Source organism: Marinobacter xiaoshiensis, assembly GCF_031631795.1.
Classification (GTDB): domain Bacteria; phylum Pseudomonadota; class Gammaproteobacteria; order Pseudomonadales; family Oleiphilaceae; genus Marinobacter; species Marinobacter xiaoshiensis.
The window spans coordinates 57,672-171,173 of sequence record NZ_JAVMBO010000010.1 but is presented as its reverse complement, the minus strand read 5'-3'; the positions used below and the strand labels follow the sequence as shown (position 1 = coordinate 171,173).

Here is a 113,502-nt window from a genome sequence, read left to right as displayed (position 1 = left end):
TGACCTTTTTGATGGCCGCTGTAGCATAGGCATCGCTCAGCGGGTTTTTCGCCATACATGTGAAGGACTCAACCGCATGGGTCATAGCGTCCATAGCCGTGGCGGCCGTAATGTGCGGCGGCAGAGTCAGGGTCATACGCGGGTCAATCACCGCTGCGTTGGGCAGCAGGTAAGAAGAGGTGAACGGCAGTTTTACGCCTTTTTTCTCGTCGGTGATTACAGCAATGGAGGTCACTTCGGAGCCGGTTCCCGCAGTGGTAGGCACCACCAGGAAGGGTTTGAGCGGGCGTTTCAGCACGCCGGCACCGGAGTACTTGGCAATGTCATCACCGCCTTCTGACACCAGAATGTTTACAGCTTTGCCAGTGTCGATGGCCGAGCCGCCACCAATGGCAATAATGGAGTCGCATTTTTCCTTCCGGTAAACCGCGGCAATATCACGAACGACGGTGGTGGATGAATCTGGTGGCACATCGTCGTAAATGTTAACGATTTCTAGACCGCTTTCTTCGCAAGCTGCAATCACAGGGTCCAGTAATCCTGCGGCACGAACGCCCTTGTCTGTCACAACCATAGGGCGCTTGGCACCCAAGGCGCTTAGCTCGTAAGGGATATGCTCAAGGGCGGCTTTGCCGGCAATGACTTTTACCGGGCAGAAGAACTCATAGTAAGTGTTAGACATTTAGGCTCTCACTGTCTGGACAAAATGGGTGGCGACTTTCAGGTAAATCTGTGCGGCACTGATCAGCTTTTCCGGGAGGTGCAAGTTTGCCGGGTATTCTTTTACAGCACGCTCAGCAATGATCTTGGGCAGAATGAATGCCTCCAACCGGTTCAGTACCCGTGTCATGCGCACGGCGTAGCTCACATCGCCATCCACCAGCATGCGGTCATTGGCGAACGCGACCGAGGTTTTTTCCTGGAATGACAGCACCAGAAAGGCATGGGTAAGGTGCTTGAACTTGATGGACACGTCCACCGGGCGGGGGGCGGAGTCACCATGGTAATGGAAACGGCCGTTACCAATGTGCTCCACGATAAGCCTGGAACCCTCGGGCATTACCATCATTTCAAACAAGAACCCTTCAGGCAGTACTCGCGCCTCTCCCTGAACCTCGCTATCAACCTCACTGACCGCCTGTAGAGCCCGTCCCATAACCTGGAACATCAGCTCTACATAAAGGCGTTTAGCCTGCGAAGCCATCGGCTGGATACGTTTCGCTAACATGTCCGTCACCTGAATCTGGTTATTGATGACTAATTTTTAGAGTTATTGCTCTAGAAGTCAATGATCATGATGACAGTAAAATTGCGCATCCCCGGCAAACCCGGATTCAGAAACAAAAAAAGGCCGACATTCCAGGGAAGTCGACCTTTAGAAGCGTGATTTGCAGAGATGTTACTGGGTAAGCGCGGCCAGCTTTCGCCTGGCTTCTTCTGCAATTTCACCGCTGGACTCCGCCGCTTTGCTGTAATAAGCGATAGCTTCCTTGCGGTTGTTTTCTTTCACGGCGATATCTCCAAGTCGCAGAAAGGCTATAGACGTTGGCACTACCTCGTTAGCGCGGGTCAGGTTCTCCCGCGCTTTGCTCAGATTATTAAGCTGCAGTGCGGTCAGACCATTGTGGATTCGATACATGAACATTTCGGGGTACATGGACACCGCTTTATCAAAATCAGCCTGGGCTTTTTCGGGCTGCTTTTGCTCCTGATAGATACGGCCACGCAAAGAATAGAACATGGCTTCGCGGGGTAGCAGGTTAATGGCCTCATTGACCTTTTTAAGCGCTGCATCCATATCGCCATTGGAGGCAAGTTTCATGGCTTCGTCGTGGGCGTCGTAAGCCGGTTGAGCCTTGCGCAGGAAAGCTGTTTTCTTCCTGTAAACATCTTCACCACGGTAGCCACCGCCACCTATCCTGGCGACCAGTTTACTGTTCTCCTGCACGCGCTTGGCGGAAGGTGGGTGGGTCGCAAAAAGGCCGTCTACAAATCCTGCCTGCTGCCCCTTCGAAAGCTGAAGAAAAATCTCTTGCAGCTCAACAGCAGCCTGCGGATCGTAGCCAGCTTTTTTCATATAAACGATGCCGTAGTAATCCGATTCCAGCTCATCCCCCTGGCCGTATTGCGCCAGAGCAAGCTGCGCGCCGACAGCCGCACCACCCATAAGCAGACCAGCCCACTCATTATCAGACAGCGCAAACCCCAAACCGGCCACGCCCGCGCTGATCAGCATCCCCTTTTGCATACGTTGAACACTGTGGCGCGCCGCCGCATGCACAATCTCATGGCCCAGCACAGACGCAAGCTGGGCTTCATCACTAAGCTGAGTCAACAGGCCGCGGTTAATAGCAATCTTTCCACCAGGCAACGCCCAGGCATTCGGCACGCCGCTGTTAAGAACTACGAACTCGTAGGGCAGGTCAGGGCGGTCACTCACCCGCGCCATCTTCTCACCAACCTCCCTCACGTAGAGCGTAAGCTCGGGATCAACGTAAAACTGCCCGCCTTGAGTCTGCTGGGTGGGCGTATATTGCTCAGCACCCATGGCGAATTCCTGGCTCTCACCAATCAGCGAAAGCTGGTTCTCCCCGGTAACCGGGTTTACAGAGCACCCGGAAAGCACCAGCACAAGTGCCATAATTGGCGCACAACGTTGCAAGACGGCGTTTTTCACTCTCGACTCCTGTAATTGAATTCCTGAAACATATGATTACACGGCGGCTGCCTGCTTTACATACTTGAAAATTAAAACCGCTCCACTCCGGGGCTTGAAAACCCTCTGAACGACCCCATTTTCCTGCTAGACGAACTCACAAGCTGGATAACACGGGAGCAAGGGGCTTCTCCAAAACCGTGCGGAGCCATGGATGGCGGAGCCGAGCGTACAGGGATGTATCCACAGCGTGTTTTGGAGAAGCCCCTTGCTCCCGTGTTCACCTCAAATGTCGATTGCAGGAGAGATCAAAGAATGACAGTTGAATCGCAAAAAGAAACTCTAGGTTTTCAGACGGAAGTAAAACAACTACTTCACCTGATGATCCATTCCCTGTACTCAAACAAGGAAATTTTCCTCCGCGAACTGATTTCCAACGCCTCCGATGCCGCAGACAAAATGCGCTTCGCCGCCGTTAAAGATGACGGCCTTTACGAAGGCGACTCAGAGCTGCAGATCCGCCTGGATTTCGACAAAGAAGCCAACACCATCACCCTGAGTGACAACGGCATCGGCATGAGCCGTGAAGACGTTATCCAGAACCTTGGCACCATTGCCCGTTCAGGCACCGCAGAATTCCTCAAACAGCTCTCCGGTGATGAAAAGAAAGACAGCAAGCTCATCGGCCAGTTTGGTGTGGGCTTCTATTCTGCCTTCATCGTTGCCGACAAAGTTGATGTATTCACCCGCCGTGCAGGCACGCCAGCAGAAGAGGGCGTACATTGGCAATCAGCAGGTGACGGTGAATTTACCATCGAGCAAGTTACCCGCGAAAAGCGCGGAACCGAAATTGTTATACACCTTAAGCCAGACGCCACCGAATTTGCCGATGGCTTCCGCCTGCGCAACCTGGTGAAGAAGTATTCCGATCACATCTCCTTCCCGGTGGTTATGAAATCTGAGCCGGCCGAAGAAGGCGAAGAGCCAAAAGACGAGACGATTAACGACGCAACCGCGCTGTGGACCCTGCCTCGCACCGAAATCAAAGACGAGGAATACAAAGAGTTCTACAAGCACATTGCCCACGACTTTGAAGACCCGCTCACCTGGTCCCACAACAAGGTTGAGGGCAAGCTCGACTACACAAGCCTGCTGTACATTCCGGCCCGTGCGCCGTTTGACATGTACAATCGCGAAGCGCCTCGTGGTCTGAAACTGTATGTTCAGCGCGTATTCATCATGGACGACGCAGAACAGTTCCTGCCGTTGTACCTGCGCTTTGCCAAGGGGGTAGTGGACTCCAACGACCTGTCCCTGAACGTGTCCCGTGAAATTCTGCAGAACGACTCCACGGTAGACAGCATCCGCACAGCGCTTACCAAACGTGTGCTGGACATGCTAGGTAAGTTGTCCAAGAAAGATGCCGGTGAATACCAGAAGTTCTGGGATGAGTTTGGCACCGTTCTTAAAGAAGGCCCGGCGGAAGACTTCAGCAACCGCGAGAAAATCGCCGGCCTGCTGCGCTTTGCCTCCACCCACACAGGTGAGAGCACCCAGAATGTATCTCTGGACCAGTACATTGAGCGCATGAAAGACGGTCAGAACAAGATCTACTACATCACCGCTGACAACTTCATGGCCGCCAAGAGCAGCCCCCACCTGGAAGTCTTCCGCAAGAAAGGCATCGAAGTGCTTATCCTCTCCGACCGTATCGACGAGTGGATGATGGGTTACCTGAACGAGTATGACGGCAAATCCTTCCAGGACGTTGCCCGTGGTGATCTTGACCTTGGTGATGTGGAAACCGAAGAAGACAAGAAACACAAAGAAGAAGCTGCTGAAGAACACAAAGAGCTTCTGGAGCGTATCAAAACAGCACTTACCGACCGGGTTCAGGAAGTGCGTGTCACCAACCGCCTGACAGATTCACCGGCGTGTTTGGTAACGGGCGATTTTGATATGGGAGCCCAGATGAAGAAGATCATGGAAGCGGCGGGCCAGAAGGTTCCCGACAGCAAGCCAATCTTTGAAATCAATGTAGATCACCCACTGGTTCAGCGCCTGGAAAGCGAGAAAGGTGATGAGCGCTTCAATGAGCTCTCAGCCGTTCTGCTGGATCAGGCTACACTGGCCAGCGGCGAGCAGTTGCAAGACCCGGGTGCTTACGTATCCCGCCTGAACCGTCTGTTGCTGGAACTGGCTAACTAAGCCCATGCACCAGATTATTGTGGACATAAGCATTAGCCCTGATGAGTGGATTAAATTTTATCAGGGCATTGCTACTGATGTTCACACCACGGCCCGGGACGGACGCTCCGTCCGTTTCCCGGCCCGTATCCTCTCCCGTTTCTATCTACGCGACGGCGTTCGTGGCTCCTTCCGAATTGTGTTCAATGAACAAGGTAAGTTTGAGTTCATTGAGCGTATTTAATGCCTCCTATTTATTGATAGTTAAAAGCTTTCGCAGTCTTTTCCGGAATTGATTATCCAGAAGGGCGTTGTAGTGCTTGAATGGTGGTTGAGGCTTACACCGAAACAAGGGATTGAGGAAAAGTTGCGAGGCACGAGTTTTGGCTCATCTATCCTCCAAAGCTTTAGTATCTCCAAGCCCGGGTATAAGCTGCTTAATTGTGTTTGGAACTTCAGAGGAATTGACCATGACCGATGAAAAATCGAATAAGAGCAAATGTCCGGTATCACACCTTACAACTGCCTTTGGTGCCCCGGTAGTCGACAATCAGAACTCGATGACCGCTGGCAAGCGTGGGCCTGTGTTGGTCCAGGATGTGTGGCTGAACGAAAAACTCGCCAATTTCGTGCGTGAGGTCATCCCTGAGCGTCGCATGCATGCCAAAGGCTCTGGAGCGTTCGGAACATTCACCGTAACCAACGATATCACCCGGTATACGCGCGCCAAAATCTTCAGTGAAGTGGGTAAAAAGACTGAAATGTTTGCCCGCTTCAGCACCGTGGCAGGGGAGCGGGGCGCGGCTGATGCTGAGCGTGATATTCGCGGCTTCGCGCTCAAGTTCTATACCGAAGAAGGCAACTGGGACATGGTGGGCAACAACACACCTGTGTTCTTTTTGCGGGATGCCAAAAAATTCCCAGACCTGAATAAAGCAGTAAAACGCGATCCAAAAACCAACATGCGTTCGCCGACGAACAACTGGGATTTCTGGACGCTTCTGCCAGAAGCCCTGCATCAGGTGACTGTAGTCATGTCGGATCGTGGCATTCCCAAGAGTTACCGGCACATGCATGGTTTTGGCAGCCACACCTATAGCTTCTGGAACGAAGCAGGTGAGCGTTACTGGGTGAAGTTCCACTTCAGAACGCAGCAGGGCATTGAGAACCTGACCGACGCCGAGGCTGCAGCGATTGTTGCTGATGACCGCGAAAGCCACCAGCGGGATCTCTTTGACGCTATCGAACGGAGCGATTTCCCACGCTGGAAAATGTATGTGCAGGTGATGCCGGAAGCCGATGCGGAAACCTACCACGTTCATCCGTTTGACCTGACCAAGGTTTGGCCAAAAGGGGACTACCCGCTTATCGAGGTCGGTGAATTTGAGCTGAACCGAAATCCTGAAAACTATCACATGGATGTTGAGCAGGCGGCCTTCTCGCCATCAAATCTCGTTCCTGGTATAAGCGTGTCCCCGGACAAGATGCTTCAGACACGACTAATCAATTACCCGGATTCGCAAAGGTACCGCTTGGGCGTAAACTATCAGCAGGTGCCGGTGAATGCTGCCAAATGTCCGGTTATGAGCAACCACCGCGATGGTCTTGGCCGGATGGACGGCAATTACGGTAGTTTGCCCCATTACCAACCAAACAGTTTCGGCCAGTGGAAAGATCAGCCCGAGTACGCAGAGCCGCCGCTCAAGATTGACGGAAATGCGGCCATGTTCGATTTCCGCGAAGATGATGACGATTATTACAGTCAGCCGCGCGCACTGTTTCAACTGATGACACCTGCCCAGCAGCAGGTACTGTTTGAAAATACCGGGCGGAATATGGGGGATGCTCCAGACTTCATCAAACAGCGCCACATCGACAACTGCACCCGTTGTGACCGCGCCTATGGCGAAGGGGTTGCCAAGGCTCTGGGTATGTCGGTCAAGTCGCCGGATGAATTATCTGCAGACCCTGAACTGGCAGAGTAATATCGGCTTGAATAAAAGCCCTCACGAGAAGTGAGGCAGTTGCCGAACTGCGCGGTTGCTTTTAGGGCTTCCGCGCATTTTTAATTTTGAATATATGGAGACCCTATGCGGATCATTCTTGCCCCGATGGAAGGGCTGGTTGACGCACCTATTCGAGAAACGCTCACAAAAGTTGGCGGGATAGACCGGTGCGTGACGGAGTTTATCCGTGTGACCCACAGCATGTTGCCGCCAAGGGTCTTCTACAAGTTTGCACCGGAGCTGCACAACCAGTCACTCACGCAAGTGGGTACCCCCGTGGCCGTTCAGCTTCTGGGTTCAGACCCCGAACAAATGGGCTGGCATGGCCGTAAGGCGGCGGAACTGGGCGCGACTCAGGTTGATATTAACTTTGGTTGCCCAGCGAAAACGGTGAACAAGCACAAGGGTGGCTGTGTGCTGATGCGTGAACCGGAATTGATGTATGAGATTGCAGCGGCGGTTCGCAAGGCCGTGCCCGCAGGTGTTCCGGTAACCGCTAAAATGCGCCTGGGGTATGACGATCGCTCAATGGGCGTAGCCTGTGCTCAGGCATTAGACGCTGCGGGCGCTCAAGAGATTGTTATTCATGCTCGCAGCAAAGTGGATGGCTACAAACCGCCTGCTTACTGGGAGGAAATTGCCAAGGCACGGGAGGCGGTGAAGGCCAAAGTCATTGCTAACGGCGAGATCTGGAGCGTGGCGGATTACTGGCGTTGCCGTGAGGTGTCCGGTTGTGAGGATGTAATGATTGGTCGGGGCCTGATTGCAAGGCCAGATCTGGCTCTCAAGATCAAAGCCAGCCAGCAGGGTGTTCAGGTTGACGATATGACCTGGCCAGAAGCAGTGGTATTAGTGAAAGAATACGCCAGCGTGCTTCAGGGGTGGCTGGAAGACAAGTACGTAACCGGTCGCATCAAACAGTGGCTGAACTTTCTTCGCCAGGGGTTTGCTGAGGCTGAAGCACTGTGGCCTCACGCCCGTAAGATCCGCGAGGTTGCGCCTATGCTGGCGTGCCTTGAGCAGGTTGTCCCTGCCAAGTCCAAGGCTGCCGTTCAGGCAGCCTGATCTGCCTTCAGCTTTCCATTCCGGGTGTGTACAAGCCCTGGGCTGCGGCGCCATTCAACCTTGCGCGTTTAAGCATGGCAGCCTGGGTTTGCGACCTGTTGTTCAGGTTCCCGGCCCAGGCTTTCTGAGCCGGCTCCTGTAGCGCACGCCCATAGGAAAAACTCAGGTACCAAGGCTGCTGGCCAAAGCTGTTCATCGCGTTCAGATTCAGGGTGGCTTCTTCCGGGGTTTGCCCTCCGGAGAGGAAGTTAATACCCGGAACGGCCGCCGGAACTACTCTGCGGAATACCCGCAAGGTGGCTTCTGCCACATCTTCCGGGAGCGCCTTCGCGCACTCTTTGCCCGGCGTTACCATGCTTGGTTTAAGAATGATGGTTTCCAGTTGCACACGGTGGCGGCGAAGTGCATTGAAAACCTCTGCAATCACGATTTCGTTTACTTCCGCAGACCGCCCGATGGTGTGATCACCATCAATCAGAACCTCGGGTTCCACAATGGGCACAACGCCTATGGCCTGGCAGAGCGCGGCATAGCGTGCCAGCATTTCGGCGTTGGCCTCCACCGCCTGTCGTGAAGGCAGAGTGTCGGAAATGTTGTACACGGCGCGCCATTTGGCAAAGCGGGCCCCCTGATTTTTGTAGATTTCCAACCGGTCGTCCAAGCCGTCCAGGCCGTAGGTTATTTCATCTCCCAAGGCATTAACCAGTGGCTTCTTACCCTTGTCTACCTTAATGCCCGGCACAATTCCCTGGCTTTTCAGCAGGTCTGGAATGGTTACTCTCTCAAGGCTGTTTTGGCCAAGGGTTTCCTCAAAAAGAATCACGCCACTTATGAACTCACCAAGCCCGGGTGTGGAGAAAATAAGGCTGCGATATTCCTGGCGTTTGTCCTCAGTGGATTCAACACCAACGGCCTTGAACCGTTTGGCAATCGTGGGGTGGCTTTCATCGGCAGCGAGAATGCCTTTGCCAGGCTGAACAAGCGCCTGAACGGTTGCGTGCAATTCGGCTTGAATGCTCATGTTGGCTCCTGTTGAAGGGGAAGGTATGTCGGGGCAGATATCCGTTGTGATATATCTTCAGTGTAGCCTGTTCATTTGGGGGCGGTTGGTATGACGCAGGATAAACTTGACCTGTGCTAAAACAATAATGGGTACATAGTCCTACTCTGTACATAACAAGGTTTCGGCAAGAACAAGGATTGGGTATGAAAACTGTTATCAGCGTAAGCCAAGGTTCATCCGAATACGATTACGATCTGGAAACCGAGTTTCTGGGACAAGCCTTCCGGGTGATCCGTGCCGGGACCGACGGAGATCTTTCTCGCGCGGTCGCGCTTCTGAAAACCTATCATGAGCGGGCCGACGCTTTTGGCCTCAGTATGGTATCCGATCATTATCAGGTTGGCTCTGTGAAGCTGGAACACCCGGATACCGCAAAGCTTGAAGCCTGTATTCCAGACAAACCGATAACCAGTGGCGCAGGGCTTCGGGGTATTCTTCAGGAGTGGGCTGTGCGCCTAACCCAAACCGAGTTGGGGCACTTCTTCGATAACGCCCGGGTCCTCTTCCTGAATGGACAAGCCGGCTACCGGGTGGCAAAAGCCCTTTCCGAGCATACGGATAACCTGTTCTTTGCCGATCCGTATATGGACTTCGGCGTGCCACGGCTGCTCACCTCCCTCAAACAGTTGGAAACCTACAGCTCGTTGACCGCGCCGATCATGTTTCGCCCGTCAGCCGTGAAAACGCTTGAAACCGTGCTCCGCACGCCGCTGTATCGTCTTGGGGAAGGGCTGATCAAAGGCTCCCTGCATCAGGCAGCGAAAGACTCCCATGTTATCGTTGGCCACATGGGTGATCTGGCAAATTTCACCCACAAAGAGCTGGATGGCAAAACCATCATCACTTCCCGCGTAACGGAAGAGGCTCTGGACTGGATGCGGTCACGCAAGGTGGCCATGGTGGTGGATTACAGTCCCTGGCTGGAAGGTAGACCAGTGGGCGTGAATGTGATGGAAGCCATGATCAGCGCGGCGCTCTCACGTACCCCCGGCCAGTTGGGTGCTGATGATTATCTTGGGGTGATTCAGAGCCTGGGTATTGAGCCGCGGATTCTCTACCCGAGTGGTTATCGACGGATAAACCGATTTGCCTTTGTGATTCACCCTCTATCTCAGCAGTATCTGACCAAAACCCGACCGTTAGACTGGGTTGCCAGTGTCTCACCGCCGATGGTGATGAATCTGGTGGAAAAAGCAGTGGCTTACGCGCCACCGTTTATCTATTCCAAAGTTACCGGCATCAAATCGCCCACTGGGGATGAGGCGGAAGGGTGGCTGATTACCGTAGGCGGTACGCCAAAAGAAATCATGGCCCACGATCCTGAATTTACCTACAGCAGGCTGCTGGCGGCTGCCAATCTGGCGAAAAAGCTGGGCGCACAGATCATGGGCCTGGGTGCCTTCACAAAAGTGGTGGGAGACGCCGGTATTACCGTTGCAAAGCGGGCGCCGCTCCCGATTACCACAGGCAACAGTTACAGCGCTTCCGGTGCACTCTGGGCTGCCAAGGATGCGGTGAAAATGATAGGCCGCGCCAAGATAGGTAAAAACGGCAAGATGACAGGCAAAGCCATGGTGGTGGGCGCAACGGGTGCTATTGGATCAGTATGCGCGCGCCTGCTGGCCAAAGCGGTGGACGAGATTTATCTGGCCGCACCTGAGCCCGCCAAGCTTCTGGCTTTGAAAGAAAGTATTGAGCAGGAAACGCCGGGAGCCATAGTGCACGTTGCGGGCTCTGCTGATCGTGATCTTGAAGATATGGACATGATCGTGACGGCCACCTCCGGTGCCGGAAAACGCATTCTGGATATCATGAGGGTAAAACCCGGCTGCGTGATCACTGATGTGGCTCGGCCGCTGGATATATCAGCAGAAGATGTGGCCAAACGTCCCGATGTACTGGTAATTGAATCCGGAGAGGTTCAGTTGCCGGGCAATGATGTATATATGAAAAACATCGGCCTACCTGAAGGTGTAGCCTACGCCTGCCTGGCAGAAACCATCGTGCTGGCGCTGGAAGGCCGTTTTGAGAACTTTACACTGGGCCGCAACATTGAGTGGGAAAAGGTTCGGGATATTTACAAACTGGGCCTGAAGCATGGCATGACGCTGGCGGCCATATCCGGTGTGAACGGGGTATTCAATGAAGAGGACTTCGAGCGGGTGAGGGTGCTGGCGGCAAAAAGTGATGCCGGCGACTTGGCAGCAGCTACGCCGGACGCCTGACGCCCGGCTATCTCAGCTGGCTGTCTTTGCTGCCTCGGCGGTTGATGCCGCCTGATGTGGTTTCCTGCTTTTCCAGGGCCGCCTGGCAATTCACACACAGGCGTACACCGGAAATCGCTTTGCGCCGAGCTTCAGGAATAGGGCAGTCGCACTCTTCGCAGAATTCTGCACTTTCACCCCTGCCGAGCCGGCTACGTGCCTCAGCCACGGCATCCTCTACGCTCGCATCAATCTGATCTTGTACAGCCCCATCACGGGTCCAGCCACCAGCCATAACCTTACCCTCGGCAAAGCCTTTACCTGTTGTGATCCTTGAGCATACCAAAGCCAGGGTGATCGGGCTAAGGTATGGCATCGTAATAGTTTGTCCCATCCACAATGAAGGAATCAAAATGCTGTCAGCAAACAACTCACCACGACGCGGCGGAAAGTGGCCTCTTGTTACAGCGTGGCTTGCCATAGCCCTGTTGATCGTTGCAGGTGTGTTGATGGCCATTGCCGGGCCAGCTTACAAGGCAGATTGGATCGGATTGGGTACTTCCTTCACGTGGTTGCGTCAGGGTGCACAACTGGCAATGGGCGCGGCTTTGCTTGGGCTGATAACTCTGGTACTTGCGGGTGTGTTGCGCCGGTGGCGGCCGGCTCTGGTGGGTGTGTTGGTAACCTTGGCTGTTGTGGCAATGGTTGCCATACCCATGCAGATGAAGGAGCGCGCCCAAAGCGTGCCCCCCATCCACGACATCACAACGGATATGGAAAACCCTCCTGCCTTCACATTGTTGGCGGCGGCCCGTGAAGAAGCCCCCAATGCCGTGGACTATCCCGGAGCGGAAACAGCGAAGCAGCAACAGTTAGCGTACCCCCAGTTAAAACCGATTCTGGTGGACGCGCCCCTGGCCAGTGTTATGGAAACGGTAAAAAGGAAGATTCAGGCCCGTGGCTGGGAGATTGCCGGAACCACCGACAACACCATCGAAGCCACTGCGACCACTCGCTGGTTCGGGTTTAAAGACGATGTGGCTATCCGTATGACGGAAACAGAGCAGGGCGTGCAAGTGGATATGCGTTCTGCCTCCCGATTGGGTAAGAGCGATCTTGGTACCAACGCCGAGCGGATTCAGATTTTCTTTGAGGATCTGGCAAAACGATAAAATAGTTTCTCAAGTCAGCCAGGGGGTATACTCTGAAGGAATAGGATTTGCCGCTTCATTTAACAGGTTGGCGGGCCTAACTCCTTCAGTGTGACCCTCAATGAAATCACCACTACGTCTTCGCTACCAAACTATTGAGTTCGGCAACGTGGACATTCACGTGTGCACTTTGCGTGATAATCAGCAGTTCGACGATCCAAACGATATCGCCCTCAAACTGGGCATTTCCTCTGCTACCTGGCCCCTGTTCGGGATTATCTGGCCATCAAGCCTGGTGCTTGCCCATTACATTGTGAACCATCCAACCGAGGGCAAGAGAATTCTGGAAATTGGCTGTGGAATGGCGCTTTCCAGCCTGCTTTTGAATGAACGTAATGATGATATTACAGCGACGGATTATCATCCTGAGGTGGGCGTATTTCTGGAGCGGAACACACAGCTCAATCACGGTAAAGCGATAGGTTATCAACGAGTTGACTGGGCGGACAAAGCCAGCGATCTGGGCTTGTTTGATATTATTATTGGTAGTGATGTGTTGTACGAAGACGAGCACATAAACCTGTTAGCGGATTTTATTGACCGGCACGCCAACACGGCCTGTGAAGTCATTCTGGTGGATCCGGGAAGGGGCAGAAAAAACAAGTTCAGTCGTCGCATGGAAACTCACGGGTTCAGCTTTTCTGAGGAAAAGCCGGAGTGTACAGACTATCTGGACAAGCCTTTCAAAGGGCATGTGCTCAAATTCCGGAGAGGAGATGCGCCGAGCCCGCCAGGCTCTGATTCAAGCAGCAATGCCTGAATCGCTTGGTGTCCAGCGTGCACCAGTTATTCAGCTCTTTTTCTCAAGCGCTTCCTTTAGCCCTGCAAACGGGTTGTGCGTTGCGGATTCCCGGCGTTTTTCGGAACTGCCTCCGTAGCGCACAAAATCCTCGAACTTGCTGTGCTCTTCATCGTGACAGTACACGCACAACAATTCCCAGTTACTGCCATCGGCGGGATTGTTGTCGTGGTCATGGTCAACATGATGCACAGTAAGCTCACGCAAATTGATGCGCGTAAACTCACGGGCACAGCGGCCGCATACCCAGGGGTACATTTTCAGAGCGCGCTCTCGGTACCCACTTTCGCGTTTCGCAATATAATCACGCTGTTCAGCCAGCAGTCTGTCTACCTTGCTTGTGTTGCCTGTATTTTGGCTCATGCAGGATATTCCTTTAATAAACCGGAAGCGCCCCTCGGGTAAAGGGCTATTCCACTGTCGGGGCGTGATTGGGGCCCATGCTGTTTTGAAGATCAATCATCGACTGCTGGCTCACCTTTATCAAACCGCTTTGAGGGCGGTTCAGATCAACAACCAGTGTCATCAGCACTGCAAACGCCAGTATCAAGGGGATAGTGGCGACAAGTCGTCGTTTCCCTGTAAACCCGGCCTGAGTGCCCAGGGTGATCATCGTAAGCGCAATGCTGCTCGTCTGCTATCGTTTTGGCAGAAAACGCGCGGCTAGAGAACAATATGAGGCTGGCAACAACTCCCAAATATTGCATAGCTATACCTCTTGAAGCAGGGCTTCGGGAAGCGGGAATCCAGCCTCTATATTAGTTCAAATGCGACAGAGCAAGCGTGATTTTCATCTCTTTCGATGCTCAGGATTCAGCACAGTTCTCTATTATTTTGCCGGAAGTGCCATCAGGCTTGTGGTGGAGCAGGGCAGCCTCAGCACCGGGCCCGGAGCCCTTTGTCCACCATTCCAGTTCGTTGCCAACGTAGCGTGAACCACTGGCAGACACTGCGATTTGCATGGTGTGCTTGGCACCCTTGTGCTGAATTACAGCAGATGTGTTGGAAGGGTAGGTTGCCGTAATCGTTTCGCCACTCTCGCATTGATAGGTGTGCGTGGCGGCTGTCTGGCTTCCGGCTTTTGCATCATCCTGTGACGAACTTGCGCAGGCAGTGAGGAAAAGGGCAGGCGCCAACGTAAGGGGAGCATAGATCTTCATACATACCTCAAAAGTCAGATGAGTGATGGAAAAGTTGATCAGGGTTCAATAAACCCTGAAAACTTTACTCCTGATAACAGAGCCATCTCCCGATGCCAAGTTGCCAAATCGTCACTGTTGAATGAATTCAACGAATCGTGGCCACAAGCTCTGGCCATCACTTGCATCAACTCTACAGAGGCTTCAAAGAAATTCCTGAGCTGCCCGGCGGATTTTTCGACGTTCAAACGCTGCCGAAGATCTGCTTTTTGTGTGGCTATACCGGCAGGGCAGTTGTTCGTGTTGCACATGCGGGCAGCAACACAGCCTATTGATTGCATAGCGCCGTGCCCGTGCCTGCCATTTCGGCGCCTTTCGCCAAAGCCAGCTTGGCTTCTTCAGACAGGGCTCCGAAACTCATGTCGGAAACAAGCAGGGGAATCTTGAGCTTCAGCGGCTTTCTGGCTCTGGGCCCGATAACCAGCTCGGTACTAACGGGAACATCTTCAAGCAGAGGCTGTGTAGCCATTTGCGCCGTCATCACCTGAATATCATCCCAGTGCGGCAGCAAATGACGGGGCACCCCCATGGAGGTCATAGGACCATGGTGCCCCATCTTTGATAAGCCATCTCTGGCCAGTTGATGTATGAACTCGACCGTAGGTTCCTCAACAGTGGCACTTGCCACGGGAATCTCACTTGCTCCCGCTTTGATGCCAGGCCCTTCCTTGCCAACTGCACTGGCATCAAACTACTTATGAGTACCATCGCAAAACGGCTGCTTGTTGGAACGGCCACAGGTGCAAAAGTAGTATTCCTCGCCGTCTGCAAGATCCACTTTTACAGGCCTGTTATTCGCTACGGTCGGGTTCATTAGGTGTAACTCCAGGGTTCAGCTTATATGCCCATGCAGTTGGCGTAGTAGGTTGTAGTGGCCGGCCAGTCTGAAAAAATGCCGATTACACCCACTTCCTGAGCCAACACATCAATCACTGTGAACATGTCACCGTCATTGTTGATGGCATCGGTTACGCTCTGATAGTACCACCCGCCGCCAGAGTTTAGTGGCCCGCTGCGCTCAAGCGACCAGCCAATCAGGTCAAGGCCTGCGGCTTTGGCGTTGAGAGCGTACTCGGAAGGTACAATTTCGTTGTTGCTGTTCAGGGTCAGCATTTTCCAGATTGCAGGCGCCAGAACAGGAACCCCTTGTTGAACGAGGCTTTCCATGTACTCAAGGGATACGTTTTCAGGGGAGTGATCATCTTCATCAAGAAAGACCGCTTGCTTGCCAAATTCAGGCGTTTCATTGATCCAGAACACCACGTCTTCCAGCAAAAACGACTGAGGCCATACATCGGAAGGGCTAACACCTGCCTGCACGTAATCATTAATCATCTGGCGAGCATAATCCTGCTGTGTGTAGTCGCCTTCAAACGGCATGTCGACCACCGGCGTTTTCAGCTCCGGAGTGAACTGAACGCCCAATTCCTTGAGCAGTTCGATGCTTTCACGGTGGCTTAACACTGTTCCGTTCGTGGCGTACAAATCCGTTCGCCAGTCGGCCGTGCCGCCCAGGTATTCTTCTGGTGTGGTGGCATCAGCGTTAAACGCATCCATCTTTCCCCTGAGCGATTTGAACTCAGCCAGCGTAATGTCGCTTGTACGACATTCAGCTTCGGCCTTTTGGCCCGTGGCTGGGTCTGCGGGTGTAAAAGGCTTGGTGCACTTGGCGTTCAATTCCGGCACAGCCACGATGTTGGTGGTTGTGTGCAGGTCATTCTGGGCATGGCGGCACACCAGCTCCCTGTCCTTGGTAAAGGCCACGTCGCACTCTACGATCCCGGCGCCCATTCGTGCGGCCGCTATGTAAGATTCGCGGGTATGCTCAGGAAACTGCATAGGAGCACCCCGGTGACCGATGGAGAAGGTCGAAGAGGTCACCGGCTTGGATTCACACGCTTGCAGGGACTGCTTCAGCTTGCCTTCGTCCATGTTGTTAATCAGGAAGTAAGGCCGGGGTCCAACTTGAACCAGCGCCTGGCTGTCAGTAGGGGAGGCTTCAGGGGTGCTGGCATTGTGATCCATGGTGCTGCAGCCAGACATGACCGCAATAGAACCCGCGAGCAGTGACAGGGAAAGTGTACGTTTCATGACAGAATCCTTCTGTATTTTTTGTTTGAATTTATATTACTGAGCTAAACATTAGTGGCCACCTCACTATTGATCAACTAACCACCAGCTGTGGTTCGTCGCATTCAATGATGGCCATGGAGTCGGGCAAGTTTGCCCGCTGTTTCCGTGGGACGGAATCGGTGTAAAAACGGTCAACGTATTTGAACGTGGCCACTTTACAATGTGCGTTCAGAGTCCATTTGCTGTGGTCTGCCACAAGCATACGGGTTCTGGTGTTTGCGATGATGGCACGGCTAACTTCAGCCTCGCGGATTTCGTGATCCATCAAGCCTTGTTCCAGATCCATGCTTCCGGTGCTGAAAATGCCGAAGTCTGTCGTGAAGGAGCTGAAAAAGCTGCTGACTTCTGGCCCAACCACATCGTGATGGTTATGGCGGTACATGCCTCCAGACACGATAACCTCGATACCCGGGTTACCTGAAAGTGCCGCCGCCACACTGAAATTGTTGGTCAATATTCGAAGCGAATGATGATGAATCAGCGCTTGTGCCACCCGTTCAACGGTACTGCCAACCCCCAGGCTAACGGTGGCGCCTTCAGGAATATCTGCGGCAACGCGTTTGGCCATTCGCTGTTTAGCGAGTTGACTGGATGTAGGTTCATCTTGGGGTAAAGCAAAGGATGGTGCAGGCCTCGCTGGCAGGCTGACACCGCCATAACGACGGCGCAACAAACCCAGTTCACACATCTTGTTGATGTCGCGGCGAATGGTTTGCGTAGTGACGCCAAAGCGCTGAGCGATGTCTTCAACTTCGACATGCTCTTGTTCATGCACCCATTCGAGGATGCAGCGCTGGCGTTCTTTGGCACTCATCAGATTACCTGCTCGGTCAGGTGCGATGTTGCAGCCAGGCCTCTGCCATTTCAGCAAAGCCCAATCCCGAAGGTTGGCTGACAATCGCTGCGGGCTGATGGGTCATAACGTGTAAATGCTTACGAATATTGGCTACACCAACACTCATCGGAAAACTGCGGAACATGCTCTCGTCGTTGGGTGCATCACCAATGAAAACAGAGCGCTTCTGCAAGGACTCGATATCCAGCCCCAGTAACTCCTGGCCCACTCGAAGCGACATAGTGGATTTGTCGAAATCGCCGAGCCAGATATTGATGTGGATAGAGCTTTGGCGAACGCTGAAGCCCTGAGCCACCAGAGGATCGTGAATCGCAGCTACCTGTTCAGGTGTCAGCGATTCCTGCTGGTTGTAGTCCACGGCAACGTCTACAAAACGGAAGGGTTGGTCTGTGGCCAGCTTGGCCTCGAAGTCCAGATCCAATGCGGCAACCGCATTCAAGATGGCTTGCTGGTCGCGGCGGTGTTTGGCCTCGTTTTCCCAGAAGTGCCAGCTAACTGTTTGTGGGGCAGTGCGTTCGGCATAGAAGGCTCCGCCTTCACCAATAACCGCTTTTACTGGCCAGGTACGAATGATCTGATCACACCAGCCAGCGCAGCCTCCGGTTACCGGGATGATACTGATGCCGGCCTCTGCCAAACGGCAGATAGCCTGATAGGTCTCTGGCAGAAGCCGGCCACCGGTGGTGAGCGTATCGTCCACATCGGTGAAGAGAATGTCGGCCTTGCCAAAATCGATACTGTCTTTCATAGAATCGGTTTACCAGGTCAAATTACTTTTTTGCGCAGGACGCTGGTCAGCGCCTCGCCCAGAATGACCAACACAACGATTGCGAGCAGGATAGTTGCAACAGTTTGCCAAGCAAACATGTCGATGGAACCCTGTAACAGCACCCCGATACCACCAGCACCCACCAAGCCCAACACAGTGGATTCACGGATGTTGATATCCCAACGCAGAATAATGATGGCAAAAAAGGCCGGCATTACCTGAGGCACAATCGCATACAGAACCACCTTCATTTTGCTGGCACCGGTTGCTTCCATGGCTTCCACCGGACGGCGGTCAATCTCTTCAATAGCCTCGCCCATAAGCTTGCCGATGAAGCCGACGGAGCGGAACATAACTGCCAAAATACCGGCCAGCACACCCGGGCCAAAAATCGCCACGAACAGCAAAGCCCAGATAATGGTGTTAACAGAACGGCTGGAGACAAGAATGAACCGGCCAATCCACAGCGTGACCTTGTTCGGAGTGGTGTTCTGCGCCGCAATGTAAGACACCGGCAGAGCGATGAAAATCGTCAGCATGGTGGACAGGGTGGCAATGTGCACCGTCTCCAGCATGGCGGAGAAAATCGCACTCCACTTGCTGAATTCCGGCGGCCACATGCGTGCGCCCAAGCTTTGGATCTGGTTGGGCGCATCCCAAACCCAGGGCCAAAAAATATCAATATCACGCACGGCCCAAACAACAGCTATCAGCGTGGCCAGGTAGACCGCATAGCGCGTAAGCTGTTCTTTACGGTCGTAGCGCGACCAGACTCGGTCGGTCAGTTTTGCAGCGTGATCTACCATACTTTTTTCCTCACCCATCCGCTCAAGCCTTCACTGACCAGAATGATCGCAATAATCATCAGCAAAATGGCAAAGGCGAAATCGTAATCGTAACGTCCGAAAGCGTTCATCAGAGTGCCACCGATACCGCCGGCACCCACAATGCCAACAACGGCCGATGCGCGAAGGTTACTGTCGAGCTGATACATGGATAGCCCGATCTGGCGCGGCATGATCTGTGGGAAAACCCCATAAACCAGGATTTTCATGTAACCGGCGCCAACAGAACGCATGGCTTCAACCTGGCCCCAATCAATTTCTTCAATCTCTTCTGCCAATAACTTGGCAACGAAGCCGATGGAATAGAGAGTCAGGGTAAGAATGCCCGCCATAGGGCCAAAGCCCACCGCTGCAACAAACAGAATGGCGACGATAACCGGGTGAAAGCTGCGGGAGACGATAATAAGAGTCCTCCCCAGAATGTAAACGGGAAGGGGCGCTACGTTACGAGCCGCCATGACCGCAATGGGAACCGACAGGAGAACACCCAGCATGGTCGCCAAAAAGGCAATCTGGAAGCTTTCCTTGAAGCCCGTCCACAGCAGCCCGCCGCGTTCAAAACTGGGAGGGAAAGCGCCGCCAAAAATTTTGCCTGCCCGAGGCAAGCCTTCAGCGATACGCTGCCAGTCAAAAGGCAGTGTTGAGAATGCCCAGTACAAGTAGGCCAGGGTGATTGCGACCAATCCATAGCGAATCCAGGGATTTGCTATGAAAGGGGGCTTTTTCCAGACCCTGCCCGGTTGTGCACCGGATGCAGTGTTCCCGGATGTCATGCCGAAGCCTCCTCAGTTGGGGATGCGGGTTCACCTGCATCTTCTTCCGGCGACTCAATGCCACCGTAAATGGCATCCAGAGCATCCTGGTTGAAGTCTTTGGGTTCACCGTCAAAAATCATCTGCCCATGACGCATGCCCACAATACGGTCGGTGTACATACGCGCCTGGGTCACGTTGTGAATGTTGATCAGTACAGGCAAAGACATTTCACTGGCAAGGCTTTGCAGCAGGCTCATGATCTGCTGTGAGGTTTTCGGGTCCAACGAAGCGGTGGGCTCGTCAGCCAAAAGAATCTCGGGCTCTTGCATTAGTGCGCGTACTACGGCAACACGCTGGCGTTCACCACCAGACAGTTGGTCGGCACGTTTATCGGCGTAGTGGGCGATACCCACCCGCTCCATGAGGCTGAATGCGCGGTCTATATCCGATTGCGGAAAGCGGCGAGTCAGAGCCTGGAAGAAGGACACATAGCCCAGTCGACCAGAGAGCACGTTTTCCATAACAGTTAACCGGTCAATCAGGTTGAAGCCCTGAAAAACCATACCGATGCGGCGGCGAGAATGGCGCAGGTCGCTTCCGCGAAGATTGACCAACTCGTGGCCGTTCAGCTTGATCGAACCCGAAGTTGGCTCGACCAACCGGTTAATGCAGCGTAACAGAGTGCTTTTACCGGCACCGGATGCGCCGACGATGGAAACAACACTGCTACCATCAACCGTCAGATTCAGGCCTTTGAGCACAGGTTCGTTTTGCCCGTAACGTTTTACGAGGTTGGTAATCTCTAACATGTGATTAACTCCGGGTAGAGCCCCTGGCGGTTAGCCAGAGGCTCTTGGTCTACTTATTTAAGGTTGTCGCGGGTGTACTGGACGCCGTTGGAGGCCTGGATGGTGCGGATGACCTTCCAGTTATCTTTGTAGTTGATCGGAACGAAGGTCTCTACGCCTTCAAACTCGTCGCCCAGCTCAGTGCCGGCGAACTGGAAGGTATAAAACGCTTCGCGGATCTTCTCGACCAGATCCGGGTGCAGATTGTGAGCATGGTTGTAAGACGTTGTCGGGAAGCGATCAGATTCCCAAACCAGACGCACGTCGTCTGTGTCATACAGCCCGCGAGCCGCCATACGCTCAACGACTTCCGATGCTACCGGAGCTGCATCGTAGTCTTTTGCGACCACACCCAGCATGGACTGGTCATGGCTACCTGAGAAGGAAATCTCATAGTCTTCTCCAGGTACGATGCCCATCTCAGGGAACAGGGCTCTTGGAGCCTGGTTACCAGAGTTAGACGTTGGGGAAGTGTGAGCTACGCGCTTGCCCTTCAGATCTTTCATCTCATGAATATCTGAATCAACGTGGGTGAACACCTGCAACGTATAACCAAACTGACCTGTTTCTGAACCCATCAGCGCAAAAGGAACCGCACCAGCCAGGTTTACCGCAAAAGGCGTTGGGCCAGTGGAGAAACCAGCAATATGCAGACGGCCGCTGCGCATAGCTTCTACTTGAGCTGAGTTGGACTGAACGGCAAAGAAGCGAACATCACGGCCGGTCACTTCCGAAAGGTGATCGATAAACGGCTGCCAAATATCGGAATAAATGGCGGGGTCTTCAACCGGGGTGTAGGCAAAAATCAGGGTGTTGGGATCGTTCCACTTGGACTTGTCCGCAGGCAAGTCTGCAACCATGTCGCCATTTTCATCGCAATACAGAGTATCCAGTGCGCCTCTCTCGCAGTCGGCAAACGCCTGACCGCTGAAACTTGCCATCAAAACGGAAGCCGCTAAGGCAGCAGAGGGCAGTACCCCGGGAAGCTTTTTTTTATGGAAATTCATTGTGATTCTCCGTCGGGAGCGGTCCAAGCATGGGTTCCATGCGGTTTAATTGAACATCTGGGGAGGGCCGACTCCAATTGGTTTTTTATTGCTAGATGTTCAATTGAACATTCATAGTAGCAGCAACTTGCCATGAGGCAAGACCGGGAGTGCATGAAATGAAGACACAACCTGAGAGCAAACGCGGGAAGAGAGGAACAAATGGATGCAGCGGTGGATGTGACAGCGCCATTCCACCGCTATTTGGGAGGGACTTACTGGTAAATAACTTCTCTTTTTGAAACCAGGCAAATGTTGTCGTTTGTGCCTTGAGCAGAGAGGTAAATGTTTACGGTATCATTTTCATTTTTCAGAATTAGGGTCTTGCCGTTCATTGTGCCTACATAGGCCCAGTCACCGAACACCTCTTCTCTGGTGAGCATGCAGGACTTTGGTAACGCAAAGGTTTCAACATAGGTGGTGTCGCATTTGCCTGATGACGTAGGCGCGGCAATCACAGTTACATGGGAATCGCCATCAGAGTAGCCCTTGCTCGACAAGGAAGCATAGAGGCGGTTATCCGGGTCGCCTGAGTTCCAGGTTGAATGGGTTGCATGGTTTTTATCACCAATAATGAAATCACCCATCTCTGCCAGAGGTGCCACACACTTTACAACACCATTCTTGACGGCCTGGGATTCAATAACCGTGGTATCGGCATTGGCATTCAAAGCAAACAAAACAGAAGCGGCCAAAAGGATTTTCTTCATTGTGTCTCCAAAATAAAACCAGTCTTCGCATAGTCTCAGCCGCCAGAGTGGCCGGCAGTTAAAGGTTGCGCTAACCCTAGCCCAAAGCAATTGTAACGGGAACACGGAACCCCTGAATTTTGCAGTGTTTTACGGAACCTTATCAACCTGCCTGGTTAACTAGCCTGGGGTGCCAGTTTTATGCGATGTAAAACTTCACAATGCCTTTGTGCCATTCGTGGAAATCTCGCAACTCAGTAGCGTAGGTCGTTTTACGGTTCAAAAAGTCGGAAAACATAATCGAACGACTGGGTTCTGAGTTTTGGGTTGCATAATGGCGCCCCAACAAGACTCGGAGCGCCATTATGAGGTGGCGTTTTACTGCACGTTTTCCGTATCGCCAAACTGCTCAGCAAAGAGGGCGCTGGAGAGGTAGCGCTCGGCAGAATCCGGCAGAATGACCACAATGTTCTTGCCCTTGTGTTCAAGCTGCTGGCCAACACGGACAGCGGCAACCACTGCCGCACCACAGGAAATGCCACACAGAATGCCTTCTTCCTGCATCAACCGGTGGGCCATGGCCATGGCGTCTTCATTGGTGACCGTTTCCACCTGATCAACCATGTCCAAATCAAGGTTTCCAGGCACAAAGCCAGCACCAAGGCCCTGGATTTTGTGCGGTGCCGGCTTGAGGGCTTCGCCATTACGCACCTGAGTGATGATAGGGGAGTCGGCAGGCTCAACGGCTACCGTAGTAATAGCCTTGCCCTGGGTGTTCTTGATGTAGCGAGAGACGCCCGTGAGCGTGCCGCCGGTGCCCACACCCGAAACAAAAATATCCACGGCGCCATCGGTGTCGTTCCAGATTTCAGGACCGGTGGTATCTTCGTGAATTTGTGGATTGGCCGGGTTGTTGAATTGCTGAGGCAGAAAGTACTTCTCAGGCTCGGCCGCCGCCAGTTCTTCCGCTTTGGCGATCGCGCCGGGCATGCCTTTGGCGGGCTCGGTCAGCAGCAGGTCAGCACCCAGAGCCTTCAGCACCTTGCGGCGCTCCAAGCTCATGGAAGAAGGCATGGTAAGAACGATTTTGTAGCCTCTGGCCGCAGCCACAAAGGCCAAGGCTATACCCGTGTTGCCACTGGTCGGCTCTATAATGGTCATGCCCGGCTTCAGCACCCCCCGTTTCTCGGCATCCAGCACCATGGCCGTGCCAATTCGGCACTTCACCGAGTAGGCCGGGTTACGGCCTTCAATCTTGGCCCAGATAGTCGCGCCATCGTTAACACGGTTCAGCCTGACCAGAGGCGTATTGCCAATAGACTGAGAGTTATCTTCAAAAATGCGGGGCATGGGTAATCTCCTTGGCACCGTGTTGCTTAATCGTAGTAGGCCTCAACCTTACCTTTCATAGTCATCAACAGCGGCTGGCCACGACGGTCCAACGCTTTGGGGGAGGCGATTTTTATCCAACCCTCACTGATGCAGTATTCCTCAACATTGGTGCGCTCTTTGCCATTAAGCTTGATAGCAATATCGTGCACAAAAACTTCAGCGACATGGTGCGGGCTGTTAGGGTTTCTTGAAAGACGATCCGGTAGATCTGGCAGTGATTTAGTATCGCTCATGGTAGTAACCTGCATTGAATAAAAGGAGCGCCATTCTAGGCAATATGGATTTGATGCTCAATCACAGCTGTAGGGTTGCCCCCTCTGCCATCCGGTTTACTGTCTTTGGATCAAAACCCGCTGGATAATATGACCAGCGGTGCGATCTTTTGCATCGCTGGCATGCTGGTCAGCCCGGCTTCGGGCTTCTGCTTGGCTGGCACTTGATACAAAGGCCGTAAACTGTTTGGTCACGGCTTGGTGATAATTCCTGAACGCAGCTTCACAGCCCGCCTGGGCACCCTTTGCAATGTCTGAAGGGGGTGCAGATGTGATATGGCTGAAGCGGTCGGATTCACTGGCCATGCAGTCCTGATACGCCTTGTATTTCTCGTTCAGATCGGCACTGAGGGCCTTCTTTTCATCAGAGGTCAAATTCGGCGCAGGCGAGAAAGCCGCGCAGCCAGCCAGCGATCCGCACAATGCCACCACCATGGTAGCGCCCCGCCAACGGGCAGCATTAAAGAAAATCATACCTGTCAACCCCTTATATTATGTATTGAGCCTTGTGTTCTAGCTTTTATAGAGCCGGGCCCGCTTTAATTCTACCTTCACGGGTAAGGGTTCAGAAAATACGGAAGCCAGCTCGAGTTCTTGGATAAACCCTTTAAGCTCTGAAGAGCCTGCGTCCACATTTTGATTGATTCGTTGCACCATCCAATAAGGATAGCTCACGTTGTAGCGCGTCTCCGATTCACCCTCAATCGTTAACCGAGCGTCTCCAAGGCGTTGGGGTATCTTATCTTTAGCGGGGTTTTCATCTGCCCAGGTTTTCACCCCCTGAATAGCTTGTTCTAACAACGGAGCCTGCAGTGACGACATTGCCTGCAATACTGAAATCAGTGTGTCAGGTATCTCATCATTTGGGAGCAAGGCTTCACAAGGCTGACCGAACGATCCATGCATGGCCATTAGCCACGTATAAAGATGATCGTATTTTTTAATAAAATCTACCGGTTCGGGGTCACGATGCAGGTGGGCGTAGAGCTGGCCGTATAGTGCAAAGTCTCCAATGGTAGGCTGGCCGCCTAATAGAAATTTATGGGCCTGAAAATGTTTGTCCAACAGGGAGAGGATATTTTCAACCGCGACCTCCAGCTTGGGTTCCATTTTCTTGGTGATGCCCAAAATTGGCAAATAGCCTGACATTTTCCCGGCGAACTTTTTAGCCACAGTGCGCTGCACGAAACCGGGGAAGTAGGGCAGTGCATTTTTACCGAATTCGCCGGTGATAAATTTCAGGTTACCCTTGTAGTTCCAGCGGTAATGGAGGGAGGCCATTGGTAACCATTCATCAGCGAACAGCTCCACCAACAGGCTGGCAAAGGCTTGTTTTGGCGTTTCCGGGAAAACCGGTTTGAACCGGTTTTCCGTTTCATAAACATCGATGATATGGCTTGAATCTTGTAGCACGGAGCCATCGAGCCGAAACACAGTGGGCATTATTATTTTCCCAACGGCAGGCTGCACTTTTCTGAAAAGCGTATGAGCGTTGGGTGGCTTGTAGTCGTAGGGAATATTTTTGTAGTTGAAATAACTGCGCACTTTTGCGGTGTATGGGGAAACATCCCACCCTAAGAGCTGGTCTTTTCTAGCCATTTTGTTCTCATTATTTTATGTTTTTTTGGCCGACGCTAAGCTGACGTTGATTGCGCAATATACTAAATGATTTCTTTTACGATCATGTTGCGAACCAGCTCAACGGCATCTCGGTCGTTGCCGGCAACCGCCACCCACACCTTGCTTTTGCCTTCTCCCATAGCCAGGCATTTTACGACTACTCGGTTGCCTTTGTAGGTGCCATAAATGCCGTGCTTGTTCTCGACCTGATTCTCCAGGCCAATCTTTTGCAGGGCAAAAGAGCTCTGAATTTCACACGCTGCAGCAGACTTGTCGAGATCTTTGAACCAGGACCAAAGTTCCGGAGCTTTCTCGGGCTCATGGGCAAAACATGCACCACTGAATAAAACCAATGCCAGAATCAACTTTTTCACGCACGTTCCTTGTCTTTAAAATTAGCCTTATCCCAGGCATCTAAAGTCAGCATCAGCTGCAGCCTGAAACACAGAGTCTCGTTAACCATCACCCTCTATTTTTTCTCAATCACCCGCAGAAGGTGCAAGCTGGTGATTGAGAGCGCAGCGACAGCAACATTTGTTGTTACCGGATTGAACGCGTTACCCAGAAGTAAGGGCTGAACCAGCACTACGAATGCCAGCAAGCATACCATTGAGGCTAATGTAAGCAGCAGCGGCCAACGATGCCGCCAAAATATCAAGATAGCAACGGCCATAGCAATCTCTAACACACCAGCGACAGTGGCTAGTTGAACTGCCTCAGAGCGTGAAAACCCTACCGCCATGTTCATTGCCAACTCATCCTCATGGGGGTAGAGCAATTTCGGAATCAAGCCTTGATAGAACCAGATAAAAGCAATGGTGCCCCGGCATACTGCGTAGCTTAAAATTGGACTATTCACCCAGGAACCTTGAATCATGATCTTTGTTGGGAATCACACAAGCATCGTAGCGACCGAACAGCTTGTAGCGGTTTAAGGCAATTCGGTCGTATAGCCAGTCTCGAATCACTGACGGCACAACCCAACCAATGCAGGCCAATGGCCACGGCCATGGCAGTTCACGCATTACCCTTAAAAAGGCAGTAGATTTGGTATAAATATTCGGCCCCTCAGCAAGCAGCATGGTTTCGTAGTAGTCCGTTGGGAAACCGTGGGACTGAAGAATTGCCTGGCCTTCAGGTGATTGAACAGTCGCTAATTTAAATCGGCGTTTTCTATCGAACCTAATGAGGAAGCGCGCCCATGCGGCGCAAAGTCGACACACGCCATCGAACAAAACTACCCGGTCCTCAGGAGCAATACTTGGTTGAGCTTGCGATTTCTGTTTCATATTAAACTGAAGTTATCGGTGCCTAGTGATTGAAGTGGGGGAGAACCCGAGGGCAACCAAATACTACTATAGGAAGGCCTGCCTTCACATGACGCACGTCGTCACTTGGAGAATTCGAACGGGGTTTTCTTCCACCTGATGTATACAGCCAAGAAGTTCGGATCTTGATTTGAGGGAGCGGCGCCGGCGATGCTGCTAAAGCGGGGAGGGGAGACGATACAGCAAGAGTGAAATCTGAAAAGCCGACCTGAATGGCCGGCTATATCAATACTGCATCAGAAGAGATATGAAGCACCCACAGAAATGCCAGAAATTTCTGCACCGTCTTTATCAATATAGCTCATGTACTCCGCATTCATCTGAACGTTGCTGCTCAGGTCAAAATTCGCCCCAACGCCGTAAGAAATATCAGATTCAGACGCAGAGACGGTTGCTGAACCGCCTGGCCCTTTAGCAGAAGCCGTCAGCTCACCCTTGGTAAAGCCCAAAACAACATAGGGATAGATCGGCGTTTCATTTGGAATGCCCAACACGCCATAGCCGCCAACAAGGTAATCAATTTCAACTTTAACGCTAACATTGCCAACGCTGGCGGATTCATCAGCAACGCCAAAACCCGCGCGCAACTCGGCTGCAAAATAGGGATTGACTTTGGTTCCCACTTTGGCGACCAGCGCACCCAAGTCTATGTCTTCCGAGAGCCCTTCTTCTTCATAAGTAACAAAAGCATAGTTCACACCTGCATAGGCTTGTTGAACATTACCTTGAGCAGATGCGAATACTGGAGCTGCCATCAACGCGACAAAAGAGCCCGCTAAAATAATCTTTCCCATTATTCTTCCTTAAATTTTAATATTTACCAGGTTGTGCCACATCATATCTTTGATGCTGCGAGACCATAGCAATCGCTTTTGGCATTTTCTATAGATTTAACAGAGTATTACAAAGGTCTGTGTGGCCGGGAATCGCCAACAATTCAGCGAGCATCCTATTCCTGTTTACTGCATCAGAGACGTTAAGCCTCAAGGGCAGGGGCCAAGTACCGCTTCTGAATATACTCAAACGCAGCATTCATATTTGGCAGAACCGCTGTGGCCAAAGAGAAATCGTGGTTCCTGGTCATTTCGGTTGGAATGGCCAGGCACGCAATTCCGGCCAAGGCTGCGGCACGCAATCCATGCTCCGTATCCTCAATCGCTACACAATCTTCTGGCTTCAGGGACAGGCGTTCAAGGGCCAGCAGGTAGCAATCTGGTTCCGGTTTGCTTCTCATCACATCGTCTCCTGAAACAGTAACACTAAACAGCGATTCCAATTGATTGGCGCCAAGCGTTGCCCGCACACCATTTGCGCTTGCGCCAGTGACTACGCCGAGCTTTAAACCTGATTGGTGCAAAGACGAAACTGTGTGGATAACGCCGGGCATCAGAGGAAAAGAATTCTGTTCAAGATACTTGGCAGTTTGAAGGTTCTTCGCCTTCGCAAGAGCGACTGCCTCGGCCGGGATGCCAAACCGTTTGACCAGATCAACTGCGTTTGCAGGGGTCGGAACACCAGCATACAAGTCCTTGTATTGTTGTTCTGTCAGCTGAACCCCATAAGTTTTAAGAACCGTATTCCAGAGTTCCAAGTGAACCGGTTCGGAGTTTACAAGTGTTCCGTCGTGATCGAAAAGTACAGCCTGGATGGACATATCGCTAAGATTCCTTTGTCGTATTTACCAACCCCACCAGTCCCAAACTTTGGCTATAGCGCGCCAAACAGCCCCGAGAATAGATGGGAAGAGTTGCGGGAGTAGCAAAGCCAACACAGCAAATACGATGATGCAGGTGACGAGGTAGCTACTACTGAGAAAGCCATCCCAATAGACGGCCAGTTCCAGGTTTGCCCAGAGCCAAACGAACGCTGCGGTTGGGATAGAGAAGAACAGCGATGCGAAGAGACTGATCAGCCTCGATTCAATCGGCCCACTTTGTTCGCGATTTTTTGCCATGATAGATGACTTCCTTGTGTATAACGTCAGCGTCCGCACCCGCCTGTAATAACAAAGCAGAAGCACGCCCCATTCAGCTCATTGTCGGTGCCATTGAGGGCAGTTGAACATTAATGCTTGGTGAAGTGCTAATCTGACCTCAGTTTACCGCTACGATCAAACAGTTCAGCGAAGTGACAGACAGCCTAACTTTTTCAGGAGAAGAAAAATGTCGGACACCAACATCGAACTTATTTCCACCATTAGCGAAGACAACACACTGGAACTTGCCCTGCGGGAGATCGAGATCCCCCAGCCCGGCGAAAACGAAGTAGTCATCCGCATCGAAGCCGCTCCTATTAACCCGTCTGACCTGGGAGTGATGTTCAGCGCGGCCGATATGACGACTGCCAGCCAATCCGGTAGCGCCGATCGCCCGGTCATCCGTGCCGATGTTCCGGCCAAGTTCATGGGTGCCGTTAAAAAGCGGGTTGGCAAGGCTATACCCGTAGGCAACGAAGGGGCCGGAACAGTTGTAGCCGCAGGCTCATCAGCCGCGGCGCAAAGTTTGATGGGCAAAACCGTTGCGTTCATTGGCGGTGGTAGCTACCGCAAATATCTCTGCGCCAAGGTGCAAAGCTGCCTGGAACTGGAGCAGGGTACGACTGCAGCCGAAGGCGCTTCAAGCTTTGTTAACCCGCTGACGGCATTAACCATGGTCGAAACCATGCGAGCTGAAGGTCACAAGGCCATCGTTCACGCTGCCGCCGCCTCCAACCTCGGACAAATGCTTAACCGCATCTGCATCGCCGACGGCATCGACCTGGTGAATATTGTCCGTAAGCCAGAACAGGAAACATTGCTGCGGGAATTGGGTGCCAAATACGTGGTTAACTCCAGTAGCGACAGCTTTATGGCAGACCTGACCCAAGCACTGATCGAAACCGGCGCGACCATCGCGTTCGACCCGATTGGTGGCGGTAAATTGGCCAGTGACATTCTCACCTGCATGGAAGCCGCCGTGTCTCGCAACACCACCGAATACAGTGTGTATGGATCTGACATCTACAAACAGGTTTATATCTACGGCGGGCTTGATCGCGGCCCCATCACGCTAAACCGCAACTTTGGTTTTGCCTGGGGCGTGAACGGCTTTTTATTGTTTAATGCATTAGGAAAACTGAGCAAGGAAACCGCCATCGCCATGCGCAAACGCATAGCCGCCGAGATCAAAACCACGTTCGCCAGCCAGTACACTCACGAAGTATCCCTGGCTGGTGCTTTACAACTGGATGCGATGGCGGTTTATGGTAAACAGGCTACTGGAGAGAAGTTCCTGGTCAGACCACAGAGCTGAGGTTTGGTGTGTGGCCGTGAGGCCGTGAGGCCATCCCGGGCTGCTGGGGGCATAATGACTTCAGCAGCCTGGGTCTTTTTTGTGCTGTTTAACGAGGCTGTAGAAAAAACGCCCCTTCTTCAGGCAGCGCTCCTACGTAAAATTTGGATAGATTTTTGATGATTACCTGTCCCAGATTTAAAATAGGAGCTATTTTTAGCTCACTAAATGAGTAGTCCTGATCAATTCAAGACCTTCGGCGTCTTCCTATAGCCTCAACGCCTAACTCTGCAGCTATTGAAACTAGAAGCGAAGGCGAAGATTTCACCACCTCGAAACTCGCTATAATTAACTGTCATACAATTACTTTCGTCATTTTCAGGAGCTTTAATGCCGCATCGCTATATTTCTCAATGGCTTCCGCCTTTTTCTTATTACTCTTTCCAGCGGCCTGTATCTCAGAAATAAATGCGGCTAATTCGTCAAGCTGCGTCTCGCTAAAAACCTTTTTAATTTCTATTGCAGAAAACGGCAACCAGAATGCGGCTTTCTGATACTCTTCCGAGATTTCCTGTACAATTTCTTGGTCTAGATCATTAGAAAATGACATTTCATATTCCTCCAACAAGGTTATGAGCAATCCCAGAGATATTGGACAAATCAACTCCCGTCATGTTTGATAGCTTGTTATTTATATTAATCTTGGCTTCGGCAAGTTCTTGAATCGACAACAGGTATCTTGAAACCTCATCATTGATTTCAATTAAAATCTTTGAATTTGCATTTGTTTTTGATATGAGAGATTTTTCTACGTCGGAAATCTTATGCAATAAACCGAAATAGACTTTGGAAGCATTTGCTGCTATTGACTTTCTTTGATCTTGTGTAAGCGATGCCCCGTCAGCTACCGAGTGCTTGGCAATGTACGCGTTTTCTATTTTTACATATAAAGAGTCCCACTCTTTATCGAGAATTGCACGCTCGACATCTGCCAGTGCTTTGATAATTTTCTCTACTTCAATCTGATTTCTAATGATGCCGTCACTAACTTGTTGATTCAAAATTGAACCATTTCTAGGAATTGTACTGCAGCCAACTAGCGATAAAATCATTAGAAGAAAAACAATGGGTATCTTCTTCATTGCAGCCTCCTTTTTTCCAATGCTGAGTCTAGTATTGCCTTTACATAGGGCAAAGGCATCCAATTGACTGCTTTCAGGTCGGAATCATATTTAAGCGACACAGTTAGCTTGGGGCGCTCTACGAAATCCGTGCCCTAGCAAACAATAACGCTGCCCGTTCCATTATTCTTGCGCCAACATCCGCTGATTCACAGTGATTTAGGCAACCAGCAGTATGCAGTTGGTGAATCTGAACTTAAGATTAGCAGACACGGTGATAATTTGAAGTGAATCCGAAAGATCCTATCAACGGCAGATACCGACTAGGGTACCGAGCGGGCTGGGCGGTATTCCCCCAAAGAAGCCCCGCACTTGCTCACTTCGGCACCGATACAAACCACCAAAGTACCCGATGCACTTGGAATTTTAGGCGAATTTCCCAACAACCTAGGCGGGCGGTCACAAGTCACCTCGGCCTATAGCGATCCAGACGTTCAGCGCAACGTTGATTTGGATCTTGCTATTGTCGACAGCTATCAGCACGAGCTCAAAATGCTTAAATGGCATCTGGAACAGCAAGCCAAACAAACATGATCCCGCTTCACTCACTGTGCTGAAAACCATTCCGGGCGTGGGCCGCATCCTCGCGCTGACGATCCTTTACGAAGTCGGCGATATTCAACGCATCGAATCCGTTCAGAAATTTGTCTCCTACGCTCGCCTAGTGAAGTGCAAAGCGGAATCCGCCGGCAAGGTCTGGAATACGCAAGAAATGCACGAACAAACCCAAAGCCCTGCCTGCGCTGACCCACAAGCTGGGGCGGGCGGCTTACTTCATGCTGAAAGACAAAAGGGGGTTCGATGAACACCAATTCTTGAAACGTTAGTCACGCCACGGGCTGAGCAAGATGTCTAGCTGGATCAGAGATGATGGCTGTGAAGACTGGGAGTCCGCTGACTGGTACACGATATCGAAGCAGTTCTCTGTCACCGATGTTGAAGCCAGAGCGACTTGATTAGCCAGTCCGTTGGCGTGCCCTAATACCATGAGTCAGTGCGCTTACACCGGACCTGAGCCTGAACCTAACTGGAGCCCTGCTGTCCGTCGTTTGAATAGTGCCAGTGACCGGTTAACCGATGAATGTCTGGTGTCCCTGACCCACCGAAGGAACGACCGGTCAGGCTGTGGCCTGAAGCCACGCAAGAGAGCCCCAATACGTGATTTCTGTAGATGCCGGACAGCTCGACGAGACTGGCGAACCAGGCGTTCTCGCTCATGGATTTAGATTGGCTGCTGGCGCGGCCAAAAAAACGACTATTGCCTATTGATTCCGAGAAGGCTTATATGCGTTAGATTGCGGCTTCAAGGACATAGACTGTGTTCTTCACCATGATTGCAAGAAGAAACAGCGCCCCAATGGAAAAAGAAGCGACAACCAACAGCCTATGATACGGCTTGTGGTGCTCACAGAAGTTGCTAACAAACCAGAATGCTTCATTCAATCTTGCATCCATGATCGTCCCATTTTCCAAGCGTTCCAATACCGATTTATCTGAGACTTGCTCTCGTGAAAGAGCTAAGTAATCAACAGCGAATTGACCTAAAATTTCGTTCCGGTCACATATGTGATTATAGTCCTTAGGGTTTCGCGCATGACGCACCAAAGAATCAATAGTTGTGCGACTTCCTTTCCCCATTTCTCGCAAGCTTGTCGGTGTTGCGTAAGTCTTAATAAACCTCGGGCAGCACGCTGTAAAGAAAACAGCCCCTACACCGAAGAAGAGCGCTGCCCCATAAAGCAATGTCCAATGAAACGGCAATGCAAGATCTATAGTCATTACGCGACCACCGAGCGAGAACTCTAAAAAATCGAGCGGCATCAGGCACCTTGCTGCCAATGGGACCACAAACATCCAAATCATTGAAGATCGAACAATTTTATGTTCGCCAAGCTTGCAGATTTCGCTCCAGATCGGGGCAACTGAATCAACTCTTTGTTTTATTGTAGGCATGCGGGCCTCCCGCTCTGTTATCGCCGCCAACACACGCAGCTTTGTAGTGAAGGCGAAGTCGTAACGAAAAAGTTGTCGTCGTGCTTGGCTTTGTGTACGTCCAGCATGGGCATGAACTAATGGGGTGAAAGTCCCCTGTGGAAAGATCACCGTTCAGCCGGTTTTACCCGATTGAACGCTAACCACTAGCGAATGGCAAGGGCCAACCCGCGAGGGTTGGTCTGGAGGAAGCCGCTAGCAAAACTGCGAGCTGATGAACAAGAACATCATATGAGGCGTAGGCTGAAGGCGAGTTGGCACAAGACGACGAAGCCATGTGATCTAACGGCCACCGTAAATGATGCAGTTGTGCAGGGAAAGTTTGTGCTCTTATCTGGGGAGATCTGCTCAACGAGCGATCGGTTAGTTACCAGTCAGGCCACTGGTCGATCAAGCCTGGGCGCAGCTGTTGCCACCGGCGGTTGCGAGCGAATGAGGTGGACACCGATAGCGCCAATGGAGGTAATTCCACCGGTGATTGAGCAGAAGTCAGCAGCTGCCATAGTAGCCAAATGCCCGTCGTAATCGTCGGGACAGGGTGAAGGGCCTATCACCGGGAACAAAGGAGGAGCCTTGGCCGACTTGAACACACGAATGCCGCCCGGCAATGACGTGGCTCAGCGTACGGTCACGAAGCCAGCCTTTAGCAATGATCTACTCGATGCTGTACTGCAACGGGCCAATCTACAACAAGCCTGGAAGCAGATTCGAGCCAACAAGGAAGCTGCGGGTGTCGATGGCATGACCATCGATGAATTTCCCGCCTAGGTGAAGGCCTGCCACTGTACTGTGGTCAAGCAGTCGATTCGCTCGGGCGATTACCAACCAGCTCCGGTGCGAAGGGTGCAAAGCGTTCTTAAGGAAGAGAGGCGCTTTACGGTGGATGTGGACCTGTCGAAGTTCTTCGACCGGGTCAATCACGACCTGCTGATGACGTACCTGGGCCGCAAGGTCCGGGACAAGCGTTTGCTGGGACTGATTGCCCGATACCTGCGAGCTGGGATTATCGATAACCAGCTCTATCTGGAGAGTCGGGAAGGTGTACCGCAGGGTGGTCCGCTGTCACCCTTGCTGGCCAGCATCAGTCACTTCCTCGAACACCGCCTGAAACTGACGGTCAACACGACCAAGAGCCGAGTGGTCAGAATCAATGAAAGTAAGTTCCTGGGATTTACCTTCAAGGGAACCCAGATCCATTGACACCCGGAGACGCTGCGCAAGTTCAAGCAACGTATCCGGGCACTGACAAACCGGAACTGGGGTGTGTCGATGCACTATCAGCTCTTCAAGGTCAGCCAGTATCTCCGTGGGTGGATCAACTACTTTGGCATTGCCACAGGCTACCAACGCTGCTGCGATCTGGATCACTGGATCCGCCGCCGCGTCCGGATGGCTTACTGGCGACAGTGGCGCAAGCCACGCACCAAAGTCAGGAGCCTGATGAAGTTGGGTGTGCACTTGCAGGCCGCAGTGGCGTGCTGCATCATCAGCAAAGGCCCTTGGCGCAGCTCCAAGACACCGGCCATTATCCAATGACTACCTGCAAGTCCAAGGGTTGGTATCGCTGCGCGATGGGTGGATCAGGTTTCACCATTCCCGATGAAACGCCCTGTGCGGACCCGCATGCAGGGTGTTGTGGGGCTGGGGGGTTAGATACCCTCGGCTACCCGACTACAAATCCTTTGATTCTTCCGCTTGGATGTATGAAGCAACCCTCGTTTTCGTCTTTGCATCCTTGAAATATCGATTGAAAGAAAAGGACTCATCAGCCTCTTGCGCAGAAGCGACCAATTGCGCTATGTACTCCATTGCGTTTGGGACTAATTTTTTCGCGTTTTCGAAATCAAGGCGATCAACGCCCCGTGCATCACACAGTTGTCCCACAGCAAAAAGTGCATGATAAGCACCATCAATTAGAAATATAAACCTACGATCAAAATCTTCCTGTTTTTTTATGGCCGCTTGAACTTTTCTCTTTTCAGACTCAATTAAATTTAAAATTTTAACTGCGATCAACAGATCGTCAGCAATCAGCTCCTCTGTGAAAACCTGATCGTACAAATCCGCAAAAACTCTTCCTCTATCCTTTTTGGCTACCTCTGGGAGCTCTAAGCTATATGCTAAATGAGCTTGGCCAGATGAAAGAGCATCTAGTCTTAAGTTTTTTGGCTTATCATTATGCTGCTTTAATTTTCTTTCATAAAAAAGACCCATCCCTTCGAAAGCTTCCTCAAGCTTCTTTTGAATGTCATCGTTTGACCTAAGATCCCTGCTCTTTATCGGTGTCTGGCTATTTGTAGATTCTGCTATTGCAAGACTTACAGGCTGAGATTTTGTCTCAATTATTCGAACTAAAACAAGAACGTCATCAAGTTTTTCTGGTGCAATTTTACTAGCTTCGAAAAGTGCATTCGATGTTTGTCCACCATTTACAATTTGAATATTCTTTAGCTCAATAATAGGTGCCCTCTTTCCTTTTGGGTAGGAGAAAGAGTCGCAAGTCAACGTTATTCCGTTATTAAGATACCAGAAAAGAGGACTGTCGTCAGATGTTGCCGCTTCTATGATCTTTCGGTTTATTTTATTTGTTCTACTTAAATAAACGCGAACATTATCATTGAAAATCTCTTTTAGAACACTTTCCGGCGCTTCTGGATTGGTGATCATCCTGACAACTTCAGAGGCTTCAACCGTGCATATTAACCCTCTTATACTACCGTCAGTCCGATCAAAATAGTCTTTGTCGACAGCTTGAATTTGATTATTTATCAAGGCAGACTTTTTATCTACAAAAAGATCTACGATAGTGTCGAGACTGTGGTGGTGGACATTAAAATATTTGAATTTTCCTAATGCTGAATCAGCCCTAGTTTTCTCTCCGGGCTCCATAGTAAGCATATTCCCGCAAAAATGAACTTCTATCGAAGGATTTGGCTTATCAAGAGCTAACCATATTTCTTGTATTTTATTCCAGAGAATTGGATTGCACGTGTCTTCCATCGATTTATTCATATCCAGGAGATCCTCAAAGAACGAAATTAATTTATCAATCTCGCCATTTGGAAAATTCTTTTTGGTATTCTCGAATGTTGAAACATACTTAAATTGGAAAACGTGTATCGAGTTCGCTCCATCTCTATCATCAACATAAACTGCATCTACACCACGATCTTTCGATCCATCGGTGATTGAGTCCTCTGCTTCTTCATCTGACACGTCCAATAATGCGCCAACCATTAGAATTGGAAATGCTTTTTGTTCGATATCTATGCCGCTGTCAGCATCAACATATGCTTTAACTTTGTGATCTAAAGTATTCCAGTCCAAAAGATTAGCCATTTAGAATTCCTGTGATTGGTTAGCCTTTGTAAAGCGTATTAAGCCGCGTTCTTCGTTATTCATTATCGTGATTTCCACATTTTCACGCATCGCGATTACATTGCTTCCTAAGCAAGCTGCTCACAAAACTAGCCTAAAACCAAGCAATTACAACCACGCTGCAGTGAAATTCCGTAATATCACCCCGCAATAACGAAGCGGTCACGCGATTACAAGATTGCGGTAGGTGAGGGCATAAAAAAAGGCCCGAAGCGTTAACCCCGGGCCCTCCTTTCAATCGGTCAGTCGAGTTACCTCAACCGCACTTACTATCCCCACAAGACAAACACGTCGCACAACCATCCATCACAATCACCGCTTTGGTGCTGCACTTACCACACATGGTGGCGTTGGGTGGGAAGTCGCCAGCCTTGTCGTCGTTGGTTGCCTTGGCGTTGTTGGCTTCAAACTCCGCACGCTTTTCCGCGAGAATGCGCTTGGTGGTTTCGCTCATTTCCTCGCTTTCCATCAGGCCTACGGCCTTCAGGTGCTTCTCGATTACCGCGCCAATTTCAGCCACCAGGGAGGGCATGAATACGCCGCCTTTTTTGAAGTAGCCGCCGTTGGGGTCGTATACCGAGCGCAGCTCTTCCACCAGGAAGGTCAGGTCGCCGCCTTTGCGGAATACCGCAGAGATTACGCGGGTGAGGGCGATTACCCACTGGAAGTGTTCCATGGATTTGGAGTTGATGAACACTTCGTACGGCTGACGGCTTTCGTGGTCTGTGTCTTCGTTTAGCACTATGTCGTTAATGGTGATGTACATAGCGTGTTCGGCCACGGGCGGCTTGATCTTGTAGGTGGTGCCTACCAGAAACTCTGGCCGCTCGATGTATTCGTTCATCTTCACCAATGAAGATTCCGGCTGAGCTGCCGGCTGTGCGCTGGCTGCATCTGTGTCGGCTTTCTTTACCCGGTAGCCGACGATTTTATTGCTGATTTTAACTGTCATTTCTATATGTCCTGTGTCGGTGTTCCGGATCAATACTTTCCGTAGGTGCCTTCTTTGAGCGCGTCAAACAGGTTGGCGGCGGTGTGCATTTCGCCGTCGTACTCCACCTGTTCGTTGCCTTTCAGCTCTACTTTACTACCGTCGTCGAGGGTGAACTCGTAGAGGGTGTTTTCAAGGTCTTTCTCTTTTACCAGTACGCCCTGGAAGGCTTCCGGGTTAAAGCGGAAGGTGGTGCAGCCTTTCAGGCCCATGTCGTAGGCGTAGAGGTAAATGTTTTTGAATTCCTGATATTCAAAGTCGGTCGGCACGTTCGCGGTTTTGGAGATCGACGAATCTACCCACTTCTGTGCGGCGGCCTGGATGTCTACGTGCTGTGCCGGGCTTACATCATCTGCAGTGGTGAAGTAGCTGGGCAGTTTTTTGTCTTCTTCGTCTGAGAAGGGCATGGCACCGGGGTTTACCAGGTGGCGGTAGGCCAGCAGCTCGAAGGAGAATACGTCGACTTTCTCTTTGGTCTTACGGCCTTCGCGGATTACGTTACGGGCGTAATGGTGCGAGAAGCTTGGCTCAATGCCGTTACTGGCGTTGTTGGCCAGGGACAGGCTGATGGTGCCAGTAGGTGCAATGGAGGTGTGGTGGGTAAAGCGGCCACCTTTCTCAGCCAGCTTTTCAACCAGCTCTGGCTCAACCTTGGCGATTTCCTGCATGTAGCGGCTGTACTTGGCGTGCAGTACGCGGCCTTTAAGCTTGTCGCCGATTTTGTGGCCATCTTTGGCCAATTGCGGGTTTTTACCCATCATTTTCGGGGTAATTTCAAAGTCGTCGTCCATGATTGGCGCAGCGCCTTTCTCTTCGGCCAGTGCCAGCGACTGACGCCAGCCTTCTACGGCCATTTCACGCACAACGTCTTCTGTGAACTGTACGGATTCATCAGAGCCGTACGGCATGCGCAGCATGGCAAGGGTTGAGCCCAGGCCCAGAATGCCCATGCCGTGGCGGCGCTTGTAGGTGATTTCGTGGCGCTGTTCGGCCAATGGCAGGCCGTTGATTTCTACTACGTTGTCCAGCATGCGGGTGAATATGCCCACAACCTTGCGGTACTTTTCATAGTTGAAGCTGGCTTTATCAGTGAACGGGTAGTCCACAAATTTGGTCAGGTTCACAGAACCCAGCAGGCAACTGCCGTAAGGGGGCAGGGGCTGCTCGCCACAGGGGTTGGTGGCGCGGATGTCTTCACAGAACCAGTTGTTGTTCATCTGGTTGACCTTGTCGATCAGGATGAAGCCGGGCTCTGCGTAATCGTAGGTAGAGGTCATGATGGTGTCCCAGATGAACTGGGCTTTCAGGGTGCGGTAAATGCGGCACGCCACCTTGCCTTCATCGTTAACCACATAGCCATCCAGTATGGGAAAGTCGCGGTATACGAACTGGCTTGGGTCGGTCAGGTCCAGGCCTTCTTCTGCTACTTCTTTCTCGGTTACCGGGAATGAGAGGTGCCAGTCGCTGTCGTTGCGAACCGCTTCAATGAAGTCTTCAGTGATAAGCAGGGACAGGTTGAACTGGCGCAGGCGGCCATCTTCCCGCTTGGCCTGGATGAAATCGATTACGTCCGGGTGGTGAACGTCGAAGGTTGCCATTTGCGCGCCGCGACGGCCACCGGCAGAAGACACGGTGAAGCACATGCGGTCGAAGATATCCATGAACGACAGCGGGCCGGATGTGGTCGCACCGGCGCCGGCAACGTAAGCACCTTTGGGGCGCAGGGTAGAGAATTCGTAACCGATACCACAGCCAGCCTTGAGGGTGAGGCCTGCTTCGTGGTTTTTCTCCAGGATGTCGTTCATGGAATCCTGAACGGAACCAGATACGGTGCAGTTGATGGTGGAGGTGGCAGGCTTGTGCGCTTCAGCACCGGCGTTGGAGGTAATCCGGCCTGCAGGTATGGCGCCGTTCTTTAGGGCCCAGGCGAAGTTTTTCATTTGCTCGGCGCGAACATTTTTGTTCTCTACCTGAGACAGAGCAACTGCAACGCGGTGGTATGTAGCGTCGATGTCCTTGTCTACAGGTTCGCCGGTTTTGGTTTTAAGCTGGTACTTGCTGCTCCAGATGTCTAGCGACGTTTCCTGCATCGGAATCGTTGTAACCACTGTCTCTGCCTTAGCCTTAGCGTTCATTGCCACCCTCGATCTTTAATAATGTCTGTTGTCTGTCGATGACACCCTTTCGGCGGTGCCATTTCCCTGTAAAACCTTGCTAAACCTGCGCTTGTGCTCTTGATTTTTGTACGGCGTTTATGTTTCGCCGATGAAACACTATATGTGGTGCTCGCGAGAACCTGCTGTAGTGCTCCGGTACCTGATAACTACACCCGGAAAACAACCCCATAAGCGCTCATCTCGGGGCTTTGGCCGCTAGTATGCTTGCTTTGGTGCAGGTTTGCTAGGAAGTAGTTTGCCCTATATATGGGATTATTGTGGGGTGAGTATAACAGGATATAGTGGTTTGTGAATTTAAGCGGAGCTATTGAGATGTAACTTCTTGCAAAGAAAATCAATGGAAAATGGCTTGCAAGAAATAAAAGTTCGGTAAATCCGTCGCTTGGGCTCAAAAAATGGAAATTACTACATGTTGTGATCAAAAAATGCGCGAAGTTGGTTGTTTTACCTAGTAAATACACACTATTTGTGACTCTTGCACGTATTCAAATCGCACGTGTCGCTAAAGTAGCGACGTGGCGTCGAAAACCGCAGTGGCCCACAGGATGTAATAACGACTATAAAAAGGAAACGAACAATGAAGGGCCTGAAACCTACATTGCTAGCGCTGTGTATTGCGGGGGTTACACCTGCAGCCATGGCTGACATACAGCGCCTGGATGATTCCATGATGGGTAACATCACGGGGCAGGCGGGCGTAAGTATTGAACTTGAAACGAAAATCGATATCGGCCGCTTCCTTTATTTCGATGAAGGTGCGCTGGCTATCGAAAACATCAGTATTGGCGGTGCCGAGCGCACGGATTTCTTCGGGTTTGGCGGGATTGCCGGGCCAACCGGTACAGATCGGTTGGACAATATCCGGATTGATATTGATGTGCTTGCGGATGGCGATGCGGCGATTAATATCGTGCCAACAAACTTTGCTGCGGTGGATTTTCGTATCACCACAGGTGCATGGTATCTGGCTGCCACAGACGGAAGTAATAATTCCACCGATCTGATTGGCAACTTTTTTGCGGAGGGCTTGATGGGGCGTGGCTCTATTCACATTGATACAGCAACCGATGTGATGCGCTTCAGAACAGCTTTCGCGATTGAGACCATGGAGTTTGATGTGCCATTCCTGGCGATTGGTGTGCGTGGCATGCAAATCACCGGTGCCGATTACGATCGCTCTTTCCCCAGTCCGTTGGATCTGTTTGCTGAGGTGGATCTTTATATCTACGAAGGCGCTCGGTTCTCTAACGGTTGGTCGTCTTTGGCGATTGAGATGCCGTCGTTCCGGGCGGATATCGGGATCAATGAACTGATTGTTGGCCAGCAGTCCATAGGCAGTATTTTTGTGGATGACCTTGCGATTACAAATACGTCGATGCGTATCTACGGTCACTAAGGGTTGGTGCAGTAACAAAAAAAGCGGGAGCTTCAGGCTCCCGCTTTTTTGTTAACCGAGCAGTAAACTGTCGTCGTCTACCGTTAGCCCGCGCTGTTTTTCAAACAGTTCCAGAAGATCCTTCACTTCCAGGCCTTCCCGGTCTTTGCCTGCAATATCAAACACCACCTGGCCCTGATGCAGCATGACTGTGCGGGTGCCCACTTCCAGCGCCTGCTTCATGCTGTGGGTGACCATCAGAGCTGTCAGCTTTTGCTCGTTGATGATCTTGGTAGTGAGTTCCAGTACAAAAGCAGCGGTTTTCGGGTCCAGTGCTGCGGTGTGCTCATCCAGCAACAGAATGGCGGATGGAGTAAGACTTGCCATCAACAGGCTTACGGCCTGGCGTTGGCCACCGGAGAGTAGGCCCATTTTGTCGCCAAGGCGGTTTTCCAGCCCAAGGTTCAAAGAGGAGAGGCTTTCCCGGAATTTGTCCATGTACTGCCGTTTAACGGCGGTACTCAAGCCGCGGCGCTGGCCACGCTTTATGGCAAGCGAGAGGTTTTCTTCAATGCTAAGGCCTTCGCAGGTGCCTGCGAGTGGGTCCTGAAATACCCGTGCTACCCGGCCCGCCCGTTTATGGGTTGGCAGTTTGGTAACATTTACGTTGTCGACCACGATAGTGCCGCTATCGACCAGGGTTTCACCTGCCAGAGCGTTCAGGAAGGTGGACTTACCGGCGCCGTTGCTGCCAATCACGGTAACAAATTCACCCTGATTCACGGTCAGGCTCATGCCTCGCAGTGCAGGGTTCTCCAATGGAGTGCCCTTGCCAAAGGTAAGCCGGAGATCGGTTGCGCTGATCATAGTGCCTCCTCAGGCCTTTTTGCTGGTGAGTTTGTTTACCAGAGAAGTGCGAACCCCAGGCAGCACAATCGCCAAGGTAACCAGCACAGCGGTAATCAGGTTCAAATCTTGCGCCTGCAGGCCAAGGAAGTCGGCGTTCAGGGCAAAGGCAATGGCCAGGCGGTAGATGATGGCGCCAACTACGCAGGCAATCAGGGCGCGTACAACGGTTGATGGGGTGATAACCGCTTCACCACCAATCAGCGAGGCCAGGCCAATAACAATTACACCAACGCCCATGGTTACATCTGCTGCGCCTTGGCTCTGGGCAAACAGGGCACCCGCCAGGCCAACCAGGCCGTTGGAAACGGCAACGCCGAGAATGATCATGGCGCCTGTGGCAATGCCTTGGGCACGGGCCATTCTGGGGTTAGCTCCGGTGGCGCGCATGGCCAGGCCGGTTTCAGATTTCATGAAGCGCCAGAGCAGAATAAGGGCGACAACAATCACGATCGCAAACAGCAATACCGGCACCTGATGGTAAGCGATGTCCAGCGAGTACCATGGGGTGAGTACGGTTTCTTCACCTAGCAGCGCTATGTTTGGCCGCCCCATTACCCGCAGGTTAATGGAGTAGAGGGCAATCATTGTGAGGATGGATGCCAGCAGGTTCAGGATGTTCAGTTTTACGTTGAGTATCGCAGTGACCGCGCCGGCGGCCATGCCGGCAAGAACCGCGGAACCGGTTGCCAGCCAAGGGTTCCAGCCTTCCATAATAAGGACGGCTGCAACAGCTGCGCCAAGGGGGAAGCTGCCGTCAACGGTCAGATCCGGGAAGTCGAGTACACGAAAAGAGAGGTAGATACCAAACGCAACCAGACCATAAATAAGGCCAGTTTCGACTGCGCCGTAAAATGCAATTTCACTGAGCATGGGAAAGATTCACTGTGGAAGAAAAACGGGCGGGCCCTTTATACAGAACCCGCCCGTGTAAGTCAGGTGTTACTTGCCACTACTAATCACTTCAGCAGCTTCTGCGAGTACGTCGTCTGGCAGGGTGATGCCCATGCGCTCACCAGCTTCAGGGTTTACAAACAGGTTGAGCTTTTCCATGGTTTCTACCGGCATGCCAGCTGGCTTTTCACCGTTAAGGATGCGCACAACCATAACGCCGGCCTGACGACCGTGGTCGTAGTAATCAAAACCCAGTGCGGCAACAGCGCCACGGGCAACGGTGGCTGTATCGGCTGCAAATACAGGGATCTTGGCGCGTTCGCCTACTGAGATAACTGCCTCAGCAGCGCTGATCACAGTGTTGTCTGTGGTCAGGTAAATAGCATCGGCTTTGCCTACCAGGGAGCGCGCTGCACCGAGTACTTCGGAGGTCTTGGTGGCAGCACCTTTAACCAGAGTCAGGCCGCGGGCTTCAAGGCGCTCTTCAAGCAGCTCAATAAGAGATACTGCGTTGGCTTCACCGGGGTTATATACGGTGCCGATGCGCTTGGCATTCGGAACCATGCGCAGCAGCATGTCGATGTGCTTGTCGATCGGCAACATATCGCTTACGCCGGTTATGTTCGCGCCGGGTTCTTCAGCAGTTTTTACGAGTTTAGCGCCTACCGGGTCTGTTACGGCTGCAAACACTACCGGAATATTGCGGGCAGCTGCTGCAACGGTTTGTGCGGAGGGTGTTGCGATGGCCACAATCACGTCGGTGTTATCGCCCACAAATTTACGGGCAATCTGGGAGGCGATAGCGGAGTTACCTTGGGCACTTTCGTGCATGAGTTTCAGGTTTTCACCTTCAATAAAACCCTGTGCAGCCAGTTCATCTTTAACACCCTGATGAACGGCATCGAGAGCAGGGTGCTCTACAATTTGCGTAATAGCGACAACACGAGGCTCTGCAGCCTGTGAAAGACTTGCCAGTGCCATTAATGACGCGCCCAGCAGGGTGCGCAGGGTTTTCTTGGCCATATGCCCATCTCCGAGGTATTTTTTCGTTATATGTGATTATTAAGGTGCGAGAGTTTAACACAGCCCCACCAACGGGACACCAGAGCATGTTAACGTGGTGAGGGCCTGATCCGATATACCTGAGTGAGTTTCTCTTCAGTTGGCCTAAGTCACGCTTTGGCTGGCCATAATGTGTTGAAATACCCTACTAAAGTCTAAATAATGCCCCTATAAATCAAATAACGAAAGCAAGGAAAATCCATGCAAACAAAAAATAAGCTTCCGCTGGATATGGTCTATCACTGGGAGGCTGCCAAGTCGAATTCCCTTTATATGACTCAGCCCATCGGTGATGGCAAGGTGGTGGAGTACACATGGGGAAGGGCCGTTGATGAAGCGCGTCGCATGGCGTCTTATCTGAAATCTCTGAACCTGCCAGAGAAAAGCCGCGTAGGCCTGATTTCCAAAAACTGCGCGCACTGGATTATGACCGATTGGGCGATCTGGATGGCTGGCCACATTTCCGTGCCTTTGTATCCAACGCTCAACGCAGACACAGTCAACTACGTACTGAACCACGCCGAATGCGATGTTCTGTTCGTAGGCAAACTGGACGACTGGGATATGATGAAACCGGGCGTTCCTGAATCTGTTCGCTGTATTTCTTTCCCCCTGAGCCCCCCCAACGACTTTGAAACCTGGGATGACATTGTTGCCAAGTATCCGCCTCTTGAAGAGAAGGTTCAGCGCGATGCAGACGAGCTGGCAACCATTGTTTACACCTCAGGCAGCACCGGAAAGCCTAAAGGCGTGATGTTGAGCTTCCGTAATATGGCATTTGCAGCCGAAGGTGGCATGGAGGTTCTGCAGGTTGGTGCCAATGAGCGCATGTTGTCTTACTTGCCGCTGGCGCACGTGTTTGAGCGTACGTTTGTGGAGCTGGCGTCGTTGTATGCAGGCTTTCATCTGTTTTTTGCAGAATCTCTCGACACGTTTGTTGACGACATGAAGCGGGCGCAGCCAACACTGTTCCTTTCAGTGCCACGGCTGTGGGTGCGGTTCCAGCAAGGTGTTCTGCAGAAGCTCCCGCAGAAGAAGCTTAACAAGCTGCTGAAGATTCCTGTGGTAAGCAAGCTGATCAAAAAGAAAGTTCTCAAGGGGCTGGGCCTCGATAAGGTCAAGCTGGCTGGTAGTGGGTCTGCTCCGCTGGCCGGTGATGTGCTGGATTGGTATCGCAACCTCGGCCTGGAGTTGCTGGAGGGTTATGGCATGTCGGAGAACTTTGCCTATTCCCATATCAACAAGCCAGGGCGTTCCCGTACCGGTTATGTGGGCGAGTCCATGCCAGGAGTAGACACCAAGATTAGCCCCGCGGGTGAAATCCTGATCAAAAGCCCGGCAACTATGATGGGCTACTACAAGGATGAGGAACAAACCAAAGGTGTCTTTACCGAAGACGGCTACCTGAAAACCGGCGATAAGGGCGAAATCGACGAGATGGGCCGCCTGAAAATCACTGGCCGGATGAAGGAAATCTTCAAGACCAGTAAGGGTAAGTACATCGCCCCTGCGCCTATTGAAAACAAGTTGATGGCAAATCAGTCTATCGAATTGGTTTGTGTGTCTGGTGCCAACCAGACCCAGCCCTTTGCCATGATTCAGTTGGCCGAAGGCATCAGGCCCAAGCTTGGCGATCCGAGCGTGCGTAAGGAGCTTGAGGAAGAATTAACGGAGCTGGTTGAAAGGGTGAACAAAACTGTGGATCCCCATGAGCAATTGGCCTTCGTTATTATTGTTAGCGATGAGTGGAGTATCGAAAACAGCTTCCTGACACCAACGCTGAAGCTGAAGCGGAACGTGGTGGAAGATACATACGAAGGCAAAGTAAACGAATGGTATGCGCAAAAGAAGAAGGTAGTTTGGCAGTAACGCATAATCCGTTTTGTTTTCAGATCAGGCCCGGCTCGCGCTGGGCCTGATGCGTTTTGGAACCGACATTGGTCGCATTGGGAAAGGCGAATGGCGGGCATAGAATTAACTCACATCAGGAGGGGGTTATGGCTCAGCTTTCCGCATTCCAACGGCGCATCCATGAGGAAATTCCACTTTCCCGCGCCCTGGGCATTGAACTGCATTCATGGGATGGCAGTTCGTTGCTTCTCAGTGCACCGCTTGCACCTAACATCAATCACCAGGGTACCGGTTTTGGCGGTAGTGTTTATTCGGTGGCCGTAACGGCAGCCTGGAGCCTCACGGAGCTTGCGCTGGCCGATCTTGGGTTGAAGGGAAATGTGGTGGTGCAGACAGGAAGTATTGATTACCTTGAGCCAGTGACCACTGATTTCTACGCCATTTGTCGCTTGCCAGGGGATGAAATTCCCGAGCGTTTCAGGAGGAGTCTGGCAAGGCATGGTAAGGGGCGTCTGGATTTGACCACAGAAGTGTTCTGCGGCAAACCGAACCCTTTGCCCAAGGGTGATCCGGTGGCGGTGTTTCAGGGCAGGTTTGTGGTTCAGGATGCCCGCTCAAAAGTAACACCGCAGCTTTGAGGTGTATCAGGCCATAGAGCGGGTATTGGAGATGGACCGGCTCATCAGAATGATTGGAATAATGCCGGCCAATACAATAATCAGGGCAGGTAGGGCGCTGTGGTACAGGCGCTCATCAGAGGCAAACTGATACACGTAAGTAGCCAGTGTTTCAAAGTTAAATGGCCGGAGTATCAGGGTGGCCGGCAACTCTTTCATGCAGTCCACAAACACCACCAGTGCAGCGGTTATAAGGGTTCCGCGTAGCATGGGCAGGTGCACTTTTACCAATGTTTTGCCTGGGCTGTTGCCCAGTGACCGCGAGGCCATGTCCATGCTCGGGGTAATCTTCTGCAGAGCACTTTCCACACTGCCGGCAGACACCGCCAGGAAGCGCACGGTATACGCAAACACAATAGCGAAGGCTGAGCCGCTCAGCAGCAGGCCGGTGCTCACACCGAAGTAATCCCGCATCAGGCTGTCCAGCCAGTTGTCAAAGCCCGCCAGGGGCACAATCACACCTACTGCCAGTACTGCCCCCGGCATGGCGTATCCCAGGCTTGAGAGGCGCATGAGCACCTGCATACCACGGGTGTTGTGGAGCCTGCGGCTGTAAGCAAGGGTTACGCCGATCAAAAGGGTGGTCAGGGCCGCGGTTCCAGAAAGGAATAGGCTGTTAAAGGTGTTGCGCACAAAATCCGGGTTCCAGCTTTCACCAAAATACTCCCAGGCATAAACGCCAAGTGTGACCCCGGGAATGACAAAGCCGAGCACTACTGGCACAGCGCAAACGGCTACGCATATCAGTTGTCGGGGGAATGACATGGTGAAACGGCGGATAGGGTCGCGGTTGTCTCGCGCTGCGAACTGTTGCTGGCGCCGGCGGGAATAGCGTTCAAGGGTGACCAGAATCACAACAAAGATGAGCATGGTGGTGGCTATCTGCGCGGCACCGCCCAGGTTGCCCAGGTTCATCCAGGTGTCAAACAGGCCTGCTGTCAGTGTTTGAACCGCAAAGAAGTCGACGGTGCCAAAATCGTTCAGTGTTTCCATCAATACCAGTGACAGGCCAACAGCAACGGCAGGGCGGGCGATGGGTAATACCACTTTGAAAAACGTGCTCAGCGCTGAGTGGCCAAGGCTGCGGCTAACAGCAAACAAGGAGGGCGACTGTTCCAGAAAGGCGGCGCGGGCAAGAAGGTAAACGTATGGGTAAAGCACAAGGCCGATCATTAACGTGGCCCCTTCCAGACTGCGGATTTCCGGGAACCAGTAATCCGCGGCGTTGGTCCAGCCAAAGATATCTCTCAGAGCACCTTGTACGGGGCCAGCATAATCCAGAAGGCTGGTGTAAACATAGGCAATAACGTACGCAGGCACGGCAAACGGCAGCAGCATGGCCCATTCAAAGAACTTGCGCCCCGGGAATTCGCACATGGTGACGGCCCAGGCGGTTGAAAGGCCGATGACCAGAGTAATGGCACCTACTCCGGCCATGAGTTTAATTGTTGTTACAAGATAGCGGGGGAGTGTGGTGTCCAGCAGGTGTGGCCAAATATTCTCTTCAGGGAAGAAGGCCAGGAATATAACAGAGAGAACCGGTAGTGCGACGATGGCTGTGGTGAGTGCGGCGCTGAACAACCAGCGGCGTGAAGTGCGCTTTGCCAGCAGGGGCTGGGTAAGCCCGGGGTTAACGCTGGTCGCAACCTCGCTCATAGGGTTCCTGTTAACAAATAAAGATGGAATAGGGTTTAACGTTGAAGGGTAGGGATTGTAGTCAGCTCAAATAGCCGCTGCAATGATTGGTGTCATTTGGCTGGTCGATTTAAAGGTAAAGCGAGGGTGGTTGTTTGTGCCACCCTCGCCAAAGCATTTTTACTCGCCGTCGTAATCTACGCGGTCAACCAGTTTCACAGCTGCGTTGCGCTTGTCTGCAATTTCCTGGAGGGAAAGGCTGTCTGGCTGGATTTTGCCCCATTCTGCTACCAGGCCAGTCGGTGTTACGTTCGGGTTTGCAGGATATTCAGTGTTCGCCTCAGCGTAAATGCCCTGAGCTTCCGGTGAAGACAGGAATTCCATCAGCTTGATTGCGTTGTCCCGGTTCGGGGTGCTCTTGGTCAGGGAGATGCCACTGATGTTGATGTGAGTTCCACGGCCGTCGGCGTTGGGGAACACCAGTCGAACGGCTTCTGCCGTTGGGCGCTGGCTCTCATCCTGCAGCATATTGCCGTAGTAGTAGCTGTTGCCGATAGACACATCACACACGCCTTCCGCTATGGCTTTAATCTGGTCGCGGTCGCCGCCCTGTGGTTTGCGGGCGAGGTTGTCTTTAAGGCCCTTGAGCCAGGTTTCCGTCTCGGCTTCGCCGTGGTGGGAAATCATGGATGAGATCAGAGCAATGTTATAAGGGTGCTTGCCGCTGCGGGTACAGATGCGGTTATCCCACTTGGGGTCAGCCAGTTGCTCGTAGGTTGTGATTTCACCTTCTTCAACGCGCTCTTTGGAAGTGAAAATCAGGCGCGCACGGGTAGTGAGGCCAAACCACTTGCCTTCAGGATGGCGAAGGTTTTCCGGTATGTTTTTCTCCAGTACGTCGTTATCCAGGCCTTGTACCAGATCGCGCTCTACCAGTTCGTTAAGGCGAGAGATGTCTACGGTCATCACAACGTCGGCTGGGCTGTTGCGACCCTCACGCTCCAGGCGCTCGGCCAGACCTTGCTTTGCAAACACAACATTGCTCTTGATGCCGGTCTCTTTTTCAAAAGCGTTTAGCAGAGGCTCAAGAAGATACGCCTGGCGGTACGAGTAGATATTCACTTCGCCGTCTGCGGAGGCGGCAAGGGGAAGAGCGGTGAGGGCGATTGCCGCAGTTGCAGCGAGTTTCATGCGCATAGTGCATCCTTTAATGAGTCTGTTTGGGTTCGCATCAGTGTTTAAGATGCGCTGTGACCTGTAAACGCCAACCATTCTCATTTCTATTGCAGGTGTTGTCAATATTCCCTTTGGTGTACTTCTTCAAAATGGTGTTATTCTTTGCATTGATGCGCACACGATATAATTCGTATAAACACATAATAATCTACAATGTACCGTAGTTGAGCAGTGGAACCTTGTTGATGCCTGTAGATGACCGCAGAATACACTGTCGCACCGCGATGAGTGCCAAGGTAAAAGTAACCCACGAACGACTGGGGGAGTTTCTGTTTTGTACCCGGGACATATCGGATGGCGGCGTGTTTATAGTGGTAGAGAATGAGCCGTTCGTTCCGGAAATGGGTGACAGAGTGAGTGTGCAGGTGCAAGGCCTTCCCATTCCGGCACCTGTGCTGGATATGGTTGTTGTTCGCAAAACCATCGATGGATACGGTTTGCAGTTTGATGAAAGCGTAAACTAGGACACATTGGCAAACGGCATTGCCCACATATTCCCCATGAATAGATTAGGTATCATGACTGCTTCCCGATTTAATGCCTCTTTTAGCAATGGTTTCGCGCGTCTGCTGGTTATCGCCGGGTTGTTGGTGGCTCAAGCGGGCTGTGCAACCTATTACTCCCACTACGCTATGTTCCCCGCTGAAAACTCGAAGGGAGAGCCTCGCACTGTGCGTCTGTCCTGGGACACCGCCGAATACCCCGGTTGGTGGGTTTTATCCGACCGCGCCACGCCTTTAACTCTTGAAACCCAGTGCAGTGAGCGAGTCTGGAAGCTTTATGATGACAGCCATGCTGAGGCAGGAGGCTGTGGTGAAGGGATCCGTGCCTGCGGGCAGAGCGGGCAAGATCAGCTGGCACAAAGTGGACAGCCGGCAGATGCGGGTAGTCTGTGTATGTCGGTGAATTCTGCTGATCCGGAAGCAAGAATTGCAGACATCCCCGGCCGTTTGGAGCTTCTGGTTGCCTGTGAGCCGGTTTCTCCTGTGCAGGGCGAAGGCAAAGAGGCGGTGAGTGTTGACTATATTCGGGCGTCAACGGTGCCTTATGCTGTTTACTCTCGCAAGGCGCCAAGGGGCTCTCTCAATGCTCGCCCTCCAAAGTTTGAGCGTTCGGTATGTGAAGCCGAGTGATTGGTATTTAGTGACCTGGCTAAGGTAAACATTGTGATGTCTGTCACGCTGCTACACTCGGTTTCCGGCTGAATATAGTCGTTACTGTTTGTGTTCCCGCTGTTACTTTAAGCTACCAAAATGTAATGGACTATTCCCTTTCATCGATTGAAAATAGTAGCAATTGAAGAAGTATTTTGCTCAAGGAGTGATGCGGTGGGTGTCTGTCAGAAAAAAGTAGCGGTGCATGATCTTGAGGTGGGCATGTTTGTGTCTGACCTTGATCGGCCGTGGCATCAGACTCCGTTCCCTATTCAGGGTTTCCACATCCGTTCCGAAGACGATATTCGCGCGCTTGTCTCCCATTGTAAATGGGTGTCCATCGACGTTGCAGAATCACGAGATTCCGTTGAGCTTACGCGAATTTCGCGGTCGCCTTTTGGAAGAAGGGGCCAGCAGAAGAATGATGGCCGTGAACAGCTCCAGCTGCCGCCGCTCAGCATACGTGAGCCGGTAAAGTATCAGGCAAGTACCACGCTGAAGCGTGAAATGAAAACCTCCAAACACCTGCTTGAAGACGCTGGCACTGCCCTTGAGCGGCTTTACTCCGCTATAAATACTCAGGAAACCCGTGACCTGCGCCCGGTTGCTGCCGTGATCAATAAAATGGTGCGTAGCGTTATTCGCCAGCCAGATGCGCTGTTATGGCTGAGCCGTATTCAGCAGCATGATAACCATATGTACCGGCATGCTCTCAATACTTGCGTTTGGGCGCTGGTTTGCGGCCGTCAGCTTGGTTTGAATGAAGGCTTGCTGAGTCATCTTGGATTGGGTTGTCTGTTGTCTCAAGTAGGTAAAACCCAGCTACCTCAAGATCTGCTCAGTCGGGAGGGGCAGTTGGGTCCGGAAGAATTTGCGTTGTACCGGAGCTATGTCGAAAAAGGTATGGCAATGCTGGAGGATAGCGGGCTTTCCCGTGCGGTTCTCAGTGTTGTACAGGGCCACCGTGAGCGCCATAACGGTTCGGGTTTTCCTGAAGGTATTCGGGGCGACAGAATTCCCTTGCTGGCCAAGATTGCCGGGATTGCAGAGTTCTTCGAATCGCTCATTGAGCCCAGGGAAGGTTTGGGTGAACCGATGACGCCTGCAAGAGCCGTAACGCTACTTTATGATATGCGCAACATAGAGTTTCAGGATGAGCTTGTTGAAGGGTTTATACGTGCCATAGGCATTTACCCAACGGGCAGCCTTGTGGAATTGACCGATGGGCAGCGCGGCATTGTGGTGTCGCATTCTCCCGAGCGCCGTTTATGGCCGAAGGTGATGGTGATGTCAGATAGTAACCATTCGCCTCTGAAAGCGGCCAAGGTTGTTGATCTTGCGAAATATAACGAGAACCGTTCAGCAGCCCAGGTTCTGGCTATCAGGGAGTGCCTTGCTCACGGAACCGAGGGCCTGAATCCGGCTGGTTACGATGTTACCGGCTCAGAATCCCGTTGGAGTGTGAGCCGGTTAATCAGTCGATAACCGTTTTTATGGTGTAATAACAACTCGCAGAGCCTTCCGTACCCACCGGTAAGTAGACTCTGGCAAGAAGCTGGTCACAAGCTCGGACTCGCCACCGGCAGGTCCGTCTACAAAATATTCCACATCTGCCGTCTGCCAACTAAAAGAGTGCACGCCCACATCTTGTGGTCGGGTTGTGATGGCTTCAATATCGGCAAGCTCAGCACTGCCGCCAATACGACGTATTTCAAACCGCTTTATTCCAGTGTCGCTAGCCGAGTGCTTGGCTACGTGATTTTCCAGATAATATCGGTTCCCAATTGTGGTCGAAATGCTATCCAGCTCCCGGGTTAAATAGAGCCTGGCATCTTCAGCATCGACATCCTCCATGGAGCGAACCGAGTCGAGAATGCGTTGTCTTTTGTTGCGCAGATCTTCCTTGTATTCATAATTTGGGTCCCAGTCTTCTTCATTTTCCGGGCGCTCATCGGCGTCTTCTATGTCTTTTTCAGATGGGGGCGCTTTACACAGTTCATCATCTGGCGGGTAAAAACAGATGCTGGTCAGCAGTTGATTAGCGGGAGACGGCGAGGCACCTGTTGCATTAAATTCGGCTTCACTTACGCGAAAATCAATTGGGCTGCTGAGATTGGGCAGGGCTGCGTTCAGCTGTTGTATTACGCGGTCACGGATGTCGATGCCTTTGCCTTCCCGCAGGTTCTCAGACCAGTTGAGTGACATGAGAAAGCGGGTGAGGTTGGTCAATGATACGTTTGTAATGAGCTGCTGTTCGGTAATTTTATGAGTGCTGAGACCTTCAGCATCGACGGCGGGTGTTGTAAGTTGGCTGCGCACTTCCGGTAAAAACTCAAGCAACGTGACCCATTCCTGTGCAGGTACGTCCTCCGCCAGAAGCAGATTGCCAACTTTGAGGCGGAGTGTCTCACCCGGGTAATACAGGAATTGGCCTTTGGTATCGGTTTTATTGGATTGGCTGGCGGTTTGGTAGCTTAGCCCGCTCACACCCAGTGCGTTTATGGTCCCTGTGCTCGGGCCATCATTATTATTGTTGCTGTCACTGTCCAGACAGCCAGAAAGAAGAGGTACGACAATCAGCGCAGCAATGAACGCGCGGGGCAGAGTAAAGAGTGGGCGAGCAAGGTGAACGGCAGCCATGGTTCGTTGTACATTCCCTGAAGTTGGGCCGTGCCAGCTGAGCAGTCGTGGACGGCCTTCTGTAAATTGTTGTAACCGCATTATAGGGAGCCCAATCAGGGTATATCGGGATACCTGTCGCAGTTTGCAGATTTCAGAGGGCCTGAGTGAGCGCGTGCGCGACTTGAAAAAACGTGATGAGCCTCAATAAATGAGTGTTCCCCGAACACTGCTTATTTTAATCGGAACCTTTTATGACCAACGCTCTGGAAATCGAGGGGCTTACCAAAACCTACGGTAGTGGGTTTGAAGCGCTTAAGGGAATTGACCTGAAGGTGACACAAGGCGATTTTTTTGCCCTGCTGGGCCCAAATGGCGCTGGTAAATCTACCACGTTGGGCATTGTGTGCTCACTGGTTACCAAAAGTGCCGGCAAGGTAAGCGTATTTGGCTACGATATTGATACCCATCTTTCTGCAGCAAAAATGCATCTTGGTGTGGTGCCACAGGAGTTCAATTTTAACCAGTTTGAAAAGGTGTTTGATATTGTCACCATTCAGGCGGGCTATTACGGAATCCCACTGAAAAAAGCGGCTGTTTCCGCAGAAAAGTACCTGAAAAAACTCGGTCTGTGGGATAAGCGGAATACTCCGGCACGTATGCTCTCTGGTGGCATGAAGCGCAGGCTGATGATTGCCCGTGCCTTGGTGCATGAACCCAAATTGCTGATTCTTGATGAACCTACAGCGGGCGTAGATATCGAACTTCGGCGTTCCATGTGGTCATTTCTTGAGGAAATGAACCGGCAGGGCACCACCATCATTCTCACGACCCATTATCTGGAAGAGGCGGAGGCGTTGTGCCGGAACATCGCCATTATTGATCATGGTCGTATTGTTCGGAATACCAGCAAGCGGGAGTTGTTACAGCAGTTGAGCCTTGAGACCTTTCTGCTTGATACCGAGGTGTCGTTGGATAAGACGCCCGAGCTGGAGGGTTTTACCTGCCGGCTAGACGATGAGGGTGTTCTGGAAGTGGACGTACACAAGGGGCAAGCGCTGAACGATGTATTCATGCAGTTGGGGCAGCAGGGTATTAAAGTTATCAGTATGCGCACCAAGGCAAACAGGCTTGAAGAGTTGTTTATTCGAATGGTGGAATCCAATGCCCCCGAAGGCGAAAGCATAACGGAGGGCAGGGCATGAATGCTCAGGCTCTGTTCACCGCGTACAGCACCATTGTGCTGCGGGAAATTCGTCGGTTTACCCGTATATGGCCCCAGACGCTGCTGCCACCCGCAGTTACTATGACGCTCTACTTTATTATATTTGGCAACCTGATTGGCTCCAGAATCGGTGAGATGGGTGGTTTCGACTATATGTCGTTTATTGTGCCCGGGCTAATCATGATGGCGGTTATCACCAACTCCTACGCCAACGTGGTGTCATCGTTTTTTTCCATGAAGTTTCAGCGCAGTGTTGAAGAACTGCTTGTTTCACCTGTGCCTAACTGGGTGATACTTGCGGGCTACGTGACGGGAGGCATGGCGCGTGGGCTGGGAATTGGTGTGATTGTCACCGTGCTGTCTCTTGCCTTTACGCAGCTGAAGATACACAACTTACCCATGGTTGTGGTGACGGTGTTTCTGACATCAGCACTGTTTGCGGTGGGCGGCTTTATTAACGCGCTGCTGGCGACGAAGTTTGACGATGTTTCCATCGTGCCCACCTTTGTTTTGACACCGTTAACCTACCTGGGAGGGGTGTTTTACAGCATCGACCTGCTACCGGACTTCTGGCAGGGCGTGTCTATGGCGAACCCGATTCTGTATATGGTAAACGGCTTCCGGTTTGGCATACTCGGCGTTTCTGATGTAAACCCGTTTGTGTCTCTTGGGATGATTCTGGTGTTCATCTTTGTGCTTTCCTTTATCGCGCTCAAACTGCTGGCGCGGGGCAAGGGTATCAGGCATTGATGCCAATCCAACTTCTGGCAACTGTTATGTTTAGGACGTTTTATGGCTCTTGATAATGCCCCGCTTGGCAAAAGCAGCGACTACCCGGATCGGTACGATCCATCCCTTCTTTTCCCGGTAGCACGGGATGAAAATCGCCGACGAATCGGTCTTGAGGATGGGCGCTGGCCCTGGTTTGGGGGCGATTTGTGGCAGGCTTGGGAAATCTCCTGGTTACGCCCCGGCGGCATTCCCACAGTTGCCTGGGCAGAGATCCGGTTTCCGGCAGCGTCTCCGTCGCTTGTTGAGTCCAAGTCGCTCAAGCTCTATCTGAACTCCCTGAATCAAACCGTGTTCTCATCCGGTAATCAGGTTGAGGAAACGGTCACTGCAGACCTTTCCAGCGTGTGCGGTGCGGCGGTGAATGTCCGGCTTTTGAGTGTGGATGAGTCAGATACCGCCACCGGGCGCCCCTCGGGATACCAGTTGATTGATAACGAAAAGGTTGAGGATGTGGTGTATGAGTATGCACCGGAGTCGCTTGCAGCCAGCGGGCCGGTGGTTACCGAGAAGTTGTGCTCACACCTGTTGAAGAGTAACTGCCCCGTTACCGGGCAGCCGGATTGGGGCACGGTGCTGATAAGCTATACCGGCTCTGCCATCGATCGTGCGGGGTTGTTGCGCTACATCGTGAGTTTTCGGCAGAAGCAGGACTTCCACGAGCATTGTGTGGAAACCTTGTTTACGGATTTGTTGAGTCGCTGCAAGCCTGAGAGCCTGACAGTCTGTGCCCGCTATACCCGCCGGGGTGGATTGGATATCAACCCCTGGCGCAGTACGGAACCGGAAGAGCAGGTTGGCCCCAGGTTGATTCGTCAGTAATCATTCCCGGGCGCTGTCTTCTTCATGCCGCAATCGCTCTGCGGCATCTTCCAGAGCATTGAGGATACTCTGCCGTTCTTTGCCGGTGATTTTTTCCGAATCCAGGTACATGGCAAAGCCGCTGTGTTCATGCTCCATGAAGCTGCGATTTGGTCCCATGTCCCTGCGGAAGTCTACAACTTCGTAGATGGGCACAGGGCGGCCGAAGCCCTTCACGGTGATTTCGCCTTTATCACGGCACATGATCCGGTCTTTAATCAGTGAGAAGGTCTCGTAGGAAACGAGAATTTCCCCTGGCTCTGCGAGAGATTCCAACCGGCTGGCCAGGTTCACCTCTTTGCCAATAATGGTGTAGTCCATACGGTTTTCAGCGCCAAAGTTGCCTACGGTTGTGTAGCCGGTGCTGATGCCCATGCGAATTTCAAGGGGAGATTTTATGCCCTGGCTGCGCCACTTCTGGCGCATGATTTTCATGTGCTTGCGCATATCAATAGCCATGGACACGCAGGCAAAGGCGTCTTCCCGCTGGCCGCGGCTTGTGGGATCGCCAAAGAAAATCATGATGGAGTCGCCCACGAACTTGTCGATGGTGCCACCATACCTGAGGGCCACTTCAGACATACCGTTGAAGTAGTGGTTGAGCAATTCTGTAAGCGCCTCTGGCTCCATTTCTTCCGACAGCTCGGTAAAGCCTTTTATGTCGGAGAAAAATACGGCCAGCTTTTTACGTTGGGTTTCAAGGCGCACGTCCCTTTCCCCGGTAAAAATGGATTGCCATACCTGGGGAGAGAGGTATTTGGACAGCTTGTGGGAGAGCGCTATGGACTGCTCCCGCTGGTTTTGAATCTGGGTTTTTGCCAGCATGAGGGCACGGGCCTGCTGGTGCGAGTAAAAGGCTGTTACACAGATGTAAAAGCCCGTGGCCAGTATAGAGGACAGGCTGGTGAGCAGAGGTGATTGAAATGAATCCGCAGTACCCAGAACAGCTAAAAAAGCCAGGGCGGATACAACCATGAACACGCAGCCAATAAGCCATTGCCTGATGCCGCCTATGATCAGCGCGCTGAACATCATCATGAGCCCGGCCGAAGCAGATGGAATGGCTACCAGCCCTATACAGCCGATAAAGCCACCTCCAATTACGCAATCAACCGTCAGCATTTTCTGACGAATGCGGGGGGAGTTTTTCAAAAACGTGCGGCGGCTTAACAGGTGCGCAACATGGGGCCAGACCAGGGCGCCAGCAACCAGCCACAAGTGCCAGGTCTGGAATACTTCTTCCCAGACCCCCATTACAATGATGATGGCGGTTGCCGTATATGCCAATACTCGCCCGCTATAGTCGGGCATAGGGGGGATGGCTACCGACCTGTTCTGAGCCTCGGATGCCAGAGATTTCCCCAAGCTATTGCTGGCATTGCGCAGATCTGCCGGAGCACTCATCATGTAAGCTGATCACTCATGGTGCTGGAACCATTCAAGTTGGTTTGTAGTTTGTAAGGCATCTTTGAGAGCACAGATTGGAAGTACGACTAAAGGTTAGCAGTATTACGTATAACCCACAATTCACCGGCACGGTTTGAAGGCAAACTGGGCCGGATTCAGTTATTGGAAAACTATTGATATGAGTTCAGTCACTGACTTTTTGCTCAACAGGGCATCTGAGCCACGGCTGGAAGCGCCAGCTCCTGATGCCGCAACTCTTGATCGGGCATTCAGGTGTGCAGCCCGAGCGCCCGACCATGCGCTGCTGCGCCCATGGCGTTATCTGGTAATTGAAGGTGAAGATCTGGATGCGCTGGGTGAGGTACTCGCGGTTGGCTACTCCGATTTAAGGGGTAAAACCGATGATAAGAAGCTCGATATTATACGCAATAAGGCTCACAGATCCCCCATGATCATTGTGGGAATTGCGTCCCCCAAACCCCACCCGAAAGTTCCGGAAGTTGAACAGATACTCTCGGCCGGTGCCAGTATGAGTTATCTGGGGCTTTCCCTTCAGGATGCCGGCTATGGGGTTATGTGGCGTACAGGTGAGCTGGTATACAACCGGCTGGTTCTGGAGGGGCTTGGCCTTGAAGAGGGGGAGTCTATAATCGGCTTTCTCTACACCGGCACTGTATCCTCGAACAAGCCTGCAGTTCCCAGACCTGAGTTGTCGGAATTTGTTGCGCGCTGGCCTGGGTAGTGGCCAGGTCAGCCTCCCCTGCTGATTCAGCGGGGGAAACACCTTGCCGCTTTTATCAGGCTTTGCCGTTTCTTTATCTGCATTATTGCTCTTCCCCTCTCTTTAATCCCCTTAAAGTGCCCGAATTCAGTGTGCTTCCAAAATCTGGCATCAGCATTGCTTTAGTTCTGCCATAGAACGAAACCGGCAAAGCTCAACATGGCTGGTGACAGTATTTCGGAGGTTGTATGGCAATCACTTTTGATAGAGCTCTTGGTATTCACCAGCATGCGCTGCAGGCGAGGGTTCAGCGTGCTGAAATCCTGGCGAACAATCTTGCCAACGCCGATACGCCGGGCTTCAAGGCTCGCGATGTGGACTTTCAGGCCATGATGCAGAAAGCCCAGGACAGTTTGAGCGGCATCAGCATGGAGAAAACCCATGCAGGTCATATGGATACCGCGGCAGGTGGGGGTGATTCAGATTTGCTGTATCGGGTACCAGATCAGCCCTCGGTAGACGGCAACACGGTGGACGCCCAGGCAGAACAGACCCGGTTCATGCGTAATGCGATGGATTACCAGGCGAGTTTCCAGTTTTTGAACAGTAAATTTACCGGCCTGACCAAAGCCCTGAAAGGCGAGTAATCCGCAGTTCCACGATTTGTGAAGGAGTATCACCATGTCACTGGGCAACATATTTGATATCGCCGGTTCCGGCATGACAGCGCAATCGCTGAGGCTGAATACTACCGCTTCAAACATTGCTAACGCAGAGACGGCGAGTTCCAGCACGGATACTACCTATCGTGCGCGCAAGCCGGTTTTCTCGGCGATCCAGCAATCCATGATGAATCCGGGCCAGCAAGGTTTTGGGGTTCAGGCAGGAGAGGATGCTGGTGCGGGCGTTCGCGTGGAAGGCATTGTTGAAAGCGATGCAGAGTTGCAAATGCGATACGAGCCCCACCACCCGGCCGCTAATGAAGACGGCTATGTGTTTTATCCCAACGTGAACGTGGTGGAAGAAATGGCAGACATGATGTCTTCCTCAAGAAGCTTTCAAATGAACGTGGACATTATGAACACGGCTAAATCCATGATGCAGCGCATCCTGACACTTGGTCAGCAGTAACGGGGCGGGGATTGAATCATGAGTGCAATTAACGCAACAGAAGCCTCAGATGTACTGGCGAATTACAGAAGCCAGCCACAGAGCGGTACCAGCGGCAAAGGCGACCTCGGCAAAAACGAGTTCATGGAGCTGATGCTGGCGCAGCTGAAAAACCAGAATCCGCTAGAGCCTCAAGATAATGGTGAGTTTATTTCCCAGCTTGCCCAGTTCAGTTCACTGGAAGAAATGCAGAAGCTGTCGGGCACGGTTCAGGATGTAGTGGGACAGTTCCGCTCCACACAGGCACTGCAAGCCTCTGCAATGGTTGGAAAGACGGTACTGGCGCCATCAGAAGTCGGCATTCTTGGTGCGGAGGGTGAAATCTCCGGCAATATTCAGGTGCCTGCATCCACCGGTGGCGTCCGCCTGTCTATCCAGAGCCCCAACGGTGAACTTGTTCGTCAGATTGATCTTGGCAGCAGTTCCGCCGGAGTTAAAGCGTTCAGCTGGGACGGCAAGGATGGTAACGGCAATAGCTTGCCGCCAGGCCCTTATCGAATTGTGGCTGAAGCATCGTATCCGCAGGGCAGCTTGCAGCTTCCAACCCTTGTCAGCGCTAACGTAGACAGCGTGTCTTTGGGGCAGGGCGGGTCCGTTACTCTCAATCTGGCCGGCATGGGTTCCATCGCGCTGTCAGATGTTCAACAAATCAATTAATTCCGGTGTCAGACCAGGGGTGAATTATGGCTTTTAATACGGGGCTCAGTGGCCTGCGGGCTGCAGCGGTAGATCTGGACGTAACCGGCAACAATATTGCCAACGCCAGTACGGTGGGGTTCAAAGGGAGCAAGGTTCAGTTTGGCGACCTGTATGCCAGTGGCTTTTTGAGCGGTGGTTCCAATCCCATTGGTGACGGCGTAAACGTTCAGGACATCAAACAGTCTTTTAGCCAGGGCAACATCAGCTTTACCGATAGCGGTTTGGATATGGCCATCAGTGGTGATGGCTTTTTTATCCTGAATGCCGGTGGCGAAACCCGTTACACGCGGGCAGGGCAGTTCACTATTGATAAAGACGGTTTTGTGGTTAACAACCAGTCTATGAAAGTGCAAGGCTATACGGCCGATGATGACGGTAATCTGTCAGGCATTCGTGGCAATCTTGAAATTGCCACCGATAACCTGGCGCCGCGCCGTACTACCAGTTTGCGTACTGACGTGAACCTGGATTCCCGCCAACCCGTGCTGGAATCCCGAGTGCGGGATGTGGTGCCCTTGTCTTATAATGACATTCTTGGCGAAATGTTCGATGTCAGCTACACCGATGGTACTCCTTCCTATTCAGTAGACTTGGGGGGATTGCCCACCGCCCGTGCGATGGCCGATCAAATATCCAGTGCGCCCGGACTGAGCGCTTCCGCGACAACTACTGCGCCAATTCAGCACCCAACCACACCAGCCCCCGCCGGCTCGGTGCTCAACGATACTTATATTTCAACGGCGGGGACTTTTTCATTCAATCTCAGCGTTAACAATGCGCCTATTCCTATAGATACCAGCTCTGTGAACTCGCTGGCGGACCTTCGTGACGCAATTAACCGAACAAACGATAGCGCAATCTTCGCCACAATCGATGGCACAACGGGTGTGTTGAATGTTGTTCATAACCAGGGCGAGAATATTCAATTCAGTTACGGCAATGGCAATCCTGCTCAATCCATAGACCCTGCCAGTCCTGTAACTGTATTTGGTGACGTTAATGCCGTAGGCGACCGAACCATTTTGGGCCTCACGGCTACTGGCGGCCCAACCAGTAACTTTGTTACGAGTTATGGGACATCTCCGATCCGCATTACCAATGAGTTTAACCCGCAGGATCAGCGTACCTATAACCACGCCACATCCACCTCAATTTTCGACAGTTTGGGGAACTCTCATGAGCTGACGCAGTTCTTCGTTAAAGAGCCTGCCCCCGGGAACGGTGTAGGTGTGAGTGAGTGGTCCGTGTATCTGCAGATTGACGGCGAAATGGTAGCGGGCACAGATGTTACTCCCTACACAGCAAGGTTTGATCAGGATGGTGTACTGCAATCCATTGACGGGGATGTCAGTGGTGAAATTCTGATCACAGACTGGATTCCAAAGGATAGCCAAGGATTGCCTAACGGTGCCGATGGCCCTCCTGCACCGGGCACCCCTGTGATTACTCCCATTCCGGAGCCACCAACGTCGTCGGCTTTTGTGTTGAGTCTTGCAGAAACCACCCAGTACGGTGCGTCCTTTGGGGTGGATGACCAGCGCCAAAATGGTTACACCACGGGCCGGCTGTCTGGTCTTGATGTATCCAAGCAGGGTGTGCTGTTTGCCCGCTACACCAATGGTCAATCCAAAGCTTTGGGCCAGGTAGCACTGGCTAGTTTTAACAATACTGATGGGCTGTCACCTGTGGGAGACACCAGTTGGGTTGAAACCTTCGAATCTGGCCAGCCAGTTATTGGCCAGCCTGATACCGGAACATTGGGTGGCATCAAGGCCAGTTCGGTGGAAGAGTCCAACGTGGATCTTTCTGCCGAACTGGTGAACCTGATCATTGCCCAGCGCAACTATCAGGCAAACGCCAAAACCATTGAAACCTCCGATGCGGTCACCCAGACCATCATCAACCTCCGCTAAACCGGCTTTGATATGAACATGGCATGACTCCTGCAGGAACGACTGTAAGAACACTGAAAACAGTCAAAATTCCGGCAGGAGTTTGCCCATGGACAAAGCACTTTATCTAGGAATGTCTGGCGCCAAGCAGAATATGCTTTCCCAGCGTGCCCATGCCAACAACCTGGCAAACGTAAGCACCACAGGCTTCAAGAAGGACTTTGCCCAGGCGAGAAGTATGCCCGTATTTGGGGGGCATCATCCTACCCGTGCATACGCTATGGCTGAACGTCCCGGTACCGATCTGTCCGCAGGTGCACTCATGCAAACCGGCCGCAAGCTGGACGTCGCGATTGAGGGCGAAGGTTGGCTCGCCATTCAGAACAATCTGGGTGAGGAAGTTTTTACCCGTTCCGGCAGCTTGCAGATTGATGTTAACGGATTAGTACGTCTTGGTTCCGGCGAAATGGTGTTGGGTAATGGCGGACCCGTGGCGCTGCCTCCTTTTGACAACGTTCAGATAGGTGCTGATGGCACTATCTCTATTGTCCCGGTGGGTGGGCCACCAGATCAGTTGGTGGAAGTTGACCGGCTAAAGCTGGTAAACCCGCCATCAGATACCCTTGAGAAGGGGCTGGATGGTTTTATCCGGCGCCAGGCGGGGCAGGAAATTGACGGTGGTGAGCCTGTTGACGCAGCAATGCGAGTGGCCTCCGGGTTTCTTGAAAGCTCTAACGTAAATGCTGTGGAAGAGATGATTTCCAATCTTCAGCTCTCCCGGCAATACGAAATGCAGGTAAAGGTTATGCGCACTGCAAACGAGAATTCCGAAGCAGCGGCACGACTGTTGCAGAATCTTTGATAGCTATTGAAAACAACGCCCGTCTGGTCCGGAAGCGGCAAATCTTAGCCGCAGACCAGACACCGGCAAGGAGTAATAAAAATGCATCCAGCTCTTTGGGTTAGTAAAACAGGGCTTAGCGCTCAGGACACCAATATGTCCACCATCTCCAACAACCTGGCCAACGTGAACACCACGGGCTTCAAGCGAGATCGGGCAGTATTCCAGGATTTGCTGTATCAGATCAACCGGCAGCCTGGGGGCATGAACACGCAGAACTCTGAGTTGCCATCAGGTTTGCAGCTGGGTACGGGTGTGCGGGTTGTTGGCACGGCAAAGCAATTTAGCCAAGGCAACCTCCAGATTACCGAGCAGCCTCTTGATCTGGCGGTTAATGGCCGTGGTTTCTTACAGATTGAAATGCCGGATGGCCAAACCGCTTACACAAGGGATGGTCAGTTTCAGCTTAATGCCGATGGCGATGTGGTTACGCCCGAGGGTTATGCGCTCCAGCCCAATATAAACGTACCTGAAGACGCGACCACCATAACCATCGGAAAGGATGGCACTGTGTCTGTCATTACCGATGACCAGGCGGCACCCGTGAACCTTGGTCAGATCACTCTGGTGAATTTCATTAACCCGCAGGGCTTGCAGGCTATTGGTAACAACCTGTTCAAAGAAACCAATTCCAGTGGCGACCCCACAGAGGGCGAGCCGGGCCTGGCCGGGCTAGGCACCTTGGAGCAGGGCGTAATCGAGTCATCCAACGTGGAAGTTGTCGAGGAGTTGGTGAACATGATTACCACCCAACGCGCTTACGAGATGAACTCAAAAGTTGTTTCTACTACCGATCAGATGCTCCAGTTCATTACCAACAATATTGGTTAATAAGCTGAAAGAAGTGAGGAGTGTGCTCATGAAACCGATTACATCAACCTGGATAACCCGGCCAGCAGGAACTCTCCTGTTGGTTTGGCTGTTGATCCTGTTGCAGGGATGTACGGCCATGAGTCGGCCCCGGGCCGAGCCGAATGATCCCGCTTACGCACCAGTACGTGCTCAAGCCATGATGCAGCGCGATCCGGAGTCGGGCGCCATTTACCAGAGTTCCCGTAACTACAATTTCTATGGCGATACGGTTGCGCTGAATGTGGGAGACGTGCTGACAGTTACGCTTAAAGAGTCCACAAGAGCCAGCAAGAATGCGGAAACCAAGATCAACAAGGACAGTGATATTTCACTGCCAGAGCCCAATATTCTGGGCAGGAATGATTTTGGTATCGCAACATCCATCAAGAATGAAAGAGACTTTAATGGCAAAGCCGAGGCAGACCAGAGCAACAGTCTGGCGGGCAGCATTACGGTAACGGTTACAGAAGTTTTGCCAAATGGCGTACTCAAGGTGCGGGGCGAGAAGTGGATCTCGCTGACCAATGGCGATGAATATGTGCGTCTGACGGGGCTTGTGCGGCCACAGGATATCGATCCGGGCAACATAGTTGCATCCAGCCGTATAGCTGATGCCCGCATTGCATACGGTGGCACCGGAGACTTCGATCAGGCGAATCAGATGGGCTGGCTGGCCCGGTTCTTCAACAGTGAGTGGTGGCCCCTATGACATTTCGCCGGTGCGTGGTTCTCTCACTGATGCTTGCCGTAATGGCAGGGCCTGTAATGGCTGACCGGCTGAAGGACCTGGCACGGATCAAAGGAGTACGTAACAACCAGCTCGTGGGTTATGGCTTGGTGGTTGGTTTGGATGGTACAGGTGATAAAGCACCATTCACCAATCAGACGTTTAGAAACATGATGAACCAGTTTGGTATCACTTTGCCCGAGGGGGTAAACCCGAACCTGGCGAACGTGGCTGCGGTGACTGTCAGTGCAACCTTGCCGCCGTTTGCCAAGATGGGGCAGGAAATGGATATAACCGTTTCATCCATCGGTAATGCCGACAGCTTGCGTGGCGGTACCCTGCTAATGGCGCCCCTGAAAGGCGCTGATGGTAATGTTTATGCTATGGCTCAAGGCAGTCTTGTGGTGGGCGGTTTTGGCGCTCAGGGGCAGGACGGTTCACGTATTACAGTAAACGTACCCAGTGTTGGCCGAATTCCCAATGGCGCGACCATTGAGCGTGAAATTGTCTCACCATTTACTCGTGGTGACACGATTACCTTTAACCTGATGCGCCCGGATTTCACTACGGCCAGGCGCGTGGTGGAGGTGGTTAACGAGTTTCTGGGCCCTGATATGGCTTATGCCCATGATGCGACTGCTATCTCGGTCCGCGCCCCGCGCGACCCGTCGCAGCGTGTGAGCTTTTTGTCCATTCTCGAAAATCTCGAAGTAGAGCCGGCGGAGGAATCTGCAAAAGTCGTCATAAACAGCCGCACTGGAACCATTGTTGTTGGGCAAAATGTGAAAGTGAGCCCTGCGGCCGTTACTCACGGCAACCTTACGGTGACCATTCAGGAAAACCCGGCGGTTCAGCAGCCTTTGCCATTTTCTGGTGGCACTACGGCGATCGAGTTGGATAGCCAGATTGCTATTACTGAAGACCCCGCCCGCATGTTCAAGTTTGGGCCGGCGGTTACGCTTAATGAAATTGTGCAGGCTGTAAACCAGGTAGGTGCGGCTCCTGGCGATGTAATGGCTGTGCTGGAAGCCCTCAAACAGGCTGGCGCATTGCGCGCTGAGCTTATTGTTATCTAGGTGATGTGATGCAGGACTATCAGCTTCAACAAGCCAGGGTATACACAGATTTTAGTGGTCTGAATGCACTGAAGCACAGCGCCGGGGATGACAAACAGGCGGCGCTGGAGGAAGTGGCGCGCCAGTTTGAGAGTATTTTTCTGTCTGAAATGCTGAAGTCCATGCGCAAAGCGGGAGATGTGTTTGCTGAGGGCAACTACCTCAATAGCAATCAATCTGAGATGTATCGTGACATGTTCGACAGCCAGCTCAGCCTCACCATGGCTGGCGGGCAGGGCACCGGGCTTGCAGATGCTCTTGTGCGACAGCTGAGCAAAAGCATTCCTGGAATGGATAAACAGGGTAGCCCCTTGGCTGCTCAAAAGAAGGTGCTGACGGACTATGAACGCAGCCTGCCGGTCATTTCACATCGTTTGCCAGAAAGAGTGGATGAAGTGGCAGAGGTTGCGCAGAAATCAAATGCAAACCCGATCGCCCCAACAGCTATGTTGCCTGAACAGTTTGACTCGCCTGAGCACTTTGTAAGTACATTGCTGCCAGTGGCGGAAACGATTGCTGCGGATACCGGAATTAGCCCCAAACTGATGGTTGCTCAAGCGGCTCTGGAAACCGGTTGGGGTCGGCACATGATTCGTGGCGACGGAAACCAGCCCAGTTTTAACCTCTTTGGTATCAAGGCAGACAAACGTTGGCAGGGTGATGCGGTGACTATAACCACCACTGAGTTCCGTGAGGGTGTGCCGATGAAAGAGCGTGCTGATTTCCGCGCGTATCCGGATTACGAATCCAGCTTCCGTGATTATGTGGCCTTCCTGGAATCGAACCCCCGTTACCGTGATGTATTGGCCAGCGCCGATCAGCCAGACGTGTTTGCCAGAAAGCTGCAGGAAGCCGGCTACGCTACTGATCCGCAGTATGGGGACAAGATCAACCGGATAATGAACCGTGATTCTCTGATGACACTTTCAATGGGCAATGGAGCCGGGGAGTAAATTATGGCGGGACTGATTGGGATTGGCCTGTCCGGTATCCTTGGCCACCAGAGTGCTCTGAATACCACGGGCAATAACATTACCAACGCAAATACGCCTGGCTACAGTCGGCAGGAAGTGGTGTTTGAAACCCAGCAGGGACAACGCACCGGTGCCGGTACAATCGGTAAGGGCGTTAGCATTGTAGACATTCGCAGGCTGGCGAATGAGTTCCTTGTGCAGCAGGTTCGTGAAGACAGTACTCTGGCCGGCGAACAGCAAACTCTGAATTCCGAACTGAGCCGGCTTGATAACTTGCTGGGCGGTGAGACCACGGGGCTGAACAATGCCCTGAACAACTTCTTTGCAAGCCTGCAGAATGCTGCAGAAGATCCTGCCTCTTTGCCGCAGCGCCAACTGGTTCTGAGCGAGGCGCAGCAGGTGGTTAATCGGTTTCAAGCCCTGAGCCAGGAGTTCATTCAGCAGCGGGAATCGATAAAGACTCAGATGCAACAGGGTGCCAAGGATGCCAATACCCTGCTTAACAGTATTGCCGATCTGAACCTGGCTATTTCTGAATCTCCGGGGCTGGCCCAGGGCAGAATGCCCAACGAGTTATTGGACCAGCGTGACGAAAAACTGCGCCAACTCTCTGAACTGGTGAACATACGGGTAACAGAAACAGAAGGTAGCCAGGTAAACGTTTCTCTATCCAACGGTCTGTCTCTTGTTGTTGGAAACAATGCTGCCCAGCTTGGTACCCGGAATAATGCCGAAGATCTTACCCGCCTGGAATTTACGCTCAGTACCGGTGGCCGCACTCTCAATATTGACGAACAGATTACCGGTGGAAAACTTGGTGGTTTGCGGCGTTTTGATAATGAGGCACTGAAACCCGCATTTGATGAATTGGGGCGGATTGCTATCGGGCTTGCTGCCAGCGTGAACCATCAGCACGAAATCGGGATGGATCTTGAGGGTGATCTTGGCGGGCTGTTTTTTAACGACATAAATGACCTGGCTGTGCAGCGAAGCCGTGTAGTGGCCAACGCCAACAATCAGTTGCCGAAAGATGGACGATTGGCAGTTGAGATTACCGACAGCACAAAACTGCCGGCGGGTAGCTGGACACTTCAGTTCAGTGGCGATGGCAGTAGCTTTGAACTTATCGACAAAGCCACCGGGAAGGTTGTTAATCAGGGCCGACTGCCGAACCCTGTGCAGTCTGAAATTTCCATGCCCGGATTTAATATTCGTATTGAGGGCGGCACGTTCAATGCGGGTGACAAGTACCTGATTCAGCCAAGCCGAAACGCTGCGCAGTCCATGGGCTTGCAAGTAAACCGGGAAGAAGACCTGGCATTTGCCAGCCCGATAAGGGCCACTACCGGTGAGCAGAACGTAGGCACCGGCAAGATTGACCAGGGCACCATGCTGGACGTGCGCAGCCCATTTACGGGTTCGTTGTTGCCGGGTTTTCAGACTGCCGGTGAGTTGGCGAATGGGCCTTTAACGATCATGTTTGAGGCGGGTGGCTCTACGGGCATAAGGTACGTTGTAAAGGGTCCGGAGGCTGTGCCTGGTGATCCTTCGAGTGCACCTACTATCGGCTCTCCAAGGGAATACACTGGCGGCAATATCAATCTGGTCTTTAGCAGCGACCCTGCTGCGGGAGCGGATTATCAGGGCTTTCAGTTCAAGCTGACAGGGCAGCCAGCGGTAGGTGATACCTTCGAGATTAACTACAACAGCAACGGCGTGTCAGACAACCGCAACGCTGAGCTACTGGCTGCATTGGGCACCGCTAATACACTGAACGGCAAAAGCCAGAGCTTCACTGAAGGCTACGCCGGTTTGGTTGAAGATATTGGTGTAAAAACACGCCAGAGCCAGTTTGATCTTTCTGCAGGAAAAACCCTGCTGGAGCAATCCACGGCCCAGCGGGAGTCTGTTTCAGGGGTAAACCTTGATGAGGAAGCCGGCAGGCTGATTCAGTACCAGGCCGCTTATAACGCCTCGGCACAGGTGATTTCAGTGGCCCAGGATCTATTCAATACGCTGTTGCAGACGTTCCGGTAGCAGACGAGGTGATGTGACATGATCAGAATTTCATCACAACAGGTGTTCTCAAGCGGTATTAACCGGTTGCAGGAGTTGAACAGTAACCTGAACAACACGCAACAACAGATATCCACGGGTAAGCGGGTGAATAAGCCGTCGGACGATCCGGTGGCTGCGGCCCGTATTCTCAAGCTGGATCAGGAGCTTTCACGGGTCAAGACCTACGAGCGCAATGTGGATTTAGCGGATAACCGGCTCAAGCAGGAAGAAAGTGCGCTAACCAGCGCGGTGGACGTTATTCAGCGCATCCGCGAGTTAACTGTGCAGGCGGGCAACGGGGCTTTGTCACCGAACGACCGCAAGTCGATCTCTTCTGAAATGAAAGAGCGGTTAGGGCAACTGGCGAATATCGGGAACACCCGGGATGCGTCAGGTGAGTACATTTTTAGCGGGTTCCAGGGGTCGGTGCAGGCCTTTCAGGTAAATGACCAAGGCAAGTACGAATATAATGGCGATGAAGGCCAGCGCGTTCTGGAGATTGATGACGGCGTAACCGTGCCGATCAGTGATAATGGCAAGGGCATTTTTGTGAATGTGCCTGCGGCGGTGACAGGGCAGTTTGATGGTACAACCCCTGTGGGAGAGTCTATTTCAGGCGTTAAGGTGGTTAACGAGGCCGATTTGGCTGGTGCGTTTCCGGGCGGCTTCCCCAACGATATAACGCTTGAGGTAGATTACAGCGGGCCTACCCCCCAAGTGTTGGCCACTGATAATAACAGCACTCCACCGCGGACGTTGACTGTTACCCCGCCGGATTACGAGGATGGAGGTGTGTTTGTTGTTGCCGGGATCGAGGCAAGCATTACCGGCGTGACCGCAGCCACGACGGATACGTTCACGTTGAAGGTGGGTGAGAAGCAATCTGTCTTCGGCACCATCGAGAACCTGATTGCCGGCCTGGACTCAATCAATAAAGGCACTCCGGAAGGCCTGGCTGAATATGACGACTTGATCGCGCAATCTCTGGTGAATCTCGATAACGCTCAGGAGAGTTTTATCCTCAAGCAAACAGAGCTCGGCGGGCGCATGAACGCGGTTGAATCCACTAAAAGCTTTTTGGCAGATTCTTCGGTGTATACCAATGAAATCCGCTCGCAGCTGCAGGATGTTGATTATGCAGAAGCAATCAGCATCTTGAGTTTCCAGAGTTTTGTACTGCAGGCCGCACAGCAGTCGTTTGCCAGGGTTTCGCAGCTATCGCTGTTCGATCGTTTATAAATATTCGGGCCAGCGGGAAAACTCCTGTCTCTGTGTATTGATTTCACGGGCAGGCTCAGTATAATTCCCCCTCTCTTCGTTGGCGGCGTGGTGGAATTGGTAGACACGACGGATTCAAAATCCGTTGCTAGAAATAGTGTGGCGGTTCGAGTCCGCCCGCCGCTACCAAAAAACTTGCGAAGGTTTTTAACACCGAAGAGAAACAAAGAACCAGCTTCAAGGCTGGTTTTTTTGTGCCTGCTTGTTTTTCATGTTTTCGGGAAAGGCGGGGGAGCATGCGTACGCAGTTCACTAATTTGAGAATTTTTGCGGGCGATTGATAGGTTGCCCGGGAGCTGCTGAACTATAATGCTTGCGAACCGAATCGAAGTATCGAGCTGATAAATAAGAAAAGGTCCGATCATGGGGCCCAGAGGATCAAGAGGGAGAGTATGAAAGGATCTACGGCGATGATGAAATATGTCTGGTTTTTTATTGTTGCACTTTTGGCCGGGTGCGCTAGCTCCGGTACGAAGGTTGAGCGAATTGATGCGGTTTCAGAGGTTGATAAAGACTATAAGCGCGTAATGGTGTTTGCGGTAACGGAAAAAGAGCACAACCGCTCAGCGATTGAAGCCGAGCTTGTAGCTGAATTGAACAAGAGTGACTTCAAGGCCAGTCGATTTGCAATGTCGAATTCTGACATCCCCTGGGGCGATCCTACCAGGCTGCAGAACCTCGTTGCAGAAGATGCCAGAGCCGGAAATTACGATGGTGTTCTGGTGGTTTCGCTTGTGAGCAAGCAGCGCGAATCACGGTATGTGCCGGAGCAAGTGAACTATCAGCCAATCGTTACATCCTTTGGGCCTCTCGCTGCATCTACTTACATGCAGACAACGGTAGCGCCAGCTGATTACGAAGAAACAACGACCTACGCGTTGAAATCGACGTTGTTTGATACCGACTCCGCCAAGCCCGTTTGGCAACTTTATTCCAGCACCGTTGATCCAACATCCATAGATTCTGCTGCCAAAGACTTTGGAGCGGTTATTGTTAAAGCGCTTGAAAAAACCTTGCCCCACGTAAAGAAGGGCAAATAAGGGTGTTCAGGCCCTGGTCGGTTACACTATGCTGCAGCGTGGGTTACTAGCGCTGCGCGGTTGTAACCAGGCTGGTGGGCGTGCGATACTATGCCGCCTCCGTAAGTGTGTGAATCCTGCTAAATCAGTCACTTACGGAAATTAACCAGCAGCGATCCGGAACTGGCATCTGCAGCTACCCCAATCAAGTCGCAGTAATGCGGCGCCTTGAATAGTCTGGTCCATGAACGTCTCCGATTTTCATTTTGATCTCCCGGATGAGCTCATCGCCCGGTACCCCCTCAGGGAACGCAGTGCTTCCCGTATGCTATGTCTTGATGGCAGTACCGGCGACACTGCACACCGGGCTTTTACCGATCTACCGGATTTACTCCAATCAGGCGACCTGCTCGTTTTTAATAACACACGTGTTATACCGGCCCGGCTGTTCGGCAAAAAAGAAACCGGTGGCCAGGTTGAAGTATTGGTTGAGCGAGTTACCGGAGAACATAGCCTTGTTGCGCATGTTCGTGCCTCGAAAGCATTAAAGGAAGGGCAGAGGGTAATCCTTGAAGATGGCAGCGCGCTGCGTATGACGGGGCGAAACGATGCCTTGTTCCATCTTGAAAGTGAGGCAAGTGAGCCGGTGCTGGATCTGCTGGAGCGGATTGGGCACATGCCGCTGCCGCCGTATGTTGATCGTCCTGATGAATCAACCGATCGCGAGCGGTATCAAACCGTTTACGCGAAAGAATCCGGTGCGGTTGCTGCGCCGACAGCAGGCTTGCACTTTGATTCGGAAATTTTGGATGTTTTGAAGGTCCGGGGTATTGAAAGTACGTTTGTTACCCTTCATGTGGGGGCGGGTACTTTTCAGCCTGTGCGGGTAGAGAATGTAGATGAACATATTATGCACAGTGAAATAGTGCATGTGTCTCAAGATGCGGTGGATGCGGTCAAGCGAACCCGAGCCCGGGGGGGGCGAGTAATTGCTGTTGGTACAACGTCTGTGCGATCGCTGGAGTCTGCCAGTCGGAGCGGTCGCCTTGAACCCTTTCAGGGCGAAACCGATATATTTATCTACCCCGGCTATCGGTTCCAGACCGTAGACGCACTGGTGACTAACTTTCATTTGCCAGAATCCACGCTCATCATGCTCGTCAGCGCGTTTGCGGGGTATGCGCATGTAATGCGGGCGTACCATGAAGCGATTAGCGAAAAGTACCGCTTTTTCAGCTACGGCGATGCCATGTTTATTACCGGGCAGGAGCCGAGCAGGGGTATGCTGCTAGGCGCGCACGATGAGCCTGCGGCTAGCCCATCAACATTCAATACCGGAGATAAGTCGTGAGCCAGTCCTGTTTTATGACCTTTGAAAAACTGGGGGAAGATGGCCTGGCCCGGCGTGGCAGGCTGACATTCCCCCGTGGAACTGTCGAAACGCCAGCGTTTATGCCGGTAGGTACCTACGGCACGGTAAAGGGAATGTTGCCCCGGGATATCCACGAAACCGGCGCAGAAATTATTCTCGGTAATACATTTCACCTGATGTTGCGCCCTGGCACGGAAGTGATCAAGGCTCATGGTGACCTCCATGATTTTACGCAGTGGAAAGGGCCGATTCTTACAGATTCCGGCGGCTTTCAGGTGTTCAGTCTGGGTGAGATGCGAAAGATCACGGAAGAAAAGGTGACGTTTCGTTCGCCGGTAGATGGATCGCCGGTGGAGTTGTCACCAGAAATCGCGATTCAGGTACAGCGCGATCTGGGCTCTGATATCGTCATGATTTTTGACGAGTGTACGCCTTATCCTGCAACAGAGAAGCAGGCAAAGGAGTCCATGGAGCTTTCGCTACGCTGGGCAAAGCGCAGCAAGGACGCCCATGGAGACAGTCCTTCTGCGCTGTTCGGTATTGTTCAGGGCGGGATGTATGAATCCCTGCGCGATCGTTCCCTTGAAGGTCTTACAGATATAGGATTCGATGGCTACGCCATTGGGGGGCTTTCTGTTGGAGAGCCCAAAGAGGACATGATCCGAATACTCGACCATTTGCCAACCAGGATGCCGGCGGACAAACCGCGGTATCTTATGGGTGTTGGTCGGCCAGAGGATCTGGTGGAGGCAGTACGCCGTGGAGTCGACATGTTTGATTGTGTCATGCCTACAAGGAATGCCCGCAACGGCTACTTGTTCACATCCACTGGAATCGTAAAAATCCGAAATGCCAGACATCGCCATGATACTGGTCCTTTGGATGAGCGGTGTGATTGCTATACCTGCAAGAATTTTTCGAGAAGCTATCTGCATCATCTGGATAAATGTGGAGAAATGCTCGGTTCGCAGCTGAATACAATCCACAATCTGCGCTACTACCAGAACCTTATGGCCGGATTGCGCGGGGCCATTGAAGCAGGTACATTGTCGAGCTTTATAAATGACTTCTATGCTCTGCGCGGCGAGACAGTGCCTGCCATGGGTAATGAGTAAATCCTTTTGCTTAATCAACGGAGAATTTTGATGAAATCAGTCAAGTTGTTTTTGGCCGGCCTTATGGCAATGATGCCAGCATTGGCAATGGCCCAGGCGGCCCCTGCTCCAGGTGGCATGGGTGTTATGGGTCAGGTTATCTTTTTTGCCGGCTTTATTCTTATTTTCTATTTCCTGATCTGGCGCCCACAGTCCAAGCGTGCGAAAGAGCACAAGTCACTTATGTCCGGCTTGAACAAGGGTGATGAAGTGATTACCTCTGGCGGCATTGCCGGAAAGATCACCAAAGTTGCTGACGACTTCATCGTTGTTGAGATTGCCGACAATGTTGAAGTAAAGGTACAGAAAGTGGCTGTAGCCGCCGCACTGCCTAAAGGTACGCTCAAAGACATCTGAGCAAGGACTCTCTGGTCGGCCCTGATACCTGCCGGCCTGAACCTTCCTGGCTGAAACACCAAGGCCGGCTTTTAGGCCGGCTACAAGGGATCCCATGCTGAACAAGTACCCGCTTTGGAAAAACCTGATTATCCTGGTCGCGATCGTGATCGGGTTTATCTACGCTTTACCTAACCTGTTTCCCGATGATTACGCTGTACAGATCACGGGTGCTCGCAGTAGCACTGAAGTAAACTCCGCTGTTCTGGAAAGAGCCGTAAAAGCACTGGAATCGGATGGCATTGAGGTTAAAAGCAGCACGCTTGAGGATCGGGATGCCCTTATACGGTTAACCAGTTCCGATGACCAGTTGCGTGCTCGCCCTGCCGTTCAGGCCGCTCTTGGCAGAGACTATCTCGTCGCGTTGAATATGGCACCGTCCACGCCAGCCTGGCTGAAAAGTCTGGGTGCAGGGCCGATGAAACTTGGCCTTGATCTGCGTGGCGGCGTCCACTTTTTGCTTGAAGTTGATATGGATACCGCTGTTGGTCAGAGATTGGAGGCGGTTTCAGGGCAGATCAAGCGAGAGCTTCGCGAAGAGCGCATACGCTACCGCGGGGGGGACGTTAAAGGTACCCGTGATATCGTTTTGAGCTTCCGTGACGAAGCGTCGCGCACCGAAGCCTTTAACCTGATCAAGCGTCAGTACAACGAGTTTCTGTTAGATGAGAAAACCGTTGGTGATGAGTTCCAGATTGTTCTTACGCTTTCTGAAAGCGAAGTAAACGCAATTCGAAAGTATGCCCTCGAGCAAAACCTGACTACCATTCGCAACCGGGTGAACGAGTTGGGTGTTGCCGAGCCTTTGGTTCAGCAACAGGGCGCTGACAGGATTATTGTTGAGCTCCCAGGTGTGCAGGATACTGCTCAGGCCAAACGGGTTCTCGGTGCTACGGCAAACCTGGAATTCCGCATGGAAGCCCGCCCGGATGCTCCCGCTGGCGAAACAGAGCAGTTCAGTTTCCGCAATGAGCGCCAACGCACTGCCCGCCTGGAGCGGGACACGATTGCTACTGGCAATAATGTGGCAAACGCCCAGCAGGCTTTTGATGAAAATGGCCAGCCTCAGGTAAGCATCACTATGGATTCTATCGGTGGCGATTTAATGAATCGCGCTACGCGGAATGCCATAGGGCGGCGCATGGCAGTGTTGTTCATCGAATTCCGTACCGAAACTGAAACCAGAATGGTGGATGGCGAACCTGTTGAAGTCGACAAGCGTATCGTAGAGAAAGGAATTATCAGCCTCGCGACCGTTCAGTCTGCTCTGGGTAGCAGTTTCCGTATCACCGGGTTGGATTCCATACCTGAAGCATCCGAGCTTGCGCTGCTTCTGCGCGCAGGTGCGTTGGCGGCGCCTATGTACTTTGTACAGGAGCGTACCATTGGGCCTAGCTTGGGGCAGAAGAATATTGACGCGGGTATGATGTCGGTAGCTCTGGGTTTCATTCTTGTGCTGCTGTATATGCTGGTCTATTACCGTGGGTTTGGGGTTGTAGCAAATATCGCTCTGACCATTAACCTGATGCTTCTGATAGCTTGCATGTCCATTCTCTCCGCTACGCTAACGCTGCCTGGTATTGCCGGTATCGTTTTGACAGTGGGTATGGCAGTAGATGCTAACGTATTGATATTTGAGCGCATAAAGGAAGAGTTGAGGTCAGGGGTGTCGCCACAACTTTCCATTAACGCCGGCTATTCACGTGCGTTTGTGTCTATTTTCGATGCCAACATAACCACATTGCTAGTTGCAGTTATCCTCTTCGCAATGGGCTCGGGCCCGGTAAAAGGTTTCGCAGTGACGCTGTGTATCGGGATTATGACGTCCATGTTCTCAGGGCTGATGGTCAGCCGCAGTATCGTCAATATGGTTTATGGCGGCCGCAGGGTCGAGAAACTGTCGATCGGAGGAAAAAACGCCAATGTCTGATGATCAGAAGCAAAAATTTGATTTTATGGGGTTTCGGAAGTTTGCTTCCGTAATCTCCATTATCTTGGTGGTTGCGTCTATTGTGCTGCTTGGAATCCGTGGCCTTAACTTTGGCATGGATTTTACCGGTGGTACGTCGGTAGAGCTGGAATATGCGCAGGCACCGCAACTGGATGAGGTTCGGTCAACGCTTACCGAAGCTGGTTACGAGCAGTTTGTCGTGCAGAACTTCGGCGCTGATACCATCGTTCTTGTGCGCCTTAACGAATCGGGTAATGATCAGTTAGCTCAGGAGATCGTCAGCGTTTTGACTCAAAATGGTGGCGATCTGAAGCTGATAGGCTCCGAATTTGTGGGGTCGCAAGTGGGCGACGAACTCAAGGAGAACAGCGGTCTTGCGCTTCTCATAGCGCTTGCGGTGGTACTCATCTATGTGGGTATGCGCTTCCAGTTCAAGTTTGGTATTGCGTCGGTGGTGCCTTTGGCCCACGACGTTATTATCGTTCTTGGCATCTTCGCGCTGTTCCAGTGGACGTTTGACCTCACAGTTCTTGCAGCTCTGCTTGCGATTATCGGTTACTCGCTGAACGACACTATTGTTGTGGCAGACCGTATCCGTGAGAATTTCCGGAAAATGCGGGTGGGTGAATCCTGGGACATTATCAATGAGTCTATCCATCAGACTATTGCTCGTACCATAAACACCTCTGGCACCACGTTGGTGGTTCTTCTGGCCCTGTATTTCTTCGGAGGCGAAGCCATTAACAAATTCGCTTTGGCATTGATTATAGGTGTGGTGGTGGGTACCTATTCATCTATCTATGTCTCTGCCAACTTGCTGATGGTGATGGGTGTTTCTCGCGAAGACCTCATGGTGCCTGCAAAAGAGGGCACGGGAGAGGGTGAAGAAGAGGAGCAGCCACCGGAGTGGCTCGACCGTATGTAGTTCAGGTTCCGGGTTAATAACCCGGGCACAAAAAAACCGCCACAATTAGTTGGCGGTTTTTTTGTGCCCTGAACCTGGGTTTGGCTTAGTTCAGGGGTTAAGCGTATTCAGCTCAGGCGGGTAGGCGACCACGGAACGGGTGCAATACCTTGAGAACCTCCCGGAACAGCTTCGGGTTGGCAACTACGAGTTGTCGCGCCTTGTCTGTTGAGGGGTTGCCTGAAAAATCTGCGGTAAGAGCACCGGACTCCATTGCCAAGGCTACGCCAAGGTCGAGATCTGCTGCATCAGGGCGGAAGATAACGGCAGCATCAAGAAGGCCGGCCGAAACCCGCGCTATATCAAGAACAACGCAGCCAGACGTGCGGAACATAGAGGAATTCTGGGCCAATACTGCGGCCATCTCGCCCCACAACAGCGGGTTCTCGCTATTGCGCGCCTGGTCAAGCAGGTTGGTTGCAAGCGCAGCTTTTTCAGCATGCTTGACGTCAGATACCCGAACTCGGCGGCTGTTCAGTGCGGCGCCTCGGCCACGGCTGGCAGAGTATTCTTCGCCGGTGACAGGATTAACCAAAAGAAGGTTTTCCGTACGGTTGTTCTTCTTTTGGGCCAATGCCAGAGCGAACTCAGGGATGCCACGAAGGAAGTTTTCGCGTCCCAAAACCGGGAAAATATGCCAGCTTCGCTCGCTGGTTCCGGCATCTGATTCATTCAGAGGCGCAATGGTGTGGTCTTTGTAGGCCTTTTCGAGTTGCTCTGCAAAGTTGTCATAAATGGATTGCTCAACCCGGTCCAACTGGAAGCGACGCTCATCGTCGTCTTTTCCGGTAGGCTCCTGGCGCTCGAAGTGGGCTTTCAGGTAATCCGACCCTTGACGCGCGACGCGCAGGGCCATTTTAATAGCTGGTTGCATCTGTGTGATCGTTATCCGGGAGTGTGAAGGCCGGGTATGATAGCAAAAGATCCCCTTCGTTGTATGTTTTTTGACTCAGGAAAAGCACGGATGCTGCTTTGTCAGGGAATATCCGGAGCGCAGAAGGTATCTGGTTTCTGCTATCATTGCCGCCCTTAAATTTTAACCTCGGGCTAGTCACCAATGCATAAGCCATCTCCGCCTCTGGAAGGGCCAGACGCGTTTCAGGATAAAATCCGAATTGTCCTGGTCGAGACCTCTCATTCCGGGAACATCGGGGCCGTCGCGCGGGCCATGAAAAACATGGGGTTGGCCAATCTTTGGCTGGTTAATCCCAACTCTTTTCCTGATGAAGCCTCATACGCTCGAGCGGCCGGTGCGTCTGACATACTCGACAGAGCCCAGGTGGTGCCAACCCTGGACAAAGCACTTGAAGACTGCATTGTTGTGATGGGTACCAGCGCCAGGGGTCGGAAAATTCCCTGGCCAGTATTGCCGCCACCAGAAGCCGCTGAGATTGCTGCAGAGAAGAGCTTGTCAGGCCCCGTGGCGCTGGTGTTTGGGCGTGAGAACCATGGACTGAGCAACGATGAGCTCCACCTGTGTCATTACCATATTCATATTCCTACAAACCCGGATTACAGCTCGTTGAACCTGTCTATGGCGGTTCAGATTATGTGCTACGAATTGCGTATGCTTTTCTTGCGTAATCTTGAAGATGGCAAAGACAGCCCATACTTAAAGCCGATGTTGGCGCCAGGCGATGCTGGGTGGGATGTGCCGCCTGCCAAGGTGGGTGATGTGGAAGGTTTTTTTGGTCATCTTGAGCAGACGTTGCATGATGTGGATTTCCATCGTCGCGACAATCCCCGGCAATTGATGTCTCGCTTGCGCCGATTGTTCCAGCGGGCAAAACTCGATCAGATGGAAATCAACATTCTCCGGGGCATTTTGAGTGCCGTTCAAAAAGCGGCAGGCGTATCCGGAAATTCCAATTCAACCAAGGCCAGTACAGAGCTGACCGGGCAGGATAATGGCCATGTTTAGGCATTTGCGAGAAGATATAAACAGTGTTTTTCATCGGGATCCTGCCGCCAGGAACACCTTTGAGGTGCTCACTAATTACCCGGGGCTTCATGCTCTGCTAATTCACCGGTTCTCTCATTGGTTGTGGAATGCCGGGCTAAAATGGCTGGCTCGTACAATATCGACCTTGGCTCGATGGTTTACGGGTATAGAGATACATCCCGGCGCAACCATTGGCCGGCGCTTCTTCATTGACCATGGCATGGGTGTGGTAATAGGAGAAACAACAATTATTGGCGACGATGTAACTCTGTACCAAGGGGTTACTCTCGGCGGAACAAGCTGGAATAAGGGTAAGCGGCATCCCACAATTGGCAATGGTGTGGTTGTTGGTGCAGGAGCCAAGATACTGGGGCCCTTTGAAGTAGGCGAGGGCGCCAAGGTTGGGTCTAACTCGGTGGTCACCAAGGCAGTTCCGGCTGGTGCGACTGTTGTTGGAATTCCCGGGCGAATTATCGTGAAGCAAAAAACGGAAGACGATGCTCGCCGTAAGGTTATGGAAGAGCGCATGGGGTTCGATGCCTATGGCGTAACCGAGGAGATGCCGGACCCGGTGGCTCGCTCCATGCGAGCTCTATTGGATCACATGCATGCAGTGGATGATCGCATTGAGATCATGTGCAAGGCGCTGCGCAAAGTGAACAGCGAGTACCAGAACGGAGAGCTTCCGGTACTTGATGAAGGTGACTTTGATTGCGTGCGTGATGAAAGCGAGGAGCGCGGCTGAATACTTGACTGAATTACTTGGTCAATTCATACTCAGTCTCGCAAACTGAGATTCATTCCCATCATGGGGCTGATGCCATGAAGTTGACTACTAAAGGCCGCTACGCCGTTACGGCAATGCTGGATCTTGCTCTCCACGGGGGGCAGGGGCCGGTAACTCTAGCGGATATTTCAGCCCGTCAGGAAATATCGCTTTCCTATCTGGAGCAGCTGTTCTCACGTCTTCGCCGCCGGGAACTGGTGGTGAGTATACGTGGGCCCGGCGGTGGCTATCACCTTAGCCGCGGGGCGGCCAGTATTTACATTGCCGAAGTAGTTGATGCGGTCAGTGAGTCCCTGGATACGACCCGTTGTGGTAATAAGGGCGACTGTCAGAATGGTGAAAAATGCCTGACGCACCATCTGTGGTCTGACTTGAGTGATCAGATTCATCAGTTTCTTAGCGGGATCAGTCTCGGGGATCTGATGCAACGACATGAAATCCGCCAGGTAGCGGACCGGCAGAATCGCCGTCAAGCCGAAGGCGATTCCGACACAATTAATACCGAGCGTCTGATAGATCAGGCGCCCGCCTGAATCAAGCCTCTGTATTTTATGAAAAAGCCTGTTTACCTCGACTACGCGGCAACAACGCCCGTTGATCCCGCTGTTGCGGAAGAAATGATCAAATACCTGACGCCGGATGGTTTTTTTGGTAACCCGGCTTCCCGTTCCCACGGTTTTGGCTGGCAGGCTGAGGCGGCCGTTGAGGCTGCCCGAGGTCAGGTGGCTAGCCTGATTCATGCTGACCCTCGCGAAATTGTCTGGACTTCCGGAGCAACTGAATCGGACAACCTTGCAATTAAAGGTGCGGTAGCGGGCCGCGACAAAGCGCACATTATTACATCTGTGATTGAGCACAAGGCCGTTGTTGATACCTGTAAGTGGCTTGAAGCCCGTGGTGTTGAAGTTACCTGGCTGGAACCAGGAAGTGACGGTGTGATTCAGCCACAGCAAGTGTTTGATGCGCTTAAGCCAGAAACCATTCTGGTTAGCCTGATGCTTGTGAACAATGAACTGGGGTGTGTAACAGATATCAGCACGATTGGGGCCGAGCTGCGAGCCCGCGGTGTTCTGTTTCACGTCGACGCGGCCCAAGCTGCTGGTAAGATCGCTGTTGATGTTGCCACTATGCCTGTCGATCTTATGTCTCTCTCGGGGCACAAGGTATACGGCCCCAAAGGTGTGGGCGCACTTTATGTGAGGCGCTCGCCGGATGTTCGCATTGAGGCTCAGATTCATGGTGGTGGCCATGAGCGGGGTATGCGTTCGGGAACCTTGCCAACGCACCAGGTTGTGGGCATGGGCAAAGCATTTGCAATCTCTGAGTTGGGTCTTGTGGATGAGATCCGCAAGCTGGAAGCCTTGCGTGCTGAGTTTCTTGGTGGTCTTGAAGGCTTGTCGGGGGTGTCGCTCAATGGCTCAGAGACGTGCCGTGTGCCGGGAATAATGAATCTTTCTTTTGAAGGCGTAGATGCAGAGTCTCTGATGCTCGGCCTTAGGCAACTGGCTGTTTCATCCGGATCGGCGTGCGCGTCTGCCACCATCGAGCCTTCTTATGTGCTTCGTGGTATAGGGTTGAGTGAAGAGTTGGCCCATCGCGCACTAAGGTTTTCCATCGGGCGCTTTACCACGTCAGAGGAAATTGCCTTTGCCAGCGCACAAATTGTTGATGTTGTTACCCGCTTGCGCGCAGTGCGGTAGGCAGTGGGCCTCTGACTGCGTATAATCGCAGGCCTGAAATTCACCCGTATTCCATAACCCAATCCCTATAGGAGAAGTACCATGGCTAATGAGCGCACGCTTTCCATCATCAAGCCCGATGCAGTTGCAAAAAATGTGATCGGTGAAATCTACAGCCGTTTTGAAAAAGCCGGCCTGAGCATCGTAGCGTCACGCATGATGCACCTTACCCAGGAGCAGGCTGAAGGCTTTTACGCTGAGCACAAAGAGCGTCCTTTCTTCAATGATCTGGTTGCGTTCATGACTTCTGGTCCTGTTGTGGTTCAGGCTCTGGAAGGCGAAGGCGCCATCCTTAAGAACCGCGACCTGATGGGTGCAACTAACCCTAAAGAAGCCGACGCCGGTACGATCCGCGCTGACTTCGCTACATCTATTGATGCGAATGCGGTTCACGGTTCCGATTCTGCAGCTTCTGCAGAGCGTGAAATCGCTTACTTCTTCAGTGACAACGAAATCTGCCCGCGCGGCTGATTTTGTTGGTCGGGGGCTGCCATTGGTGGCCCCCGCATTGATTATCTGATCGAGGTTATAGAATGACAGCTGCTGCTGAAAAGACCAATCTGCTGGGAATGCCGAAAGCCAAGCTTGAAGCTTTCTTTGAATCCCTGGGGGAGAAGCGTTTTCGCGCTACTCAAATGCTCCAGTGGATGCATCAGCGGGGTGTGGATGACTTCGATCAAATGACCAATGTGAGCAAATCCCTGCGGGAAAAGCTCAAGGAAATAGCTGTGATTCGCGGCCCGGAAGTTGTCTACGACGAAACGTCGAAAGACGGCACCCGCAAGTGGGTCATGCGTATGGATAACGGCAACAGTGTAGAAACTGTTCTCATACCCGACGGCGAAAGAGGCACCTTGTGTGTGTCTTCGCAAATCGGCTGCACCCTTGATTGCACCTTTTGCTCAACGGGCAAGCGGGGTTTTAACAGAAACCTGACGGCTGCCGAGATTATCGGGCAGGTGTGGGTGGCGCGCAAAGCTTTCATGCCGTTTGAGCCAGGTCCGGATCGGCCAATTACCAACGTTGTCATGATGGGGATGGGGGAGCCCCTGATGAATTTCGACAACGTGGTGGATGCAATGAATCTGATGATGGAGGATCTCGCTTATGGAATCTCCAAGCGTCGGGTTACCCTGAGTACTTCTGGTGTGGTTCCGGGCATTGATAAACTGGCGGAAGTTACCGATGTTTCACTGGCCATTTCCCTGCATGCGCCCAATGATGAACTGAGAAATAAACTGGTCCCGCTTAACAAGAAGTACCCGATTGCGGAACTTCTGGCGGCCACTAAAAGGTATTTCAGCCGTCTTCCTGACAAGCGCAAAGCCACCATTGAATACACGGTTATTGAAGGCATGAATGATAAGCCAGAGCATGCTCACGAACTGGCGGAGTTGCTGCGGGATATTCCCTGTAAGATCAACCTTATTCCCTTTAACCCGTTCCCGGAAAGCGACTTCCGTCGGCCTAGCATGAACGCTACCCGGCGTTTTCAGGCTGTTCTTAACGAGGCAGGCTACATCGCAACCATCAGAACAACTCGCGGCGATGATATTGATGCTGCATGTGGTCAGCTTGTCGGGCAGGTAGAAGATCGTACCCGTAGAAGCCAACGATACATCAATGTTCAGCAGGTGAATTCCTGAAAGGACGCTTGCAGTGCTTAACCCGCGAGGAACGCATTCTATGGCTAAAAAATTGCTAAATGGACGTTGTTCTGTAGCAGCCTTGTTGGTTGCTCTGTTAGTCACCGGATGTGTCACCACAACCGATAACCGTTTTTCCCGAGAAGCGGATCGTCAAAAAGCTGTTGATAATTATGTTGAGCTTGCTTCAGCCTATATTGGCCAAGGTAATATCGAGCGTGCGCGACATCACCTGGATCGTGCTCTCGAAATAGAACCAAATAGCCCTCAGGCCCTTGCCGCTCTAGGATTGATTTATAATGCTGATGGCGAGTCAGAGTTGGCCGAAGAGAACTTCAAAAAAGCAATCTCCAAGGACTCAGGGTACACGCGCGCAAGAGTGTATTATGGCGCCTTTCTGTACTCCAAGCAGCGGTTTGCTGAGGCGCGCGATCAGTTTAGTGCAGCGTCCAGAGATACGAGTTACAAAGATCGTGGGTCTGTTTTTTACAACCTGGGCATGACACAGGAGCGCCTTGGAGAGCAGGACGATGCAATCGTTTCCTATCGTCGCGCGTCGGAGCTTACCCGTGGCGACGCCCGCTCGTTGCTTTCGCTCTCCCGGGTGATGGTTGAATCGGGCGATGTGGCCGGGGCCAAGCGCTATTACGACCGCCTTTTGTTGATCATGCAGCGTAACCTGAATTTGCAGCATTCACCCGAGAGTCTTTTTACGGGTATTCGTATTGCGCGTTATTCCGGGGATCGTAATCAGGAAGCCAGCCTGGCTTTGCAGTTAAAGAACAAATACCCGGAGTCGGTAGAGTACCAACAATACAAGGCATTGATTGCAAATGACTAGTGATGACTCCCAACAAAATGCAGCGAAAGAAGCCGTTGGCCAGCAACTGAAGCGGGCTCGGGAAAAGCAGGGGCTGAGCATTGCCCAGATTGCCGACGCCCAGCATTTGAGGAATGGCGTTGTTCAGGCTATTGAGAACGGCGACTATGCGCAAATCGACAGTGAGTTGTTCCTTAAGGGTTATGTTCGGGCCTATGCGAAGCAGGTGGGCCTGGACGCTGACGCCATTATTGCAGACCTTAATGTTGAGCTTGAGCCGGCACGAATCCAAAAAGCACGGGAAATGGAAGCCAACCCGTTAATTGATATTGAGCGCCGGAGGCGGAGAAAGCGCCGCATCGCCAAGCTTTTCTTGCTGATTGTGGCAATCGTGGCAATGGGTGCCCTGATCATTACATTTGTTGTGCCGAAGTTTACTGCTGGCCAAGCAGACGCGGAGCTTCCTGCTTCAACTGATATTATGGCCCAGCCTGATGACGCGGTGCCGGAAGATGAGGTCAGCCTGCCTGTCGAGCCCAGCGGTGATGATGCTGGCAGTGGAGAAGGCGTGACGGATTCTGGCTATCTCGACGAAGCCAATGCGGAAGGACCGGAGGTCTTCGATAGTCAGGCTGAGCAGGTTGTCGAGCCTGAAGTGACGGGCCAGATACCCGCTGTGGCTCAAACCATAGAACCTGCTCTGGTACAGGTGCCGGTCAGCGATGAAACTGGTCCTGTGTCGGGGATGCTGGAAATTGCGTTCACGGGTGATTGCTGGGTGCAGGTACGTGATGCCAGTGGAAACCGTTTGGCGAGTTCCCTTCAGCGAGCGGGCGATACACTGCAGGTGTCTGGCAAAGCCCCTTTGAAGGTTGTTATTGGCGCTGTCAGCACCGTCGATAGCATTCGCTTCCAGGGAGAGACTGTAGACATAAGGGACTTTCCAGTAGTGAACAACCGTTCTGAGTTCACGCTGACTATCTGAACATCTTTTTGCACTTATCTATATCGGTCGTAAGCACATGAAACACGAATCCCCGATCAAAAGACGCAAATCCCGCCAAATCATGGTTGGGGACGTTCCCGTTGGTGGCGATGCACCCATAGCCGTCCAGAGCATGACCAACACCAATACCTGCGATGTTGACGCAACGGTGGGTCAGATTACTGCGCTGCAGGATGCAGGTGCCGACATTGTCCGGGTATCTGTGCCTTCAATGGAGGCTGCCGATGCCTTCGGAAAGATTCGCGAGCGGGTGTCCCTGCCGTTGGTTGCAGATATCCATTTTGATCATAAAATAGCGCTGCGGGTTGCCGAGCTTGGTGTGGATTGCTTGCGTATCAATCCTGGCAATATTGGTCGTGACGACCGGGTGAGTGCTGTCATCAGTGCCTGCCGTGATCGCAACATACCTATGCGTATCGGCGTTAATGCCGGGTCACTTGAAAAAGAACTTCAGCGCAAATACGGCGAACCCACGGCGGACGCCTTGGTTGAGTCGGCCATGCGCCATATCGATATTCTTGACCGGCATGATTTCCAGAACTTCAAAGTGAGCCTGAAAGCCTCGGAAGTGTTCATGACGGTGGAAGCCTACCGCAAGATCGCGACCCAGATCGATCAGCCGCTTCACCTCGGCATCACCGAGGCAGGTGGGCTCCGGTCTGGCACGGTTAAATCATCTATCGGCCTTGGCATGCTGTTGATGGATGGCATAGGCGATACTATCAGGGTGTCGCTGGCCGCAGACCCGGTCCAGGAAATCAAAGTCGGTTTCGATATTCTCAAAAGTCTTCGCTTGCGTAGCCGGGGCATTAACTTTATTGCATGCCCAAGCTGCTCCCGCCAGAACTTCGACGTTATTCAGACCATGAACGATCTCGAAGTACGCCTCGAAGACGTAAATGAATCCCTGGATGTCGCCATCATCGGCTGCATTGTTAACGGCCCCGGTGAAGCCAAAGTGGCGGATATCGGTTTGACGGGAGGTAGCCCCAAAAATCTGTTTTACAGGGCGGGCAAGCCAAACCAGAAGCTTGATAATGCCAATCTTACTGACGATCTTGAACGGTTGATTCGTGAAGAAATCGCCCGGAAGAAGGAACAGGAAGATGCCATTATTGCGCGCACGGGCAAGTGATCGAGCGGGCACGATTTTCCAGCAGGAATTAAGGGTTTACATTGGCTAAGATTCAGGCAATACGCGGGATGAATGATATCCTGCCAGAACAGACTCCCATCTGGCAGTTCGTTGAGTCCACCGCGCGCAGAGTGCTCCGGCAATATGGCTATCAGGAAATCCGGATGCCTATTGTCGAGCAGACAGATTTATTTAAACGCTCTATTGGTGAAGTTACAGACATCGTCGAAAAGGAAATGTATACCTTTGACGATCGTAACGGCGATAGCCTGACGCTTCGGCCTGAAGGAACAGCCGGGTGTGTTCGCGCTGCTGAAGAGCACGGTCTGTTGTTCAACCAGACCCGCCGGTTGTGGTATACCGGGCCGATGTTCCGGCATGAGCGGCCACAAAAAGGACGCTATCGCCAGTTCCATCAAATTGGCGTTGAGTGCTTCGGTATTCAGGGGCCGGACATTGATGCAGAACTGTTGATTCTTACTGCCAGGCTCTGGCAGGAACTGGGTCTTACAGATCATGCTCGTCTGGAAATTAACTCAATCGGGTCATCTGCTGCTCGCAAAGAGTTTCGTGGGGCATTGGTTGAATACCTCACGCAATACAAATCAGAGCTTGATGAGGACAGCCAGCGACGGCTCGATACAAATCCGCTGCGCATTCTGGACACCAAAGACCCGGGCACCCGCAAGTTGCTTGCCGATGCACCGCGTCTGGAAGACTACCTTGATGCAGAATCACGTGAGCATTTCGGGCGGCTAAAAGAGCTATTGGATGCTGCTGGCATCGCCTACACCGTTAATCCAGCCCTGGTTCGTGGGCTCGATTATTACGGGAAAACTGTTTTTGAGTGGGTTACCGAGAGCCTTGGTGCCCAGGGAACTATCTGTGCAGGCGGTCGGTACGATGGCCTGGTAGAGCAGCTTGGAGGCAAGCCGACGACTGCTGTCGGTTTCGCCATGGGGCTGGAACGTCTCATTCTGCTGCTGGATACCCTGGGGCTTGTGCCCGAAGAGGCAAACAGCAATGCAGATGTGTATGTAACTGCTATGGGTGATGCAGCAATAGCACCTGCGATGGCGCTGGCAGAAACCCTGCGCAATCAACTCGATGGCCGGGTTGTAATCAGTCATTGTGGCGGTGGCAGCTTCAAAAGCCAGATGAAAAAAGCAGACAAAAGTGGCGCTCGGTATGCAGTGATTCTGGGCGACAATGAAATTGAGAATGCAACGGCAGGTCTCAAGCCGCTGCGTTCCGATGAAGAACAAAGCAGTGTGGCACAGAGTGATCTTGCAGCGGTGCTGGCGAAAGCCTTGGCGAACTGAATTCGTACCAATATAAAAGTAATAAACCATTACAGGAGTCATCATGGCGGAATTGCGCACCGAAGAAGAACAGGTTCAGGCGATCAAGGACTGGTGGAAGAAAAATGGCAGTTCTCTGCTCATTGGTATCGGTGCCGCCCTTGCGATTGTGTTCGGCTGGCAGGCTTGGCAGAACCATCAGGAGCAACAGCGAGCCGAAGCTGCCAACCAGTTCGCCACACTGTTGAACGCGTTCGGTAATCAGGCGGATGAGACTGCCAGTGAAACCGTTGCGTTTGTGGCTAACACATTGCGCGAAGATCATGCCGGAAGCGCGTATGCCGTATATGGCAACCTGATTCTGGCTCGTCAGCAACTGGTTGAAGACCAGGATGCAGAAGCAGCCGTTGCGTCTCTTGAGTGGGCTCTGGAAAAAGCCGGTGACCATAAAGCACTGGCGCTTGTGGTTCGCAATCGCCTGGCTCGCGCCCAGTTCTCTGCCGAGCGTTATGATGATGCGCTGGCGACCATTGATGGAGCAGGGAATGCGGAAAGTGCCGATGCTTTTGCTGCAATTTTCTCTGAATTGCGTGGAGATATTCTTTTGGCAAAGGGTGACAAGAAAGGTGCGCTTGACGCTTATCTGGCGGCCCGTGAACAAAGCCAGCAAGGCCGCAGCGGTATTTTGGAGCTCAAGCTTTCTGATCTTGGCGTTGGAGAGGAGGCCTGATGAGGTTTGCTGGCAGCAGGCTGTTTCGGGCGGGTGTTTTTTCTGTCCTTATAGCAGGGCTGGGTCTGGCGGGGTGCAGCACAACCGATACCTTTGAACAACCGGTGCCGGTTCCTGAAGTGGACACTACCGTTACGTTTAAAACTGTCTGGAAAATGTCGGTCGGCGACGGGCATGACGACGATTTTCTGTATCTGGCACCATTGAATGCTGGAGAGGTTGTGTATGCAGCCTCCGCTGACGGTGCGCTGGTTGCTGTGAATTCGGAAACCGGGAAGTTGCTGTGGAAGAGGGAGCTTGAAGATCGCATATTTGCGGGTGTTGGCGGGGATCTGGACCAACTCTATCTGGTCACTCGTGAAGCAGATCTGATTGCGCTCTCCCGTGAAGACGGGCGCGAACTGTGGCGCAAGGCCTTGCCCACAGAAGCTTTGGCAGCGCCTCAATCAAACGGATCTCTCGTGGTAACCCAGACAACGGATGGCAGGGTTCTGGCTTTTAATACAGCTGATGGCGAAATAGTCTGGCAGTACGATGGGGTGGTGCCAGCTCTGTCGCTGAGGGCCGCTGCCGCGCCATTGGTAGGCGGCGATGTGGTGATTGCGTCGTTCTCCAACGGAAAGCTCATGGCCTTGGCTGCCGAATCGGGCCAGCCTTTGTGGCAGTACGAAGTTGGGCAGCCTCAGGGACGCACGGAGCTGGAACGGCTGGTAGATATTGCGGGTCAGCCGTTGGTGCTTGATAGTGCGATAATGGTCTCTGGATACCAGGGAAAACTTGCTCTGGTCGATATACGTACCGGTCAGGAAATATGGAGCCGTAAGGCATCCAGCTTGCAAGCCCCAATGATTGGCGGTGGCAATATATATATGTCATCTGCTAACGGCGATGTTGTTGCCTACCGTGGCTCCGATCGCAGAGAGGTATGGCTTCAGGAAGGATTGTCCTGGCGCCAGCTGACTCAGCCGGCTGTTTACGACAACTATCTGGTTGTTGGCGATTACGAGGGTTATCTGCATGTACTGTCTGCAGATGATGGACGCCTTGTTGGTCAGACGCGCTATGATAGTGATGGCCTCCGGGTTCCATTGCAGCGCCTGGCCAATGGTAATCTGATGGTTTTCGGAAACAGCGGTAAATTGTCTGTATTCACACTGAGGGATCGGAACGGATCTGCGCTTCCTCAACGCTCTGGCCAAAGGCCGGGCCTAAATTAACTGTATAGCGAACCATTATGACCCCAGTAATTGCCCTTGTTGGCCGGCCAAATGTTGGCAAGTCGACATTATTCAACCAGATGACGCGTTCCCGCGATGCTCTGGTGGCGGATTTTCCCGGCCTGACCCGGGATCGCAAGTACGGTGAGGGCACTTACGAAGAGCAGCGCTTTATCGTTATTGATACCGGTGGCCTGACAGGAACAGAAGAGGGGCTGGATATCGAAATGGCCCGGCAGTCCATGCAGGCCGTAGACGAGGCAGACATAGTTCTTTTCCTGGTTGATGGACGTGCAGGCCTGACTGCCGGGGACGAAATGATAGCGGATCATCTGCGTCGGTCGGGCAAGCAGGCTCATCTTGTGGTTAACAAGACCGACGGACAGGATCCCGATGTAGCTGCGGCTGAATTTTATAGCCTCGGGTTTGCATCAACGTTTATGGTTGCCGCATCCCACAACCGCGGCATACGATCTATGCTCGAGATGCTCCTGCCTTCTGCAGAAGAGCGTGAAGCAGCCGATCGGGCGGATCGTTATCCGGGTATTCGCATTGGCATTGTTGGTCGTCCCAACGTGGGTAAATCCACACTGGTGAACCGCATGCTGGGCGAGGAGCGGGTGGTCGTTTATGACATGCCTGGCACGACCCGGGATAGTGTTTATATCCCTTATGAGCGCCACGAAAAACAATATACTCTTATCGATACCGCAGGTATTCGTCGCCGCAAGAATGTGAATGAAGCGGTGGAGAAGTTTTCCATTATCAAAACATTAAAGGCCATCGACGACGCCCATGTTGTGATACTGGTTATTGATGCCCGTGAAGGGCTTGTTGATCAGGATTTGCACCTGATCGGATTTGTCCTTGATGCGGGCCGATCATTGGTCATTGCGGTCAACAAGTGGGATGGCATGGATCCTGAAGCCCGCGCTCAAGTGAAGGAGCAGGTGAAGCGCCGCCTGGACTTTCTCGATTATGCCGACAAGCACTATATCTCTGCGCTCCATGGCTCTGGCGTGGGGGTTCTGTACGAGTCAGTGGAAGCCTGTTATGAGTCGGCTATGGCTAAATGGCAGACCAACCGACTGACAGCCATTCTGGAGGATGCTATTGCTCAGCATCAGCCGCCTATGGTTCGTGGGCGCAGAATCAAGTTGCGCTATGCACATCAGGGGGGATCTAACCCGCCGGTAGTTGTTGTCCATGGCAATCAGACAGATGCCTTACCTGGCTCATACAAGCGCTATCTCGAAAACACGTTTCGCAAAGTGCTGAATGTGACTGGTTCACCAATCCGCTTTGAGTTCCGTTCCGCCGAGAACCCGTTCGCCAACAAGGTTGATCGGAAGACGCCTCGCCAGAAGGTTAAGCAGGACAATGATCTGAAGGCAGGTCGTCATGTGAAAAAGACCCGTCAGAAAAGCACCAAACGCTGACAGGCCTGTTTGTTGAGCGGGGCGGCTCAGGCCAGCCCCGCATCCTCAACCTGTTTTGCCTGCACCGCTGTCAGTGCAATGGTAAACACAATATCCTCTACTAACGCCCCCCTCGAGAGATCGTTAACCGGTTTCCTCAGGCCCTGAAGCATTGGGCCAATACTCACCACATTAGCGCTACGCTGAACCGCCTTATAGGTGGTGTTCCCGGTGTTGAGATCCGGGAAGATGAACACCGTCGCCTTACCCGCAACCTTGCTATTCGGCGCTTTGCTCCGCGCTACGCTTTCGATGGCTGCAGCGTCGTATTGCAGCGGGCCATCAATAAGCAGGTCTGGCCTGCGTTCACGGGCTATTCTGGTTGCTTCTCGCACCTTCTCCACATCGTGCCCACTGCCTGACTCGCCAGTGCTGTAGCTGATCATGGCAACGACGGGCTCCACACCAAACGCTTCTGCAGATTCAGCGCTCTGGATTGCGATATCGGCCAGCTCCTCTGCATTGGGGTCGGGGTTGATGGCGCAGTCACCGTACACCAATACCTGTTGTGGAAGCAGCATGAAGAAAACCGAAGACACTACTTTTGCATGGTCATGGGTCTTGATTAGCTGCAGGGCAGGGCGCACGGTGTTTGCGGTGGTGTGGATAGCGCCGGAAACAAGTCCGTCGGCCTCATCCAGAGCGACCATCATGGTGCCCAGAACCACGTTGTCTTCAAGCATCGCCTCGGCCATATCCGGCGCGAGCCCTTTGTGTTTGCGCAGTTCGACCATGGGAGCGATATAGTTTTTTCGCACCTCAATCGGGTCAATGATTTCAATATCCTCGGGCAGCTCAAAGCCTTGCGACGCTGCTACATCTCGAATTTCTGCTTCGTTGCCAATCAGGGCGCAGCGTGCAAGTTTGCGTTGGTGGCAAATGATTGCTGCCTGAACCGTGCGCGGTTCGCTGCCTTCTGGCAGTACGATGCGCTTGTTTGCTGCCCGCGCCCGCTCAGATAGCTGATAGCGGAATGCCGGAGGGGACAGCCGGCTCTGAACTTCAACGCGCAGGTGTTCCTGCAGCCAGTCGGTATCAATCTTGGTTGCTACGGCTTCCATCGCTTTCTCGACACGGTCGGGGTCGTCAGTGGGAATCGCGTTGGAGAGGTTCGCCAGCATGTGGGCGGTTTCGTATGTATTGGCAGGTGAGCTCAGTACTGGTAAGCCTGTATGCAGGGCCCGCGAACACAGGTCAATCACCCGTTGATCAGGCATAAGCCCGCCGGTCAGCATGAGGCCCGCCAGGGGAACGCCATTTAACGCCGCAACGGCCGTTGTCACAATAATGTCTTCGCGATCGCCGGGGGTCACCATCAGGGTGCCTGGACCCAGAGTTTCCGTCATATTGCGGATGGAGCGTGCGCAGACAGATACCCTTTGCACCCGGCGAGTGTGCATCTGGCCTTCATACAGCACCGGCACATTTAGCTCGCGGGCAATATCAGACACACGCGGTGCTAATAAATCAGACTGCCACGGGATCTGGCCCAGCAAGCGGAAGCGCCCATCCCGGAACACCTTGCAGCTATTGCGGTAGTCTGGAGTTTCACCTTCGGTCTGGCTGATATTGCTGTAGGGTTCCATTCCTGAGCGCTCGGGTTCACCAAGCTTGTTGAGGATAACGGCAATCACATCCTGAGCCGAGACATCGGAAAACAGGCGTGCAGCGAAATCCAGCTCCTCATCGAGTTCGAGAGGGCTGCTCTTGCCCGGTGTGCTGACCAACACCACGTCTGAACCCAGATTACGCGCCACTTCCACGTTAAGACGGGCTATGTAGGCTTCGCGACGGTCGGGAACAAGGCCTTCAATAATCACAACATCGACATCTTTGGCGACTTTCTGGTATTCGCCTACTACTGTCTCCATGAGCAGATCGGATTTGCCACGGTTAAGCAGGTGCTGAGCCTTCTTCAGGGGAATCGGTTCAGGGGGCTGCAGATGGCTCCGCGAACGGACAAAGGTCACGGATGAATCCTTACCATCGTTATGCCGCGACTCGGCCTGGTTTACTGACTGGTAAAAAGGCTTGTAGAATCCAACGCTGATGCCAACGCGCTCCATGGCGCGCAACAAGCCCAGACAAACAGATGTGAGCCCAGAATCCATTGAAGTAGGTGCAATAAACAGACTTTTAGCCATAGAAAGAGGTTCCGGTAGTTCAGGTAATAAGTTCTGGTGGCAGGTTCTGGCGATAGAGTAGGCAGACAGCCCGGCAGATCTATCTAAAACTGGCAGCCAGGCGCGAAGCCTCGCGTGCGATTACAAGCTCTTCATTTGTCGGGACGACCAGGACCGGGAATCGCGAACCGGCACTTTCTATTCTGCCACCGCTTTGACGACCGTTGTGCTCATTCCTGTCTGCATCCAGCTCAAACCCGAGCAACTTCAGATGACCTAGTGTTTTTTGCCTGACCCGACTGCTGTTTTCGCCAATACCGCCAGTGAAAACCAGTGCATCAAGGTGGTCCAGTGATGCCATCATGGCGCCAACGTACTTTGCCAAGCGGAAACAGAATATGTCGATGGCAAGAGCTGAAGGCTCGTGTCCTTGATCAGCCAATTCACACAGGGTGCGCATATCGTTGGTTTTGCCAGAGATTCCAAGGAGCCCGCTGTTCTTGTTAAGTTCCTTATGAACGTCGGCTAACTGCATACCCCGGGAACTCAGGTAATCAAAGAGCCCTGGGTCAATGTCACCGCAGCGGGTTCCCATTACCAGCCCTTCCAGCGGTGTCAGCCCCATGCTGGTGTCGACACTGAAACCATCTTTGATTGCCGTAATACTGCAACCATTGCCCAGGTGGGCGGAAATGATCGAGGTGGTTGCAAGGGTTTTGTCGAGTAGGCGAGCGGCTTCGTTGGCCATGAAGAAATGGCTGGTTCCGTGGAATCCATAACGCCTTACGCTCCAGTCCCGATAGAAGGATTCGGGCAGTGCATATAGGTATGCATGGGGTGCAAGAGTCTGGTGGTAAGCGGTATCAAACACGGCGACTTGCGGTGTTTCGGGAAATTGCTCCCGGGTGGCTTCAATCCCGGCAAGATTGACCGGGTTATGAAGCGGAGCCAGGCCTGCGCAGTCGTTGATGGCTTCAACCACATCATCGTTGATCAGAACAGCTTCGCGGAAGGTTTCGCCCCCGTGCACCACGCGGTGCCCTACAGACGTGGGGGCTGCCGGCATTAACTTACGCTCGCGAAACGCCAATACCAAAGCCGTCAAAGCCTGTTTGTGGTTGGCATTGCGCGGCAGAGGTACAGTGCGGTCATCACCATCGATTCGCGCAAATGCGTCTGATCCGTTCAGTCTCTCTGCTATCGCAGAGGCCAATTTGTTTTCATTTTCATCGAATAGCGCAAGTTTCAGAGACGAACTGCCGCAGTTAACGACAAGAATGGATTGTGTCATGTTTCCCTGGTTCCCTGAGTGTCACGTTTGTGTCTGGTGATTGGTATTGAGCCATTCATTGAACTCCCCGGCAGGGAGTGGGCGGCTGTAGAAATAGCCTTGAGACATATCACAGCCTTCCTGCTTCAGGAAAAGGGTCTGTGCTTCCTCTTCAACGCCTTCGGCTATGATAGTCAGGCCCAGGCTGTGTGCCATGTTGATTATCGCACGCACAAGGGAGCCTCCCCCTTGGGTTTTGGTCACATCGTTGATGAAGGTGCGGTCGATTTTCAGGGTGTCGAACGGGTAGCTCTTGAGGTAACTGAGAGCTGAGTAACCCGTACCGAAATCATCGACGGAGAGGCGAATGCCAGCCCTATCCAGTTCCCTGAGAATTTCGGCAGTTTCGATTGAGTTGTCTAGCAGCAGGCGTTCGGTGATTTCCAGTTCCAGCAACTGCGGAGCCAGGTCGTTGTTTGATAGCGCGCGCATCACTGCGTTGATAAACCCGGAGTCCCTGAACTGTCTTGGTGACACGTTGACTGAAATTCCAATGTCCCGGCCAGTGATTGCCCTCCAACCGGTGGCTGCAAGGCAGGCTTGCTCAAGCACCCATTCGCCAATGGCAATGATAAGACCTGTCTCCTCGGCCAGCGGAATAAAGCGATCCGGCATTATCATGCCCATAGCAGGGTTGTTCCATCGCAGTAGCGCTTCTACAGCGTGCACTTTGCCGGTAGCGGTCTTAACAATTGGCTGAAAATAAAGTTCGAACTCGTTCAGCTCCAATGCTCTCCGCATGCGGGATTCCATTTGTAGCCGCTCATGGGATACCTCAGACATTTCGGGGGTGAAGTGTGCGTATGAGCTTTTGCCCTGACGCTTTGCCTGATACATGGCAGCATCCGCGTGCTGTAGAAGGGTGCCGCTGTTGTCGGAATCGGTCGGGAAAATTGCAATACCGATGCTGGTCGTAACAAAAACTTCCTGGCCATTCAGGGTATAGGCCGGAGTAAAGTTTGAAAGAATGCGCTCAGCTACCTGTGCCGCGGATTCAGAGCCATTTAGCCCTGGCAGTATCACAAGGAATTCGTCGCCGCCAAGTCTTGCAACGGTGCTTGTTCCCCGCAGACAGCTGGATATTCGCCTCGCAGCTTCAATCAGCAGATTATCGCCGGCATCGTGGCCCAGGGTGTCGTTGATGTGCTTGAAGTTATCAAGATCCAAAAACATGACCCCAACCATGGAGCCCTCGCGGCGAGCTTGAGCCAGTGCCAGTTTGAGCCGGTCTAGCGCGAGCATGCGGTTAGGCAAACCCGTCAGTATGTCGTAGTTTGCCTGGCGCAATAACTGCTGCTCGTAGCGTTTTCGGATGCTAATGTCTTCACCAAGAATGAGGTAGCCCGTTGCTTCACCGGTGCCGTCCTTTATGGGTGTTACGATCAACTGCTCCCAAAAGCGCTCGCCATTGCGCCGTGCACTGTTCACTTCACCCTGCCACACACCAACGCGCTGAACCTGCAGGCGGATGGATTGCCATAGTTGGCGGTTTTCACGGATTTCCATGCTGTTGTCGCTTAATGCGCCAGGGTGTCGGCCGACAATCGCTTTTGCGTTATAACCCGTAAGCTGTGTGAACTTGTGGTTTGCAAACTCGACCCGCCACTGACGGTCGCAAATAACAACGGAGGAAGGGCTTTGCTCAATTGCCATGGAAAATTTATGGATTTCGGCGGCATCTTTTTCCTGGCGCACCATGTCGTCATTCAGACGCTCGCGCATCTGATTTATTGCATCGCTTACCCGACCAATTTCATCGTTGCGGTGCGACGGCGTGTCTGGACGGTCAAGAGTTAGAGGGGTGCCGAGGTTCTTCAGGGAGATGTCTTTGGCGTAGTTGGCCATAGTTGTCAGATGGCGGGTAACAAAATGCTGAAAAACCCAGATGATTAGCATCGATACAAAAAAAGTCTTAAGGAATTGAGTGGCGAGAATAATGCCTACCTTAACTTTCAGGTCCTCATAAACACGATCCAGATTGGCTGTTACCGTGAGTTCACCCAGCTTGAATGTCCCTTCGCCCTCGTGAACCAGGTCAAACTGGTGCGATTTGGTATCGGAACCTCGGGGGATCTCCCCCATAACCAGTTCAGAGTCGGGCTCAATGCCCAGCCTCAGATGAACAATGTCTGGCAGGCTGAGAATCCCTTCCATTTGGGTCTGGAGCAGTTTTTGGTCAAGGGCCCAAAGGCTTCGGGCCAGACTGGATGCGTATCCGGATTCAACCACATGCATGCGGCTGTCAATCTGCGAAAGGTCTTTGCGGTAATCAGAATAGATTTGAATAGCCGATGCAATCAGCGTGAAAACCGAGCTGAATAGAAGTATCCAAGCAAGCAGCCTGAAGGACAGGGGAGAGCCCGAGCGAAAACGTTGTAAGCGTGTCGGCAGTTTCGGCATCTTGTACGTCAGCCACCCAGTCCGGTTGATATAAGCGGATAGTCCATTATTGGCTGACTATAACAGTCCTGTTATCCAAATTCCCTGCAAATCCGCGAAAACGTGGGAGAATTATGTTCACTTTTGTATTCGCGTGTTTTTGAGTTACAGCAGTGATGCCGCCATTGATGTAGATCAATATCTGTATTCTGGAGTGACGTAATCTGAGCTCAATCAAGTTTGAATAAGGGCAGGAGAAGAATTATGTATATGGACGTGGTGGTTTTCGCTGGAATTGCGACTGTATTACTTATGGTGGCTTTTTTTGTTGGCGTAGGCATATTCGTGATGCGAGACCAAAAATCTCACGCTGCCAATCCAATAAAGAAGGATATCAAGCTGGATAGAAAGGCCGCCTGAAAGGGCGAGCCTTGACTTCGGCAGATAAGCTCATTTTTCTTCTCGGGTATTTTGAGAGGTAAAAATGGCGTCCCCTAGGGGGTTCGAACCCCTGTTGCCGCCGTGAAAGGGCGGAGTCCTAGGCCACTAGACGAAGGGGACGCAACGCTTTAAACCTTTGCCTCGTCGAGGTGGCGCGTATATTAGGTAAGCCTTTCACCCCTGTCAACGTTTTTGATGTAAAAAAACGAATAAGTTATTTGGTGGCATCTTCGAGCGCTTCTGCGAGCGTCGGATAGCGAAACACGAATCCGGCGTCGATCAGTCTTTCTGGAATCGCCTTTTGACCTGTTAGCAAGAGCCGTGACATGTCTCCCAGCGCCAGCTTAAGCACTTGTGCCGGAACCGGGAAAATGGCGGGTCGCTTGAGAGTGTGAGCGAGGCAGCTCGTAAACTCACGGTTGGTGACAGGGTTGGGACTCACTACATTGTAGGCTCCGGAGGCCTGTGGCGACTCCAGCATCCAGATAAGAGCCGCTACTGCATCCTCACGATGAATCCAGGGCATGTATTGATGCCCGGAACCGAGTCGCCCGCCGAGTCCAAGTTTAAACGGTAAAACCATGCGTTTTAAAAAACCTCCCTCAGGACCTGCCACAATGCCGGTTCTGGAGAGGCATATGCGTACCCCAAGGGGCTGCAGCTTGAGTGCTGCATTTTCCCAATCCCTGCACATCTGGTGAGTAAACTCATCGTGAGGCGCAGTACCTTCGGTTACTCGTGCGTCACCCTGATCACCATAAAAGCCAACGGCTGAGCCAGAAACCATGGCCTTGGGTTTTTGTTCCCAGCTCTGAATGACCTTTGTCAGGGTGTTGGTCAAGCCAATACGACTATCGGAAAGTGCTTGTAGTCGCTGGTCACTCCAGCGCTTGTCGGCGATGCCTTCCCCTGCAAGATTGATCACGGAATCGTAACCCTGGTGGCCGCGGAGGCTTTCAAGGTTATGGATCACCTCCACCGGGCCACACAACATGCGTACCACATCGGCAGGCTGCCGGCTTAAAACAGAAAGCTTGTAGCCACGATCAAGCAGTTTTCTGCAAAGTTCTCCGCCAATAAAGCCAGTACCACCGGTTATAAGTACGCACTTGTTCATGATGTTGCTCCCTAATCGTCGGTGTTATGGGCGAGCTGCTGTGTCACTACATCCTTGATTGCCTGTCCCAGCAAGGGGTTCTCTCCAATAGGAGGGGATAGCGTAATGCTTGCCCCTGTAGAATTTTCAAGAGCTTCGATCATGGCTGGCACATCTTTGCGCAGGTGACGTCCGGCGGCGAGAAAGAGTGGAACAACGGTGAATTCCAGGCTCCCGGCTGACACGCCTTCATGCACGACAGCCTCCAGGGATGGCTCAGCCAGCTCCATATAGGCAATTCTGGAGTTGGTTACAGCCTTTAGCGTCGGCTCGGCGAGAGTTTCGAATGTGTTGCACCAGCGTTTGTCGCTGCTGCCGTGGGCTAACAAAATGACGCGACGACTGCTCATCAGCGCTCCTCTATGATCTGTCAAAGGTGTCTGTCGTAAATCTGGTTGCGGGCCGGTATTCTCTGTTGGTCCCTTCAATCAAGATAACAGGGTGTTCTTTAATGTTCGATTGGAAAGAGATTCTGGATTTCTGGTTCGGAGAATTTGATGAAAATGGATTGCCTGATAGCGAACACCGCAATCGTTGGTTTCGCTCAAGCCGGAAGTTCGACCAGGAGATACGTCGCCGCTTTCTTTCCATGGTTCTGTTTGCGTCGGAACAAGGGCTAGATCACTGGCGTAAGACACCAGGTGGTCGGTTAGCTGAGATTATCCTGCTCGACCAGTTTTCCAGAAATATTTTCCGGGGCGGCGCACTTGCGTTCGAGCAGGACAAGCAGGCGAAGGAGCTTTGTAAAGAGGCTATGTGTAAGGGGTGTGATGTTGCGCTCCCGCCGATTCAGCGCGCATTTATGTATATGCCGTTGCAACACTCGGAGCGACTCGATGACCAGGCTCTGTCGGTTGAGTGTTATGAGCAATTGGTAGCATCCACTACGGGGATGCTGCAGGATTTTTTGAAAAGCTTTCTACGATCCGCGCAGGACCACCATGAAATCATTGAGCGTTTTGGGCGGTTTCCTCATCGAAACCAGGCGCTCAGAAGACCCTCTAGTGAGGCGGAAAGGGACTATTTGGGTACCGCTAATCGATTTGGGCAATAAAAAGTTTGGAAAGGAGGTTGACGAAAGGGGCGGGATGCGTAGAATACACATCCGTTGTCAGCGCAAGCTGGTCAATATTGCGGGAATAGCTCAGTTGGTAGAGCACGACCTTGCCAAGGTCGGGGTCGCGAGTTCGAATCTCGTTTCCCGCTCCAGATTCCGGAAACCCGGCCTCGAAAGAGGCCGGGTTTTTTGTTTTTGGTTATACTTGCCGCCTCCCCACACTTGATTTTGGCTCTGGAGACGCGCCTTGAAAGTTCACTCACTCCATGTTTACCCAGTAAAGTCCCTCGCTGGTATTGAGGTTTCCTGTTTTGAAATGGATGACTTCGGTCCTAAAGGCGACCGGCGATGGATGATAGTCGATGAGGAACGCCGCTTTGTTACCCAGAGGGAGCTTCCGGTGTTGGCCAGGGTATCAGCCTCTCTGTCTGCAGAGGGTGTCAGTATCCGAATACCGGGTGAGGGCGATTTCACATTGCAGCAGACAGGTCAGGAACTACGAGTGCTGGTCTGGCGCGACTGGGTTAAAGCTCTTGAGGGCGAGTCGTTTGCCAGTGAAGCGCTGAGCCGCTTTTGCGGCAAGACTCTGCGTCTTGTCTATATGCCCGATTCCTCGTTTCGGCGGGTCGATGCCGGGCATGTAAGTGAGTATCGCCGTGTAGGCTTTGCTGATGGCTTTCCTTTTTTGATCACCAATCTGGCTTCATTGGATGAGCTGAATGGGCGTCTTGACGCGCCCGTAGATATGCGCAGGTTTAGGCCCAACATTGTTATCGAGGGCCCGGCTCCCTGGCAGGAAGACCACTGGCGTAAGATTTCGGTGGGAGAGCAGTGCTTCAGTATCGTGAAGCCAAGTTCCCGCTGTATTCTGACCACGGTTGACCCGGATACGGGTCTAAAAGATCCCGGCCTGCAGCCCTTGAGGGCGCTCTCAGGTTACCGCAGAACGCCAGATGGCGTAATCTTCGGCCAGAATGCTATTCATGAATCCCCCGGAGTGATCCATGTGGATGATTCCGTCACTGTTATCGAATCGGAGTAGAAAACAACGTGCCACTGTTAACGCTGGACTCGATTTCCCTGGCTTTCGGAATGCACCCGCTGCTTGATCAGGCTTCACTGAATATTGAAGCTGGTGAGCGGGTGTGCCTGTTAGGAAGGAATGGCGAGGGTAAGTCGACTCTTCTGAAAATCGTGAGCGGCGAGGTTGTTCCGGATGGTGGCAAGGTGCGCCTTGACGATGGCGCGGTGTTGGCGGTTTTGCCCCAGAACCTGCCGTCTGACGACACCAGGACGGCATACGAAGTTGTGTCGGGAGCCTTCCCTGAAGCGGGTCAGCTTCTTGCAGAGTTTCATACGCTTACACAAAGCGCAGACGAGTCCAGTCTTGATCGTATGATGAAGGTTCAGGAGCGTATCGAAGCGCTTGACGGGTGGCGGCTTGATCAGAAGGTTACGGCCATTCTGGCGCAATATGGTATTGATCCGGATCAGCGGCTTAATACGCTTTCCGGTGGATGGCAGCGCCGTGTTCTGTTGGCAAAAGCACTCGTTGGAGAGCCCGATATTCTTTTGCTGGATGAGCCAACCAACCATCTTGATGTGCCAGCCATTGCATGGCTTGAGGAGGCTCTTGGTGCGTTTCGTGGCGCCATGCTTTTCGTGAGCCACGATCGTGCTTTTATCAGGCGGATGGCTACCCGGGTTGTGGAGCTGGATCGCGGCAAGCTGGTTAGTTTTGCAGCGTCTTATGACCGATATCTTGATCTGAAAGAAAAGGCCCTTGAAGAGGAAGAACGGGAAAATGCCCTTTTCGACAAGAGGCTGAAACAGGAAGAAGCCTGGATACGTCAGGGCATTAAAGCTCGTCGCACTCGCAATATGGGTCGGGTCAGGGCGCTGAAAGCGATGCGGGAAGAGCATCGGCAGCGTCGGGTCAGGGGTGGCACAGCAACCTTCGCAGTGGAGGATGCGGCACGCTCAGGCAAGCTGGTGGTTGAGGCAGTGGGTGCCGGCTTTGCGTACCCGGATGGGACAGCCATTATTCGGGATATGAACCTCACTGTGCTTCGGGGCGACAAAATTGGCCTTGTGGGAGAGAACGGAACTGGTAAAACAACACTGGTACGCTTGTTACTGGGTAGTCTTGAGCCAACACAGGGCACCATCCGCCTGGGAACAAATCTCGAGGTTGCCTATTTTGACCAGCTTCGTGGTGAACTCGACCTCAGTCTGAATGCTCTCGACAACTTGTCGGAAGGTCGGGAATTTATTGATATCAACGGCCAAAGCAAGCATGTGCTCGGCTATTTGCAGGAGTTTCTTTTTACCCCTGAGCGGGCGAGATCCCCTGTTCGGGTGTTCTCCGGGGGTGAGCGTGCAAGGCTGTTGCTGGCCAAGCTGTTCAGTAAGCCGGCAAACATTCTGGTGCTCGATGAGCCAACCAACGATCTGGATGTGGAAACCCTTGAGTTGCTGGAAGAGCAGCTTTCCGAGTTTGCCGGTACCGTGATTGTTATCAGCCACGACCGTGAATTCCTCGATAACGTTGTAACGGAAACGGTTTTCCTGGACGGTTCTGGCTATGTGCGGGAATACGTAGGTGGATACAGCGACTGGCGTCGACAGGGGGGGCGTTTCCCGGCTGAGGCAACGGGCGCGCGACCCGATCGGCACGACAAAGCGGCAAAGTCAGGGAAGCAAAATAGTGGCAAGGGCAATGTTAATTCTGTTGCGAAGGGTGATCAGGTCGCAGCGGGGTCGCAAGATGGCGATGCCAGTAAGCCCAAGCCAGTCAAGTTGAGTTATAAGTTAAAGCTCGAACTTGAACAGTTGCCGGGGCAAATAGAGGCCTTGGAACAGGATGTTGCGAGCATTCAGGCACGAATTTCTTCTGCTGATTTCTATTCAGGGGCGGCTGAAGAGGTTGCAGAGGTTCTGGAAGAGCTGGAGCAGAAAGAGCTCAAGCTCGAGAAGGTGATCGAGAGGTGGATGGAGCTGGAAGAGCAGACACTTGGTTAAGGATTTCAGATACAAAAAGCCCGGTGGCAAGGAATTGCCCCGGGCTTTTCTTTAAAGCTGGATGTTGCAGGGCGACTTAGCGAATTCTGATCGCTAAAACGTCGCACTCTGTGCCATGCAAAACGCCATTTGCAGTGGAGCCCAGTAGCAGCTGGAAACCCTTCCGTCCGTGGCTTCCCACAATCACCAGGTCAGCAGCCTGTTCTTTGACCAAGCGGTGTATCTCCGATTCCGGCCGGCCCACAGTTACAATCTGGTTGGTTTTGTCAACGCCATACTGAGCACCGTATGCAGCAAGCTGTTCCCGGGCGGCCTTATCGAGCTGAGTTTGAAGCTCGGTAAGGTCCATTGGAATATCTCCGCCATAGGCATACCCCACTGGCTCCACAACGTGCACCAGAACAAGGCTGGCACCGTGAGCTTCGCTCATGATCTTTGCTTTTTCCAGAACCTGAGGTGCTTCTTCGGTAAGATCGATAGCAACCAGCATCTTTTTGTATGCAGACATCCCTAACTCCTTTTGTATCGGCTTTCCTACAGCATAATACGCGAGCCCGACCGGGGGAAGGGCTCCGGTGCTGCTCAGGCGTTTTGCTGGAGCAAAGAGATAACGGAAGACAGGCTTTCGAGAATGCGTTTGGAATACCGGTCGATTACAAAACCCACGTTGTTTTCGTTGTAGTTGATATAAGAGCCCCGGATGAACTGCCATTTTGCATTTACATCGCTCAAAAGTTCACTCAGCTCTTCTTTGCTTTCGCCTGTACTCATTGTTTCAAGCAGCATGTCGAATTCTTTAGCCTGATCATCAAGTGACGTTTCGAGGGCAGAGCCTTGAAATATTTGCGCAACCGAAGAGTTGGTGCGAACCGAGTACTTGGCCATCATCTGGGCGATGACGACTGCTCCCATCCGGGCTGCTTCTACCCGTGGACTTGTTTGTGTCTTCGAGGTTTCCTGGGCAATCTGGTAGAGTTCGGATGCCTTGCTGTTCATTTCCAGCGCCTGGTTGGCCATGTCTGAAACCAGCCGCAAGTCCGGATAACCAGTTGTCCGGACATCGTTTATGTTGTCGCGCATCAGGTTTTTGAATTTATCGAACTGACTGTTGAGCTCTTCAAGTTGCTCATTGGATAGTCCGCCACCTGTGTTGCTCGTAACGAGGTTCATGGCGTCGTTGGCTGAGTTGATACCCGCCACAATCTCGTTCAAGGTATTGGTGCTGCCGGATCCGATAAAACGGTAGTAGGCGTCAAGCGCGACATAATTGCTTACGCGGAAGTTATGTAGCTGGGCGAGGAAGTCGTCAGACTCCTGTGCCTTTACGTTCATCGATGTGAGCAAAAACAGAAACAGTGAGGCAACCATAGAGGCGCGAGCGCCCAGGTAGGTGGATTTCATCGGACGGATTCTCCGTAAAGCGTTTATTATTGTGTACGAAAGTCGTAGATCGAAGGTAAAGTAAGTTTCCCGGCCAATCAAGCAGTTTTGTGGGCCCGGGATTCGGGAAATGTAAATATCTTTGAAATTTGCATCGCGAAGTTCAGGTGCATTCTCTGTACTGGCTTGTAAAGCATTGATAGATAAGCATCCTGGCTCGTAATGCAGGTGTTATTTCCGCATGTTGCGTCTGATCACAAAGAAACAAATTGACAAACGTGCTGTTTTTTCACATCGTGTGCCCTCACGATTCAAACGACTGTATGAATTTTTAGTCGTTTGATCGGGCAGTGACAGAAATCTCGCTGCATCAAACAGCTCTGACGACTCCTCAAGCGAGGCAGTTAAGAGTTGGAGGCAGTTCCAAACACAGACTGGAGATCAGTTGATGATTTACGAAGGTAAAGCCATCACGGTTAAAGAGATCGAAGGCGGGATCGCTCAGTTGGACTTCGACTTGCAAGGCGAGTCGGTAAACAAGTTCAACCGTCTTACCATTGAAGAGCTCCACGCCGCGACTGATGCACTTAAAGCACAGAAGAAACTCAAGGGCCTGGTAGTAACCAGTTCCAAAGACAGTTTCATTGTTGGTGCCGACATTACAGAGTTTACCGATCTGTTTGCCGGTTCCGAAGAGGATCTGGTTGCCAACAACCTGAAGGCTAATGCCATTTTCAGTGCGGTAGAAGATCTGCCGTTCCCGACCGTAACAGCTATTAACGGCATTGCGCTGGGTGGCGGTTTTGAAATGTGCCTGGCTACAGACTTCCGGGTTATGGCTCCCAAGGCAAAAGTAGGTCTGCCAGAAGTTAAGCTGGGTATTTTCCCTGGCTTTGGCGGTACTGTTCGCCTGTCCCGCCTTGTGGGTGTGGATAACGCCGTAGAGTGGATTTGTGGCGGTGCAGAAAACCGTGCCGACGTGGCTTTGAAGACAGGCGCTGTCGACGCCGTCGTTGAGCCAGAAAAGCTCGTTGAGGCTGCTGTTGCCATTATTAACCAGTGCAACGAAGGCAAGCTTGACCACGAAGCGCGCCGCGAAGAGAAAAAAGGCAAGATCAAGCTGAATGCCATGGAAAGCATGATGGCATTTGAGATCTCCAAAGCATTTGTTGGTGGCAAAGCGGGTAAAAACTACCCGGCACCAGTAGAAGCTATCAAGGTGATGCAGAAGCACGCCGGCATGACCCGCGACAAGGCGATTGAAGTTGAAGCGAAAGGCTTTGCCAAAATGGCGAAGACCAACGTTGCAGCTTGCCTGGTAGGCCTGTTCCTGAACGATCAGGAGTTGAAGAAGAAGGCCAAGGCGTGGGAAAAAGAAGCGTCTGAAGTGAAACTGGCTGCCGTATTGGGTGCCGGTATCATGGGTGGTGGTGTGGCGTATCAGTCAGCACTGAAAGGCACGCCGATCATCATGAAGGACATTAACCAGGATGGTATTACCCTGGGTCTGAATGAAGCCAAAAAGCTGCTCACCAAGCGTGTCGACAAAGGCCGCATGAAAGCAGGCCAGATGGCAGATGTTCTCAACAGTATTACTCCAACGCTGAACTACGGTGATTTCAAAAACGTAGACCTGGTTGTTGAGGCCGTTGTTGAAAACCCGAAAGTAAAAGATGCGGTTCTGCGTGAAGTAGAAGATGCGGTTCGTGAAGACGCGATTCTGACGTCTAACACCTCGACCATTTCCATAGACCTTCTGGCCAAGAACCTCAAGCGCCCGGAAAACTTCTGTGGCATGCACTTCTTCAACCCTGTGCACATGATGCCGCTGGTTGAGGTTATCCGCGGCAAGAAGACCAGTGATCGCGCTATTGCGACTACTGTGGCTTACGCCAAGGCCATGGGTAAGACTCCGATCGTTGTAAACGATTGCCCGGGTTTCCTGGTTAACCGCGTTCTGTTCCCTTACTTTGGCGGTTTTGTTGGCCTGGTACGTGACGGTGCCGACTTCCAGAAAGTCGACAAGGTTATGGAAAAGTTCGGCTGGCCCATGGGCCCGGCATACCTGCTGGACGTTGTTGGTATGGATACCGGCAAGCATGCTGGTGAAGTAATGGCTGACGGCTTCCCCGATCGTATGAAGCACGCAGAAACCACTGCAATTGACGTAATGTTTGAAAACAACCGTTACGGTCAGAAGAACGATGTTGGTTTCTACAAGTACGAACTGGACCGCAAGGGCAAGCAGAAGAAGGTTGTCGATGAAGAGACCTACAAGCTGCTTGAGCCGGTTGTTCAGGGTAAGAACGAGTTCAGCGATGAAGACATCATTGCTCGCATGATGATCCCATTGTGCCTTGAAACCGTTCGCTGCCTGGAAGATGGCATTGTTGAAGACCCGGCTGATGCCGATATGGGTCTGATCTTCGGTATCGGCTTCCCGCCGTTCCGTGGAGGCGCCCTGCGTTATATCGACGACATGGGTGTCGACAAGTTCGTTGAACTGGCAGACAAGTATGCAGATCTTGGTCCTTTGTACCATCCGACCGATAAGCTGCGTGAAATGGCCAAGACTGGCAAAAAGTTCTTTGGTTAACCCTGAACGAGATTTCCGAACGGAGAAAGATCTATGAGCCTTAATCCGAGAGACGTTGTCGTCGTCGATTGCGTGCGGACTCCGATGGGTCGTGCCAAAAATGGTTGTTTCCGCCATGTGCGTGCGGAAACCCTGTCGGCTACGCTGATCGATGCTCTTTTCGAGCGTAACCCGAAGCTCGACCCGAAAGAAGTTGAAGATGTGATTTGGGGCTGTGTAAACCAGACCAAGGAGCAGGGCTTTAACGTGGCGCGGCAGATTTCTGTGCTGACCCGTATCCCTCATGAGTCTGCAGCCCAGACTGTTAACCGTCTGTGTGGTTCTGCCATGAGTGCAATCCATACAGCAGCCCAAGCCATCATGACCGGCAACGGTGATGTGTTTGTGGTTGGTGGTGTGGAGCACATGGGCCACGTACCCATGACGGAAGGTTTCGACCATAACCCGGCTGCTTCCAAATACACTGCTAAAGCCTCGAACATGATGGGCCTGACAGCAGAGATGCTGGCAAAAATGCACGGCATTACCCGCCAGCAGCAGGATGAGTTTGGTGCTCGCTCACATCGTCTAGCCCATGAAGCGACCCTCGAAGGCCGTTTCAAGAACGAAATCGTGCCTGTTGAAGGTCACGACGAGAATGGCTTTAAGGTGCTGATTGAGCATGACGAGACTATTCGTCCCGACACCACCGTGGAGTCACTGGGCCAGCTTAGACCGGCTTTTGATCCAAAGAACGGTACGGTAACGGCGGGTACTTCTTCTCAGCTGACAGACGGTGCCTCTGCTATGGTCCTGATGTCTGCAGAGCGTGCAGAAGCACTGGGTCTGAAGCCGATGGCGAAGATTCGCAGCATGGCCGTTGCTGGCTGTGATCCCGCAATCATGGGCTACGGCCCTGTACCGGCAACCAAAAAGGCACTTAAGCGTGCAGGCCTGAAAGTTGAAGATATCGACTTCTGGGAACTGAACGAAGCCTTTGCTGGTCAGTCTTTGCCAGTGCTGAAAGACCTGAAACTGCTGGGTGTGATGGAAGAGAAGGTTAACCTGAACGGCGGCGCGATTGCTCTTGGGCATCCGCTGGGCTGCTCTGGTGCCCGTATCTCTACCACTCTGCTGAACGTAATGCAGGCCAAAGGCGGTAAGCTTGGTGTATCCACCATGTGTATCGGCCTGGGCCAGGGTATTGCGACGGTCTGGGAGCGCCTGTAATCCGTTAAGCGGGTTCAGTAACGCTTTCATGGGAGGCCCGGCATTCGCCGGGCCTTTCTTGTTTCAGGGTGGGTGCAGAGTGCTTCTCTAAAACTTGAAAAATGCATGACTGAAACAAAGAATGGGTTGTCTTGCTATTCCTGACACTGTAAAACAGTGAGCCTATACATAATGGCGGCTTCTATAGTTTTTCCAGCCGATTGATTTTACAGCGAGTTTACGGTCTGCTTGTATGTCGACCGATTTATCGCCAAGGATACAGATCTCCGATATGGGTAAAAGTCTCGTAATTGTCGAGTCACCAGCGAAAGCGAAGACCATTAACAAGTACCTGGGTTCTGACTTCATCGTAAAGTCCAGCGTTGGGCACATTCGTGATCTGCCAGTTAGTGGCAGTGGGTCCCAGTCTGATCCGAAAGAACGTGCCAGGCAGGCGGCGCTTACGCGCAAGCTCAGCCCTGAAGACAAGATTGTGCATAAAAAGCGCAAGGCACGGGAGCAATTGGTTGCTCGTATGGGGGTTGATCCAGACAATGACTGGAGTGCCCGATACGAAGTCCTTCCTGGCAAGGAAAAGGTTGTTAGTGAGCTCAAGCGTCTCGCAAAAAATGCCGACCACATTTACCTCGCAACGGATCTTGACCGCGAAGGGGAGGCTATTGCCTGGCACCTGAAGCAGGCCATTGGTGGCGAGCCTGAAAAATACCGCCGTGTGGTGTTTAACGAGATCACCAAGCGTGCCATTCAGGAAGCATTTGAAAACCCGGGAAGTCTCGATACGAATCAGGTGAACGCCCAGCAGGCTCGTCGCTTTCTCGACCGGGTTGTTGGTTACATGGTGTCGCCGCTATTGTGGGCCAAACTCGCCCGCGGGCTGTCTGCAGGCCGTGTTCAGTCAGTGGCTGTACGTTTGATTGCGGAGCGGGAGCGGGATATCCGGGTGTTTGTACCGGAGGAATATTGGCAGTTGTTTGCCGGGCTTGGTGCCAAGGCCGCTGCGCAGCCGGTTCGGTTTGAGGTTACCCGCTACGACGGCAAGCCTTATCGTCCGGTTAACGAGCAGCAAAGCAATGAGCACGTAGCGCGCCTGAAGGCTGGCGCCTTTGAGGTGGCCAAGCGGGAAGACAAACCAACCAGGTCTCGCCCGGGCGCACCTTTTATTACCTCAACGCTACAGCAGGCTGCAAGTAACCGCCTTGGGTTCAGTGTCAAGAAAACCATGATGCTGGCACAGCGGCTGTATGAGGCAGGTTACATCACCTATATGCGTACCGACTCTACCAACTTGAGTCAGGACGCGATTAATAGCTGCCGGGAGTTCATCAAGGATCAGTTTGGTAATCGTTATTTGCCTGAGAAGCCCAAAGTTTATGGCAGCAAAGAAGGGGCTCAGGAAGCGCACGAGGCCATTCGTCCTACAGAGGTGTCTCGCAAGGCCGCGGCAATCAGTGGCTTGGAAAAAGACGCTGAGAAGCTCTATGACCTCATCTGGCGTCAGTTTGTTGCCTGCCAGATGTCTGAGGCCGAATTCCTTAGCACCTCTATCGTAGTGGCTAACGGCGATTACGAACTGCGTACCCGTGGTCGCATTATCAAGTTTGAAGGTTTTCTGAAGGTGGCCCCTCAGTCGGCCAAGAAAGAAGAAGACGTTGCCCTGCCAGACATCAAGGTAGGTGAGTCTCTGAGTCTCGAAAAGCTCGAGCCAAGCCAGCACTTTACCAAGCCAGCGCCTCGCTATACGGAAGCAAGCCTGGTTAAAGAGCTTGAAAAGCAGGGTATTGGTCGGCCATCCACATACGCATCGATCATCTCGACTATTCAGGATCGTGGCTACGTGCGTCTGCAAAACCGTCGCTTCTACGCTGAAAAAATGGGTGAGATAGTCACGGATCGCCTGTGCGAGTCGTTTTCCAACCTCATGGACTTCGATTTTACCGCCAAGATGGAAGGTGATCTTGACCGCATTGCTTTAGGCGATGTGGAATGGAAAAAGGTTCTTAACGACTTCTATGCCAACTTCCGTCAGCAGCTGGAGTCTGCTGAAACGGCTGATGGTGAAGGCGGTATGCGCCCGAACGACCCGACCGAAACCAATATTCCCTGCCCAACCTGTGCGCGTAATATGCAGATTCGTGTTGCAAGTACGGGTGTGTTTCTGGGCTGTTCCGGATATTCGTTGCCGCCGAAAGAACGCTGTAAAACAACCATCAACCTGGTGTCAGGTGATGAAGTTGTTAGTGCTGATGATGATGTTGAGGGCGAGGGCGAGACCCGGCTGCTGCGTAAAAAACGACGTTGCCCTATTTGTGCAACGGCCATGGACAGTTATCTGGTGGATGAAACCCGTAAGCTCCACGTTTGCGGTAATAATCCCGACTGTGCCGGGTATGAAGTGGAAGAGGGCACTTTCCGGATTAAGGGCTACGACGGCCCCACGCTTGAGTGTGACAAGTGCGGTTCTGAGATGCAGCTCAAAACCGGGCGCTTTGGTAAGTATTTCGGGTGCATGAGCGACACCTGTAAGAATACCCGCAAACTGTTAAAGAGTGGGGAGCCGGCGCCACCCAAAATGGACCCGGTACCAATGCCAGAGCTAAAGTGTCAGAAAGTCGATGATACCTATGTGCTGCGTGATGGCGCATCAGGAATGTTTTTGGCGGCTAGCAAGTTCCCGAAAAACCGTGAGACTCGGCCACCTCTGGTTATGGAGATTAAGCCGCATCGTGAGGAAATAGATCCGAAACACGATTATCTGATGGAGGCGCCAGAGCGTGATCCTGAGGGCAATCCGACGGTCATCCGTTATAGTCGCAAAACCAAAGAGCAGTATGTGATGACGGAAAAAGACGGTAAGGCTACGGGCTGGTCTGCATGGTATGTGAACGGAAAATGGCAGCCCCGGGAAAAGTAAGAAGATAATCAAGGCTGGTCAGGCCAATAAGAAAAAAGGTCAGAGCGCAAGCTCTGGCCTTTTTTGATTTGGCTGAGTTCTTTTCTGGCTTATCTGAATTTCCGCAATCTTTGAATAAGTGACGATGTATCCCAGCGTTTACCGCCCATCTCCTGAACGTCGCCATAAAACTGGTCTACCAGGGCTGTAACCGGTAGCGAGGCGTTCACCTTGCGTGCTTCATCGAGGCATATGCCGAGATCTTTTCGCATCCAGTCAACTGCAAATCCATGATCAAATTCACCGTCAATCATGGTTCCTGAGCGGTTTTCCATTTGCCAGGACTGTGCGGCGCCCTTGGAAATGACGTCAACGACTTTTTTAACATCCAGATTTGCCTGTTCGGCAAAATGAAGAGCTTCCGATAGTCCTTGTACCAAACCGGCAATGGCAATCTGGTTGACCATTTTCGTTTTTTGGCCGCTTCCTGCAGGGCCCATAAGATTCAGGGCTCTGGCGTAGTGCTGCAGTAGCGGCTGAGCTTTCGAGTAGTCTTCATCTGAGCCGCCGCACATAATGGTAAGCTGTCCCTTCTGGGCACCCTGTTGACCTCCTGACACTGGTGCGTCGATAAAGCCCATACCAACCCTGCCTGCAGCCGCGGCAAGCCTCTCAGCTACGCCGGCAGAAGCAGTGGTGTGGTCCACAAGCACGGCACCGTGCTTTGCGTGCGCCAGAATGCCACTCTCGCCTTCGTAAACCGTAATCAGGTCCTTGTCGGCACCAACACAGGTCATTACAAAATCAGCGTCTTTGACGGCTTCTTCTATGGTCTGACAGGCGGTTCCCGGGTAATCCCTGGCCCACTGAACCGATTTGTCCGTTGAGCGATTCCATACCCGAACGGTAATGCCGGCTTCGGCCAGATGGCCTGCCATGGGATAGCCCATAACGCCAAGACCGATAAAGGTTGCGGTTGTCATTGGTTTCTCCTTGTAGAGTTCTGGAGCTTAACTTAGCACAGCGTCAACAGATTGCAGGCGATAAGACACGTTAATTAAAGGAATAAAAAAGGCCGCTGAATCAGCGGCCTTTTGGGCATTACGATAGGCAGGACTTATTTTTTTGGGTAGTCCCGTGCTGGAGAGCCAGTGTACAGCTGGCGTGGGCGGCCAATGCGATAGTCACCGCTGACCATTTCGTTCCAGTGGGAGAACCAGCCGATTGTCCGCGCCATGGCAAAGATTACCGTAAACATGGATGTCGGGATCCCGATTGCCTTCAGAATGATGCCTGAATAGAAATCTACGTTCGGGTAAAGCTTGCGCTTGACGAAGTATTCATCTTCCAGGGCGATTTGCTCAAGACGCTGGGCGATCTTCAGAAGAGGGTCGTTTTCCAGCCCGAGCTCGCTCAAGACTTCGTGCGCAGTTTCGGCCATAACCTTGGCGCGCGGGTCGAAGTTTTTATAAACCCTGTGCCCAAAGCCCATCAGTCGGAAAGGATCATCTTTGTCTTTAGCTCTGGCAATAAACGCATCGATGTTGGATACGTCGCCAATTTCCGCAAGCATATCCAGAACAGCCTCGTTAGCGCCGCCGTGCGCGGGGCCCCAAAGAGCCGCAATGCCTGAAGCGATACAGGCGTAAGGGTTGGCGCCGGAAGAGCCTGCCAGTCGCACAGTTGATGTGGACGCATTCTGTTCATGGTCAGCGTGAAGAATGAATATCTTGTCCATCGCTTTCCCAAGAACCGGGTTCGGCTTGTATTCTTCGCACGGCGTGCCGAACATCATCTGCAGAAAGTTCTCTGCGTATGACAGGTCATTGCGCGGATACATGAACGGTTCGCCCTTGGAATATTTGTAACACCAAGCCGCAATTGTTGGCATCTTGGCAATCAGGCGATGGGCTGTGATTTCCCTTTGTTTTGGGTCGGTGACATCCATCTGGTCATGGTAGAACGCAGACAGGGCGCCGACTACACCACACATAATGGCCATAGGGTGCGCATCACGGCGGAAGCCATGGAAGAAATTGCGCATCTGGTCATGCAGCATGGTGTGCTTTTTGATTGTTTCGTGGAACTGTTTGTTATCTTCGGCAGTTGGCAGTTCGCCTTTCAGCAGCAGGTAGCAGACCTCAAGGTAATCTGAATGCTCTGCGAGCTGCTCGATTGGATAGCCCCGGTGCAGTAGAACACCTTCGTCGCCATCGATGTAAGTGATAGCAGACTCACAGGCGGCCGTAGAGACAAAGCCCGGGTCGTAAGTGAAAACGCCATTCTGGACTAGGCCTCTAACGTCGATAACGTCAGGTCCAACGGTGCCGGAATAAATCGGTAGCTCAATGGACTCATTCCCCACCGAGAGCGTGGCTTTCCTGTCGGTCATAGTGCTCTCCTGTTTATCAGCTTTGACAGTGCTAGCTGTCTTTATAGTTGCGCGAGAAGGCGCGTATTATCGCAAAACTGGCGGCAAAATATAGGGCGTTGGCTTTTTTTGTCAATGAAAGAGTAAGGAAACATTACGATCATCCCTTTACTGTAAATCAGGGATATCACGAATAATGCGGCCTCGGATGGAAAAAAGCATTTGTCAATACGCTTAATAGCTTGCTCTGCTACAGTGCTCACGCGGCTTAGGCGTGTGTTGCGCGTTTGTAATTATACGGGCGTCTCCTTATAATCCCTAGCCCGGAATTGGGGATCCATCTTCACGGATGCTTGTGCGTAGCAAGCTACCTTGTTGGTGTTCACCCTCCTGAACCAATCGTCTGTCGATATCGTATTCAACATTCGATCGTTACATACCAACTAACCGCCGCCGGCTTGCCGGTTCTGCGGCACCAAAAGAGAGTGTGAGAGCGCTGTGAATAGCAAACGACCAGTAAATCTCGATCTCGGCACGTTTCATTTTCCGCTGCCAGCCATTACGTCCATATTGCACCGCATCAGCGGCATCATCATTTTTGTTGGTGTTGCGTTCATGCTCTACGGACTCCAGCTTTCCCTTTCAGGGGAAGAAGGCTTCAGTCAGGTCAGTGAACTGCTGAACAGCTTCCTTGCCAAGCTGATTACCTGGGGCATTCTGTCTGCTCTGCTTTATCACCTGGTTGCGGGTATCAAGCATCTGCTTATGGATATGGGTATTGGTGAAGAGCTGGAAAGCGGGCGAGCCGCTGCAAAAATCACAATTGCAGTCTCCGTTATCCTCATCGTTCTGGCGGGAGTTTTCGTATGGGCATGAATAGTGT

General features: G+C 52.4%; 113 protein-coding genes, 3 tRNA genes and 1 pseudogene (2 of these 117 running past the window's edge). 63 read left to right on the top strand and 54 right to left on the bottom strand.

Going from position 1 to position 113,502, the window contains the following annotated elements; all coding sequences use genetic code 11:
• From RKA07_RS08395 to RKA07_RS08385, 3 genes are all read right to left on the bottom strand, one after another.
• On the bottom strand, positions 1-682 hold the 5' portion of the coding sequence (locus tag RKA07_RS08395) for an iron-containing alcohol dehydrogenase (protein ID WP_200204433.1). Its footprint begins 506 nt before the window's first position; the window shows 682 of its 1,188 coding nt (coding positions 1-682); it begins with the start codon at positions 680-682; its stop codon lies off the left edge, out of view.
• Positions 683-1,228, bottom strand: coding sequence for a hypothetical protein (locus RKA07_RS08390; protein WP_200204436.1), 546 nt, complete (start codon positions 1,226-1,228; stop codon positions 683-685). It lies immediately after the preceding gene.
• Between the two features lie 171 nt (positions 1,229-1,399).
• Complete coding sequence (locus RKA07_RS08385; RefSeq protein ID WP_310966164.1) at positions 1,400-2,641, bottom strand: M48 family metalloprotease; 1,242 nt, start codon at positions 2,639-2,641, stop codon at positions 1,400-1,402.
• A 330-nt stretch (positions 2,642-2,971) separates the two neighbouring features.
• On the opposite strand from RKA07_RS08385, the gene htpG reads away from it, so the two are divergent.
• The 4 genes from htpG (at position 2,972) to RKA07_RS08365 (ending at position 7,914) form a co-directional block, all read left to right on the top strand.
• Positions 2,972-4,864 carry a molecular chaperone HtpG gene (htpG, locus tag RKA07_RS08380; protein WP_310966103.1) on the top strand — a complete coding sequence of 631 codons (1,893 nt, stop codon included), beginning with the start codon at positions 2,972-2,974 and terminating at the stop codon, positions 4,862-4,864.
• A gap of 4 nt (positions 4,865-4,868) precedes the next feature.
• A complete protein-coding gene (locus RKA07_RS08375) occupies positions 4,869-5,087 on the top strand; it encodes a DUF2835 domain-containing protein (RefSeq protein ID WP_200204447.1) in 219 nt (72 codons plus the stop codon).
• Positions 5,088-5,313: 226 nt separating this feature from the next.
• Positions 5,314-6,828 (top strand): catalase, encoded by a 1,515-nt coding sequence (locus RKA07_RS08370; RefSeq protein WP_200371113.1) that lies wholly within the window; start codon positions 5,314-5,316, stop codon positions 6,826-6,828.
• 105 nt (positions 6,829-6,933) lie between these two features.
• Positions 6,934-7,914, top strand: coding sequence for a tRNA dihydrouridine synthase (locus tag RKA07_RS08365; RefSeq protein WP_310966102.1), 981 nt, complete (start codon positions 6,934-6,936; stop codon positions 7,912-7,914).
• Positions 7,915-7,921: 7 nt separating this feature from the next.
• Here RKA07_RS08365 and RKA07_RS08360 read toward each other — a convergent pair whose 3' ends face one another.
• Positions 7,922-8,935: a class I fructose-bisphosphate aldolase gene (locus RKA07_RS08360; RefSeq protein ID WP_310966101.1), complete on the bottom strand. Its 1,014-nt coding sequence runs from the start codon at positions 8,933-8,935 to the stop codon at positions 7,922-7,924.
• Between the two features lie 185 nt (positions 8,936-9,120).
• On the opposite strand from RKA07_RS08360, the gene RKA07_RS08355 reads away from it, so the two are divergent.
• The gene (locus tag RKA07_RS08355) at positions 9,121-11,202 is read left to right on the top strand and encodes a DUF8754 domain-containing protein (RefSeq protein WP_310966100.1); all 2,082 of its coding nucleotides are present in this window, start codon (positions 9,121-9,123) and stop codon (positions 11,200-11,202) included.
• A gap of 7 nt (positions 11,203-11,209) precedes the next feature.
• Here the strand turns inward: RKA07_RS08355 and RKA07_RS08350 are convergent, their stop codons facing one another.
• Complete coding sequence (locus RKA07_RS08350; RefSeq protein ID WP_200204580.1) at positions 11,210-11,476, bottom strand: DksA/TraR family C4-type zinc finger protein; 267 nt, start codon at positions 11,474-11,476, stop codon at positions 11,210-11,212.
• A 118-nt stretch (positions 11,477-11,594) separates the two neighbouring features.
• Between RKA07_RS08350 and RKA07_RS08345 the strand changes: the two genes are divergently transcribed.
• A complete protein-coding gene (locus tag RKA07_RS08345) occupies positions 11,595-12,353 on the top strand; it encodes a DUF1499 domain-containing protein (protein WP_310966099.1) in 759 nt (252 codons plus the stop codon).
• A 100-nt stretch (positions 12,354-12,453) separates the two neighbouring features.
• Complete coding sequence (locus tag RKA07_RS08340) at positions 12,454-13,152, top strand: class I SAM-dependent methyltransferase (RefSeq protein ID WP_200204460.1); 699 nt, start codon at positions 12,454-12,456, stop codon at positions 13,150-13,152.
• Between the two features lie 30 nt (positions 13,153-13,182).
• On the opposite strand, the gene RKA07_RS08335 is transcribed toward RKA07_RS08340, so the two are convergent.
• From RKA07_RS08335 to RKA07_RS08220, 24 genes are all read right to left on the bottom strand, one after another.
• Positions 13,183-13,554 (bottom strand): YajD family HNH nuclease, encoded by a 372-nt coding sequence (locus tag RKA07_RS08335; protein ID WP_310966098.1) that lies wholly within the window; start codon positions 13,552-13,554, stop codon positions 13,183-13,185.
• A 46-nt stretch (positions 13,555-13,600) separates the two neighbouring features.
• Positions 13,601-13,804, bottom strand: coding sequence for a hypothetical protein (locus RKA07_RS08330; RefSeq protein ID WP_310966097.1), 204 nt, complete (start codon positions 13,802-13,804; stop codon positions 13,601-13,603).
• A gap of 193 nt (positions 13,805-13,997) precedes the next feature.
• A complete protein-coding gene (locus RKA07_RS08325) occupies positions 13,998-14,351 on the bottom strand; it encodes an MliC family protein (protein WP_310966095.1) in 354 nt (117 codons plus the stop codon).
• Positions 14,352-14,389: 38 nt separating this feature from the next.
• The gene (locus tag RKA07_RS08320; RefSeq protein ID WP_310966094.1) at positions 14,390-14,671 is read right to left on the bottom strand and encodes a glutamate synthase-related protein; all 282 of its coding nucleotides are present in this window, start codon (positions 14,669-14,671) and stop codon (positions 14,390-14,392) included.
• Complete coding sequence (locus RKA07_RS08315) at positions 14,659-15,018, bottom strand: glutamate synthase-related protein (RefSeq protein WP_310966093.1); 360 nt, start codon at positions 15,016-15,018, stop codon at positions 14,659-14,661. Before RKA07_RS08315 ends, RKA07_RS08320 begins: the two co-directional genes overlap by 13 nt.
• A 63-nt stretch (positions 15,019-15,081) precedes the next feature.
• Positions 15,082-15,204, bottom strand: a complete 123-nt coding sequence (locus RKA07_RS08310) for a CDGSH iron-sulfur domain-containing protein (RefSeq protein WP_310966091.1) — start codon at positions 15,202-15,204, stop codon at positions 15,082-15,084.
• A gap of 23 nt (positions 15,205-15,227) precedes the next feature.
• The gene (locus tag RKA07_RS08305; RefSeq protein ID WP_310966090.1) at positions 15,228-16,481 is read right to left on the bottom strand and encodes a glycerophosphodiester phosphodiesterase family protein; all 1,254 of its coding nucleotides are present in this window, start codon (positions 16,479-16,481) and stop codon (positions 15,228-15,230) included.
• Positions 16,482-16,554: 73 nt separating this feature from the next.
• Positions 16,555-17,337, bottom strand: a complete 783-nt coding sequence (locus tag RKA07_RS08300) for a DeoR/GlpR family DNA-binding transcription regulator (protein WP_310966089.1) — start codon at positions 17,335-17,337, stop codon at positions 16,555-16,557.
• Positions 17,338-17,353: 16 nt separating this feature from the next.
• Positions 17,354-18,127 carry an HAD-IIB family hydrolase gene (locus RKA07_RS08295; RefSeq protein WP_310966088.1) on the bottom strand — a complete coding sequence of 258 codons (774 nt, stop codon included), beginning with the start codon at positions 18,125-18,127 and terminating at the stop codon, positions 17,354-17,356.
• 17 nt (positions 18,128-18,144) lie between these two features.
• On the bottom strand, positions 18,145-18,954 hold the full coding sequence (gene phnE / locus RKA07_RS08290; RefSeq protein ID WP_310966087.1) for a phosphonate ABC transporter, permease protein PhnE: 810 nt from the start codon (positions 18,952-18,954) through the stop codon (positions 18,145-18,147).
• On the bottom strand, positions 18,948-19,766 hold the full coding sequence (gene phnE / locus RKA07_RS08285) for a phosphonate ABC transporter, permease protein PhnE (protein ID WP_200371126.1): 819 nt from the start codon (positions 19,764-19,766) through the stop codon (positions 18,948-18,950). Before phnE (RKA07_RS08285) ends, phnE (RKA07_RS08290) begins: the two co-directional genes overlap by 7 nt.
• Positions 19,763-20,557 (bottom strand): phosphonate ABC transporter ATP-binding protein, encoded by a 795-nt coding sequence (gene phnC, locus RKA07_RS08280; protein ID WP_310966086.1) that lies wholly within the window; start codon positions 20,555-20,557, stop codon positions 19,763-19,765. Before phnC ends, phnE (RKA07_RS08285) begins: the two co-directional genes overlap by 4 nt.
• A gap of 53 nt (positions 20,558-20,610) precedes the next feature.
• Complete coding sequence (gene phnD, locus RKA07_RS08275; protein ID WP_200204490.1) at positions 20,611-21,603, bottom strand: phosphate/phosphite/phosphonate ABC transporter substrate-binding protein; 993 nt, start codon at positions 21,601-21,603, stop codon at positions 20,611-20,613.
• A gap of 254 nt (positions 21,604-21,857) precedes the next feature.
• A complete protein-coding gene (locus RKA07_RS08270; RefSeq protein ID WP_200204492.1) occupies positions 21,858-22,352 on the bottom strand; it encodes a hypothetical protein in 495 nt (164 codons plus the stop codon).
• Positions 22,353-22,709: 357 nt separating this feature from the next.
• A complete protein-coding gene (cysK, locus tag RKA07_RS08265; protein ID WP_310966084.1) occupies positions 22,710-23,681 on the bottom strand; it encodes a cysteine synthase A in 972 nt (323 codons plus the stop codon).
• Positions 23,682-23,707: 26 nt separating this feature from the next.
• Entirely contained in the window at positions 23,708-23,956 is a 249-nt protein-coding gene (locus tag RKA07_RS08260) for a DUF3297 family protein (RefSeq protein ID WP_200204499.1), read from the bottom strand.
• A gap of 96 nt (positions 23,957-24,052) precedes the next feature.
• Positions 24,053-24,469, bottom strand: a complete 417-nt coding sequence (locus RKA07_RS08255; protein ID WP_310966083.1) for a hypothetical protein — start codon at positions 24,467-24,469, stop codon at positions 24,053-24,055.
• Positions 24,470-24,508: 39 nt separating this feature from the next.
• Positions 24,509-25,594: a glutathione S-transferase family protein gene (locus RKA07_RS08250; RefSeq protein WP_310966082.1), complete on the bottom strand. Its 1,086-nt coding sequence runs from the start codon at positions 25,592-25,594 to the stop codon at positions 24,509-24,511.
• 62 nt (positions 25,595-25,656) lie between these two features.
• Positions 25,657-25,989, bottom strand: coding sequence for a hypothetical protein (locus RKA07_RS08245; protein WP_310966081.1), 333 nt, complete (start codon positions 25,987-25,989; stop codon positions 25,657-25,659).
• A 95-nt stretch (positions 25,990-26,084) separates the two neighbouring features.
• Entirely contained in the window at positions 26,085-26,474 is a 390-nt protein-coding gene (locus RKA07_RS08240; RefSeq protein ID WP_310966080.1) for a DoxX-like family protein, read from the bottom strand.
• Positions 26,467-26,904, bottom strand: a complete 438-nt coding sequence (locus RKA07_RS08235) for a thiol-disulfide oxidoreductase DCC family protein (RefSeq protein ID WP_310966079.1) — start codon at positions 26,902-26,904, stop codon at positions 26,467-26,469. The genes RKA07_RS08240 and RKA07_RS08235 overlap by 8 nt, the downstream gene beginning before the upstream one ends.
• A 275-nt stretch (positions 26,905-27,179) precedes the next feature.
• Positions 27,180-27,737, bottom strand: a complete 558-nt coding sequence (locus tag RKA07_RS08230; protein ID WP_200371141.1) for a porin family protein — start codon at positions 27,735-27,737, stop codon at positions 27,180-27,182.
• Between the two features lie 182 nt (positions 27,738-27,919).
• The gene (locus RKA07_RS08225) at positions 27,920-28,597 is read right to left on the bottom strand and encodes an HAD family hydrolase (RefSeq protein WP_310966078.1); all 678 of its coding nucleotides are present in this window, start codon (positions 28,595-28,597) and stop codon (positions 27,920-27,922) included.
• A gap of 24 nt (positions 28,598-28,621) precedes the next feature.
• The gene (locus RKA07_RS08220; RefSeq protein ID WP_310966077.1) at positions 28,622-28,897 is read right to left on the bottom strand and encodes a hypothetical protein; all 276 of its coding nucleotides are present in this window, start codon (positions 28,895-28,897) and stop codon (positions 28,622-28,624) included.
• Between the two features lie 208 nt (positions 28,898-29,105).
• On the opposite strand from RKA07_RS08220, the gene RKA07_RS08215 reads away from it, so the two are divergent.
• A complete protein-coding gene (locus tag RKA07_RS08215) occupies positions 29,106-30,233 on the top strand; it encodes a zinc-binding dehydrogenase (RefSeq protein ID WP_310966076.1) in 1,128 nt (375 codons plus the stop codon).
• Between the two features lie 334 nt (positions 30,234-30,567).
• Here the strand turns inward: RKA07_RS08215 and RKA07_RS08210 are convergent, their stop codons facing one another.
• On the bottom strand, positions 30,568-30,822 hold the full coding sequence (locus tag RKA07_RS08210) for a hypothetical protein (protein ID WP_310966075.1): 255 nt from the start codon (positions 30,820-30,822) through the stop codon (positions 30,568-30,570).
• A 1-nt stretch (position 30,823) separates the two neighbouring features.
• A complete protein-coding gene (locus RKA07_RS08205) occupies positions 30,824-31,354 on the bottom strand; it encodes a hypothetical protein (RefSeq protein ID WP_310966074.1) in 531 nt (176 codons plus the stop codon).
• Between the two features lie 423 nt (positions 31,355-31,777).
• Between RKA07_RS08205 and RKA07_RS08200 the strand changes: the two are divergent.
• Positions 31,778-32,220: pseudogene (locus RKA07_RS08200) on the top strand (transposase); the annotation flags it as partial.
• Positions 32,221-32,416: 196 nt separating this feature from the next.
• Here the strand turns inward: RKA07_RS08200 and RKA07_RS08195 are convergent.
• Together RKA07_RS08195 and RKA07_RS08190 are read right to left on the bottom strand one after the other, a co-directional pair.
• Positions 32,417-32,611 carry a hypothetical protein gene (locus tag RKA07_RS08195; RefSeq protein WP_310966073.1) on the bottom strand — a complete coding sequence of 65 codons (195 nt, stop codon included), beginning with the start codon at positions 32,609-32,611 and terminating at the stop codon, positions 32,417-32,419.
• A gap of 72 nt (positions 32,612-32,683) precedes the next feature.
• On the bottom strand, positions 32,684-33,346 hold the full coding sequence (locus RKA07_RS08190) for a hypothetical protein (protein ID WP_310966072.1): 663 nt from the start codon (positions 33,344-33,346) through the stop codon (positions 32,684-32,686).
• 621 nt (positions 33,347-33,967) lie between these two features.
• Here RKA07_RS08190 and RKA07_RS08185 point away from each other — a divergent pair.
• The 3 genes from RKA07_RS08185 to RKA07_RS08175 all read left to right on the top strand — a co-directional run bounded on the left by RKA07_RS08185 (position 33,968) and on the right by RKA07_RS08175 (position 34,921).
• Positions 33,968-34,153 (top strand): hypothetical protein, encoded by a 186-nt coding sequence (locus RKA07_RS08185; protein WP_310966071.1) that lies wholly within the window; start codon positions 33,968-33,970, stop codon positions 34,151-34,153.
• Positions 34,154-34,228: 75 nt separating this feature from the next.
• Positions 34,229-34,585 (top strand): reverse transcriptase domain-containing protein, encoded by a 357-nt coding sequence (locus RKA07_RS08180; protein ID WP_310966070.1) that lies wholly within the window; start codon positions 34,229-34,231, stop codon positions 34,583-34,585.
• 12 nt (positions 34,586-34,597) lie between these two features.
• Complete coding sequence (locus tag RKA07_RS08175; protein WP_435404614.1) at positions 34,598-34,921, top strand: group II intron maturase-specific domain-containing protein; 324 nt, start codon at positions 34,598-34,600, stop codon at positions 34,919-34,921.
• Between the two features lie 135 nt (positions 34,922-35,056).
• On the opposite strand, the gene RKA07_RS08170 is transcribed toward RKA07_RS08175, so the two are convergent.
• The 3 genes from RKA07_RS08170 to RKA07_RS08160 all read right to left on the bottom strand — a co-directional run bounded on the left by RKA07_RS08170 (position 35,057) and on the right by RKA07_RS08160 (position 39,889).
• Positions 35,057-36,724 carry an AIPR family protein gene (locus RKA07_RS08170; protein WP_310966069.1) on the bottom strand — a complete coding sequence of 556 codons (1,668 nt, stop codon included), beginning with the start codon at positions 36,722-36,724 and terminating at the stop codon, positions 35,057-35,059.
• A 295-nt stretch (positions 36,725-37,019) separates the two neighbouring features.
• Complete coding sequence (locus RKA07_RS08165; protein ID WP_310966068.1) at positions 37,020-37,715, bottom strand: TSCPD domain-containing protein; 696 nt, start codon at positions 37,713-37,715, stop codon at positions 37,020-37,022.
• A gap of 29 nt (positions 37,716-37,744) precedes the next feature.
• Positions 37,745-39,889, bottom strand: a complete 2,145-nt coding sequence (locus RKA07_RS08160) for an adenosylcobalamin-dependent ribonucleoside-diphosphate reductase (protein WP_310966067.1) — start codon at positions 39,887-39,889, stop codon at positions 37,745-37,747.
• Positions 39,890-40,508: 619 nt separating this feature from the next.
• Here RKA07_RS08160 and RKA07_RS08155 point away from each other — a divergent pair.
• Positions 40,509-41,327: a DUF6160 family protein gene (locus RKA07_RS08155; protein ID WP_200371167.1), complete on the top strand. Its 819-nt coding sequence runs from the start codon at positions 40,509-40,511 to the stop codon at positions 41,325-41,327.
• Positions 41,328-41,378: 51 nt separating this feature from the next.
• Here the strand turns inward: RKA07_RS08155 and RKA07_RS08150 are convergent, their stop codons facing one another.
• The 3 genes from RKA07_RS08150 to RKA07_RS08140 form a co-directional block, all read right to left on the bottom strand.
• On the bottom strand, positions 41,379-42,173 hold the full coding sequence (locus RKA07_RS08150) for an ABC transporter ATP-binding protein (protein WP_200205020.1): 795 nt from the start codon (positions 42,171-42,173) through the stop codon (positions 41,379-41,381).
• A 9-nt stretch (positions 42,174-42,182) separates the two neighbouring features.
• Positions 42,183-43,085, bottom strand: a complete 903-nt coding sequence (locus RKA07_RS08145; RefSeq protein ID WP_200205019.1) for an ABC transporter permease — start codon at positions 43,083-43,085, stop codon at positions 42,183-42,185.
• 69 nt (positions 43,086-43,154) lie between these two features.
• Complete coding sequence (locus RKA07_RS08140) at positions 43,155-44,129, bottom strand: ABC transporter substrate-binding protein (RefSeq protein ID WP_200371169.1); 975 nt, start codon at positions 44,127-44,129, stop codon at positions 43,155-43,157.
• Positions 44,130-44,369: 240 nt separating this feature from the next.
• Between RKA07_RS08140 and RKA07_RS08135 the strand changes: the two genes are divergently transcribed.
• Positions 44,370-46,037, top strand: a complete 1,668-nt coding sequence (locus RKA07_RS08135; protein ID WP_200205017.1) for an AMP-binding protein — start codon at positions 44,370-44,372, stop codon at positions 46,035-46,037.
• Positions 46,038-46,165: 128 nt separating this feature from the next.
• Positions 46,166-46,657, top strand: coding sequence for a thioesterase domain-containing protein (locus RKA07_RS08130; RefSeq protein ID WP_200205016.1), 492 nt, complete (start codon positions 46,166-46,168; stop codon positions 46,655-46,657).
• Between the two features lie 6 nt (positions 46,658-46,663).
• Here RKA07_RS08130 and RKA07_RS08125 read toward each other — a convergent pair whose 3' ends face one another.
• Both RKA07_RS08125 and RKA07_RS08120 read right to left on the bottom strand, forming a co-directional pair.
• The gene (locus RKA07_RS08125; protein WP_200205015.1) at positions 46,664-48,352 is read right to left on the bottom strand and encodes an ABC transporter permease; all 1,689 of its coding nucleotides are present in this window, start codon (positions 48,350-48,352) and stop codon (positions 46,664-46,666) included.
• A gap of 159 nt (positions 48,353-48,511) precedes the next feature.
• Positions 48,512-49,528 (bottom strand): Fe(3+) ABC transporter substrate-binding protein, encoded by a 1,017-nt coding sequence (locus RKA07_RS08120; protein ID WP_200205014.1) that lies wholly within the window; start codon positions 49,526-49,528, stop codon positions 48,512-48,514.
• A gap of 224 nt (positions 49,529-49,752) precedes the next feature.
• Between RKA07_RS08120 and RKA07_RS08115 the strand changes: the two genes are divergently transcribed.
• From RKA07_RS08115 to RKA07_RS08105, 3 genes are all read left to right on the top strand, one after another.
• Complete coding sequence (locus RKA07_RS08115; protein ID WP_200205013.1) at positions 49,753-50,031, top strand: PilZ domain-containing protein; 279 nt, start codon at positions 49,753-49,755, stop codon at positions 50,029-50,031.
• Positions 50,032-50,085: 54 nt separating this feature from the next.
• Positions 50,086-50,700 carry a hypothetical protein gene (locus tag RKA07_RS08110; protein ID WP_310966066.1) on the top strand — a complete coding sequence of 205 codons (615 nt, stop codon included), beginning with the start codon at positions 50,086-50,088 and terminating at the stop codon, positions 50,698-50,700.
• Positions 50,701-50,895: 195 nt separating this feature from the next.
• Positions 50,896-52,206, top strand: a complete 1,311-nt coding sequence (locus RKA07_RS08105) for an HD-GYP domain-containing protein (RefSeq protein WP_200205012.1) — start codon at positions 50,896-50,898, stop codon at positions 52,204-52,206.
• 6 nt (positions 52,207-52,212) lie between these two features.
• On the opposite strand, the gene RKA07_RS08100 is transcribed toward RKA07_RS08105, so the two are convergent.
• The gene (locus RKA07_RS08100) at positions 52,213-53,361 is read right to left on the bottom strand and encodes an organic solvent ABC transporter permease (protein WP_310966065.1); all 1,149 of its coding nucleotides are present in this window, start codon (positions 53,359-53,361) and stop codon (positions 52,213-52,215) included.
• A 233-nt stretch (positions 53,362-53,594) separates the two neighbouring features.
• Between RKA07_RS08100 and RKA07_RS08095 the strand changes: the two genes are divergently transcribed.
• The 3 genes from RKA07_RS08095 to queF are packed head-to-tail and all read left to right on the top strand — an operon-like array spanning position 53,595 to position 56,176.
• Positions 53,595-54,545 (top strand): ABC transporter ATP-binding protein, encoded by a 951-nt coding sequence (locus tag RKA07_RS08095; RefSeq protein WP_200205011.1) that lies wholly within the window; start codon positions 53,595-53,597, stop codon positions 54,543-54,545.
• Complete coding sequence (locus RKA07_RS08090; protein WP_200205010.1) at positions 54,542-55,315, top strand: ABC transporter permease; 774 nt, start codon at positions 54,542-54,544, stop codon at positions 55,313-55,315. The genes RKA07_RS08095 and RKA07_RS08090 overlap by 4 nt, the downstream gene beginning before the upstream one ends.
• A 42-nt stretch (positions 55,316-55,357) precedes the next feature.
• Complete coding sequence (queF, locus tag RKA07_RS08085) at positions 55,358-56,176, top strand: NADPH-dependent 7-cyano-7-deazaguanine reductase QueF (protein ID WP_310966064.1); 819 nt, start codon at positions 55,358-55,360, stop codon at positions 56,174-56,176.
• On the opposite strand, the gene RKA07_RS08080 is transcribed toward queF, so the two are convergent.
• On the bottom strand, positions 56,177-57,622 hold the full coding sequence (locus tag RKA07_RS08080; protein ID WP_310966063.1) for an adenylate/guanylate cyclase domain-containing protein: 1,446 nt from the start codon (positions 57,620-57,622) through the stop codon (positions 56,177-56,179).
• Between the two features lie 178 nt (positions 57,623-57,800).
• Here RKA07_RS08080 and RKA07_RS08075 point away from each other — a divergent pair, with 178 nt between their 5' ends.
• The 19 genes from RKA07_RS08075 to secF all read left to right on the top strand — a co-directional run bounded on the left by RKA07_RS08075 (position 57,801) and on the right by secF (position 76,826).
• A complete protein-coding gene (locus RKA07_RS08075) occupies positions 57,801-58,364 on the top strand; it encodes a nitroreductase family protein (RefSeq protein ID WP_200205007.1) in 564 nt (187 codons plus the stop codon).
• 227 nt (positions 58,365-58,591) lie between these two features.
• Entirely contained in the window at positions 58,592-58,990 is a 399-nt protein-coding gene (gene flgB / locus RKA07_RS08070) for a flagellar basal body rod protein FlgB (protein WP_200205006.1), read from the top strand.
• A 34-nt stretch (positions 58,991-59,024) separates the two neighbouring features.
• Entirely contained in the window at positions 59,025-59,474 is a 450-nt protein-coding gene (gene flgC, locus RKA07_RS08065; RefSeq protein ID WP_200205005.1) for a flagellar basal body rod protein FlgC, read from the top strand.
• 18 nt (positions 59,475-59,492) lie between these two features.
• The gene (locus RKA07_RS08060) at positions 59,493-60,170 is read left to right on the top strand and encodes a flagellar hook assembly protein FlgD (RefSeq protein ID WP_200205004.1); all 678 of its coding nucleotides are present in this window, start codon (positions 59,493-59,495) and stop codon (positions 60,168-60,170) included.
• Between the two features lie 26 nt (positions 60,171-60,196).
• Positions 60,197-62,125, top strand: a complete 1,929-nt coding sequence (locus RKA07_RS08055) for a flagellar hook protein FlgE (protein ID WP_310966062.1) — start codon at positions 60,197-60,199, stop codon at positions 62,123-62,125.
• Positions 62,126-62,213: 88 nt separating this feature from the next.
• Positions 62,214-62,966, top strand: coding sequence for a flagellar basal body rod protein FlgF (locus RKA07_RS08050; RefSeq protein ID WP_200205002.1), 753 nt, complete (start codon positions 62,214-62,216; stop codon positions 62,964-62,966).
• Positions 62,967-63,047: 81 nt separating this feature from the next.
• Entirely contained in the window at positions 63,048-63,836 is a 789-nt protein-coding gene (flgG, locus tag RKA07_RS08045) for a flagellar basal-body rod protein FlgG (protein ID WP_200205001.1), read from the top strand.
• A gap of 28 nt (positions 63,837-63,864) precedes the next feature.
• Complete coding sequence (gene flgH / locus RKA07_RS08040; RefSeq protein ID WP_200205000.1) at positions 63,865-64,566, top strand: flagellar basal body L-ring protein FlgH; 702 nt, start codon at positions 63,865-63,867, stop codon at positions 64,564-64,566.
• Positions 64,563-65,660 carry a flagellar basal body P-ring protein FlgI gene (locus RKA07_RS08035; RefSeq protein ID WP_200204999.1) on the top strand — a complete coding sequence of 366 codons (1,098 nt, stop codon included), beginning with the start codon at positions 64,563-64,565 and terminating at the stop codon, positions 65,658-65,660. The genes flgH and RKA07_RS08035 overlap by 4 nt, the downstream gene beginning before the upstream one ends.
• 8 nt (positions 65,661-65,668) lie before the next feature.
• The gene (flgJ, locus tag RKA07_RS08030; protein WP_310966061.1) at positions 65,669-66,652 is read left to right on the top strand and encodes a flagellar assembly peptidoglycan hydrolase FlgJ; all 984 of its coding nucleotides are present in this window, start codon (positions 65,669-65,671) and stop codon (positions 66,650-66,652) included.
• Between the two features lie 3 nt (positions 66,653-66,655).
• The gene (flgK, locus tag RKA07_RS08025) at positions 66,656-68,710 is read left to right on the top strand and encodes a flagellar hook-associated protein FlgK (protein WP_200371179.1); all 2,055 of its coding nucleotides are present in this window, start codon (positions 66,656-66,658) and stop codon (positions 68,708-68,710) included.
• An 18-nt stretch (positions 68,711-68,728) separates the two neighbouring features.
• Entirely contained in the window at positions 68,729-69,970 is a 1,242-nt protein-coding gene (gene flgL / locus RKA07_RS08020; protein WP_310966060.1) for a flagellar hook-associated protein FlgL, read from the top strand.
• A gap of 81 nt (positions 69,971-70,051) precedes the next feature.
• Positions 70,052-70,138: transfer RNA gene (locus RKA07_RS08015), tRNA-Leu, on the top strand.
• A 263-nt stretch (positions 70,139-70,401) separates the two neighbouring features.
• Positions 70,402-71,049 carry a hypothetical protein gene (locus tag RKA07_RS08010; RefSeq protein WP_200204995.1) on the top strand — a complete coding sequence of 216 codons (648 nt, stop codon included), beginning with the start codon at positions 70,402-70,404 and terminating at the stop codon, positions 71,047-71,049.
• Between the two features lie 223 nt (positions 71,050-71,272).
• Complete coding sequence (gene queA / locus RKA07_RS08005) at positions 71,273-72,379, top strand: tRNA preQ1(34) S-adenosylmethionine ribosyltransferase-isomerase QueA (protein WP_200204994.1); 1,107 nt, start codon at positions 71,273-71,275, stop codon at positions 72,377-72,379.
• 14 nt (positions 72,380-72,393) lie between these two features.
• Positions 72,394-73,515, top strand: coding sequence for a tRNA guanosine(34) transglycosylase Tgt (gene tgt, locus RKA07_RS08000; protein ID WP_200205027.1), 1,122 nt, complete (start codon positions 72,394-72,396; stop codon positions 73,513-73,515).
• 63 nt (positions 73,516-73,578) lie between these two features.
• A complete protein-coding gene (gene yajC, locus RKA07_RS07995; RefSeq protein WP_200205026.1) occupies positions 73,579-73,911 on the top strand; it encodes a preprotein translocase subunit YajC in 333 nt (110 codons plus the stop codon).
• 94 nt (positions 73,912-74,005) lie between these two features.
• Entirely contained in the window at positions 74,006-75,880 is a 1,875-nt protein-coding gene (gene secD / locus RKA07_RS07990) for a protein translocase subunit SecD (protein ID WP_200204993.1), read from the top strand.
• Complete coding sequence (gene secF / locus RKA07_RS07985) at positions 75,873-76,826, top strand: protein translocase subunit SecF (protein ID WP_200204992.1); 954 nt, start codon at positions 75,873-75,875, stop codon at positions 76,824-76,826. Before secD ends, secF begins: the two co-directional genes overlap by 8 nt.
• A 112-nt stretch (positions 76,827-76,938) precedes the next feature.
• On the opposite strand, the gene RKA07_RS07980 is transcribed toward secF, so the two are convergent.
• The gene (locus RKA07_RS07980; RefSeq protein WP_200204991.1) at positions 76,939-77,739 is read right to left on the bottom strand and encodes an inositol monophosphatase family protein; all 801 of its coding nucleotides are present in this window, start codon (positions 77,737-77,739) and stop codon (positions 76,939-76,941) included.
• Between the two features lie 183 nt (positions 77,740-77,922).
• Here RKA07_RS07980 and trmJ point away from each other — a divergent pair, with 183 nt between their 5' ends.
• From trmJ to der, 13 genes are all read left to right on the top strand, one after another.
• Entirely contained in the window at positions 77,923-78,786 is an 864-nt protein-coding gene (trmJ, locus tag RKA07_RS07975) for a tRNA (cytosine(32)/uridine(32)-2'-O)-methyltransferase TrmJ (protein ID WP_200204990.1), read from the top strand.
• A complete protein-coding gene (cysE, locus tag RKA07_RS07970) occupies positions 78,779-79,552 on the top strand; it encodes a serine O-acetyltransferase (RefSeq protein ID WP_200204989.1) in 774 nt (257 codons plus the stop codon). The genes trmJ and cysE overlap by 8 nt, the downstream gene beginning before the upstream one ends.
• Positions 79,553-79,629: 77 nt before the next feature.
• Entirely contained in the window at positions 79,630-80,127 is a 498-nt protein-coding gene (locus tag RKA07_RS07965) for an Rrf2 family transcriptional regulator (RefSeq protein ID WP_200204988.1), read from the top strand.
• An 18-nt stretch (positions 80,128-80,145) separates the two neighbouring features.
• Complete coding sequence (locus RKA07_RS07960) at positions 80,146-81,294, top strand: IscS subfamily cysteine desulfurase (protein ID WP_310966059.1); 1,149 nt, start codon at positions 80,146-80,148, stop codon at positions 81,292-81,294.
• An 81-nt stretch (positions 81,295-81,375) separates the two neighbouring features.
• Entirely contained in the window at positions 81,376-81,804 is a 429-nt protein-coding gene (gene ndk / locus RKA07_RS07955) for a nucleoside-diphosphate kinase (RefSeq protein WP_200204986.1), read from the top strand.
• A gap of 62 nt (positions 81,805-81,866) precedes the next feature.
• Positions 81,867-82,979, top strand: a complete 1,113-nt coding sequence (rlmN, locus tag RKA07_RS07950; protein WP_200204985.1) for a dual-specificity RNA methyltransferase RlmN — start codon at positions 81,867-81,869, stop codon at positions 82,977-82,979.
• A gap of 40 nt (positions 82,980-83,019) precedes the next feature.
• Positions 83,020-83,820 (top strand): type IV pilus biogenesis/stability protein PilW, encoded by an 801-nt coding sequence (pilW, locus tag RKA07_RS07945; protein WP_200204984.1) that lies wholly within the window; start codon positions 83,020-83,022, stop codon positions 83,818-83,820.
• Positions 83,813-84,784, top strand: a complete 972-nt coding sequence (locus RKA07_RS07940) for a RodZ domain-containing protein (RefSeq protein ID WP_310966058.1) — start codon at positions 83,813-83,815, stop codon at positions 84,782-84,784. Before pilW ends, RKA07_RS07940 begins: the two co-directional genes overlap by 8 nt.
• A 37-nt stretch (positions 84,785-84,821) precedes the next feature.
• Complete coding sequence (ispG, locus tag RKA07_RS07935; protein ID WP_200204982.1) at positions 84,822-85,940, top strand: flavodoxin-dependent (E)-4-hydroxy-3-methylbut-2-enyl-diphosphate synthase; 1,119 nt, start codon at positions 84,822-84,824, stop codon at positions 85,938-85,940.
• Positions 85,941-85,981: 41 nt separating this feature from the next.
• Complete coding sequence (gene hisS, locus RKA07_RS07930) at positions 85,982-87,262, top strand: histidine--tRNA ligase (protein ID WP_310966057.1); 1,281 nt, start codon at positions 85,982-85,984, stop codon at positions 87,260-87,262.
• Between the two features lie 43 nt (positions 87,263-87,305).
• A complete protein-coding gene (locus RKA07_RS07925; protein ID WP_200204980.1) occupies positions 87,306-87,971 on the top strand; it encodes a YfgM family protein in 666 nt (221 codons plus the stop codon).
• A complete protein-coding gene (bamB, locus tag RKA07_RS07920) occupies positions 87,971-89,188 on the top strand; it encodes an outer membrane protein assembly factor BamB (RefSeq protein WP_200371213.1) in 1,218 nt (405 codons plus the stop codon). The genes RKA07_RS07925 and bamB overlap by 1 nt, the downstream gene beginning before the upstream one ends.
• A 17-nt stretch (positions 89,189-89,205) precedes the next feature.
• A complete protein-coding gene (der, locus tag RKA07_RS07915; protein ID WP_200204978.1) occupies positions 89,206-90,627 on the top strand; it encodes a ribosome biogenesis GTPase Der in 1,422 nt (473 codons plus the stop codon).
• Between the two features lie 26 nt (positions 90,628-90,653).
• On the opposite strand, the gene pta is transcribed toward der, so the two are convergent.
• From pta to RKA07_RS07900, 3 genes are all read right to left on the bottom strand, one after another.
• Positions 90,654-92,810: a phosphate acetyltransferase gene (gene pta / locus RKA07_RS07910; protein ID WP_200371220.1), complete on the bottom strand. Its 2,157-nt coding sequence runs from the start codon at positions 92,808-92,810 to the stop codon at positions 90,654-90,656.
• Positions 92,811-92,889: 79 nt separating this feature from the next.
• Positions 92,890-94,080, bottom strand: a complete 1,191-nt coding sequence (locus tag RKA07_RS07905) for an acetate kinase (protein WP_200204976.1) — start codon at positions 94,078-94,080, stop codon at positions 92,890-92,892.
• A gap of 21 nt (positions 94,081-94,101) precedes the next feature.
• Positions 94,102-96,519, bottom strand: coding sequence for a bifunctional diguanylate cyclase/phosphodiesterase (locus tag RKA07_RS07900; RefSeq protein WP_310966055.1), 2,418 nt, complete (start codon positions 96,517-96,519; stop codon positions 94,102-94,104).
• A 243-nt stretch (positions 96,520-96,762) separates the two neighbouring features.
• On the opposite strand from RKA07_RS07900, the gene ccoM reads away from it, so the two are divergent.
• On the top strand, positions 96,763-96,918 hold the full coding sequence (ccoM, locus tag RKA07_RS17990; protein WP_200371222.1) for a cytochrome c oxidase subunit CcoM: 156 nt from the start codon (positions 96,763-96,765) through the stop codon (positions 96,916-96,918).
• A gap of 65 nt (positions 96,919-96,983) precedes the next feature.
• On the opposite strand, the gene RKA07_RS07890 is transcribed toward ccoM, so the two are convergent.
• The 3 genes from RKA07_RS07890 to RKA07_RS07880 form a co-directional block, all read right to left on the bottom strand.
• A tRNA-Glu gene (locus tag RKA07_RS07890) sits at positions 96,984-97,059 on the bottom strand.
• Positions 97,060-97,153: 94 nt separating this feature from the next.
• Positions 97,154-98,056, bottom strand: coding sequence for a TIGR01777 family oxidoreductase (locus RKA07_RS07885; RefSeq protein ID WP_200371223.1), 903 nt, complete (start codon positions 98,054-98,056; stop codon positions 97,154-97,156).
• 11 nt (positions 98,057-98,067) lie between these two features.
• Positions 98,068-98,445, bottom strand: coding sequence for a sirohydrochlorin chelatase (locus tag RKA07_RS07880; RefSeq protein WP_200204972.1), 378 nt, complete (start codon positions 98,443-98,445; stop codon positions 98,068-98,070).
• A gap of 101 nt (positions 98,446-98,546) precedes the next feature.
• On the opposite strand from RKA07_RS07880, the gene RKA07_RS07875 reads away from it, so the two are divergent.
• From RKA07_RS07875 to RKA07_RS07860, 4 genes are all read left to right on the top strand, one after another.
• Positions 98,547-99,149 carry a DUF924 family protein gene (locus RKA07_RS07875; protein WP_310966054.1) on the top strand — a complete coding sequence of 201 codons (603 nt, stop codon included), beginning with the start codon at positions 98,547-98,549 and terminating at the stop codon, positions 99,147-99,149.
• Between the two features lie 79 nt (positions 99,150-99,228).
• Positions 99,229-99,304 (top strand) — tRNA-Gly (locus RKA07_RS07870).
• A 95-nt stretch (positions 99,305-99,399) separates the two neighbouring features.
• Positions 99,400-100,194 carry an MOSC domain-containing protein gene (locus tag RKA07_RS07865; protein ID WP_310966053.1) on the top strand — a complete coding sequence of 265 codons (795 nt, stop codon included), beginning with the start codon at positions 99,400-99,402 and terminating at the stop codon, positions 100,192-100,194.
• 8 nt (positions 100,195-100,202) lie between these two features.
• Complete coding sequence (locus RKA07_RS07860) at positions 100,203-102,173, top strand: ATP-binding cassette domain-containing protein (RefSeq protein WP_310966052.1); 1,971 nt, start codon at positions 100,203-100,205, stop codon at positions 102,171-102,173.
• Between the two features lie 76 nt (positions 102,174-102,249).
• Here RKA07_RS07860 and RKA07_RS07855 read toward each other — a convergent pair whose 3' ends face one another.
• The gene (locus tag RKA07_RS07855; RefSeq protein ID WP_200204968.1) at positions 102,250-102,681 is read right to left on the bottom strand and encodes a universal stress protein; all 432 of its coding nucleotides are present in this window, start codon (positions 102,679-102,681) and stop codon (positions 102,250-102,252) included.
• A 74-nt stretch (positions 102,682-102,755) separates the two neighbouring features.
• Positions 102,756-103,574 carry a hypothetical protein gene (locus tag RKA07_RS07850; RefSeq protein WP_200204967.1) on the bottom strand — a complete coding sequence of 273 codons (819 nt, stop codon included), beginning with the start codon at positions 103,572-103,574 and terminating at the stop codon, positions 102,756-102,758.
• Between the two features lie 427 nt (positions 103,575-104,001).
• On the opposite strand from RKA07_RS07850, the gene fadB reads away from it, so the two are divergent.
• From fadB to topA, 3 genes are all read left to right on the top strand, one after another.
• A complete protein-coding gene (gene fadB, locus RKA07_RS07845) occupies positions 104,002-106,149 on the top strand; it encodes a fatty acid oxidation complex subunit alpha FadB (protein ID WP_200371231.1) in 2,148 nt (715 codons plus the stop codon).
• A 33-nt stretch (positions 106,150-106,182) separates the two neighbouring features.
• Entirely contained in the window at positions 106,183-107,358 is a 1,176-nt protein-coding gene (gene fadA / locus RKA07_RS07840; protein WP_200204965.1) for an acetyl-CoA C-acyltransferase FadA, read from the top strand.
• 271 nt (positions 107,359-107,629) lie between these two features.
• Positions 107,630-110,269 carry a type I DNA topoisomerase gene (gene topA / locus RKA07_RS07835; RefSeq protein WP_310966051.1) on the top strand — a complete coding sequence of 880 codons (2,640 nt, stop codon included), beginning with the start codon at positions 107,630-107,632 and terminating at the stop codon, positions 110,267-110,269.
• Between the two features lie 89 nt (positions 110,270-110,358).
• Here topA and RKA07_RS07830 read toward each other — a convergent pair whose 3' ends face one another.
• Both RKA07_RS07830 and gltA read right to left on the bottom strand, forming a co-directional pair.
• Positions 110,359-111,231 (bottom strand): NAD(P)-dependent oxidoreductase, encoded by an 873-nt coding sequence (locus RKA07_RS07830; protein ID WP_310966050.1) that lies wholly within the window; start codon positions 111,229-111,231, stop codon positions 110,359-110,361.
• A 134-nt stretch (positions 111,232-111,365) separates the two neighbouring features.
• A complete protein-coding gene (gltA, locus tag RKA07_RS07825) occupies positions 111,366-112,640 on the bottom strand; it encodes a citrate synthase (protein WP_200204962.1) in 1,275 nt (424 codons plus the stop codon).
• 477 nt (positions 112,641-113,117) lie between these two features.
• On the opposite strand from gltA, the gene sdhC reads away from it, so the two are divergent.
• Positions 113,118-113,495 (top strand): succinate dehydrogenase, cytochrome b556 subunit, encoded by a 378-nt coding sequence (gene sdhC / locus RKA07_RS07820; protein ID WP_200204961.1) that lies wholly within the window; start codon positions 113,118-113,120, stop codon positions 113,493-113,495.
• Positions 113,486-113,502, top strand: the 5' portion of a protein-coding gene (gene sdhD / locus RKA07_RS07815; protein ID WP_227714936.1) for a succinate dehydrogenase, hydrophobic membrane anchor protein. The gene runs 334 nt beyond the window's last position; only the first 17 of its 351 coding nucleotides appear in the window; the start codon lies at positions 113,486-113,488; its stop codon lies off the right edge, out of view. Before sdhC ends, sdhD begins: the two co-directional genes overlap by 10 nt.

What these genes read in the sequence shown, in the direction of transcription:
- RKA07_RS08010 (WP_200204995.1), top strand. Translation starts at nt 70,402, where the DNA reads ATGAAAGGATCTACGGCGATGATGAAATATGTCTGGTTTTTTATTGTT.
- RKA07_RS08120 (WP_200205014.1), bottom strand. Translation starts at nt 49,528, where the DNA reads ATGCGCATGAAACTCGCTGCAACTGCGGCAATCGCCCTCACCGCTCTT.
- RKA07_RS08050 (WP_200205002.1), top strand. Translation starts at nt 62,214, where the DNA reads ATGGACAAAGCACTTTATCTAGGAATGTCTGGCGCCAAGCAGAATATG.
- RKA07_RS08250 (WP_310966082.1), bottom strand. Translation starts at nt 25,594, where the DNA reads ATGGCTAGAAAAGACCAGCTCTTAGGGTGGGATGTTTCCCCATACACC.
- RKA07_RS08325 (WP_310966095.1), bottom strand. Translation starts at nt 14,351, where the DNA reads ATGAAGATCTATGCTCCCCTTACGTTGGCGCCTGCCCTTTTCCTCACT.
- RKA07_RS08195 (WP_310966073.1), bottom strand. Translation starts at nt 32,611, where the DNA reads ATGAGCGAGAACGCCTGGTTCGCCAGTCTCGTCGAGCTGTCCGGCATC.
- gltA (WP_200204962.1), bottom strand. Translation starts at nt 112,640, where the DNA reads ATGACCGACAGGAAAGCCACGCTCTCGGTGGGGAATGAGTCCATTGAG.
- fadB (WP_200371231.1), top strand. Translation starts at nt 104,002, where the DNA reads ATGATTTACGAAGGTAAAGCCATCACGGTTAAAGAGATCGAAGGCGGG.
- phnE (WP_200371126.1), bottom strand. Translation starts at nt 19,766, where the DNA reads ATGACATCCGGGAACACTGCATCCGGTGCACAACCGGGCAGGGTCTGG.
- RKA07_RS07875 (WP_310966054.1), top strand. Translation starts at nt 98,547, where the DNA reads ATGTTCGATTGGAAAGAGATTCTGGATTTCTGGTTCGGAGAATTTGAT.
- RKA07_RS08365 (WP_310966102.1), top strand. Translation starts at nt 6,934, where the DNA reads ATGCGGATCATTCTTGCCCCGATGGAAGGGCTGGTTGACGCACCTATT.
- RKA07_RS08170 (WP_310966069.1), bottom strand. Translation starts at nt 36,724, where the DNA reads ATGGCTAATCTTTTGGACTGGAATACTTTAGATCACAAAGTTAAAGCA.
- flgB (WP_200205006.1), top strand. Translation starts at nt 58,592, where the DNA reads ATGGCAATCACTTTTGATAGAGCTCTTGGTATTCACCAGCATGCGCTG.
- RKA07_RS08130 (WP_200205016.1), top strand. Translation starts at nt 46,166, where the DNA reads ATGGCTCAGCTTTCCGCATTCCAACGGCGCATCCATGAGGAAATTCCA.
- RKA07_RS08260 (WP_200204499.1), bottom strand. Translation starts at nt 23,956, where the DNA reads ATGAGCGATACTAAATCACTGCCAGATCTACCGGATCGTCTTTCAAGA.
- RKA07_RS07925 (WP_200204980.1), top strand. Translation starts at nt 87,306, where the DNA reads ATGGCGGAATTGCGCACCGAAGAAGAACAGGTTCAGGCGATCAAGGAC.
- RKA07_RS08155 (WP_200371167.1), top strand. Translation starts at nt 40,509, where the DNA reads ATGAAGGGCCTGAAACCTACATTGCTAGCGCTGTGTATTGCGGGGGTT.
- phnC (WP_310966086.1), bottom strand. Translation starts at nt 20,557, where the DNA reads ATGTTAGAGATTACCAACCTCGTAAAACGTTACGGGCAAAACGAACCT.
- RKA07_RS08205 (WP_310966074.1), bottom strand. Translation starts at nt 31,354, where the DNA reads ATGAAGAAGATACCCATTGTTTTTCTTCTAATGATTTTATCGCTAGTT.
- RKA07_RS08220 (WP_310966077.1), bottom strand. Translation starts at nt 28,897, where the DNA reads ATGGCAAAAAATCGCGAACAAAGTGGGCCGATTGAATCGAGGCTGATC.
- RKA07_RS08320 (WP_310966094.1), bottom strand. Translation starts at nt 14,671, where the DNA reads ATGCAATCAATAGGCTGTGTTGCTGCCCGCATGTGCAACACGAACAAC.
- RKA07_RS08165 (WP_310966068.1), bottom strand. Translation starts at nt 37,715, where the DNA reads ATGACAGTTAAAATCAGCAATAAAATCGTCGGCTACCGGGTAAAGAAA.
- der (WP_200204978.1), top strand. Translation starts at nt 89,206, where the DNA reads ATGACCCCAGTAATTGCCCTTGTTGGCCGGCCAAATGTTGGCAAGTCG.
- bamB (WP_200371213.1), top strand. Translation starts at nt 87,971, where the DNA reads ATGAGGTTTGCTGGCAGCAGGCTGTTTCGGGCGGGTGTTTTTTCTGTC.
- yajC (WP_200205026.1), top strand. Translation starts at nt 73,579, where the DNA reads ATGGCAATGATGCCAGCATTGGCAATGGCCCAGGCGGCCCCTGCTCCA.
- RKA07_RS08145 (WP_200205019.1), bottom strand. Translation starts at nt 43,085, where the DNA reads ATGCTCAGTGAAATTGCATTTTACGGCGCAGTCGAAACTGGCCTTATT.
- RKA07_RS08230 (WP_200371141.1), bottom strand. Translation starts at nt 27,737, where the DNA reads ATGGGAAAGATTATTTTAGCGGGCTCTTTTGTCGCGTTGATGGCAGCT.
- RKA07_RS08035 (WP_200204999.1), top strand. Translation starts at nt 64,563, where the DNA reads ATGACATTTCGCCGGTGCGTGGTTCTCTCACTGATGCTTGCCGTAATG.
- RKA07_RS08350 (WP_200204580.1), bottom strand. Translation starts at nt 11,476, where the DNA reads ATGGCTGGTGGCTGGACCCGTGATGGGGCTGTACAAGATCAGATTGAT.
- RKA07_RS08330 (WP_310966097.1), bottom strand. Translation starts at nt 13,804, where the DNA reads ATGATCACCCTGGGCACTCAGGCCGGGTTTACAGGGAAACGACGACTT.
- RKA07_RS08075 (WP_200205007.1), top strand. Translation starts at nt 57,801, where the DNA reads ATGAGTTCAGTCACTGACTTTTTGCTCAACAGGGCATCTGAGCCACGG.
- RKA07_RS07885 (WP_200371223.1), bottom strand. Translation starts at nt 98,056, where the DNA reads ATGAACAAGTGCGTACTTATAACCGGTGGTACTGGCTTTATTGGCGGA.
- RKA07_RS08110 (WP_310966066.1), top strand. Translation starts at nt 50,086, where the DNA reads ATGACTGCTTCCCGATTTAATGCCTCTTTTAGCAATGGTTTCGCGCGT.
- RKA07_RS08225 (WP_310966078.1), bottom strand. Translation starts at nt 28,597, where the DNA reads ATGTCCATCCAGGCTGTACTTTTCGATCACGACGGAACACTTGTAAAC.
- pilW (WP_200204984.1), top strand. Translation starts at nt 83,020, where the DNA reads ATGGCTAAAAAATTGCTAAATGGACGTTGTTCTGTAGCAGCCTTGTTG.
- RKA07_RS08210 (WP_310966075.1), bottom strand. Translation starts at nt 30,822, where the DNA reads ATGTCATTTTCTAATGATCTAGACCAAGAAATTGTACAGGAAATCTCG.
- secF (WP_200204992.1), top strand. Translation starts at nt 75,873, where the DNA reads ATGTCTGATGATCAGAAGCAAAAATTTGATTTTATGGGGTTTCGGAAG.
- RKA07_RS08125 (WP_200205015.1), bottom strand. Translation starts at nt 48,352, where the DNA reads ATGAGCGAGGTTGCGACCAGCGTTAACCCCGGGCTTACCCAGCCCCTG.
- RKA07_RS08300 (WP_310966089.1), bottom strand. Translation starts at nt 17,337, where the DNA reads ATGAGTGCCAAAGAACGCCAGCGCTGCATCCTCGAATGGGTGCATGAA.
- RKA07_RS08100 (WP_310966065.1), bottom strand. Translation starts at nt 53,361, where the DNA reads ATGGCTGCCGTTCACCTTGCTCGCCCACTCTTTACTCTGCCCCGCGCG.
- RKA07_RS07960 (WP_310966059.1), top strand. Translation starts at nt 80,146, where the DNA reads ATGAAAAAGCCTGTTTACCTCGACTACGCGGCAACAACGCCCGTTGAT.
- flgJ (WP_310966061.1), top strand. Translation starts at nt 65,669, where the DNA reads ATGCAGGACTATCAGCTTCAACAAGCCAGGGTATACACAGATTTTAGT.
- RKA07_RS08335 (WP_310966098.1), bottom strand. Translation starts at nt 13,554, where the DNA reads ATGAGCCAAAATACAGGCAACACAAGCAAGGTAGACAGACTGCTGGCT.
- htpG (WP_310966103.1), top strand. Translation starts at nt 2,972, where the DNA reads ATGACAGTTGAATCGCAAAAAGAAACTCTAGGTTTTCAGACGGAAGTA.
- RKA07_RS07965 (WP_200204988.1), top strand. Translation starts at nt 79,630, where the DNA reads ATGAAGTTGACTACTAAAGGCCGCTACGCCGTTACGGCAATGCTGGAT.
- flgK (WP_200371179.1), top strand. Translation starts at nt 66,656, where the DNA reads ATGGCGGGACTGATTGGGATTGGCCTGTCCGGTATCCTTGGCCACCAG.
- RKA07_RS08385 (WP_310966164.1), bottom strand. Translation starts at nt 2,641, where the DNA reads ATGGCACTTGTGCTGGTGCTTTCCGGGTGCTCTGTAAACCCGGTTACC.
- RKA07_RS08375 (WP_200204447.1), top strand. Translation starts at nt 4,869, where the DNA reads ATGCACCAGATTATTGTGGACATAAGCATTAGCCCTGATGAGTGGATT.
- RKA07_RS08355 (WP_310966100.1), top strand. Translation starts at nt 9,121, where the DNA reads ATGAAAACTGTTATCAGCGTAAGCCAAGGTTCATCCGAATACGATTAC.
- tgt (WP_200205027.1), top strand. Translation starts at nt 72,394, where the DNA reads ATGACCTTTGAAAAACTGGGGGAAGATGGCCTGGCCCGGCGTGGCAGG.
- RKA07_RS07850 (WP_200204967.1), bottom strand. Translation starts at nt 103,574, where the DNA reads ATGAAATCCACCTACCTGGGCGCTCGCGCCTCTATGGTTGCCTCACTG.
- RKA07_RS08150 (WP_200205020.1), bottom strand. Translation starts at nt 42,173, where the DNA reads ATGATCAGCGCAACCGATCTCCGGCTTACCTTTGGCAAGGGCACTCCA.
- RKA07_RS08135 (WP_200205017.1), top strand. Translation starts at nt 44,370, where the DNA reads ATGCAAACAAAAAATAAGCTTCCGCTGGATATGGTCTATCACTGGGAG.
- RKA07_RS08340 (WP_200204460.1), top strand. Translation starts at nt 12,454, where the DNA reads ATGAAATCACCACTACGTCTTCGCTACCAAACTATTGAGTTCGGCAAC.
- RKA07_RS08080 (WP_310966063.1), bottom strand. Translation starts at nt 57,622, where the DNA reads ATGATGAGTGCTCCGGCAGATCTGCGCAATGCCAGCAATAGCTTGGGG.
- RKA07_RS08345 (WP_310966099.1), top strand. Translation starts at nt 11,595, where the DNA reads ATGCTGTCAGCAAACAACTCACCACGACGCGGCGGAAAGTGGCCTCTT.
- RKA07_RS08235 (WP_310966079.1), bottom strand. Translation starts at nt 26,904, where the DNA reads ATGAAACAGAAATCGCAAGCTCAACCAAGTATTGCTCCTGAGGACCGG.
- flgL (WP_310966060.1), top strand. Translation starts at nt 68,729, where the DNA reads ATGATCAGAATTTCATCACAACAGGTGTTCTCAAGCGGTATTAACCGG.
- topA (WP_310966051.1), top strand. Translation starts at nt 107,630, where the DNA reads ATGGGTAAAAGTCTCGTAATTGTCGAGTCACCAGCGAAAGCGAAGACC.
- RKA07_RS08190 (WP_310966072.1), bottom strand. Translation starts at nt 33,346, where the DNA reads ATGCCTACAATAAAACAAAGAGTTGATTCAGTTGCCCCGATCTGGAGC.
- RKA07_RS07900 (WP_310966055.1), bottom strand. Translation starts at nt 96,519, where the DNA reads ATGCCGAAACTGCCGACACGCTTACAACGTTTTCGCTCGGGCTCTCCC.
- rlmN (WP_200204985.1), top strand. Translation starts at nt 81,867, where the DNA reads ATGACAGCTGCTGCTGAAAAGACCAATCTGCTGGGAATGCCGAAAGCC.
- ispG (WP_200204982.1), top strand. Translation starts at nt 84,822, where the DNA reads ATGAAACACGAATCCCCGATCAAAAGACGCAAATCCCGCCAAATCATG.
- phnD (WP_200204490.1), bottom strand. Translation starts at nt 21,603, where the DNA reads ATGAATTTCCATAAAAAAAAGCTTCCCGGGGTACTGCCCTCTGCTGCC.
- flgG (WP_200205001.1), top strand. Translation starts at nt 63,048, where the DNA reads ATGCATCCAGCTCTTTGGGTTAGTAAAACAGGGCTTAGCGCTCAGGAC.
- RKA07_RS08215 (WP_310966076.1), top strand. Translation starts at nt 29,106, where the DNA reads ATGTCGGACACCAACATCGAACTTATTTCCACCATTAGCGAAGACAAC.
- RKA07_RS08160 (WP_310966067.1), bottom strand. Translation starts at nt 39,889, where the DNA reads ATGAACGCTAAGGCTAAGGCAGAGACAGTGGTTACAACGATTCCGATG.
- ccoM (WP_200371222.1), top strand. Translation starts at nt 96,763, where the DNA reads ATGTATATGGACGTGGTGGTTTTCGCTGGAATTGCGACTGTATTACTT.
- RKA07_RS08095 (WP_200205011.1), top strand. Translation starts at nt 53,595, where the DNA reads ATGACCAACGCTCTGGAAATCGAGGGGCTTACCAAAACCTACGGTAGT.
- ndk (WP_200204986.1), top strand. Translation starts at nt 81,376, where the DNA reads ATGGCTAATGAGCGCACGCTTTCCATCATCAAGCCCGATGCAGTTGCA.
- secD (WP_200204993.1), top strand. Translation starts at nt 74,006, where the DNA reads ATGCTGAACAAGTACCCGCTTTGGAAAAACCTGATTATCCTGGTCGCG.
- RKA07_RS08140 (WP_200371169.1), bottom strand. Translation starts at nt 44,129, where the DNA reads ATGGCCAAGAAAACCCTGCGCACCCTGCTGGGCGCGTCATTAATGGCA.
- RKA07_RS08390 (WP_200204436.1), bottom strand. Translation starts at nt 1,228, where the DNA reads ATGTTAGCGAAACGTATCCAGCCGATGGCTTCGCAGGCTAAACGCCTT.
- RKA07_RS07980 (WP_200204991.1), bottom strand. Translation starts at nt 77,739, where the DNA reads ATGCAACCAGCTATTAAAATGGCCCTGCGCGTCGCGCGTCAAGGGTCG.
- RKA07_RS07830 (WP_310966050.1), bottom strand. Translation starts at nt 111,231, where the DNA reads ATGACAACCGCAACCTTTATCGGTCTTGGCGTTATGGGCTATCCCATG.
- queA (WP_200204994.1), top strand. Translation starts at nt 71,273, where the DNA reads ATGAACGTCTCCGATTTTCATTTTGATCTCCCGGATGAGCTCATCGCC.
- RKA07_RS07940 (WP_310966058.1), top strand. Translation starts at nt 83,813, where the DNA reads ATGACTAGTGATGACTCCCAACAAAATGCAGCGAAAGAAGCCGTTGGC.
- RKA07_RS08270 (WP_200204492.1), bottom strand. Translation starts at nt 22,352, where the DNA reads ATGAAGAAAATCCTTTTGGCCGCTTCTGTTTTGTTTGCTTTGAATGCC.
- RKA07_RS08255 (WP_310966083.1), bottom strand. Translation starts at nt 24,469, where the DNA reads ATGATTTTCTTTAATGCTGCCCGTTGGCGGGGCGCTACCATGGTGGTG.
- RKA07_RS08090 (WP_200205010.1), top strand. Translation starts at nt 54,542, where the DNA reads ATGAATGCTCAGGCTCTGTTCACCGCGTACAGCACCATTGTGCTGCGG.
- RKA07_RS07855 (WP_200204968.1), bottom strand. Translation starts at nt 102,681, where the DNA reads ATGTCTGCATACAAAAAGATGCTGGTTGCTATCGATCTTACCGAAGAA.
- RKA07_RS08055 (WP_310966062.1), top strand. Translation starts at nt 60,197, where the DNA reads ATGGCTTTTAATACGGGGCTCAGTGGCCTGCGGGCTGCAGCGGTAGAT.
- RKA07_RS08295 (WP_310966088.1), bottom strand. Translation starts at nt 18,127, where the DNA reads ATGAAAGACAGTATCGATTTTGGCAAGGCCGACATTCTCTTCACCGAT.
- RKA07_RS08360 (WP_310966101.1), bottom strand. Translation starts at nt 8,935, where the DNA reads ATGAGCATTCAAGCCGAATTGCACGCAACCGTTCAGGCGCTTGTTCAG.
- flgC (WP_200205005.1), top strand. Translation starts at nt 59,025, where the DNA reads ATGTCACTGGGCAACATATTTGATATCGCCGGTTCCGGCATGACAGCG.
- trmJ (WP_200204990.1), top strand. Translation starts at nt 77,923, where the DNA reads ATGCATAAGCCATCTCCGCCTCTGGAAGGGCCAGACGCGTTTCAGGAT.
- queF (WP_310966064.1), top strand. Translation starts at nt 55,358, where the DNA reads ATGGCTCTTGATAATGCCCCGCTTGGCAAAAGCAGCGACTACCCGGAT.
- RKA07_RS08310 (WP_310966091.1), bottom strand. Translation starts at nt 15,204, where the DNA reads ATGAACCCGACCGTAGCGAATAACAGGCCTGTAAAAGTGGATCTTGCA.
- RKA07_RS07880 (WP_200204972.1), bottom strand. Translation starts at nt 98,445, where the DNA reads ATGAGCAGTCGTCGCGTCATTTTGTTAGCCCACGGCAGCAGCGACAAA.
- RKA07_RS07905 (WP_200204976.1), bottom strand. Translation starts at nt 94,080, where the DNA reads ATGACACAATCCATTCTTGTCGTTAACTGCGGCAGTTCGTCTCTGAAA.
- RKA07_RS08370 (WP_200371113.1), top strand. Translation starts at nt 5,314, where the DNA reads ATGACCGATGAAAAATCGAATAAGAGCAAATGTCCGGTATCACACCTT.
- cysK (WP_310966084.1), bottom strand. Translation starts at nt 23,681, where the DNA reads ATGCCCCGCATTTTTGAAGATAACTCTCAGTCTATTGGCAATACGCCT.
- RKA07_RS08060 (WP_200205004.1), top strand. Translation starts at nt 59,493, where the DNA reads ATGAGTGCAATTAACGCAACAGAAGCCTCAGATGTACTGGCGAATTAC.
- cysE (WP_200204989.1), top strand. Translation starts at nt 78,779, where the DNA reads ATGTTTAGGCATTTGCGAGAAGATATAAACAGTGTTTTTCATCGGGAT.
- RKA07_RS08115 (WP_200205013.1), top strand. Translation starts at nt 49,753, where the DNA reads ATGCCTGTAGATGACCGCAGAATACACTGTCGCACCGCGATGAGTGCC.
- pta (WP_200371220.1), bottom strand. Translation starts at nt 92,810, where the DNA reads ATGGCTAAAAGTCTGTTTATTGCACCTACTTCAATGGATTCTGGGCTC.
- phnE (WP_310966087.1), bottom strand. Translation starts at nt 18,954, where the DNA reads ATGGTAGATCACGCTGCAAAACTGACCGACCGAGTCTGGTCGCGCTAC.
- RKA07_RS08305 (WP_310966090.1), bottom strand. Translation starts at nt 16,481, where the DNA reads ATGAAACGTACACTTTCCCTGTCACTGCTCGCGGGTTCTATTGCGGTC.
- flgH (WP_200205000.1), top strand. Translation starts at nt 63,865, where the DNA reads ATGAAACCGATTACATCAACCTGGATAACCCGGCCAGCAGGAACTCTC.
- fadA (WP_200204965.1), top strand. Translation starts at nt 106,183, where the DNA reads ATGAGCCTTAATCCGAGAGACGTTGTCGTCGTCGATTGCGTGCGGACT.